The 115,343-nt window shown below is 69.7% G+C and carries 92 protein-coding genes, 1 tRNA gene, 3 rRNA genes, 1 pseudogene and 1 riboswitch (2 of these 98 cut by a window edge); of the genes and pseudogenes, 65 read left to right on the forward strand and 32 right to left on the reverse strand.

All coding sequences use genetic code 11. From position 1 onward, the window contains the following. The 35 genes and pseudogenes from M3330_RS22035 to M3330_RS22205 form a co-directional block, all read left to right on the forward strand. Positions 1-189: the 3' portion of a hypothetical protein gene (locus tag M3330_RS22035; RefSeq protein ID WP_200886467.1), read on the forward strand. Its footprint begins 72 nt before the window's first position; the window shows 189 of its 261 coding nt (coding positions 73-261); the start codon falls outside the window, past its left edge; its stop codon occupies positions 187-189. After that, on the forward strand, positions 186-686 hold the full coding sequence (locus tag M3330_RS22040) for a PspA/IM30 family protein (protein ID WP_255026360.1): 501 nt from the start codon (positions 186-188) through the stop codon (positions 684-686). The genes M3330_RS22035 and M3330_RS22040 overlap by 4 nt, the downstream gene beginning before the upstream one ends. A 59-nt stretch (positions 687-745) precedes the next feature. Further along, positions 746-1,819 carry an N-acetyl-gamma-glutamyl-phosphate reductase gene (gene argC, locus M3330_RS22045; RefSeq protein WP_006553970.1) on the forward strand — a complete coding sequence of 358 codons (1,074 nt, stop codon included), beginning with the start codon at positions 746-748 and terminating at the stop codon, positions 1,817-1,819. Beyond that, positions 1,816-3,066 carry a bifunctional glutamate N-acetyltransferase/amino-acid acetyltransferase ArgJ gene (argJ, locus tag M3330_RS22050; protein WP_019289635.1) on the forward strand — a complete coding sequence of 417 codons (1,251 nt, stop codon included), beginning with the start codon at positions 1,816-1,818 and terminating at the stop codon, positions 3,064-3,066. The genes argC and argJ overlap by 4 nt, the downstream gene beginning before the upstream one ends. Next, positions 3,063-4,001, forward strand: a complete 939-nt coding sequence (gene argB, locus M3330_RS22055; protein WP_006554811.1) for an acetylglutamate kinase — start codon at positions 3,063-3,065, stop codon at positions 3,999-4,001. The genes argJ and argB overlap by 4 nt, the downstream gene beginning before the upstream one ends. Further along, positions 3,998-5,185 (forward strand): acetylornithine transaminase, encoded by a 1,188-nt coding sequence (locus tag M3330_RS22060; RefSeq protein WP_255026362.1) that lies wholly within the window; start codon positions 3,998-4,000, stop codon positions 5,183-5,185. Before argB ends, M3330_RS22060 begins: the two co-directional genes overlap by 4 nt. A 6-nt stretch (positions 5,186-5,191) precedes the next feature. Further along, entirely contained in the window at positions 5,192-6,121 is a 930-nt protein-coding gene (gene argF, locus M3330_RS22065) for an ornithine carbamoyltransferase (protein WP_006554813.1), read from the forward strand. Next, positions 6,094-6,633 (forward strand): arginine repressor, encoded by a 540-nt coding sequence (locus tag M3330_RS22070; RefSeq protein ID WP_006554814.1) that lies wholly within the window; start codon positions 6,094-6,096, stop codon positions 6,631-6,633. Before argF ends, M3330_RS22070 begins: the two co-directional genes overlap by 28 nt. Positions 6,634-6,680: 47 nt before the next feature. Beyond that, the gene (locus M3330_RS22075; protein ID WP_006554815.1) at positions 6,681-7,880 is read left to right on the forward strand and encodes an argininosuccinate synthase; all 1,200 of its coding nucleotides are present in this window, start codon (positions 6,681-6,683) and stop codon (positions 7,878-7,880) included. Positions 7,881-7,882: 2 nt separating this feature from the next. After that, positions 7,883-9,304 carry an argininosuccinate lyase gene (argH, locus tag M3330_RS22080; RefSeq protein ID WP_006554816.1) on the forward strand — a complete coding sequence of 474 codons (1,422 nt, stop codon included), beginning with the start codon at positions 7,883-7,885 and terminating at the stop codon, positions 9,302-9,304. Between the two features lie 153 nt (positions 9,305-9,457). Then, the gene (locus M3330_RS22085; protein ID WP_255026366.1) at positions 9,458-12,442 is read left to right on the forward strand and encodes an AMP-binding protein; all 2,985 of its coding nucleotides are present in this window, start codon (positions 9,458-9,460) and stop codon (positions 12,440-12,442) included. A 39-nt stretch (positions 12,443-12,481) separates the two neighbouring features. Further along, positions 12,482-12,703, forward strand: coding sequence for a Trm112 family protein (locus M3330_RS22090; protein WP_039584036.1), 222 nt, complete (start codon positions 12,482-12,484; stop codon positions 12,701-12,703). Beyond that, a complete protein-coding gene (locus M3330_RS22095; RefSeq protein ID WP_039584039.1) occupies positions 12,688-13,338 on the forward strand; it encodes a DNA-3-methyladenine glycosylase in 651 nt (216 codons plus the stop codon). Before M3330_RS22090 ends, M3330_RS22095 begins: the two co-directional genes overlap by 16 nt. 15 nt (positions 13,339-13,353) lie before the next feature. Beyond that, positions 13,354-14,631, forward strand: a complete 1,278-nt coding sequence (gene tyrS, locus M3330_RS22100) for a tyrosine--tRNA ligase (protein WP_006554820.1) — start codon at positions 13,354-13,356, stop codon at positions 14,629-14,631. Positions 14,632-15,106: 475 nt separating this feature from the next. Continuing rightward, positions 15,107-16,628 (forward strand): 16S ribosomal RNA (locus tag M3330_RS22105). 298 nt (positions 16,629-16,926) lie between these two features. Then, positions 16,927-20,061, forward strand: a 23S ribosomal RNA gene (locus M3330_RS22110). 109 nt (positions 20,062-20,170) lie between these two features. Further along, positions 20,171-20,287 (forward strand): 5S ribosomal RNA (rrf, locus tag M3330_RS22115). The 16S, 23S and 5S rRNA genes sit together here, the layout of an rRNA operon. 632 nt (positions 20,288-20,919) lie before the next feature. Further along, a pseudogene (locus M3330_RS22120) lies at positions 20,920-21,699 on the forward strand (tetratricopeptide repeat protein); the annotation flags it as partial. After that, positions 21,696-22,727: an HAD-IIA family hydrolase gene (locus M3330_RS22125; RefSeq protein WP_019289626.1), complete on the forward strand. Its 1,032-nt coding sequence runs from the start codon at positions 21,696-21,698 to the stop codon at positions 22,725-22,727. The pseudogene M3330_RS22120 and the gene M3330_RS22125, both read left to right, overlap by 4 nt. Before the next feature lie 52 nt (positions 22,728-22,779). Continuing rightward, entirely contained in the window at positions 22,780-23,010 is a 231-nt protein-coding gene (locus tag M3330_RS22130) for a hypothetical protein (RefSeq protein WP_019289625.1), read from the forward strand. Position 23,011: 1 nt separating this feature from the next. Then, the gene (locus M3330_RS22135) at positions 23,012-23,836 is read left to right on the forward strand and encodes a TlyA family RNA methyltransferase (RefSeq protein ID WP_219129142.1); all 825 of its coding nucleotides are present in this window, start codon (positions 23,012-23,014) and stop codon (positions 23,834-23,836) included. Beyond that, the gene (locus tag M3330_RS22140) at positions 23,833-24,777 is read left to right on the forward strand and encodes an NAD kinase (RefSeq protein ID WP_064852419.1); all 945 of its coding nucleotides are present in this window, start codon (positions 23,833-23,835) and stop codon (positions 24,775-24,777) included. Before M3330_RS22135 ends, M3330_RS22140 begins: the two co-directional genes overlap by 4 nt. Position 24,778: 1 nt before the next feature. Beyond that, a complete protein-coding gene (gene recN, locus M3330_RS22145) occupies positions 24,779-26,548 on the forward strand; it encodes a DNA repair protein RecN (RefSeq protein ID WP_255026370.1) in 1,770 nt (589 codons plus the stop codon). A gap of 85 nt (positions 26,549-26,633) precedes the next feature. After that, entirely contained in the window at positions 26,634-27,818 is a 1,185-nt protein-coding gene (gene steA, locus M3330_RS22150; protein ID WP_006552723.1) for a putative cytokinetic ring protein SteA, read from the forward strand. Next, positions 27,815-28,765: a copper transporter gene (locus M3330_RS22155; protein ID WP_019289621.1), complete on the forward strand. Its 951-nt coding sequence runs from the start codon at positions 27,815-27,817 to the stop codon at positions 28,763-28,765. Before steA ends, M3330_RS22155 begins: the two co-directional genes overlap by 4 nt. Positions 28,766-28,924: 159 nt before the next feature. Next, entirely contained in the window at positions 28,925-30,679 is a 1,755-nt protein-coding gene (locus M3330_RS22160) for a CTP synthase (RefSeq protein ID WP_024101113.1), read from the forward strand. A 5-nt stretch (positions 30,680-30,684) separates the two neighbouring features. Continuing rightward, a complete protein-coding gene (locus M3330_RS22165) occupies positions 30,685-31,311 on the forward strand; it encodes an NUDIX hydrolase (protein ID WP_006552726.1) in 627 nt (208 codons plus the stop codon). 3 nt (positions 31,312-31,314) lie between these two features. Beyond that, on the forward strand, positions 31,315-32,286 hold the full coding sequence (gene xerD / locus M3330_RS22170; protein WP_052040137.1) for a site-specific tyrosine recombinase XerD: 972 nt from the start codon (positions 31,315-31,317) through the stop codon (positions 32,284-32,286). Between the two features lie 134 nt (positions 32,287-32,420). After that, positions 32,421-33,404: a ParA family protein gene (locus tag M3330_RS22175; protein ID WP_255026375.1), complete on the forward strand. Its 984-nt coding sequence runs from the start codon at positions 32,421-32,423 to the stop codon at positions 33,402-33,404. A 68-nt stretch (positions 33,405-33,472) separates the two neighbouring features. Further along, complete coding sequence (locus M3330_RS22180; RefSeq protein ID WP_254707586.1) at positions 33,473-34,306, forward strand: ScpA family protein; 834 nt, start codon at positions 33,473-33,475, stop codon at positions 34,304-34,306. Between the two features lie 131 nt (positions 34,307-34,437). Beyond that, entirely contained in the window at positions 34,438-35,070 is a 633-nt protein-coding gene (scpB, locus tag M3330_RS22185) for an SMC-Scp complex subunit ScpB (RefSeq protein ID WP_255029005.1), read from the forward strand. 10 nt (positions 35,071-35,080) lie between these two features. Beyond that, positions 35,081-36,223 (forward strand): pseudouridine synthase, encoded by a 1,143-nt coding sequence (locus tag M3330_RS22190; protein ID WP_255026376.1) that lies wholly within the window; start codon positions 35,081-35,083, stop codon positions 36,221-36,223. A 32-nt stretch (positions 36,224-36,255) separates the two neighbouring features. Next, on the forward strand, positions 36,256-36,918 hold the full coding sequence (gene cmk / locus M3330_RS22195; protein ID WP_039585988.1) for a (d)CMP kinase: 663 nt from the start codon (positions 36,256-36,258) through the stop codon (positions 36,916-36,918). Then, complete coding sequence (gene der / locus M3330_RS22200; RefSeq protein ID WP_019289613.1) at positions 36,915-38,345, forward strand: ribosome biogenesis GTPase Der; 1,431 nt, start codon at positions 36,915-36,917, stop codon at positions 38,343-38,345. The genes cmk and der overlap by 4 nt, the downstream gene beginning before the upstream one ends. A gap of 97 nt (positions 38,346-38,442) precedes the next feature. Continuing rightward, positions 38,443-38,516, forward strand: a tRNA-Pro gene (locus M3330_RS22205). A gap of 523 nt (positions 38,517-39,039) precedes the next feature. On the opposite strand, the gene M3330_RS22210 is transcribed toward M3330_RS22205, so the two are convergent. Further along, positions 39,040-39,435 (reverse strand): RidA family protein, encoded by a 396-nt coding sequence (locus M3330_RS22210; RefSeq protein ID WP_006552734.1) that lies wholly within the window; start codon positions 39,433-39,435, stop codon positions 39,040-39,042. A gap of 126 nt (positions 39,436-39,561) precedes the next feature. Here M3330_RS22210 and M3330_RS22215 point away from each other — a divergent pair, with 126 nt between their 5' ends. Then, positions 39,562-40,578 carry a YafY family protein gene (locus tag M3330_RS22215; RefSeq protein ID WP_019289611.1) on the forward strand — a complete coding sequence of 339 codons (1,017 nt, stop codon included), beginning with the start codon at positions 39,562-39,564 and terminating at the stop codon, positions 40,576-40,578. Here M3330_RS22215 and M3330_RS24560 read toward each other — a convergent pair. Continuing rightward, positions 40,505-40,711, reverse strand: a complete 207-nt coding sequence (locus M3330_RS24560) for a hypothetical protein (RefSeq protein ID WP_200886509.1) — start codon at positions 40,709-40,711, stop codon at positions 40,505-40,507. The genes M3330_RS22215 and M3330_RS24560 overlap by 74 nt on opposite strands. Between M3330_RS24560 and M3330_RS22220 the strand changes: the two genes are divergently transcribed. Together M3330_RS22220 and M3330_RS22225 are read left to right on the forward strand one after the other, a co-directional pair. Next, positions 40,656-40,877, forward strand: a complete 222-nt coding sequence (locus M3330_RS22220; RefSeq protein ID WP_255026377.1) for a hypothetical protein — start codon at positions 40,656-40,658, stop codon at positions 40,875-40,877. The two genes, M3330_RS24560 and M3330_RS22220, sit on opposite strands and share 56 nt — an antisense overlap. 122 nt (positions 40,878-40,999) lie before the next feature. Beyond that, the gene (locus M3330_RS22225) at positions 41,000-41,416 is read left to right on the forward strand and encodes a VOC family protein (protein ID WP_120282966.1); all 417 of its coding nucleotides are present in this window, start codon (positions 41,000-41,002) and stop codon (positions 41,414-41,416) included. Positions 41,417-41,430: 14 nt separating this feature from the next. On the opposite strand, the gene M3330_RS22230 is transcribed toward M3330_RS22225, so the two are convergent. Both M3330_RS22230 and M3330_RS22235 read right to left on the reverse strand, forming a co-directional pair. Further along, positions 41,431-41,826 (reverse strand): MmcQ/YjbR family DNA-binding protein, encoded by a 396-nt coding sequence (locus M3330_RS22230; RefSeq protein WP_200358098.1) that lies wholly within the window; start codon positions 41,824-41,826, stop codon positions 41,431-41,433. Positions 41,827-41,866: 40 nt separating this feature from the next. Beyond that, complete coding sequence (locus M3330_RS22235; RefSeq protein WP_200358096.1) at positions 41,867-42,895, reverse strand: phosphotransferase family protein; 1,029 nt, start codon at positions 42,893-42,895, stop codon at positions 41,867-41,869. Positions 42,896-43,092: 197 nt separating this feature from the next. Between M3330_RS22235 and M3330_RS22240 the strand changes: the two genes are divergently transcribed. From M3330_RS22240 to gcvP, 11 genes are all read left to right on the forward strand, one after another. Then, positions 43,093-43,710, forward strand: a complete 618-nt coding sequence (locus tag M3330_RS22240; protein WP_033098314.1) for a CoA pyrophosphatase — start codon at positions 43,093-43,095, stop codon at positions 43,708-43,710. A 110-nt stretch (positions 43,711-43,820) separates the two neighbouring features. Next, complete coding sequence (locus tag M3330_RS22245) at positions 43,821-44,423, forward strand: CDP-alcohol phosphatidyltransferase family protein (protein WP_006552741.1); 603 nt, start codon at positions 43,821-43,823, stop codon at positions 44,421-44,423. 4 nt (positions 44,424-44,427) lie between these two features. After that, on the forward strand, positions 44,428-45,291 hold the full coding sequence (locus M3330_RS22250) for a DUF881 domain-containing protein (RefSeq protein WP_255026380.1): 864 nt from the start codon (positions 44,428-44,430) through the stop codon (positions 45,289-45,291). Then, entirely contained in the window at positions 45,288-45,647 is a 360-nt protein-coding gene (locus M3330_RS22255) for a small basic family protein (protein WP_006552743.1), read from the forward strand. Before M3330_RS22250 ends, M3330_RS22255 begins: the two co-directional genes overlap by 4 nt. 2 nt (positions 45,648-45,649) lie before the next feature. Continuing rightward, positions 45,650-46,411 carry a DUF881 domain-containing protein gene (locus M3330_RS22260; protein ID WP_006552744.1) on the forward strand — a complete coding sequence of 254 codons (762 nt, stop codon included), beginning with the start codon at positions 45,650-45,652 and terminating at the stop codon, positions 46,409-46,411. Positions 46,412-46,453: 42 nt separating this feature from the next. Continuing rightward, complete coding sequence (gcvH, locus tag M3330_RS22265; RefSeq protein ID WP_006552745.1) at positions 46,454-46,858, forward strand: glycine cleavage system protein GcvH; 405 nt, start codon at positions 46,454-46,456, stop codon at positions 46,856-46,858. Between the two features lie 155 nt (positions 46,859-47,013). Continuing rightward, a complete protein-coding gene (gene garA / locus M3330_RS22270) occupies positions 47,014-47,475 on the forward strand; it encodes a glycogen accumulation regulator GarA (protein WP_006552746.1) in 462 nt (153 codons plus the stop codon). Continuing rightward, positions 47,475-48,212 (forward strand): MerR family transcriptional regulator, encoded by a 738-nt coding sequence (locus M3330_RS22275; RefSeq protein WP_006552747.1) that lies wholly within the window; start codon positions 47,475-47,477, stop codon positions 48,210-48,212. The genes garA and M3330_RS22275 overlap by 1 nt, the downstream gene beginning before the upstream one ends. Before the next feature lie 148 nt (positions 48,213-48,360). Further along, entirely contained in the window at positions 48,361-48,834 is a 474-nt protein-coding gene (locus M3330_RS22280) for a bifunctional nuclease family protein (RefSeq protein ID WP_006552748.1), read from the forward strand. 239 nt (positions 48,835-49,073) lie between these two features. Further along, the gene (locus M3330_RS22285; protein WP_006552749.1) at positions 49,074-49,700 is read left to right on the forward strand and encodes a MerR family transcriptional regulator; all 627 of its coding nucleotides are present in this window, start codon (positions 49,074-49,076) and stop codon (positions 49,698-49,700) included. Positions 49,701-49,817: 117 nt separating this feature from the next. Beyond that, positions 49,818-49,913: riboswitch (glycine riboswitch) on the forward strand. A 162-nt stretch (positions 49,914-50,075) separates the two neighbouring features. Continuing rightward, positions 50,076-52,928: an aminomethyl-transferring glycine dehydrogenase gene (gene gcvP / locus M3330_RS22290; protein ID WP_033098311.1), complete on the forward strand. Its 2,853-nt coding sequence runs from the start codon at positions 50,076-50,078 to the stop codon at positions 52,926-52,928. A gap of 136 nt (positions 52,929-53,064) precedes the next feature. On the opposite strand, the gene M3330_RS22295 is transcribed toward gcvP, so the two are convergent. From M3330_RS22295 to M3330_RS22320, 6 genes are all read right to left on the reverse strand, one after another. Further along, positions 53,065-54,222 (reverse strand): metallophosphoesterase, encoded by a 1,158-nt coding sequence (locus tag M3330_RS22295; RefSeq protein ID WP_024101098.1) that lies wholly within the window; start codon positions 54,220-54,222, stop codon positions 53,065-53,067. A 1-nt stretch (position 54,223) separates the two neighbouring features. Then, a complete protein-coding gene (locus M3330_RS22300) occupies positions 54,224-55,957 on the reverse strand; it encodes a substrate-binding domain-containing protein (RefSeq protein WP_255026388.1) in 1,734 nt (577 codons plus the stop codon). Between the two features lie 142 nt (positions 55,958-56,099). Next, positions 56,100-58,283 carry a malate synthase G gene (locus M3330_RS22305; RefSeq protein WP_219129136.1) on the reverse strand — a complete coding sequence of 728 codons (2,184 nt, stop codon included), beginning with the start codon at positions 58,281-58,283 and terminating at the stop codon, positions 56,100-56,102. 66 nt (positions 58,284-58,349) lie between these two features. Beyond that, positions 58,350-59,288: a 3-methyladenine DNA glycosylase gene (locus tag M3330_RS22310; protein ID WP_219129135.1), complete on the reverse strand. Its 939-nt coding sequence runs from the start codon at positions 59,286-59,288 to the stop codon at positions 58,350-58,352. Next, positions 59,285-60,403: a hemolysin family protein gene (locus M3330_RS22315; RefSeq protein ID WP_033098307.1), complete on the reverse strand. Its 1,119-nt coding sequence runs from the start codon at positions 60,401-60,403 to the stop codon at positions 59,285-59,287. The genes M3330_RS22310 and M3330_RS22315 overlap by 4 nt, the downstream gene beginning before the upstream one ends. Further along, entirely contained in the window at positions 60,400-61,815 is a 1,416-nt protein-coding gene (locus M3330_RS22320) for a hemolysin family protein (protein ID WP_039585945.1), read from the reverse strand. Before M3330_RS22320 ends, M3330_RS22315 begins: the two co-directional genes overlap by 4 nt. Positions 61,816-62,119: 304 nt before the next feature. Between M3330_RS22320 and M3330_RS22325 the strand changes: the two genes are divergently transcribed. Further along, on the forward strand, positions 62,120-62,764 hold the full coding sequence (locus M3330_RS22325) for a bifunctional 2-polyprenyl-6-hydroxyphenol methylase/3-demethylubiquinol 3-O-methyltransferase UbiG (RefSeq protein WP_052227319.1): 645 nt from the start codon (positions 62,120-62,122) through the stop codon (positions 62,762-62,764). Here M3330_RS22325 and M3330_RS22330 read toward each other — a convergent pair. From M3330_RS22330 to M3330_RS22360, 7 genes are all read right to left on the reverse strand, one after another. Next, on the reverse strand, positions 62,718-63,617 hold the full coding sequence (locus tag M3330_RS22330) for a DMT family transporter (protein ID WP_255026391.1): 900 nt from the start codon (positions 63,615-63,617) through the stop codon (positions 62,718-62,720). The genes M3330_RS22325 and M3330_RS22330 overlap by 47 nt on opposite strands. Positions 63,618-63,621: 4 nt before the next feature. Then, entirely contained in the window at positions 63,622-65,073 is a 1,452-nt protein-coding gene (gndA, locus tag M3330_RS22335; protein ID WP_006552760.1) for an NADP-dependent phosphogluconate dehydrogenase, read from the reverse strand. Positions 65,074-65,144: 71 nt separating this feature from the next. After that, positions 65,145-66,095 carry a M56 family metallopeptidase gene (locus M3330_RS22340; RefSeq protein ID WP_006552761.1) on the reverse strand — a complete coding sequence of 317 codons (951 nt, stop codon included), beginning with the start codon at positions 66,093-66,095 and terminating at the stop codon, positions 65,145-65,147. A 13-nt stretch (positions 66,096-66,108) separates the two neighbouring features. Next, positions 66,109-66,519, reverse strand: coding sequence for a BlaI/MecI/CopY family transcriptional regulator (locus M3330_RS22345; protein ID WP_006552762.1), 411 nt, complete (start codon positions 66,517-66,519; stop codon positions 66,109-66,111). Between the two features lie 78 nt (positions 66,520-66,597). Next, positions 66,598-67,470, reverse strand: coding sequence for an ABC transporter ATP-binding protein (locus M3330_RS22350; protein WP_006552763.1), 873 nt, complete (start codon positions 67,468-67,470; stop codon positions 66,598-66,600). Further along, complete coding sequence (locus tag M3330_RS22355) at positions 67,467-68,603, reverse strand: iron chelate uptake ABC transporter family permease subunit (RefSeq protein ID WP_019289597.1); 1,137 nt, start codon at positions 68,601-68,603, stop codon at positions 67,467-67,469. The genes M3330_RS22350 and M3330_RS22355 overlap by 4 nt, the downstream gene beginning before the upstream one ends. Then, positions 68,600-70,018, reverse strand: a complete 1,419-nt coding sequence (locus tag M3330_RS22360; RefSeq protein ID WP_255026392.1) for an iron ABC transporter permease — start codon at positions 70,016-70,018, stop codon at positions 68,600-68,602. Before M3330_RS22360 ends, M3330_RS22355 begins: the two co-directional genes overlap by 4 nt. Positions 70,019-70,214: 196 nt before the next feature. On the opposite strand from M3330_RS22360, the gene M3330_RS22365 reads away from it, so the two are divergent. Next, positions 70,215-70,931 carry a hypothetical protein gene (locus M3330_RS22365; RefSeq protein WP_255026393.1) on the forward strand — a complete coding sequence of 239 codons (717 nt, stop codon included), beginning with the start codon at positions 70,215-70,217 and terminating at the stop codon, positions 70,929-70,931. A gap of 145 nt (positions 70,932-71,076) precedes the next feature. On the opposite strand, the gene M3330_RS22370 is transcribed toward M3330_RS22365, so the two are convergent. After that, a complete protein-coding gene (locus M3330_RS22370; RefSeq protein WP_255026395.1) occupies positions 71,077-71,958 on the reverse strand; it encodes an alpha/beta fold hydrolase in 882 nt (293 codons plus the stop codon). Positions 71,959-72,056: 98 nt separating this feature from the next. Here M3330_RS22370 and M3330_RS22375 point away from each other — a divergent pair, with 98 nt between their 5' ends. The 3 genes from M3330_RS22375 to M3330_RS22385 all read left to right on the forward strand — a co-directional run bounded on the left by M3330_RS22375 (position 72,057) and on the right by M3330_RS22385 (position 73,709). After that, positions 72,057-72,659 (forward strand): TetR/AcrR family transcriptional regulator, encoded by a 603-nt coding sequence (locus M3330_RS22375; RefSeq protein ID WP_255026397.1) that lies wholly within the window; start codon positions 72,057-72,059, stop codon positions 72,657-72,659. Further along, positions 72,656-73,141 carry a hypothetical protein gene (locus M3330_RS22380; RefSeq protein WP_255026398.1) on the forward strand — a complete coding sequence of 162 codons (486 nt, stop codon included), beginning with the start codon at positions 72,656-72,658 and terminating at the stop codon, positions 73,139-73,141. Before M3330_RS22375 ends, M3330_RS22380 begins: the two co-directional genes overlap by 4 nt. 118 nt (positions 73,142-73,259) lie before the next feature. Further along, complete coding sequence (locus M3330_RS22385) at positions 73,260-73,709, forward strand: PaaI family thioesterase (RefSeq protein WP_094980425.1); 450 nt, start codon at positions 73,260-73,262, stop codon at positions 73,707-73,709. A 55-nt stretch (positions 73,710-73,764) separates the two neighbouring features. Here M3330_RS22385 and M3330_RS22390 read toward each other — a convergent pair whose 3' ends face one another. Then, the gene (locus tag M3330_RS22390; protein WP_019289593.1) at positions 73,765-75,204 is read right to left on the reverse strand and encodes an NAD(P)/FAD-dependent oxidoreductase; all 1,440 of its coding nucleotides are present in this window, start codon (positions 75,202-75,204) and stop codon (positions 73,765-73,767) included. A gap of 79 nt (positions 75,205-75,283) precedes the next feature. Beyond that, a complete protein-coding gene (locus M3330_RS22395; protein WP_064061648.1) occupies positions 75,284-76,327 on the reverse strand; it encodes a tyrosine-type recombinase/integrase in 1,044 nt (347 codons plus the stop codon). A gap of 151 nt (positions 76,328-76,478) precedes the next feature. On the opposite strand from M3330_RS22395, the gene M3330_RS22400 reads away from it, so the two are divergent. After that, positions 76,479-76,703, forward strand: coding sequence for a DUF2188 domain-containing protein (locus M3330_RS22400; RefSeq protein ID WP_024101088.1), 225 nt, complete (start codon positions 76,479-76,481; stop codon positions 76,701-76,703). 45 nt (positions 76,704-76,748) lie between these two features. Here M3330_RS22400 and M3330_RS22405 read toward each other — a convergent pair whose 3' ends face one another. Further along, positions 76,749-77,945, reverse strand: a complete 1,197-nt coding sequence (locus M3330_RS22405) for a Fic family protein (protein WP_255026402.1) — start codon at positions 77,943-77,945, stop codon at positions 76,749-76,751. Between the two features lie 130 nt (positions 77,946-78,075). Here M3330_RS22405 and M3330_RS22410 point away from each other — a divergent pair, with 130 nt between their 5' ends. After that, a complete protein-coding gene (locus M3330_RS22410; RefSeq protein ID WP_006552774.1) occupies positions 78,076-78,282 on the forward strand; it encodes a hypothetical protein in 207 nt (68 codons plus the stop codon). A 71-nt stretch (positions 78,283-78,353) separates the two neighbouring features. Here the strand turns inward: M3330_RS22410 and M3330_RS22415 are convergent, their stop codons facing one another. Together M3330_RS22415 and M3330_RS22420 are read right to left on the reverse strand one after the other, a co-directional pair. Continuing rightward, the gene (locus M3330_RS22415; RefSeq protein ID WP_255029008.1) at positions 78,354-79,097 is read right to left on the reverse strand and encodes a VIT family protein; all 744 of its coding nucleotides are present in this window, start codon (positions 79,095-79,097) and stop codon (positions 78,354-78,356) included. Between the two features lie 24 nt (positions 79,098-79,121). Beyond that, positions 79,122-80,156, reverse strand: a complete 1,035-nt coding sequence (locus M3330_RS22420) for an NAD(P)H-binding protein (protein ID WP_255026403.1) — start codon at positions 80,154-80,156, stop codon at positions 79,122-79,124. Between the two features lie 138 nt (positions 80,157-80,294). Between M3330_RS22420 and M3330_RS22425 the strand changes: the two genes are divergently transcribed. Both M3330_RS22425 and M3330_RS22430 read left to right on the forward strand, forming a co-directional pair. Further along, complete coding sequence (locus tag M3330_RS22425) at positions 80,295-80,528, forward strand: hypothetical protein (protein ID WP_019289588.1); 234 nt, start codon at positions 80,295-80,297, stop codon at positions 80,526-80,528. Between the two features lie 13 nt (positions 80,529-80,541). Continuing rightward, on the forward strand, positions 80,542-81,426 hold the full coding sequence (locus tag M3330_RS22430) for an alpha/beta fold hydrolase (RefSeq protein WP_255026404.1): 885 nt from the start codon (positions 80,542-80,544) through the stop codon (positions 81,424-81,426). Between the two features lie 10 nt (positions 81,427-81,436). Here the strand turns inward: M3330_RS22430 and soxR are convergent, their stop codons facing one another. Together soxR and M3330_RS22440 are read right to left on the reverse strand one after the other, a co-directional pair. Continuing rightward, the gene (soxR, locus tag M3330_RS22435) at positions 81,437-81,928 is read right to left on the reverse strand and encodes a redox-sensitive transcriptional activator SoxR (protein ID WP_193902062.1); all 492 of its coding nucleotides are present in this window, start codon (positions 81,926-81,928) and stop codon (positions 81,437-81,439) included. Between the two features lie 99 nt (positions 81,929-82,027). Next, a complete protein-coding gene (locus M3330_RS22440; protein WP_226949839.1) occupies positions 82,028-82,246 on the reverse strand; it encodes a hypothetical protein in 219 nt (72 codons plus the stop codon). Between the two features lie 185 nt (positions 82,247-82,431). On the opposite strand from M3330_RS22440, the gene M3330_RS22445 reads away from it, so the two are divergent. The 4 genes from M3330_RS22445 to M3330_RS22460 are packed head-to-tail and all read left to right on the forward strand — an operon-like array spanning position 82,432 to position 86,844. Continuing rightward, positions 82,432-83,814, forward strand: a complete 1,383-nt coding sequence (locus M3330_RS22445) for an MFS transporter (protein WP_138843350.1) — start codon at positions 82,432-82,434, stop codon at positions 83,812-83,814. 15 nt (positions 83,815-83,829) lie between these two features. Beyond that, on the forward strand, positions 83,830-84,486 hold the full coding sequence (locus M3330_RS22450) for a response regulator transcription factor (protein ID WP_193902060.1): 657 nt from the start codon (positions 83,830-83,832) through the stop codon (positions 84,484-84,486). Position 84,487: 1 nt separating this feature from the next. Continuing rightward, positions 84,488-85,915, forward strand: a complete 1,428-nt coding sequence (locus M3330_RS22455) for a HAMP domain-containing sensor histidine kinase (RefSeq protein ID WP_255026405.1) — start codon at positions 84,488-84,490, stop codon at positions 85,913-85,915. After that, the gene (locus tag M3330_RS22460) at positions 85,912-86,844 is read left to right on the forward strand and encodes a TAXI family TRAP transporter solute-binding subunit (protein WP_219129124.1); all 933 of its coding nucleotides are present in this window, start codon (positions 85,912-85,914) and stop codon (positions 86,842-86,844) included. Before M3330_RS22455 ends, M3330_RS22460 begins: the two co-directional genes overlap by 4 nt. 962 nt (positions 86,845-87,806) lie before the next feature. Here the strand turns inward: M3330_RS22460 and M3330_RS22465 are convergent. The 4 genes from M3330_RS22465 to M3330_RS22480 form a co-directional block, all read right to left on the reverse strand. Next, entirely contained in the window at positions 87,807-88,235 is a 429-nt protein-coding gene (locus tag M3330_RS22465; RefSeq protein WP_198150781.1) for a heavy metal-responsive transcriptional regulator, read from the reverse strand. Positions 88,236-88,478: 243 nt separating this feature from the next. Further along, positions 88,479-89,996: a recombinase XerD gene (locus tag M3330_RS22470; protein WP_083961625.1), complete on the reverse strand. Its 1,518-nt coding sequence runs from the start codon at positions 89,994-89,996 to the stop codon at positions 88,479-88,481. A gap of 24 nt (positions 89,997-90,020) precedes the next feature. After that, entirely contained in the window at positions 90,021-90,353 is a 333-nt protein-coding gene (locus M3330_RS22475) for a helix-turn-helix transcriptional regulator (RefSeq protein ID WP_255026407.1), read from the reverse strand. Continuing rightward, on the reverse strand, positions 90,350-91,456 hold the full coding sequence (locus M3330_RS22480) for a tyrosine-type recombinase/integrase (RefSeq protein ID WP_031264746.1): 1,107 nt from the start codon (positions 91,454-91,456) through the stop codon (positions 90,350-90,352). The genes M3330_RS22475 and M3330_RS22480 overlap by 4 nt, the downstream gene beginning before the upstream one ends. Before the next feature lie 729 nt (positions 91,457-92,185). Between M3330_RS22480 and M3330_RS22485 the strand changes: the two genes are divergently transcribed. Continuing rightward, positions 92,186-92,686, forward strand: a complete 501-nt coding sequence (locus tag M3330_RS22485) for a hypothetical protein (RefSeq protein WP_200358073.1) — start codon at positions 92,186-92,188, stop codon at positions 92,684-92,686. Positions 92,687-92,702: 16 nt separating this feature from the next. Here the strand turns inward: M3330_RS22485 and M3330_RS22490 are convergent, their stop codons facing one another. Together M3330_RS22490 and M3330_RS22495 are read right to left on the reverse strand one after the other, a co-directional pair. Beyond that, positions 92,703-93,068: an HNH endonuclease gene (locus tag M3330_RS22490; RefSeq protein ID WP_024101068.1), complete on the reverse strand. Its 366-nt coding sequence runs from the start codon at positions 93,066-93,068 to the stop codon at positions 92,703-92,705. 69 nt (positions 93,069-93,137) lie between these two features. Then, complete coding sequence (locus M3330_RS22495) at positions 93,138-94,208, reverse strand: methyltransferase domain-containing protein (protein ID WP_006552788.1); 1,071 nt, start codon at positions 94,206-94,208, stop codon at positions 93,138-93,140. Between the two features lie 206 nt (positions 94,209-94,414). On the opposite strand from M3330_RS22495, the gene M3330_RS22500 reads away from it, so the two are divergent. Together M3330_RS22500 and M3330_RS22505 are read left to right on the forward strand one after the other, a co-directional pair. Beyond that, the gene (locus tag M3330_RS22500) at positions 94,415-94,801 is read left to right on the forward strand and encodes a hypothetical protein (protein ID WP_039585981.1); all 387 of its coding nucleotides are present in this window, start codon (positions 94,415-94,417) and stop codon (positions 94,799-94,801) included. Continuing rightward, entirely contained in the window at positions 94,798-95,367 is a 570-nt protein-coding gene (locus M3330_RS22505; protein ID WP_019289576.1) for a zeta toxin family protein, read from the forward strand. Before M3330_RS22500 ends, M3330_RS22505 begins: the two co-directional genes overlap by 4 nt. Before the next feature lie 33 nt (positions 95,368-95,400). Here M3330_RS22505 and M3330_RS22510 read toward each other — a convergent pair whose 3' ends face one another. Further along, positions 95,401-115,343, reverse strand: partial view of a non-ribosomal peptide synthase/polyketide synthase gene (locus tag M3330_RS22510; RefSeq protein ID WP_255026408.1) — the 3' portion only. The gene runs 2,131 nt beyond the window's last position; only the last 19,943 of its 22,074 coding nucleotides appear in the window; its start codon lies off the right edge, out of view; it ends in the stop codon at positions 95,401-95,403.

Genomic DNA, 115,343 nt, shown 5'->3' on the forward strand with positions numbered 1-115,343 from the left:
GGATCGACCGAGCACGGCCCGGAGCGGGTCGCCTTCCTGCAGTACCGTCCGGTGCTCGACAACCGGCGGTTGCGTGAGGAACTCGGTGTGCCCCTGCGGTACACGAGCCGGGAGGCCCTCGAGGCGTATCTGCAGGTTCGCGCCGAAGAGGACTCAGTGGCAGCCGAGCGACGTAGCCTGGAGGCATGAGCAAGGACGAAGCCGGCCGGGTGCCGTCTCCCCAGGAGCCCGACAAGCCGGAGCAGCCCGTCCCCGACGTGACCCCGGCCGGGCCGGAGACGCCGACGGTGCCGGATATTCCCCCGGCCCCGGACATCCCGGACGTGCCGCCGATCGACCCGGAGCCGAGCCCCGATCCCGACGTGACCCCACGCGAGGAAGACGTCCACGACGCTCAGGTCCACGACGCCGAGATCGTCGAACCGGGTGTCGTCGACACCGGATCCGTCGACGGCCCGGTCCGCGCACCGACGATCGAGGAGATCACCGGATACACCGCGGACGGGGTGCCGACCTTCGAATCGGTGCGTGAGAAGATCGAACAGCGTTCGGCGACCGCGCTCGGCGCGGAGGAACTCGCGCACGCGACGGGTGCGGGTCGCACGCTCGAGGAGCAGTACGAGGAGCGCAAGGCGGCCGCTGCCGACCGGCTCGCGGAGATCCGGCGGTCGTTGCGCTCGGAGTGAATCCTCCGAAAGGGACACCCCCTATGAAATGATTTGCATGAGGGTGCATAATCATTCGTATGGGTACTTCACCGGACTTCACCGCCACCTCCGAGTCGCCGCTACGGGTCGCCGTGGCCGGCGCCAGCGGCTACGCGGGCGGCGAGATCCTGCGCCTGCTCCTCGGCCACCCCGCCTACCAGGACGGCTCGCTCGTCATCGGCGCGCTCACCGCCGGGGGTAACGCGGGCGCCACCCTGCGCGAGTTCCATCCCCATCTGCTGCCGCTCGCCGACCGCGTGCTCGGCGCCACCGACATCGACACCCTGCTCGGGCACGACGTCGTCTTCCTCGGCCTGCCGCACGGCCACTCCGCCGTGATCGCCGAGCAGCTGCCCGAGACGACCGTCGTCATCGACTGTGGCGCCGACTTCCGGCTCGAGAACGCCGCCGACTGGCAGCGCTGGTACGGCAGCGACCACGCCGGCACCTGGCCCTACGGCATGCCCGAGCTGCCCGGCAAGCGCGACGCCCTCGTCGGGGCCACCCGCATCGCGGTCCCCGGTTGCTACCCGACCTCCGCCTTGCTCGCACTCGCACCGGCCGTCGCCGCCGGCATCGTCGAACCCGTCGTGAACGTCGTGGCCGTCTCCGGCACCTCCGGCGCCGGGAAGTCCCCGAAGGTCGAGCTGCTCGGCTCCGAGGTCATGGGCTCGGTCCGCGCCTACAGCGTCGGCGGCGCCCACCGGCACACCCCGGAGATCAAGCAGAACCTCTCCGCTCTTGCCGACACCGACGTGAAGGTCTCGTTCACCCCGATCCTCGCGCCCATGCCGCGCGGCATCCTCGCGACCTGCACCGCACCGACCACGGTGACCGCCGCCGAGGCCCGCGCCGTCTACGAGAAGGCCTACGCCGACGAACCGTTCGTGCAGCTGCTGCCGGAAGGCGCACTACCGGCCACCGGCGCGGTGGTCGGCTCGAACGCCGTCCAGATCGCCGTCACCGTCGACACCGACGCCGGACTGCTCATCGTCGTCGCCGCGCTCGACAACCTCACCAAGGGCACCGCCGGTGCCGCCGTGCAATCGATGAACCTGGCACTCGGCCTGCCCGAGACCGCCGGCCTGTCCACCGTGGGAGTGGCTCCGTGACCGAGAACAAGTACGCAGACGACGTCTACACCGGCGCCACCGAGATCGCCGGGGGACGCCTGATCCGCACCCAGGGTGTCACCAGTCCCGCCGGCTTCCGGGCCGCCGGCATCCCCGCCGGCATCAAGGTCTCGGGCAGACAGGACCTCGCGCTCGTGGTCAACGAGGGCCCCGAACTCACCGCCGCCGGTGTGTTCACCACCAACAAGGTCAAGGCCGCCCCCGTCCTGTGGTCCCAGCAGGTGCTGAAGTCCGGCAGCCTGCGCGCGGTGATCCTCAACTCCGGCGGCGCCAACGCGTGCACCGGCGCCGGTGGTTTCCAGGACACCCACGCCACCGCCGAGGCCGTCGCCGACGCCCTGAGCAACTGGGGCACCGAGACCGGTGCCGGTGAGGTCGCCGTGTGCTCGACCGGCCTGATCGGCGACCGTCTGCCGATGGACAAGGTGCTCTCCGGGGTGCAGGAGATCGTCCACGAACTCGCCGGAGGCATCTCCGGTGGCACCGACGCCGCCTACGCGATCATGACCACCGACACCGTGCCCAAGCAGGCCGCCCTGCACCACGCCGACAAGTGGAACGTCGGCGGCATGGCCAAGGGCGCCGGCATGCTCGCCCCCGCCCTGGCGACGATGCTGTGCGTGGTCACCACCGACGCCGTCGCGACCGCCGATCAGCTCGACACCGCGCTGCGCCACGCGTCCCGGCTCACCTTCGACCGCCTCGACGTCGATGGCGCGACCTCCACCAACGACACCGTGCTGCTGCTGGCCTCCGGCGCGAGCGGGATCACCCCGAGCCAGGACGAGCTCAACGCCGCCGTCCTCGCCGTGTGCGACGACCTCGCCGAGCAGATGATGGCCGACGCCGAGGGCGTCACCAAGCGGGTCACCGTCACCGTCCGCGGCGCCGCCAGCGAGGACGACGCCCTGATCGGTGCCCGCACCGTCGCCCGCGACAGCCTCGTCAAGACCGCACTGTTCGGCTCCGACCCAAACTGGGGCCGCGTGCTCGCCGCCATCGGCATCGCCCCGATCGAACTCGACCCCGACAAGATCTCCGTGTCGTTCAACGGCAACCCGGTGTGCATCGACGGTGTCGGTGCGCCCGGCGCCCGCGAGGTCGACCTGTCCGCGGCCGACATCGCACTCGACATCGACCTCGGCCTCGGCAACGCGCAGGTGTCCATCCGCACCACCGACCTCTCGCACGCCTACGTCGAAGAGAACTCGGCGTACTCGTCGTGACCGGAACGAACACAGGAGACGACGTGACCGACGCACTGATCGCCGACCTCACCTCGCACCAGAAGGCGTTCGTCCTCGCCGAGGCCCTGCCGTGGCTGCAGAAGTTCCGCGACAAGATCGTCGTCGTCAAGTACGGCGGCAACGCCATGATCGACGACACCCTCAAGACCGCCTTCGCCGCCGACATGGCGTTCCTGCGCACCGTCGGCATCCACCCCGTCGTCGTGCACGGCGGCGGCCCGCAGATCAACGCCATGCTCGAGCGACTCGGCCTCGCAGGTGAATTCCGCGGCGGCTTCCGTGTCACCACCCCCGAGGTCATGGACGTCGTGCGGATGGTGCTCTTCGGGCAGGTCGGACGCGAACTCGTCGGCCTGATCAACAGCCACGGCCCCTACGCCGTCGGCACCTCCGGCGAGGACGCCGGACTGTTCACCGCGACCCGCCGCACGGTCGTCGTCGACGGCGAGGCCACCGACATCGGGCTCGTCGGCGACGTCACCAGCGTCGACCCCGGCGCGGTGCTCGACCTCATCGCCGCCGGGCGCATCCCCGTCGTCTCCACGATCGCGCCCGACGCCGACGGCGTGGTGCACAACATCAACGCCGACACCGCCGCGGCCGCCCTTGCCGAAGCGCTCGGCGCGGAGAAGCTGGTCGTGCTCACCGACGTCGAAGGCCTCTACACGAACTGGCCCGACCGCAGCTCGCTCACCTCGCGGATCGACGCCGACGCGCTTACCGCGCTGCTGCCGTCGCTCGACTCCGGCATGGTCCCGAAGATGGAGGCGTGCCTGCGCGCCGTTCAGGGGGGAGTGCCCACCGCGCACGTCATCGACGGGCGCCAGCCGCACTCCGTGCTCCTCGAACTGTTCACCGAAGAAGGCATCGGCACCATGGTGGTGCCGTCCTCCGAGAAGGAAGGCCCCGCATGACCGGCACGTCCGACCTCCAGCAGCGCTGGGCGGGTTCGCTGATGAACAACTACGGCGTGCCCAAGGTCGCGCTGGTCGCGGGCGACGGTGCCGTGCTCACCGACGCCGACGGCAAGCAGTACCTCGACCTGCTCGGCGGCATCGCCGTCAACAGCCTCGGCCACCGCCACCCGGCGATCATCGAGGCCGTCACCGCCCAGCTGAACCAGCTCGGCCACGTGTCGAACCTGTACGCCTCGCCGCCGGTGCTCGAACTCGCCGAGAAGCTCCTCGATCGCTTCGGTCACGAGGGCCGCGCCTTCTTCTGCAATTCCGGCACCGAGGCCAACGAGGCGGCCTTCAAGATCGCCCGGCTCACCGGACGGCCGAGGATCGTCGCGTGCGAGAAGGCCTTCCACGGCCGCACCATGGGCGCCCTCGCCCTGACCGGCCAGCCCGACAAGCGCGCCCCCTTCGAACCGATGCCCGCCGGCGTCGAGTTCGTGCCCTACGGCGACCTCGACGCCCTCGAGGCCGCGGTGGACGAGAACACCGCCGCCGTCTTCCTCGAACCGATCATGGGCGAATCCGGCGTCGTCGTCCCGCCCGAGGGTTATCTCGCCGGCGCGCGTCGCATCACCACCGAACGCGGCGCCCTGCTCGTGCTCGACGAAGTCCAGACCGGTATCGCCCGCACCGGTACCTTCTTCGCCCACCAGACAGCGGGCATCACCCCCGATGTGATGACCCTCGCCAAGGGCCTCGGCGGCGGACTGCCCATCGGTGCGGTCCTCGCCACCGGTCCGGCCGCCGAGCTGTTCCGGCCCGGCAAGCACGGCACCACCTTCGGTGGCAACCCGGTGTGCGCCGCGGCCGCCCTCGCGGTGCTGCGCACGATCGACGAGCACAACCTGCTCGACCACGTGAACACCGTCGGGAAGACCCTCGCCGCCGGCATCGAGGAACTCGGGCACCCGCTCGTCTCGCACGTGCGCGGCTCCGGGCTGCTCCTCGGTGTCGTCCTCACCGCCGCGAAGGCGCCGGCCGTCGAGACCGCCGCCCGCGAGGCCGGTTTCCTCGTCAACGCCGCCGCACCGGACGTGATCCGCCTCGCGCCCCCGCTGATCCTCACCGAACAGCAGGCCGAGAGCTTCGTGACGGCGCTGCCCGCCGTCCTCGACACCGCCGACCGGGAAGGGAACTGACGACCCGTGCTCCGCCATTTCCTGCGCGACGACGACCTCACCCCGGCCGAACAGACCGAGGTGCTCGAACTCGCCGCCGAACTGAAGAAGGCGCCGCTGTCCCGCCGCCCCCTCGAAGGGCCCCTCAGCGTCGCCGTGCTGTTCGACAAGACCTCCACCCGCACCCGCTTCTCCTTCGACGCCGGCATCGCCCAACTCGGCGGGCACGCCGTCGTCGTCGACACCGGCTCCACCCAGATCGGGAAGGGTGAGACCCTCGAGGACACCGCCCGGATGTTCTCCCGGTTCACCGAAGCGGTCGTGTGGCGCACCTACGGCCAGGACCGCATCGAGACGCTCGCCGAGCACTCGACCGTGCCCGTCGTCAACGCGCTCACCGACACTTTCCACCCCTGCCAGGTCCTCGCCGACCTGCAGACCATCCGCGAGAACAAGGGCGCCACCGCGGGCCTGCGGATGACCTACTTCGGCGACGGCGCCAACAACATGGCGCACTCGCTGATGCTCGGCGGCGTCACCGCCGGCATGCACGTGACCATCGCGTCCCCGGCCGGGTTCACCCCCGACTCGCAGGTCGTCGACGCGAGCCGCGCACGGGCAGAGGAGACCGGCGGCAGCGTCACCGTCACCGACGACCCGCGTACCGGAGCCAGCGGCGCCGATGTGCTCGTCACCGACACCTGGGTGTCGATGGGGCAGGAGGACGACGGCAAGGATCGCGAGGCACCCTTCCGGCCGTTCCAGCTGAACGACGACCTCGTCTCCCTTGCCGACACCGACGCGATCGTGCTGCACTGCCTGCCGGCCTACCGCGGCAAGGAGATCACCGCCGAGGTCATCGACGGACCGCGGTCTGTGGTGTGGGACGAAGCCGAGAACCGCCTCCACGCACAGAAGGCCCTGCTGGTGTGGCTGCTCGAGCAGAGCCGGAGCTGACCGTGAGCACCGCGGCGAACCATGCGGACAGTGCGGCGACGGCGCCGACGCGCGCGGCGCGGCAGGCCCGCATAGTCGCACTCCTCGCCGCGCACCCGGTGCGCAGCCACACCGAACTCGCCGCACTCCTCGCCGAGGACAGCATCGAGGTGTCCACCGCCACCCTGTCCCGCGACCTCGAGGAACTCGGCGCCGTCAAGCTCCGCGCGGCCGATGGGGGCGCCGGGGTGTACGTCGTCCCGGAGGACGGCAGCCCTGTGCGCGGCGTGACCGGAGGCACCGACCGCCTGTCCCGGTTGCTCGGCGAACTGCTGGTGTCCACCGACTCCAGCGGCAACATCGCCGTGCTGCGCACCCCGCCGGGGGCGGCGCACTATCTGGCCAGTGCACTCGATCGGGCATCATTACCCGAGGTGGTCGGAACGATCGCCGGCGACGACACCATCGCGGTCATCGCCCGCGAACCGACGACGGGAGCCGAACTGGCCGCGAAAATCGAATCACTCGCCTGACCTACCACTCATAGACGCACGTCGAAATACGAAGGAGCACAAAGACAATGGCCGAACGCGTCGTACTCGCCTATTCGGGCGGGCTGGACACCTCCGTCGCCATCAGCTGGATCGGCAAGGAGACCGGCAAGGAGGTCGTCGCCGTGGCCATCGACCTCGGCCAGGGTGGCGAGGACATGGAGGTCGTGCGTCAGCGCGCCCTCGACTGCGGTGCCGTCGAATCGATCGTCGTCGACGCCAAGGACGAGTTCGCCAACGAGTACTGCCTGCCCACCGTCCAGGCCAACGCGCTCTACATGGATCGCTACCCGCTCGTCTCGGCCATCAGCCGCCCGCTGATCGTCAAGCACATCGTGCAGGCCGCCCGCGAGCACGGTGGCACCGTCGTCTCCCACGGCTGCACCGGTAAGGGCAACGATCAGGTCCGCTTCGAGGTCGGCTTCGGCGCCCTCGCACCCGACCTCCAGGTCATCGCACCGGTCCGCGACTACGCCTGGACCCGTGAGAAGGCCATCGCCTTCGCCGAGGAGAACGGCCTGCCCATCAACGTCACCAAGCGTTCGCCGTTCTCCATCGACCAGAACGTCTGGGGCCGCGCCGTCGAGACCGGCTTCCTCGAGGACCTGTGGAACGCCCCCACCAAGGACGTCTACGACTACACCGAGGACCCCACCGCCCACTGGCAGGCCCCCGACGAGCTGATCATCAGCTTCGAGGCCGGTCGCCCCGTCGCGATCGACGGCAAGCACGTCACCGTCCTCGAGGCCATCCAGGAACTCAACCGTCGCGCCGGCGCTCAGGGTGTGGGCCGCCTCGACATGGTCGAGGACCGCCTCGTCGGCATCAAGAGCCGCGAGATCTACGAGGCCCCCGGCGCCATCGCCCTCATCACCGCGCACCAGGAACTCGAGCACGTCACCCTCGAGCGCGAACTCGGCCGCTACAAGCGTCGCGTCGAGGAGCGCTGGAGCGAGCTGGTGTACGACGGCCTGTGGTACTCGCCGCTGAAGACCGCCCTCGACGCCTTCATCAAGAACACTCAGGAGCGCGTCACCGGCGACATCCGCATGGTGCTCCACGGCGGACACATCACCGTGAACGGCCGTCGCAGCCCCGAGTCGCTGTACGACTTCAACCTCGCCACCTACGACGAGGGTGACAGCTTCGACCAGTCCAACGCCAAGGGCTTCGTGCAGATCCACGGCCTGTCGTCGAAGGTCGCCGCGAAGCGCGATCTGGGCCTGTAGTCATGACGGCTCACGGCACCAACGAAGGTGCCCTGTGGGGCGGCCGGTTCGCATCCGGACCGGCCGCCGCCATGGCGGCGCTGAGCAAGTCCACGCACTTCGACTGGGCGCTCGCCCCGTACGACGTGCGCGCCTCCCAGGCCCACGCCAAGGTCCTGCACCGCGCCGGACTCCTCACCGACGACGACCTCGCCACGATGCTCGACGGCCTCGACCGTCTCGCCGCCGATGTGGCCTCCGGTGCGTTCGGCCCCGCCGAGTCCGACGAGGACGTGCACGGCGCGCTCGAACGGGGACTCATCGAACGGGTCGGCCCCGAGGTCGGCGGCCGGCTCCGCGCGGGCCGCTCCCGCAACGACCAGGTCGCGACGCTGTTCCGCATGTGGCTGCGCGACAGCGCGCGGCGCATCGCCGACGGTGTCCTCGATGTGGTCGATGCGATCGCCGACCAGGCCGCGGCGCACCCCGATGCCGTCATGCCGGGCAAGACGCACCTGCAGGCGGCGCAGCCCGTGCTGCTCGCGCACCACCTGCTCGCCCATGCGCATCCGTTGCTGCGCGACGTCGACCGGTTACGCGACTTCGACAAGCGTGCGGCGGTCTCGCCGTATGGGTCGGGAGCGCTCGCCGGATCGTCGCTCGGTCTCGACCCCGACGCGATTGCGGCCGACCTGGGCTTCGACTCGGCGGCGGACAACTCGATCGACGCCACCAGCTCCCGCGACTTCGCTGCAGAAGCGGCGTTCGTGTTCGCGCAGATCGCCGTCGACCTCTCCCGCATGGCGGAGGAGATCATCCTGTGGAGCACCCCCGAGTTCGGGTACGTCACCCTCGCGGACGAATGGTCGACCGGGTCGTCGATCATGCCGCAGAAGAAGAACCCGGACGTCTCCGAGCTCACCCGCGGTAAGGCCGGTCGCCTCATCGGCAACCTCACCGGTCTGCTGGCCACGCTCAAAGCGCAGCCGTTGGCCTACAACCGCGACCTGCAGGAGGACAAGGAGCCGGTCTTCGACTCCGTCGCACAGCTCGAGCTGCTGCTCCCGGCGATCGCAGGGCTCGTCTCGACGCTGACCTTCCACACCGAGCGCATGGCCGAGCTCGCACCCGCCGGATTCACCCTCGCGACCGACATCGCCGAGTGGATGGTCCGCCAGGGTGTGCCGTTCCGCGTCGCCCACGAGGCGGCCGGGGCGTGCGTGCGGGTCGCCGAAGGCCGCGGAGCCGGCCTCGAGGACCTCACAGACGAGGAGTTGGCCGGTGTAGATCCGGCACTGACCCCGCAGGTGCGGGAAGTGCTCACCGTCGAAGGCTCCATCGCCTCGCGCGACGCTCGCGGCGGCACCGCGGGCGTGCGGGTGGCCGAGCAACTCGGCCGCGTGCGCGACGCCGCGGCACAACTGCGCGACCGGGTTCGCGACTGACACGCCTGCCGTCCCGGGCACACCCCGAGTTGCCCGGGACGGTGAGGGCCGTGTGGCAGGCTGGCACATACTCTCGGCATGCAGCGGGTACCGGTGTAGAACCGCAGGTGCCGGGGACCGGTGCGGATACATCGTCGAGAAGGGGAACGGACCGTGGGACTGGACGCCGATGTAGTGACCGAGTCGGTGCGACGGCTCGTCGCCACTGCCCAGAACGGTCTCGAAGTCCTGCGCTTCGGTGGCCTCGAACCCGGCCGGTCGTCGTCGCCCTATCAGGTCGTCGAGCGCACCTCCATGTACCGGCTCCGCCGGTACTTCCCCGAATCCGACACCGCCTCCACGGGCATCCCCGTCGTTCTCGTACCACCGATGATGGTGTCCGCCGAGGTGTACGACGTCACCCGTGACGCCGGCGCCGTCGGCAGCCTCCACGAAGCGGGTCTCGATCCGTGGGTCGTGGACTTCGGATCGCCCGACCAGGAGGAGGGCGGCTGGAAGCGCACCCTCACCGATCACATCCTCGCCCTCGACGAGGTCGTCGACTGCGTCCGTGCCTACACCGGTCGCGACGTGCATCTCGGCGGATACTCGCAGGGTGGCATGTTCTGCTATCAGGTCGCGGCCTATCGGCGCAGCCGCGGCATCGCGAGCCTGATCACCTTCGGCAGCCCGGTCGACACCCTCGCCGCCCTGCCGTTCGGGATCCCGGAGATCGTCGCGACCCACTCCGCCGACTTCCTTGCCGACCACGTCTTCAACCGCCTCGCGATCACCGGATGGATGGCGCGCACCGGCTTCCAGCTGCTCGATCCGGTCAAGACGCTGCGATCGCGCATCGACTTCCTGCTCCAGCTCCACGACCGGGAGGCGCTGTTGCCGCGCGAGCCGCAGCGCCGATTCCTCGACACCGAGGGATGGGTGGCGTGGTCCGGTCCCGCCGTCGCGGAGGTACTGCGCCAGTTCATCGCCCACAACCGCATGGTCAGCGGTGGGTTCGTCATCAATGACCGGGCCGTGAGCCTCGCCGAGATCACCTGTCCCGTCCTCGCAGTCGTCGGCGAGGTCGACGACATCGGGCAACCGCTCGCCGTGCGCGGCATCCGCAAGGCCGCACCCCGCGCGGAGGTCTACGAATACACCTTGCGCGCAGGTCATTTCGGACTCGTCGTGGGCAGTGTCGCCGGCCAGCAGACGTGGCCGTCGGTCGGGGAATGGGTGCAGTGGCGCGAGGGCGTCGGGGACCGGCCCGTCGGCATCGCGCCGATGGCGGTGCCGAACCCCACCGACGAGGGCACGGGCGTCTCGGTCGCATCCCGCATCACGCACACGGCCGCAACGCTCGCCGACGTCGGGACCGATCTCGGCAAGGGGCTCGCGGGGATCGCGGTCGGTGCCGTCCGCGGCGCACGCGATCTCACCGGGGAGGCCGCCCGCGCCCTTCCCCGCCTCGCGCGGCTCGGGCAGATCCAGCCGCGCACCCGCATCTCCGTCGGCGGTCTGCTCGCCGAGATCGGCCGCAAGTCGCCGAAGCGGGAGTGCTTCATCTTCGAGGACCGGGTCTACACCTTCGAGGCCGTCAACCGGCGGATCGACAACGTCGTCCTCGGGCTCGCCGACAACGGCATCCGTCCCGCGATGCACGTCGGCATCCTCATGGACGTGCGCCCCAGCGCAATGGCGGCGGTCGCGGCGATCTCCCGCCTCGGCGCCGTCTCCGCCCTCATCCCGCCGGGACCGGACATCGCCGAGGCCGTGCGACTGGGCGGTGTCGAAAAGATCGTCGCCGATCCCGAGAACCTCGACGCGGCCGTCGCGACCGGTCTTCCCGTGCTGGTCCTCGGCGGCGGCGACGTCCGCGACCTCGACGTCGAGCCCGGCGCCGACGTCGTCGATCTCGAACGACTCGACATCTCCTCCGTGCAACTGCCGGGCTGGTACGTCCCCGATCCCGGACTCGCGCGCGAACTCGCATTCATCCTGTTCTCCGGTGGTGGCGACACGCTCGCGGTGCGGCGGGTCACCAACTACCGGTGGGCGCTGTCGGCCTTCGGTACCGCCACCGCCGCCTCGCTCGGCCGCGGTGACACCATGTACTGCCTTGCGCCCCTGCATCATTCGTCCGGTCTGCTGGTCAGTTTCGGCGGGGCGCTCGCGGGCGGGGCGCGTATCGCACTGTCGCGCGGGTTGAATCCGTCGCTCTTCAGCGACGAAGTGCACCGCTACGGCGTCACCGTCGTCACCTATACCTGGTCGATGATGCGTGAGGTGCTCGACAGCCCGTCGCTGCACATCGACGCCATCCATCCCATCCGGTTGTTCATCGGTTCCGGCATGCCACCGGGCCTGTGGCGCCGCACGCTCGACCGGTTTGGGCCCGCCCGGGTTCTCGAGTTCTACGCGTCGACCGAGGGCGACGTCGTGCTCGCGAACGTCTCCGGTTCGAAGATCGGCTCGAAGGGCCGGCCGTTGCCCGGTAGCGCCGATGTGCGCCTCGCTGCCTACGACGCCGGCGTCGGCCGACTCGTGGAGGACGAACGCGGCTTCGTGCGGGAGGCTCAGGTCGGCGAGGTCGGACTGCTGCTCGGCAGACCCGGTCCCGCAGCCTCGGCAATCACCGGTGTGATGCGCGGCGTGTTCGAACCGGGCGACGTGTGGGTGCCCACCGACAACCTGTTCCGACGCGACGACGACGGCGACTACTGGTTGCTCGACAGTCGGGCGACGGTGATTCCCACCTTCCACGGCCCGGTTTTCACCCAGAGCGTGGCGGACGTGCTCGAAGCGATCCCGCGTGTCGATCTCGCCGTCGCCTACGGCATCTCGGTGGGAGGTCGCGACATCGCAGTGGCCGGCTGCTCGCTGCGGGGCAACCGTGCACCGACGGCCGCGGAGATCACTGCGGCGTTCGACTCGGTCCCGGCCGACGAGCGACCCGATCTCGTGCACGTCGTGCCCGACATCCCGTTGGGCCCGTCCTATCGCCCGTCCGCCGATCGTCTGCGCGAACAGGGATTGCCCGTGCCCACCGTCCGTACCTGGTACCTGAACCCCGACACCGGGACGTACAAGCGGTTCACCAAAGCCGTGGCCACGGCGTGGAAGGCGGGCACGGCCGGTTCGCCCGCCGGGGCGCGGTAGCCTGGGTCCGGTTCGGTTCCGCCCTTCGAAAGGACATCCGTGGCTGTCGATCCCACGTTGCTGAGCATTCTGGCCTGTCCGGAGGACAAGGGGCCGTTGCTTCTCGTCGACGACGCCGTCCTGTACAACCCGCGACTGCGGCGGGCGTATCCGATCGAGAGCGGTATTCCCGTCCTCCTCGTCGACGAGGCGCGGGAGGTCAGCGACGCCGAGCACGAGGACTTCACCGCGCGCGGTGTCGCCGGATGGAGCACCGACTGAGCCGCAATCATCGATCCGTCCGCGGCGAACTCGAAAGACTCGATCCGGTCGAGGCCGCCGAAGCGCTGCTCGGAGCAACCATCCGAGTGGGGGAGACCGCCGTCCTGCTGACGGAGGTCGAGGCCTACGGCGGCCCCGAGGACGGACCGTGGCCGGACCCCGCCGCGCACTCGTACCGCGGACCGACCCCGCGCAATTCGGTCATGTTCGGACCAGCGGGACATCTGTACGTCTACCGCAGTTACGGACTGCACTTCTGCGCGAACGTCTCCCTCGGTCCCGACGGCACCGCTGCGGCGGTGCTGTTGCGCGGTGGTGAGGTGATCGCGGGGGAGCAGGCCGTCCGTTCCCGGCGCACGTCCGGCACGCCGTTCGCGAACCTTGCGCGCGGTCCGGGCAATCTCGCTGCTTCGCTCGGTCTCGATCTGGCCGACAACGGCATCGACGTGGATGGTTCCGACGCTCGGGTGCGGGTGGAACTCCCGGCCGAACCGCTGGTCGGGGAGGCCGCGCGGGGACCGCGGGTGGGGATCAGCGTGGCGGCCGACAGACCGTGGCGGTTGTGGGTTCCCGGGGCGATCGGGGTCTCCGCGTACCGGCGCAGCCCACGCGCGCCCGCTGCGCCTCGAGCGTGATGGGATGATCGAACGGTGACTGAGCACATTCTCGACGAACTGACCTGGCGCGGGCTCATCGCGCAATCGACCGATCTCGACGCACTTCGAGGCGAACTCGACAAGGGTCCGATCACCCTCTATGCCGGTTTCGATCCGACCGGCCCGAGCCTGCACGCCGGTCACCTCGTTCCGCTCCTCGCACTCAAGCGTTTCCAGCGCGCCGGCCATCGGCCCATCGTTCTCGCAGGTGGCGCGACCGGCATGATCGGTGACCCGCGGGACGTGGGGGAGCGCACCATGAACTCCGCCGACACCGTCGCCGAGTGGGCAGGGCGGATCCGTGGGCAGCTCGAGCGGTTCGTCGACTTCGACGACTCCCCGACGGGAGCCGTGGTCGTGAACAACCTCGACTGGACCGGAAAGCTGTCCGCGATCGACTTCCTGCGCGACATCGGGAAGCACTTCTCGATCAACGTGATGCTCGCCCGCGACACCGTCAAGCGCCGCCTCGAAGGTGACGGCATCTCGTACACCGAGTTCAGCTACATGCTCCTGCAGGCCAACGACTACGTGCAGCTCCGCCGCGAGTACGGATGTGCGCTGCAGGTCGGTGGTTCCGATCAGTGGGGCAATATCATCGCCGGCGTCGAGCTCAACCGCCGTACCGACGGCGAGAGTGTGCACGCCTTGACCGTCCCGCTCGTGACCTCGTCCGACGGCAAGAAGTTCGGCAAGTCCACCGGTGGTGGCAGCTTGTGGCTCGACCCGGAGATGACGAGCCCGTACGCCTGGTACCAGTACTTCGTCAACGCTGCCGACGCCGACGTCATGAAGTACCTGCGCTGGTTCACCTTTCTCGACAAGGACGAACTCGCCGAACTCGAGACCGCCACCACGGAGCGTCCGCACGCACGGGAGGCCCAGAAGCGACTCGCTGCCGAGATGACCACGCTCGTGCACGGAGCGCACAACACCGCAGCGGTCGAGTTGGCCAGCCGCGCCCTCTTCGGGCGAGGCGAGCTGGGCGAGCTGGACGAGCCCACGCTCGCGGCCGCCCTGACCGAGGCGTCCGTGACGGAGCTCCGCGCCGGCGAGCCGGACACGATCATCGACCTGCTCGTCGCGTCGGGGCTGTGCGAGAGCAAGGGAGCTGCGCGTCGCACCATCAAGGAAGGCGGCGCGTCGGTCAACAACGTCCGCATCGCCTCGGAGGAGTGGACCCCGCGCGACGGAGAGCTGCTGCACGGACGTTGGCTCGTCCTGCGTCGGGGCAAGCGGAACTTCGCCGGTGTGCGAGTCGTCCGCGACTGAGGCCTTTGCCGACGCTGGCGAGCCCCTGACCAGCGGGTTTGACGGCGCGTTAGCGTCGGCGTAACTTAGTCGTCGTTCGAGCGACACCGAACAGCCCGCCGGACCGAGAGGTTCGGAAACAGGCATGTTCGATGTCGCATCGATCGGCTCTCACAGAAGAGAACGGGAAAGCAGCGATTTGCGGCCCTGAAATCGGACGTGATAGCTTGGAACGGTTGCCTCGGAGCGAGCCGGACAGGTGTCCGGTAACGTGATGATGTGTGCGTGTTCTTTGAGAACTCAACAGTGTGCCGATGAATGTCAGTGCCAATATTATTTGGTACTCCGCTCCATCAGTTCGGATGGGGTGGGTATTTGCTGATCGTCTCATTCTTCCGTCTGGGATGGTCAGTGTTTGAGCTAGTTTGAGTTTTTATGCTAGTGATTTGACTCTTTTGTCTTTGACTGATTGCCCCTTCGGGGTGATTGTGAGTCTTCAACGGAGAGTTTGATCCTGGCTCAGGACGAACGCTGGCGGCGTGCTTAACACATGCAAGTCGAACGATGAAGCCCAGCTTGCTGGGTGGATTAGTGGCGAACGGGTGAGTAACACGTGGGTGATCTGCCCTGCACTCTGGGATAAGCCTGGGAAACTGGGTCTAATACCGGATATGACCTCTTGCTGCATGGCGAGGGGTGGAAAGTTTTTCGGTGCAGGATGAGCCCGCGGCCTATCAGCTTGTTGGTGGGGTAATGGCCTACCAAGGCGACGACGGGTAGCCGGCCTGAGAGGGCGACCGGCCACACTGGGACTGAGACACGGCCCAGACTCCTACGGGAGGCAGCAGTGGGGAATATTGCACAATGGGCGCAAGCCTGATGCAGCGACGCCGCGTGAGGGATGACGGCCTTCGGGTTGTAAACCTCTTTCACCCATGACGAAGCGCAAGTGACGGTAGTGGGAGAAGAAGCACCGGCCAACTACGTGCCAGCAGCCGCGGTAATACGTAGGGTGCGAGCGTTGTCCGGAATTACTGGGCGTAAAGAGCTCGTAGGCGGTTTGTCGCGTCGTCTGTGAAATCCCGCAGCTCAACTGCGGGCTTGCAGGCGATACGGGCAGACTCGAGTACTGCAGGGGAGACTGGAATTCCTGGTGTAGCGGTGAAATGCGCAGATATCAGGAGGAACACCGGTGGCGAAGGCGGGTCTCTGGGCAGTAACTGACGCTGAGGAGCGAAAGCGTGGGTAGCGAACAGGATTAGATACCCTGGTAGTCCACGCCGTAAACGGTGGGCGCTAGGTGTGGGTTTCCTTCCACGGGATCCGTGCCGTAGCCAACGCATTAAGCGCCCCGCCTGGGGAGTACGGCCGCAAGGCTAAAACTCAAAGGAATTGACGGGGGCCCGCACAAGCGGCGGAGCATGTGGATTAATTCGATGCAACGCGAAGAACCTTACCTGGGTTTGACATGTACCGGACGACTGCAGAGATGTGGTTTCCCTTGTGGCCGGTAGACAGGTGGTGCATGGCTGTCGTCAGCTCGTGTCGTGAGATGTTGGGTTAAGTCCCGCAACGAGCGCAACCCTTGTCCTGTGTTGCCAGCACGTGATGGTGGGGACTCGCAGGAGACTGCCGGGGTCAACTCGGAGGAAGGTGGGGACGACGTCAAGTCATCATGCCCCTTATGTCCAGGGCTTCACACATGCTACAATGGTCGGTACAGAGGGCTGCGATACCGTGAGGTGGAGCGAATCCCTTAAAGCCGGTCTCAGTTCGGATCGGGGTCTGCAACTCGACCCCGTGAAGTCGGAGTCGCTAGTAATCGCAGATCAGCAACGCTGCGGTGAATACGTTCCCGGGCCTTGTACACACCGCCCGTCACGTCATGAAAGTCGGTAACACCCGAAGCCGGTGGCCTAACCCCTTGTGGGAGGGAGCCGTCGAAGGTGGGATCGGCGATTGGGACGAAGTCGTAACAAGGTAGCCGTACCGGAAGGTGCGGCTGGATCACCTCCTTTCTAAGGAGCATCTGCCCACACACCCCGAACAGTCGGGTGTGGTGTGCGGCCAGAGACCGATTGTCCCCGATCGTGGGACACGGTTGCTCATGGGTGGAACGCTGACAATCATCACCGCGTATGCATCATCCGATAGTGGTGGTGTGCGGTGGTTATATCGGTGCACTGTTGGGTCCTGAGAGAACACGCAATGTGTTTGATCAGCGACGATGATCCGCGAAACAAGGAAATCGGTTTTCTTGCGGTAGGGGTTGTTGTGTGTTGTTTGAGAACTGCACAGTGGACGCGAGCATCTTTGTTGTAAGTGTTTATGAGCGTACGGTGGATGCCTTGGCACCAGGAGCCGATGAAGGACGTGGGAGGCTGCGATATGCCTCGGGGAGCTGTCAACCGAGCTGTGATCCGAGGATTTCCGAATGGGGAAACCCAGCACGAGTGATGTCGTGTTACCCGCATCTGAATATATAGGGTGTGTGGAGGGAACGTGGGGAAGTGAAACATCTCAGTACCCACAGGAAGAGAAAACAACATGTGATTCCGTGAGTAGTGGCGAGCGAAAGCGGATGAGGCTAAACCGAGTACATGTGATACCTGGCAGGGGTTGTGTATTCGGGGTTGTGGGGCTTTTCTTCCCGTCACTGTCATGACGGGCGAGAGTAAGAAACCGGTTGGTTAGTCGAAGTGGTCTGGAACGGCCTGTCGTAGAGGGTGAGAATCCCGTAGACGAAAACTTGCCGGCTCTCGTGAGAAGTACCCGAGTAGCACCGGGCCCGTGAAATCCGGTGTGAATCTGTCGGGACCACCCGATAAGCCTGAATACTCCCTGGTGACCGATAGCGGACTAGTACCGTGAGGGAAAGGTGAAAAGTACCCCGGGAGGGGAGTGAAATAGTACCTGAAACCGTGCGCTTACAATCCGTCAGAGCCGATGCACGATTCAGTTCGTGGTGGGTGATGGCGTGCCTTTTGAAGAATGAGCCTGCGAGTTAGTGGCATGTCGCGAGGTTAACCCGTGTGGGGTAGTCGTAGCGAAAGCGAGTCCGAATAGGGCGTATGTAGTGGCATGTTCTAGACCCGAAGCGGAGTGATCTACCCATGGCCAGGGTGAAGCGATGGTAAGACGTCGTGGAGGCCCGAACCCACTTAGGTTGAAAACTGAGGGGATGAGTTGTGGGTAGGGGTGAAAGGCCAATCAAACTCCGTGATAGCTGGTTCTCCCCGAAATGCATTTAGGTGCAGCGTCGCGTGTTTCTCACCGGAGGTAGAGCTACTGGATGGTCTAGGGGGCCCACAAGCTTACCGAAATCAGCCAAACTCCGAATGCCGGTGAGTGAGAGCGCGGCAGTGAGACTGCGGGGGATAAGCTTCGTAGTCGAGAGGGAAACAGCCCAGATCGCCGGCTAAGGCCCCTAAGCGTGTACTAAGTGGAAAAGGATGTGGGATCGCTGAGACAACCAGGAGGTTGGCTTAGAAGCAGCCACCCTTGAAAGAGTGCGTAATAGCTCACTGGTCAAGTGGTTCTGCGCCGACAATGTAGCGGGGCTCAAGTACACCGCCGAAGCCGCGGCACTCACACAACACCCATTCGTTCCTGCGGGAACGTGTGCAGTGGTGTGGGTGGGTAGGGGAGCGTCGTGCAGCCGTGGAAGCGCCGGAGTGATCCAGGTGTGGAGGCTGCGCGAGTGAGAATGCAGGCATGAGTAGCGAAAGACGAGTGAGAAACTCGTCCGCCGGATGACCAAGGGTTCCTGGGCCAGGTTAATCCGCCCAGGGTGAGTCGGGACCTAAGGCGAGGCCGACAGGCGTAGTCGATGGACAACGGGTTGATATTCCCGTACCCGTGTATCCGCGCCCAATGGCGAATCAGTTGTGCTAACCGTCCAAAAGTTTCCGCTGTTCCTTCGGGAACTGTGGGGATGGCTGCACGGGACCCTGATTGTAGTAGTCAAGCGATGGGGTGACGCAGGAAGGTAGCTGGGCCAGGTGATGGAGTACCTGGTGTAAGCCGGTAGGGCGAATGGTAGGCAAATCCGCCGTTCATGCAGCCTGAGAGGTGATGCGTACCCGTTGAGGGGAATTCAGTGATCCTATGCTGCCGAGAAAAGCCTCTAGTGAGTTGGTACACGGCCCGTACCCCAAACCGACACAGGTGGTCAGGTAGAGAATACCGAGGCGATCGAGAGAACTGTGGTTAAGGAACTCGGCAAAATGCCCCCGTAACTTCGGGAGAAGGGGGACCACGCTCGGTGACGGCCCTTGCGGTCCGAGCTGGGGGTGGTCGCAGAGACCAGAGAGAAGCGACTGTTTACTAAAAACACAGGTCCGTGCGAAGTCGTAAGACGATGTATACGGACTGACGCCTGCCCGGTGCTGGAAGGTTAAGAGGACCGGTTAGCGGAGCAATCCGCGAAGCTGAGAATTTAAGCCCCAGTAAACGGCGGTGGTAACTATAACCATCCTAAGGTAGCGAAATTCCTTGTCGGGTAAGTTCCGACCTGCACGAATGGCGTAACGACTTCTCTGCTGTCTCGACCACAGACTCGGCGAAATTGCATTACGAGTAAAGATGCTCGTTACGCGCGGCAGGACGAAAAGACCCCGGGACCTTCACTATAGCTTGGTATTGGTGTTCGGTTCGGTTTGTGTAGGATAGGTGGGAGACTGTGAAGCTCATACGCCAGTATGGGTGGAGTCGTTGTTGAAATACCACTCTGATCGTATTGGACCTCTAACCTCGGACCATGATCTGGTTCAGGGACAGTGCCTGGTGGGTAGTTTAACTGGGGCGGTTGCCTCCCAAAATGTAACGGAGGCGCCCAAAGGTTCCCTCAGCCTGGTTGGCAATCAGGTGTCGAGTGCAAGTGCACAAGGGAGCTTGACTGTGAGACTGACAGGTCGAGCAGGGACGAAAGTCGGGACTAGTGATCCGGCACCGGCATGTGGAAGCGGTGTCGCTCAACGGATAAAAGGTACCCCGGGGATAACAGGCTGATCTTCCCCAAGAGTCCATATCGACGGGATGGTTTGGCACCTCGATGTCGGCTCGTCGCATCCTGGGGCTGGAGTAGGTCCCAAGGGTTGGGCTGTTCGCCCATTAAAGCGGCACGCGAGCTGGGTTTAGAACGTCGTGAGACAGTTCGGTCTCTATCCGCCGCGCGCGTTAGAAACTTGAGGAAGGCTGTCCCTAGTACGAGAGGACCGGGACGGACGAACCTCTGGTGTGCCAGTTGTCCCGCCAGGGGCATGGCTGGTTGGCTACGTTCGGAAGGGATAACCGCTGAAAGCATCTAAGCGGGAAGCCTGTTCCAAGATGAGGTTTCTCACCCCCTCGAGGGGGTAAGGCCCCCGGCAGACCACCGGGTTGATAGGCCGGAACTGGAAGCCCAGCAATGGGTGGAGGTGACCGGTACTAATAGGCCGAGGACTTACCACGAAGATGTTACGCGTCCACTGTGCGGTATCTGAAACAACACACACAGATCCGAAAATCCTGCAGCAGCAGGTGATTCGAGGAATCTGCGTGGACTATTGTTTCATAGAGTTACGGCGGTCATAGCGACAGGGAAACGCCCGGTCCCATTCCGAACCCGGAAGCTAAGCCTGTCTGCGCCGATGGTACTGCACTCGACAGGGTGTGGGAGAGTAGGACACCGCCGAACACCCGTTCCGAAAGGGGACCCACTCGTTTGGGTCCCCTTTCGTGTTTTCATGAGAGGATTTTTCTGTGTCCGACGGCAACGGTGAACGTCGGTCCTTCAGGAGTGGAGGATCCACTCCGTGGTCGGGCCGCAAGAACGAGCGCGAGGAACGCGCCGGCGACAGCCGCGACGAGCGCGCACCCCGCGACCGCGGCGAGCGTGGACGCGGCGACGACCGCCGGCAGGGTGGCTACGGATCCGCCGGACGTTCGTCCGGACGAGACGACCGTCCGCAGCGCGGTGACGATCGGCGCCCCCAGCGCAGTGACGATCAGCGCTCCCAGCGTGGCGACGACCGCCGTTCCTTCCAGGGCGGAGACCGCCGGGATCGCGGCCGCGACGACGCTCGTTCCGGTCGCAGCGACCGTCCCTACCGCGAACGTTCCGGAGGCGACGACCGCCCCCGCCGCAGCGATGACCGGTCGAGCCGCGGCGACGAGCGTGGTCGGCAGTACGGCGACCGTCCCCGTCAGGGTTCGGACCGTCCCGGCGGTGAGCGCAGCTACGGCAACCGCGACGATCGTCGTGGTGGCGACCAGCGAGGTGGCGGCGACCGGCGAGGCTATTCCGGCGACCGCCGTGGCCCCCAGTCCGGCGACCGTCGTGGCGAGGGAGCACCCCGTCGTCGTGGCGGTGAAGGTGGATTCGGTCCGGGTCGCGGGCGCGATGGCATCGCACCGCAGCGCCGCGATGCACGTCCGGACGAGCCGGACATCCCCGACGACGTCGAGGCATCCGAGCTCGACCCGACGATCCGCCGCGATCTGCTGAGCCTGGACAAGTCGAACGCGAACTCCGTCGCCCGGCATCTGGTGATGGCCGGTCGTCTGCTCGACGACGATCCTCGCGCCGCGCTCACCCATGCTCGCGCCGCCCGTCAGCGCGCCGGCCGCATCGCGGTCGTCCGCGAGGCCGCCGGCATCACCGCCTACCACGCCGGGGAGTGGGCGGAGGCGCTGTCCGAACTCCGCGCAGCACGTCGCATGTCCGGTGGTACCGGACTGCTCGCCGTGATGGCCGACTGCGAACGCGGTCTCGGTCGCCCCGAGAAGGCGCTCGAACTGGGCCGGAGCGAGGAAGCTCGCAAGCTGACCGGCGACGAGGCGACAGAGCTGCGGATTGTCCTCGCCGGTGCCCGCATGGATCTCGGTCAGTACGACCAGGCCGTCGTCACCCTGCAGACGCCCGATCTCGACCCCGAGCGGACCGGTACACCGGCTGCCCGTCTCTTCTACGCCTACGCCGACGCTCTCGTCGCCGCCGGGCGGACCGAAGAAGGCCTGCAATGGTTCCTGCACTCCGCAGGCGCGGACATCGAAGGCGTCACCGACGCCGAGGAGCGGGTGGAGGAGCTCACCGGAGAGTCGCCGTGACCGACGGCACCGACGTTTCCGGCAGTACGGCTTCCAGCGACAGTCTGCGTCGGATCTACGACGTCCTGCTGCTCGACCTCGACGGCACCGTCTACCGGGGCGCCGAACCCGTCCCGGGTGCTCGCGAGGCGCTGGCCGCCGGTGACGACACCGTTCTGTACGTGACGAACAACGCCAGCCGCCGGCCGTCGGAGGTCGCCCTGCACCTGCGAGAACTCGGCTTCCCGGCCGACGACTCGTCGGTGGTGACGAGCTCGCAGTCCGCTGCGCGCCTGCTGGCCGAGCGGTTCCCGGCCGGTGTGCCGGTGCTCGTCGTCGGCACCGAGGCCCTGGCCGAGGAGGTGGCCGGTGTCGGCCTCACCCCGGTTCGGTCCGCGGACGCGCATCCGGTGGCGGTCGTGCAGGGGCATTCCCCGGACACCGGATGGGCGATCCTGGCGGAGGCGACGCTCGCCGTCCGCGCAGGCGCTCTGTGGGTGGCCACCAACGTCGACTCGACCCTGCCGACCGAGCGCGGACTCGTCCTCGGCAACGGGTCGATGGTCGCGGCGGTGCACAACGCCACCGGCGCGACCCCGATCGTGGCGGGCAAACCCGCAGCTCCGCTGCTCGAGGACGCGATCCGTCGCGGCGGTGCCCGTCGTCCCCTCGTCATCGGTGACCGGTTGGACACCGACATCGAAGGCGCCAACGCCGTCGGTGCGGATTCCCTGCTCGTGCTGACCGGGGTCAGCACCGTCGACGATCTGCTGCGGGCTCCGGCCGAGCAGCGCCCGACCTACGTCGCGGCCTCGCTCACGAGTCTCGATCAGCCGGCCGACCGGCTCCGTGTCGCATCGCACGACTCGTGGGACGTCACGGTCGACGGGGGTGATCTTCACCTCGCCGCCGCGCCGTCGGCCGCCGATCCGATGGAGGCGCTGCGGGGTCTGCTCGACATCGCCTGGGCCAACCCCGGATTCGGACAGGTCCGTCCGGTGGACGAGCGGGCGCGGTCCGTCGTGGACGCGTGGGCGGCGACGGTCTGATCCGCACCGGAGGGTGTAGCCCGGTCGCATCCATCGACTAGCGTGGACGGCGATGAGCACGCCGATTCCACGTCCGGGCGAACACCTTCCCGGCGCACGCCCCACCGTCGATCCCGCACACGTCCGCGAGGAGGTCGACGCTTTGCTGGCGCGTGTCCGCGAGGGCGCATCCGTCCCCGGTGCCGAGAGCGCCGATCAGTCCGTGCTGCTCGAGCAGGCCGACCTGCTCGAACGAGCCCACGAGGTCCTCGTGCAGGCTTTGTCGACCGTGGACAAGATCTGACGTGGCACGCCGGGCACGCGTCGACGCGGAACTGGTGCGGCGGGGTCTGGCGCGCTCCCGCGAGCACGCCAGCGAACTGATCGCCGCAGGTCGGGTGCTGATCGCCGGCACCGTGGCCTCCAAACCGGCGACCGCCGTCGAACCGAACACGCCGCTGATCGTCACCGAGGGGAGCGACGAGGTCTCCTGGGCGTCCCGCGGTGCCCACAAGCTCCTCGGCGCCCTCGAAGCGTTCACGCCGCAGGGGTTGCAGGTGTCGGGGCGTCGCTGCCTCGACGCCGGCGCGTCGACCGGCGGTTTCACCGATGTGCTGCTGCACGAGGGTGCCGCGGAGGTCGTCGCGGTGGACGTCGGCTACGGCCAGCTGGTCTGGCGTCTGCAGTCCGACGAGCGTGTCCATGTGATCGATCGAACAAATGTGCGTAGCATCGACGCGGAGACGATCGGCGGGCGCGTCGACCTGGTGGTCGCGGACCTGTCGTTCATCTCGCTGAAGTTGGTGTTGCCGGCGTTCGTCGCCTGCGTCGCCCCCGGCGGCGACCTGCTGCCGATGGTCAAACCGCAGTTCGAGGTGGGCAAGGACCGGGTCGGCAGCGGCGGCGTGGTACGCGACCCGGCGCTGCGCACCGAGGCGGTGCTCGACGTCGCGCGCGAAGCGCAGCGGCAGGGGCTGCGCACCCTCGGAGCGGTGGCGAGCCCGTTGCCCGGGCCGTCCGGGAACGTCGAGTACTTCCTGTGGCTGCGGGCCGGAGAGCCGGGACCGGAGGAACTCGACCCGGCGGTGATCGAACTGATCGAGCGTGCGGTTCAGGAAGGACCACAGTGAGCGAAGAGACCGCCGCGGCCGACGCGGTGCGATCGGGCCGGGAGATCCTGCTGGTCTCCCATTCGGGGCGCGACGAGATCGCCGGCACCGCGCTGCGGGTCGCGAAGATCCTCGGTGAGGCCGGCATCGGTCTGCGCACCCTCGACGACGAGTCGGTGAGCAACGGACTCGGCGTCCTCGCCCTGCCGGGCAGTTTCATCAGCGTCGTCGAACCGGGACCGGAGGCGGCCGCCGGCTGCGAGATGGTGATCGTCCTCGGGGGCGACGGCAGCTTCCTGCGGGCCGCCGAACTCGCGCAGTACTCGGCGGTGCCCGTCCTCGGGATCAACCTCGGCCGCATCGGTTTCCTCGCCGAGTCCGAGGCCGAACACCTCGAGGAAGCGCTCATGCAGGTGGTGCGCCGCGAGTACCGCGTCGAACAACGCATGACGCTCGACGTGACGGTGCGCATGGACGCCGAGGTCCTCGACCGCGGGTGGGCGCTCAACGAGGCGAGTCTCGAGAACAAGTCGCGGCTCGGGGTCCTCGAGGTGGTGCTCGAGGTCGACGGTCGTCCGGTCTCGTCGTTCGGCTGCGACGGTGTCCTCGTCGCCACCCCGACGGGATCGACGGCCTACGCCTTCTCGGCCGGCGGACCGATCGTCTGGCCCGAACTCGAAGCGCTGCTGGTGATCCCGAGCAACGCACACGCTCTGTTCGCGCGCCCGCTGGTAACCAGCCCCGAGTCGATCATCGCCGTCGAGACCCTCGCCGGCGGCCACGACGGGGTGGTCTTCTGCGACGGTCGCCGCATCATCGACGTCCCGGCCGGGGCCCGGCTCGAAGTGGTGCGAGGATGCGATCCGGTCCGCTGGGTGCGGCTCGATTCGGCACCGTTCGCGGATCGGATGGTGCGCAAGTTCGAACTTCCGGTGAAGGGCTGGCGGGGAAGGAAACTCTGAGATGCTCGCAGAGATCCGGATCGACAACCTGGGTGTGATCTCCGAGGCGTACGCGCGCTTCCACGGGGGACTGACGGTGCTCACCGGCGAGACCGGTGCCGGCAAGACGATGGTCGTCACGAGCCTGCATCTGCTCTCCGGGGTGCGCGCCGACCCCTCCCGGGTACGGGTCGGCGCCAACCGCGCCGTGGTCGAAGGACGCTTCGAGATCGAACCGGCGCCCAGCCACATCGAACAGCAGATCGCCGAACTGCTCGAGGCCACCGGCGCCCAGCGCGACGAGGACGGCAGCATCATCGCCGTGCGCACCGTCGGTAGCGACGGCCGCTCCCGCGCCCACCTCGGCGGACGCAGCGTGCCGGTGGGGGTGCTGTCCGAATTCACCGGGCCGCTGCTGACCGTGCACGGCCAGAACGACCAGCTGCGGCTCCTGCGTCCAGACGAGCAGCGCGCCGCGCTCGACCGGTTCGGCGGCAAGACCGTCGCCGGTCTGCTCGACCGCTACCGAACCCGGCGACGCCGCTGGCTCGAGGCCCGCGCCGAACTGCAGGAACGCACCGAACGGTCGCGTGAGCTCGCGCAGGAGGCCGATCGCTTGCACTTCGGTCTCGACGAGATCGACCGCGTCGCACCCGAACCGGGGGAGGACACCCGCATCGTCGACGAGGTGCGGCGCCTGTCCGACCTCGACTCGCTGCGCGAGGCGGCCACCGTCGCGCACAACGCCCTCGCCGGCGACGACAGCGGCGACGCCGACGCGTACTCGGCGGCACTCGACCTGCTCGGCGAGGCCCGCGCCCGCCTCGAGGGCTGCGACGATCCCGCCCTGCGCGAGCTCGGGCCCCGCCTCGGCGAGGCGATCGCGGTGGTCACCGACGTCACCGGCGACATCTCCGGTTATCTGTCCGACCTGCCGTCCGACCCGAGCGCGCTCGAGACCCTGCTCAACCGGCAGGCGGAACTGAAGAACCTCACCCGCAAGTACGCCGCCGACATAGACGGCGTGCTCGAGTGGGCGCGCGAGGCCCGCGAACGCCTGTCCGGACTGGACGTCTCCGCGGAGGCGATCGACAAGCTCGCCGCCGAGGTCGACGCGGAGGCCGCCGCGACCGCGGAGACCGCCACCGCGCTGTCGGCGGCGCGGCACAAGGTCGCCGGCAAACTCGCGAAGGCCGTGAGCAAGGAACTGTCCGGCCTCGCGATGGGGCGCGCCGTGCTCGACGTGCACATCGCCGACCGCGCGGCGACCGTGAGCGACACCGCCCCGCTGTCGGTCGGCGACCGGCTCCTGCACGCCGGCGAATCCGGGATCGACGAGGTGGAGTTCCGGCTCGCTCCGCACAGCGACGCCCCGGCCCGCCCGCTCGCCCGCAGCGCGTCCGGCGGTGAGCTCTCCCGCGTCATGCTCGCCCTCGAAGTGGTGCTCGCCGGTTCCGAGCGCGGCGCGACGATGGTCTTCGACGAGGTCGACGCCGGGGTCGGTGGCCGCGCCGCCGTCGAGATCGGCCGGCGTCTCGCGCGCCTGTCGCGCACCCACCAGGTCATCGTGGTCACGCACCTGCCGCAGGTCGCGGCGTTCGCCGACACCCATCTCGTCGTCGACAAGGTCGACGACCGGGCTGGGGTGATCAGCAGCGGGGTGCGCACCCTCACCGAGGAGGAGAGGGTTACCGAACTGGCCCGCATGCTCGCCGGTCTCGACGACACCGAGACCGGACGTGCGCACGCCGAGGAACTGCTGGCCGTCGCCCACGCCGAGCGCACCGGCTGACCCGCCCGGCGTGCCGGGGTGATGTTCACACGACTACCGGCGCGCCTCCACAACCTCACTCGTATACCGGCGCATCATCTCTTGCATGAAGATGCCGGCGCTGCTGTCCCGTAACAACGAAACGTTGCCCGGAGTGAGTGGCATTGCCCGGGTCGACAGGAACACCGCGAAGCTGCTGCGCCGGATCGGTCCCGGCGACGTGGTCGTCCTCGACGCCATCGACCTCGATCGTGTCACCGCCGATGCGCTCGTCGAGGCGGGCGTCACCGCGGTGATCAACGCGTCCCCGTCGATCTCGGGCCGGTACCCGAATCTCGGTCCCGAAGTGATCGTCGCGCACGACATCGTGCTCGTCGACAACGTCGGCACCGAGGTCTTCAAGAAGATCAAGGACGGCGCGAAGGTCCGGGTGCACGAGGGTGGCGTGTACGCGGGGGAGAAGCTGCTCATCGAGGGCGACGAGCAGACCGACATCGAGATCTCCGACCGCATGATCGAGGCGCGAACCGGGCTCGTCGATCACCTCGAGGCGTTCTCGGGCAACACCATCGAGTTCATCCGCTCGGAGAGCCCGCTGCTCATCGACGGCGTCGGCATCCCCGACATCGACCTGGACCTGCGCGACCGGCACGTCGTCGTCGTCTCCGACGGCCCCGGGCATGTGCAGGACCTCAAGGATCTCAAGCCGTTCATCAAGGAGTACTCACCGATCCTGGTGGGCGTCGGCCCCGGCGCGGACGCCCTCTCCAAGGCGGGCTATCGCCCCGACCTCATCGTCGGCGACCCCGACGAGATCGGCACTTCCACCCTCAAATCGGGCGCCGAAGTGGTGCTGCCCGCCGACCCGGACGGCCACGCCCCGGGTCTCGAGCGGATACAGGATCTCGGCATCGGCGCGATGACCTTCCCCGCCGTCGGCACCCCCACCGACCTGGCGCTGCTGCTCGTCGAGCATCACGGTGCGGCGCTGGTGGTGACCGTCGGCAGCACTGTCTCGCTCGACGAGTTCTTCGACCACGGCCGTCGCGACACCAATCCGTCGGCGGTGATGACCCGTCTGAAGGTCGGGCCGAAACTCGTCGATGCGAAGGCGGTGGCCACCCTCTACCGCAGCCGCGTCTCGGGCGGCGTGATCGCCCTGCTCGTCTTCGCGGCCCTCATCGCCGTGATCGCCGCACTCGCCGTGTCCAATCTCGGTGCCGACGTCGTCGAACTCGCCCGGCAGTGGTGGGACTCCGCCGTCGAGTGGATTCGGGGTCTGCGCGCGTGATCTCGATGCGCCATCACGTCGTCTCCCTGGTGGCGGTGTTCCTCGGCCTGGCGGTCGGGATCGTGCTCGGCTCCGGATTGCTGGCCGACAGCGTCGTCTCCGGCTTGCGCGACGACAAGGCCGAGCTGCGCCGCGAGATCCAGGAGGCCGAGGACCACGGCAGCCGGCTCGAGGCACAACTGCTCGCCGCCGACGGGTTCGACTCGACCGTCGGCCCGCGGATCGTGCGCGACGAACTCCTCGACCGCACCGTCCTTCTCGTGACCACCCCGGACGCCGCACCCGAGGACGTCGACGCCGTCGTGCGGTCCGTCGGTGATGCCGGCGGCCGGGTCACCGCCCGGATCGCGCTGACCGATTCGTTCGTCGACGCCTCCGGCACCGACCAGCTCCGCACAACCGTCACCAACGTCGTGCCCGCCGGCGTGGAACTGCAGACCGGCGCCGTCGACCCGGGCAGTCTCGCCGGGGATCTGCTCGGCGCGGTGCTGCTCGTCGACCCGGGCACCGGGCAACCGCGCAGCACCCCCGAGGAACGCGCCCTCGCCCTGACCACGCTGCGCAGCGGCGGTTTCGTCACCTACGAGGACGGCCAGGTCGAACCGGCCCAGAGCGCCCTCGTTGTCACCGGCGACCACAGCGGCAACGCCGAACGCGCCGGCAATCGCGGGTCGCTCATCGCGCGCTTCGCCGGAGTCGTCGACGGCCGCGGCGCCGGCGCGGTGCTCGCCGGCCGCACGGGGGCAGCGGAGGGCAACGGACCGATCGCCGTCGTGCGGGCCGACGCCGCGCTCGCCGCGGGCCTGTCCACGGTCGACAATCTCGACCGCGAATCGGGGCGCCTGACGACGGTTCTGGCGCTGCGCGAGCAGTACGACGGGGGCACCGGCCGGTACGGGACGGGGCCGAGCGCCACCGCCGTCACAGTCGGCTCCCCGGCCCGCTGAGCGTCGCCGCCTGTGACGTCGATTGCACCGAGGGTCGGCAATCGCGAGTCGGGTACGCGCCCGCCCACGGAGGTGTTACCGTGAAGTTCCGTGGGTCGGCAGGCCCCAGCTGTATCGCATCAGTCCAAAAGTCCTGCACCTGACGTCACGGGAGCTTCTTTGCCACAGTCACGCCACTCGCGTACCCCTACCAAGCACATCTTCGTCAGCGGGGGCGTCGCGTCCTCTCTCGGCAAGGGGCTCACAGCGTCGAGCCTGGGCACTCTGCTCACCGCACGCGGCATGCGCGTGACGATGCAGAAGCTCGACCCGTACCTCAATGTCGACCCCGGCACGATGAATCCGTTCCAGCACGGTGAGGTCTTCGTCACCGAGGACGGCGCCGAGACCGACCTCGACGTGGGCCACTACGAGCGCTTCCTCGACCGCGACCTGTCCGCCGACGCGAACGTCACCACCGGGCAGGTGTACTCCACGGTCATCGCCAAGGAACGCCGCGGCGAATATCTCGGCGACACCGTGCAGGTCATCCCGCACATCACCGACGAGATCAAGCGCCGCATCCTCGCGATGGCCGCACCCGACTCCGAGGGCCAGACCCCCGACGTGGTGATCACCGAGATCGGCGGCACCGTCGGCGACATCGAGTCGCAGCCCTTCCTCGAGGCCGCCCGCCAGGTGCGCCACGAGGTCGGCCGCGACAACTGCTTCTTCCTGCACGTCTCGCTCGTGCCCTATCTCGGGCCGTCCGGTGAGCTGAAGACCAAGCCGACCCAGCACTCGGTGGCCGCGCTGCGCAACATCGGTATCCAGCCCGACGCGCTCGTGCTGCGCTGCGACCGCGACGTGCCGGCCTCGCTCAAGGCGAAGATCTCGCTGATGTGCGACGTCGACGTCGCCGGCTGCATCTCCTGCCCCGACGCGCCGAGCATCTACGACATCCCGAAGGTGCTGCACAGCGAGGGACTCGACGCCTACGTCGTGCGCCAGCTCGGCCTGCCCTTCCGGGACGTCGACTGGACCGTGTGGGGCAACCTGCTCGAGCGGGTCCACAACCCCCGCGAGACCGTCGAGGTCGCGCTCGTCGGCAAGTACATCGACCTGCCCGACGCCTACCTGTCGGTCACCGAGGCACTGCGCGCCGGCGGTTTCGCGCACCGCGCGAAGGTCAAGATCCGCTGGGTCGCCTCCGACGAGTGCGAGACCGAGGCCGGTGCCGAGAAGCACCTCGGCGACGTCGACGCCGTCCTGATCCCCGGCGGCTTCGGCATCCGCGGCATCGAGGGCAAGCTCGGCGCCATCCGGTTCGCCCGCACCCGCCGGATCCCGCTGCTCGGCCTGTGCCTGGGCCTGCAGTGTGTCGTCATCGAGGCCGCGCGGTCGGTCGGCATCGAGGACGCGTCGTCCACCGAGTTCGATCCCGACACCACCGCCCCGGTGATCTCCACGATGGCGGACCAGGAACAGGCGGTCGCCGGTGAGGCCGATCTCGGCGGCACCATGCGTCTCGGTGCCTACCCGGCCACGCTGAAGAAGGGCTCGGTCGTGGCCAGGGCCTACGGCAGCGAGCAGGTCTCCGAACGGCACCGGCACCGCTACGAGGTCAACAACGCCTACCGCGACAAGATCGCCAAGTCCGGTCTGGTGTTCTCCGGCACCTCCCCGGACGGGCGACTCGTCGAGTTCGTCGAGTACCCGGCCGAGCAGCATCCGTTCTTCGTCGCCACCCAGGCGCACCCGGAACTCAAGAGCCGGCCCACCCGCCCGCACCCGCTGTTCTCCGGCCTCGTTGCCGCGGCACTGCAGTACAAGGCGGCTGAGCGACTCCCGGTCGACATCCACGGCGAGAACAGCACCTCCGAGGAATCGGTCGGCTCGACCGCGTCGACGTCCACCGCCGGCGACGCCGAGTAGTCGACATGGCGCAGCGACACGACTTCCGCACCCTGGACAGCCGGCGGATCTACACGGGCGCCATCGTGTCGCTGCGCGTCGACAACGTGGCGATGCCCGACGGCCACACCGCCGAACGCGAAGTGGTCGAACACCACGGTGCGGTCGCGGTGGTGGCCGTCGACGAGAAGGACCGGGTGGTGCTCGTGCACCAGTACCGGCACCCGCTCGGCCGGCGACTGTGGGAACTGCCCGCCGGGCTGCTCGACGCACCCGGCGAGGACCCCCTCGACACCGCCCGCCGCGAACTCGCCGAGGAGACCGGCCTGGCCGCCGCCGACTGGGAACTCCTCGTCGACATCGCGCTCTCACCCGGATTCACCGACGAAGCCGTGCGCGTCTTCGCCGCCCGCGGCTTGAGCGAGGTCGACCGGCCCGAACCCGAGCACGAGGAGGCCGATCTCGAGGTCCGCCGCGTCCCGGTGGACGAGGCCGTGGCGATGGTGCTGCGCGGGGAGATCGTCAACGCCACCGCGGTGTCCGGTCTCCTCGCGTTCGCAACCGCCCGCGCGACGGGCACCGCGACCCGCGCACCGGACGCGCCCTGGCCGGACCGGCCCACCACCTTCGCCCGCACGCGCGCGGAGGGGTGAGCAGTGCTGCCCGGTGAGGAGCGTCCCGCCACGCAGGTCGCTCCGCAGCCGTCCCCGACACTCACCGGGCAACTCGACGCCTATCTCGCGCACCTGACCGTCGAACGGGGGGTCGCGACGAACACCCTCGCCTCCTACCGCCGCGACCTGCTGCGCTACGTCGAACACCTCACCGACATCCACATCGGTGACCTCGCCGACGTGCACGAACACCACATCAGCGACTTCGCCGCGAGCCTGCGCCGCGGAGACCCGGAACGCAACCGCCCGGCGCTGGCAGCGAGCTCGGCCGCCCGCGCCCTGATCGCCGTGCGCGGCCTGCACCGCTTCGCCGCCGCCGAAGGACAGACCCCGGTCGACGTCGCCCGCACCGTCAAACCCCCGGCGCCCGGGCGTCGCCTGCCCAAGGCGCTGACCGTCGACCAGGTCACCGCGATCCTCGACGCCGCCGGCCGCGACGCCGACGGACCCCGCAGCATGCGCGACCGCGCCCTGCTCGAACTGCTGTACTCCACCGGCGCCCGCATCTCCGAGGCCGTCGGGCTCGACGTCGACGACATCCACACCGAATCACGCTCCGTGCTGCTGCGCGGCAAGGGCGGCAAACAGCGACTCGTCCCGGTCGGACGCCCGGCGCTCGGCGCGCTCGACGCCTATCTCGTGCGGGGACGACCCGCCCTGACAACCGGCCGCACCGCCGCGGTCTTCCTCAACGCGCGCGGCGGCCGCCTGTCGCGGCAGAGCGCGTGGAAGGTGCTGCAGACCGCCGCCGAGCGCGCCGGAGTCGACGTCGGGGTGTCGCCGCACACGCTGCGGCACTCCTTCGCGACGCACCTGCTCGACGGTGGCGCCGACGTACGCGTGGTACAGGAGTTACTGGGGCATGCTTCTGTGACGACCACGCAGATATACACCCTGGTCACCGCCGGTGCCCTCCGGGAGGTATGGGCGCAGGCGCATCCGCGGGCACGATGACCGACTCCGCAGGGGACGCGTGTCCGTGCGGTGATCCTGCCGACGAAGCGGTAGCGTTCTGTGGACGAGCCGCCGGGTCACCCGACGGGTCGACGAGAAGACATCCGGGTCGCAAGACAGGGGGAGTACCGAACGTGGGCACACCTCGGCCACCCGCCACGTACACGGAGCCGGAGCACCTCCGGTCGAACACCGTCCCGGTCGACGCACACGGCTGCGAGGACACCGACAGAACGTCCACCACCGAGCCTTCCACCACCTCCGGAACCGCTGCCGAGCCCGATCTCGGACCGACCGGCCGGCCACGCCGTCCCGTCCCGGAACCGGTGCCGTTGTCCACCCACGGACCGGCCCGCATCATCGCGATGTGCAACCAGAAGGGCGGGGTCGGCAAGACCACCTCGACCATCAACCTCGGGGCGTCCCTCGCCGAGTACGGGCGCCGCGTCCTGCTCGTCGACCTCGACCCGCAGGGCGCACTGTCCGCCGGACTCGGCGTCGCCCACCACGATCTCGATCTCACCGTGCACAACCTGCTCGTCGAACCGCGGGTGTCCACCGACGACGTGCTCGTGCGCACCCACGTCGAGGGCCTCGACCTGCTGCCGAGCAACATCGACCTGTCGGCGGCCGAGATCCAGCTCGTCTCCGAGGTCGGCCGCGAACAGGCCCTGGGCCGCGCCCTGTACCCGGTGCTCGACCGCTACGACTACATCCTCGTCGACTGCCAGCCGTCGCTGGGGTTGCTCACCGTCAACGCGCTCGCCTGCGCCGACTCGGTGCTCATCCCCATGGAATGCGAGTTCTTCAGCCTGCGCGGCCTGGCGCTGCTCAACGACACCGTCGCCAAGGTCCGCGACCGGCTCAACCCGAAGCTGACCGTTGCCGGCATCCTCGTCACCATGTTCGATCAGCGCACCCTGCACGGTCGTGAGGTGATGTCGCGGGTCGTGGAGGTCTTCGGCGATCTCGTCTACGACGCCGTCATCAACCGCACCGTCAAGTTCCCCGAGACCAGCGTCGCCGGCGAACCCATCACCCGCTGGGCGCCCACCTCTGCCGGCGCCGAATCGTACCGCGCACTCGCGCGGGAAGTGATCCACCGGAGCGGTCGCTGAGCCCCGTGCACGCTCCCGTCCAGGACTCTGCGGACACCGGCACGGCACCCGATGTGGAGGTCGACGCGGTGGTCCTCGAGGAACCCACCGAACCGGACCGGCCGGAGGTCGAGGAGACCACCTCGGGCTTCCATGTGCGCCTGCGCAACTTCGAGGGGCCGTTCGACCTGCTGCTCACCCTCATCTCGCAGCGTCGCCTCGACGTCACCGAGGTGGCCCTCCACGAGGTCACCGACGACTTCATCGCCTACACCCGCAAACTCGGTCCCGAACTCGGCCTCGACCAGACCACCGAGTTCCTGGTCGTCGCCGCGACCCTGCTCGACCTCAAAGCCGCCCGGCTGCTGCCCGCCGGCGAGGTCGACGACCCCGAGGACCTCGCCCTGCTCGAAGCCCGCGACCTGCTGTTCGCGCGTCTGCTGCAGTACCGGGCCTACAAGCAGATCGCCGAACAGTTCGCCGCCCTCGAGGCCGCCGCCCTGCGCCGCTATCCGCGCGCGGTGTCGCTCGAGGAGTGCTACGAGAATCTCGTACCGGAGGTCGTGCTCGGTGTCGACGCGCACCGCTTCGCCGAGATCGCGGCCGCGGCGTTCCGGCCGAAACCACCACCGACCGTCGGCCTCGACCACCTGCACACTCCGAAGGTGTCGGTTCCCGAACAGGCCGCCCACATCCTCGGTCTGCTGCGCGCCCGCGGCGCCGGCGTCTGGGTCGGATTCGACGAACTCGTCGCCGACTGCGATCTCGGACTGCTCGTCGTCGCCCGGTTCCTCGCGCTGCTCGAGCTCTACCGCGAACGTGCCGTCACCTTCGAACAACCCGACCCGCTCGGACATCTGCAGGTCGCGTGGACGGGGGAGAACGACGGGGAGGCCATCGATTTCGAGGAGGACTACGGGTGAACGACGACACCGTCGCGCGGGAGCACGCGCACGAGAGTGACGCTGCGCCGGGGAGCACGGACGACACCGCGCGGGAACGTGACGAAGACACTGCTGCGCCGGAACGCGCGTGGGACGGTGAACTTCTCGAGATCGCCGCCGACGAACTCACTGCGGCACTCGAGGCACTGTTGCTCGTCGTCGACACCCCCGCGCCGACCGAGCAGCTCGCGACCGCCATCGGGGTCACCGCCGACCACGCCGAGGCCGCACTGCGGCGTCTCGCACAGGACCTCACCGCGCGCGGATCCGGCATCGACCTGCGGTTCGCGGGCGACGGCTGGCGCTTCTACACGCGCCGCGATTTCGCGCCCTACGTCGAGAAGCTGCTGCAGGGTGGCGCGCGCACCAAGCTCACCCGCGCCGCACTCGAGACGCTCGCCGTGATCGCCTACCGGCAACCGGTCACGCGCAGCCGTGTCCGTGCCGTGCGTGGCGTCAACGTCGATGGGGTGATGCGCACCCTGCTCGCGCGCGATCTGATCGCCGAGACGGGCACCGATCCGGAGACCGGCGGCACGCTCTACGTCACCACGGAGCTGTTCCTCGAACGCCTCGGCCTGGCATCTCTGCAGGATCTGCCGCCCGTTGCGCCGCTTCTGCCCGATGTCGATGTGATCGACGACATCGCCGACAGTCTCGAGTCGGACCCACGATTTGAGAGAATGGATAGGAACGCGCGTCCCGAGACTCTCTCGCCCGCGGAGTTCGATCCAGAGAACTGACAGGAACCAAGTGAATACACCCGCTCGCCGTGATGGCACACCGGACCGTAGAAGAAACAATCCTCGTAGCGCGAACACGCGCAACACCGGGGGATCCCGCTCGGGACGCGCGGAAGCACCGCGTTCCGGAGGACGCACCGAAGCTCCCCGTTCGGGGGAGCGCACCGACTCACCCCGCTCCGATCGCCGGGCCACTCCAGGCCAGTCGGCCGGAGGTCGCAAACCGGCACAGTCGGCCGGAGGTCGCAAACCGGCACAGTCGGCCGGAGGTCGCAAACCGCACCGCAAGGGCACCTCGACCGGTAAGCCCTCCAAGCCTGCCGCCAAGCGCGTCGCGCAGCGCGTCGTTCCGACCGTGAGCAACGCCCGTCCCGCGCGGCACCAGCATCGCGAAGCCGGCCCCGCCCAGCTGCCCGCCGGTGAAGGCGTGCGGCTGCAGAAGGTGCTCGCCCAGGCCGGCGTCGCCTCGCGCCGCGCCGCCGAGGAACTCATCGCCGCGGGTCGCGTCGAGGTCGACGGCAACATCGTCGTCGAGCAGGGCCTGCGCGTGGACCCGGAGAACGCCGTGATCCGGGTCGACGGCGTCCGCGTCGTCATCAACAAGGATCTCGTGCACCTCGTGCTGAACAAGCCCCGCGGCTGGCAGTCCACGATGTCCGACGATCTCGGCCGTCCGTGCGTCGGCGACATCGTCTCCGAACGCGTCGCCGCCGGGCAGCGCCTGTTCCACGTCGGTCGTCTCGACGCCGACACCGAAGGGCTGCTGCTGCTCACCAACGACGGCGAACTGGCCCATCGGCTGATGCACCCGTCCTTCGAGGTGCCCAAGACCTATCTGGCGACCGTCAAGGGTGTGCTCGCCCGCGGTGTCGGCAAGCAGCTCAAGGCAGGCATCGAACTCGAGGACGGACCCGCCTCCGTCGACGAGTTCTCGCTGCTCGAGGTCCACGAGGGCCAGTCGCTGGTGCGGCTCGTGCTGCACGAGGGACGCAAGCACATCGTGCGACGTCTGCTCGATGCGGTCGGGTTCCCCGTGATCCGGCTCGTGCGCACCAACATCGGTCCCGTGGCGCTCGGCGACCAGCGTCCCGGCACCCTCCGTGTCCTCGGCCGCAACGAGGTCGGGGGCCTGTACCAGGCGGTGAAGCTGTGACCGGAGCACCGGCCGACGCGTTGGTCGTCGCGATGGACGGGCCGTCCGGCACGGGCAAGTCCACCGTCTCCAAGCGTCTCGCGCAGCATCTCGGTGCCGCCTATCTCGACACCGGCGCGATGTACCGCATCGCGACGCTGCACGCCCTGCGCCGCGGCACCGATCTGACCGATCCGGCCGCGATCGCCGCGGTCACCGCCGGCCTGCCGTGGTCGATCGGCACCGACCCCACCGTCGAGGACATCCGCCTCGACGGGGACGACGTGCGCGAGGTCATCCGCGGCGCCGAGGTCACGGCCGCGGTCTCCGCGGTCTCCGCCGTGCCCGAGGTGCGCACCCTGCTCGTCGAGGCCCAGCAGCGGCTCGGCCGCGCCGAGCACCGCGTCGTGATCGAAGGACGCGACATCGGCACCGTCGTCTTCCCCGACGCGGACGTGAAGATCTTCCTCACCGCTTCGGCGGAGGCCCGCGCGCACCGGCGCAACAACCAGAACATCGCCGAGGGTCGCGGCGACGACTACGAGGCGGTCCTCGCCGCGGTGCAGCGCCGCGACCACCTCGACTCCACCCGCGCGGTGTCCCCGCTGCGTGCGGCGGACGACGCGGTCGTCGTGGACACCAGCGACATGAACATCGACGAGGTGATCGCCGCGCTGCTCGCGGTGGTCGCCGAGCAGACTGGAGCGAAGCTGTGAGCGACGACCTGAGTACCGACTACACCGGGTTCGACGGCGACGGCACGTGGTCGGAAGAAGGCGACTGGGACATCGAATTCGCCGAGGGCGGCGACCTCGAGGAGTTCGTCCCGGTCCCGACCGTCGCCGTGGTCGGCCGACCGAACGTCGGCAAATCCACCCTGGTCAACCGCATCATCGGCCGACGGGAAGCCGTCGTCGAGGACGTCCCGGGCGTCACCCGCGACCGCGTCTCGTACGAGGCGTCGTGGAACGGCCGCCGGTTCATGGTGCAGGACACCGGCGGATGGGAACCCGACGCGAAGGGCATGCAGCAGTCCGTGGCCCGCCAGGCGGAGGTCGCGATGCGCACCGCCGACGCGATCCTCGTCGTCGTCGATGCCACCGTGGGCGCCACCAGCGTGGACGAGGCCGTCGCGAAGGTGCTGCGTCGGTCGAAGACTCCGGTGCTGCTCGTGGCGAACAAGGTAGACGACGACCGTGTCGAATCCGAAGCCGCGACACTGTGGTCCCTCGGACTCGGCCAGCCCTATTCGGTATCGGCCACCCACGGTCGCGGCACCGGTGATCTGCTCGACGAGCTGCTCGCCAAGCTGCCGGCCACGCCCCGCGAGGGTACCGGTGGGGAAGGGCCTCGCCGCGTCGCGCTGGTGGGCAAGCCGAACGTCGGCAAGTCGAGCCTGCTCAACAAGCTCGCCGGCGACGAACGGTCGGTGGTGCACGACATCGCCGGCACCACCGTCGACCCGGTGGACTCGATCGTCGAGCTCGGCGGCAAGCCGTGGCGCTTCGTCGACACCGCCGGTCTGCGCAAGCGCGTCAACAGTGCGTCCGGCGCCGAGTTCTACGCCTCCCTGCGCACGCGGGGTGCGATCGACGCGGCCGAGGTGGCGGTGCTGCTCATCGACGCCTCGCAGCCCATCACCGAGCAGGACCAGCGGGTTATCACGATGGTCGTCGAGTCCGGGCGCGCCCTGGTGATCGCGTTCAACAAGTGGGATCTCGTCGACGAGGATCGCCGCTACGAACTCGGCCGCGAGATCGACCGCGACCTGTTGCGGGTGCCGTGGGCATCGCGGGTGAACATCTCCGCCAAGACCGGTCGCGCGGTGCAGAAGCTCGTCCCGGCCATGGAGACGGCCCTCGAGTCGTGGGACAAGCGCATCTCGACCGGACGCCTGAACTCGTGGCTCAAGGAGGTCGTGGCCGCGACTCCGCCGCCGATGCGCGGCGGTCGCCTGCCCCGGGTGTTGTTCGCCACCCAGGCGGCTACGCGGCCGCCGACCTTCGTGCTGTTCACCACGGGCTTCCTCGAGGCCGGCTACCGCCGCTTCCTCGAGCGTCGCCTGCGGGAGGAGTTCAACTTCGACGGCAGTCCCGTGCGGATCTCGGTGCGCGTGCGGGAGAAGCGCGACCGCCGCAAGTGAGCTCCCGACGCCCGGTCGTGAAAACGCGCTGACCAGCCGATTAGTGTTTCGGTCCGTTCCTGTTGTAATCTCTGAGAGCGCTCGGAGAGAGCGCGGACGGGCTGTGGCGCAGCTTGGTAGCGCACTTGACTGGGGGTCAAGTGGTCGCAGGTTCAAATCCTGTCAGCCCGACGTAAATGCCCAGGTGAGAGTAAGTTTCTCGCCTGGGCTTCGTCATGTCCCCGGGGGCGTTTTTGCCTGGTCCCCCGGCCGGCCGAGCAGCCGCGTCGGTGCGGTGCGGTGCGCGACGTTGGCTCGGCGGCTTCCTGTGGATAAGGGGACCAGAGCCGCAGCGAAGCGGTCGATCGGCGGTCACAGCCTGCGCCCCTGCCGGGCTCGCGGTGCCTTGGACTTCGCGGCACCGCGAGACGATCTGCTGAGAAGGGCGTTGGCCTGCCGGTAGTCGATTTTCACCTGGGCGAGGGCGGCCTGGAGCCTGAGCGAGTTGGTCCAGGCGTACTCGGGTCCCTGGACACCCCGGCGCCGGCGCACTCCAGCAACAGGCGGACGTTCGCTTCCCGCAGCCCCTCCAAGAAGGCGCCGATATCGCAGCCATAGACCCCGATCGTCATGATCGTGAGCATCGTATGCTCCCCATCTTCCTGCTGCTCGCGCCGGCGAGACCGGCACGAGCAGCAGGAGTGGCAAGGCCGCGTTACGCGACAGCGGTTCCTTCGAGTTCGATCATCTGACCGGGGATCGCCAGCCGCGTCACCCCGAGCATCGTGGTTGTGGGCGCGACGCCCGCGGCGCCGAGCCGCCCGGCGAGCACGCCGTAGTGCGGGAACAGCGCGTCCACGTCGGTGGTGTACACGTTGAGCCTGACGAGGTCTGTTAGGGACATGCCGGCCTCGGCGAGCACGGCTTCGAGGTTGTCCACGGCCAGCGCGAGCTGGGCCGCGATGTCCCCGTCGTGCTCGGGCCGGCCGTCCTTGCTCATCGCGGTCTGCCCCGAGATGTAGAGGGTCCGGGTGTGCCCTGCGACGACCTCGCCCTGGTTGAATCCCATCTCCTGCGACCATGTCACCGGGTTGACCGCTGTTCGTTCCATTGCCACTCCAATCGTTGCGACTGCGAGCGCCCGGCGGCCGGGTGGCCGCCGTCCTCAACGCCCGCAAACTCAGCCTCCCAACAAAACGCGACATCTTGTGTCATGATTTTTGATAGGAATGAAACTATGCGAGCCGATCGGTTGGTCTCACTGGTGCTGCTGCTGCGCCAGCGGGGTCGGATGACCGCGGACGAGCTCGCCGGCGAGCTGGAGGTCTCCGCCCGCACGGTGCTGCGCGACATCGAGGCGCTGTCCACTGCCGGCGTCCCGGTCTACGCCGATCGCGGGCGACACGGCGGGTTTTCCCTGCTTCCCGGCTTCCGCACGGAGCTGACCGGACTGAACCATGACGAAGCCCTCGCGCTGCTGACCGCCGGGTCGGGCCGCGGCGAGAAGGTCTTCGGCCTCGGCACCGCGCTCGCTTCCGCGATGCGCAAGGTGGTCGATGCGCTGCCCGAAGGCCACCGCACCAGCCTGGACGATGCGGCCCGGCGGTTCCTGGTCGAGCCCGACACCGACCTGCTCTCACGACGGCTGGTCACCGAGGACGTGGCGAGTGGCGTGATGGGCGTAGTCCGCCATGCCGTGCTCACCGGGCACAAGCTTCGCTTCCAGTACACCGCACCGGACAAGGCACCCCGCTGGCACGCCGTCGATCCGATCGGTCTGGTCACCGTTCGCGGCCGCACCTACCTGCTGGCCACCAAGTCGGGAGAGGATCGGACGTACCGGCTCTCGCGCATGGTGACCGCCGAGGAGCTTCCGGAACTGGCCGAGCGTCCCGCGCAGATTGACCTCGACCGCATCTGGGCCGAGCGCAGCGCCCAGTTCTTGTCGAAGAACCACATCCCTGTGCTGGTCAGGGTCGAACCCACGCGACGTGAGGAGTTGCTGAACACCGCGCGAGCTGTCCGCGCCGAGGAACCGGAGGAAGACGGCTGGGTGCGTCTCGACGTGACCTTCGAGGACCTGCGGCACGCTGTCTGGGCGATCTGGCAGCTCGACACCGCCGCCGAAGTCCTCGCACCCGAGTCGCTGCGTGCGGCCCTCCGCGACCGGGCGGCAACCCTCAATGCCAGATACGAGAGCTTTGCCCGGTCACCTGCGGAGCCTTCGCGCGGCTCAACGCCCGACAGCCACTAGGAGTGACGCCCACGCTACGGCGAAACTGACGGGCAGCGAAGTTCGGATCGCCCCACCCCACCCGCTCAGCGATCGTCGTGATCGGCGCAGCCGTGGTGCGCAGACATGCTGCCGTTCGCTCCGTCCGGAGCATCGTCGGGTACGCGATCGGAGATTGCCCGAAGGGCGACGACGCCGAGGCAACGGTTTCCGACGGCGACGTCTCGTCGTGGGCGGTCCCGCGACGTGCGGTCGGGTGCGTGCCGGCCGACCTGATCGACCGGCCCGAGTACGCCGGCGCCACAGTGACGGTCTCCTGACACGGATCGCGCCGAACGCTCCCGGATCCGGTGCGCACCGTCCACGATGAGAAATGCGTCGGCGGATGGTCACTCTCCGTGCGGCACCATCCGTGCCCTGCGGCACCCGCGAAAGGACCACGATGACCACACGATTCAATCCCTATCTCGCATTCCGCGATTCCGCGCGCGAGGCCATGGAGTTCTACAGGTCGGTGTTCGGCGGCGAACTGACGGTGAGCAGGTTCGCGGACATGAACGCCTCGCAGGATCCGAGCGAGGACGACAAGGTGATGCACTCGATGCTCACCACCGACCGCGGCTTCGTGCTCATGGCCTCGGACACCCCGAACGGCATGGACTACACGCCCGGTACGAACTTCTCGCTGTCGCTCAGCGGGGACGACGAGAGCGTGCTCCGGGGTTGGTGGGACGCGCTGAGCGACAGCGGTCGCGTCGACATGCCGCTCGAACGTGCCCCCTGGGGCGATCTGTTCGGCGTGTGCACCGACCGCTTCGGCGTGTCGTGGATGGTCAGCATCGGCGACCAGCAGGGCTGAACCCGCGGCGCCCGTCAGCCGAGGCGGGCGTCGAGCTCGCGCACCAGTTTCGGTGGCGCGGTCTGCCGATAGGACATGTCGAGCAGTTCGGCGACCTCGTCCCAGTCCACCTCCGGACGGGCGAGGTCGTACCCGACCCACCCGGACGGCCCGAAATACATCGGCACGTAGGTGTGGGGTTCCTCGAGCAGCGCGCGGCGTTCCTCCTCGTCGGGCTTGACGATGAGGGAGCGGGGAAACGGTGCGCGGGTGCCCTTCTCGGCGCCTCCGTAGACCGTGAAGGCCGTCCGGGTGGAGAAGAACGGACGGCCGTGCGAGATCTTCTCGCTCGCGCCGGGCAGGGCCAGCGCGAGCGAGCGCACACGGGCAAGCAGGGGATCCGCCTCGTCGAACATCACCGGATGCGGCATGAGCGGAGCGTACCGAGCGACTACGACAACGGTCGCGCGATCAACTCCTCCGACTCTTCAGCGCATCGATACCGGCGTGCAACAGCGGCTCGACGCCGCGGCCGAGTTCCTCGAACCCCTCGCCGACCGTCTTGCCCTGACGGAACCGGAAGTAGATGCCCTCGAGGATCACCGCGAGCTTGTAGTAGGCCAGGGCGAGGTGGAACGCCATGTCCGACAGGTCGCGTCCACCGGCGGCCTCGTACCGCGCGAGCAGTTCGTCGTCGCCGAGGAAGCCCGGAGCGCGGGACACCGTCGAGACGGGGAATTCCGTGTTCTCCCGCGCCAGCCGCTGGTAGACCAGCAGCAACGCCACATCGGTGAGGGGATCGCCGATCGTGGCCATCTCCCAGTCCAGCACCGCGACCACCTTGTCGTCGTCGTCGACGAGGACGTTGTCGAGCCGGTAGTCGCCGTGCACGATGCCCACCTCGCCGTCGCCCGGCAGATTGTCGACGAGCAGCCGGTGAAGCTCGTCGGCGCCGTCGAGGTCCCGGCTGTGCGAGTGCTCGAGCTGGGTGGTCCAGCGCCGCACCTGCCGCTCGAGGAAGCCCTGGGGGCGGCCGAAATCCTCGAGTCCCACGGCGGACGGGTCCACCGCGTGCAGGGCGGCCAGGGTGTCGACCATCCGCTCGGAGATCACGCGCGTGCGCTCGGCGCCGAGCGGTTCGAGTTGCTCCGCGGTGCGATAGGGCGTCCCCACGACCAGATCCATGAGATAGAAGGGCGCGCCGAGCACCGAATCGTCCTCGCACAGCAGATGCGAGCGGGGGACCGGTACCGCGGTGCCGGCGAGCGCGGAGATGACGCGGTACTCGCGAGCCATGTCGTGTGCGGTCGCGAGGACGTGTCCGAGTGGGGGACGGCGCAACACCAGCCGCCGATCGCCGTCGGTCACCTCGTAGGTGAGATTCGAGCGTCCGCCGCTGATCAGGCGCGCGCGGAGGGGACCGGAGAACAGGTCGGGGGCGGAGGTCTGCAGATAGGCATCGAGCGCATCGAGGTCGAGGCCGGCGGGCACGTCGTTCATCGAGCTCCTTTCCGTCGGCTCACACTATGACCGCGGGTGGGGATCCGTGTTCGGAGAACTCCCACCCCACGCAGATAATCCGGACTGCACGGAAACCATAAATATTCAGAACTCCCCCCTTCGAGGCCGGTGTCACCGACACCGGCCAGGGCATGCGCCTAGCCGCCAGGGCAGTTGTGACGAACTACTGTCGACCCATGCCCGCTGCTCACCCTCTCGACAGAGACAACGTCCGCGACGCGCTGGACGCGTTCGACTCGCGCCGACTGCCGCTCGACGGCCGCCGGCACGCAGCCGTCGTCGTGGCGGTGCTCGACGACGGGAACGGCAACCCCGTCATGCCCCTCACGCGGCGCCCCACGCGTCTGCGGGCGCATCCCGGCCAGTTCGCGTTGCCGGGCGGGCGTCTGGACGAGGGGGAGCAGGCCGAGGAGGCCGCCTTGCGCGAGTTGCACGAGGAACTCGGACTCGACCTCGGCCCCGAGGCCGTGCTCGGCCGGCTCGACGACTACATCACGCGCTCCGGTTACGTCATGTCGCCGTTCGTCGTGTGGTCGGACACCGCCGTGACCGATCTGAAGCCCAGCCCCGACGAGGTCGACGTGCTCTTCGCCGTCACCACCGACGAACTCGACGTCGATCCGCGCTTCGTCACCATCCCCGAATCCGACAAGCCGGTGATCCAGTGGCCCTTCCGCGGTCACCTCGTGCACGCACCGACCGCCGCGGTGGTCTACCAGTTCCGCGAGGTCGTGCTGCGCCGGCGGGCCACGCGCATCGACGGTCTCGAGCAGCCGGTCTTCGCCTGGCGTTGACACCCCGGAATCTCCGGTCGCGCGGCTGTGGAAGGCTGGACTCCGTGCCCGAACGGAACTCCGGCGGGGCACCACGAGAACGACCTCACGAGAACACGGAGCGGCCCACCATGACCGATGCGACCGGAACCGCCGACGCGCGCGGATCGGACCGCATCCTCACCGTGCCGAACGTCCTCAGCTTCGTCCGACTGCTGGGTGTGCCCGTCTTCCTCTATCTCGTCCTCGTCGCCCACGCCGATGTCTGGGCGCTGATCCTGCTGGCCGCGAGCAGCATCACCGACTGGGCCGACGGCAAACTCGCCCGGTTGCTCGACCAGACCTCCCGACTCGGCGCCCTTCTCGATCCCGCCGTCGACCGCCTCTACATCGTGGCCACCCTCGTCGCCCTCGTGGCGCGCGACATCGTGCCCTGGTGGATCGCGGTGATCCTCGTCGGCCGCGAACTCGTCCTGGCCCCGACGCTGGCCGTCTACCGGCGCCGGGAACTGCCCCCGCCGGACGTGCTGTACCTCGGCAAGGGCGCCACCTTCCTGCTCATGTGCGCACTGCCGCTGATGCTCGGGGCCGTCGCAGTGCCCGCCTCGGAGCCGATCACCGGCCCGCTCGGCTGGGCTGCCCTGATCTGGGGGACCGTGCTGTACGTGTGGACCGGCCTGCTGTACCTCGGGCAGGCCGTCGTGACGGCACGGATCGTGCCGGCCGGGCGGTGATCCGATGAGCCGCGCATGGGAACGCATCCGGCGCAATCCGGTGCCCTCGCTCCTGAAGTCGCTCCTCGAGGATCATCTCGACCCCGGCTACGCCGCGTCCGCCGCGGACCGGGCGGCAGGGCGCTCGAGCACCTCTCCGCGCGCGTCGCGCGCGTGGCTCGGCGTCGGAGTTCTCCTCGCCGGCCTCGTGATCGGCGTCGCGTACGCGCAGAACGCCGACGTGCAGGCCGGCACCGACAGCACCCGCGCCGAGATCCTCGACTCCCTTCGGGCAGGGGACGAACGCATCGCCGCGCTCACTGCCCAGCGGGACGAACTCGGTGCCGCGGTCGACGAACGACGCACCGCCCTGTTCTCCGACGGAGGCGACGGCGCGACCATCCTCGACCGACTCCGCGACGCCGAGGCCGCAGCCGCAGCAACACCGGTGCGTGGTCCGGGGATCACGGTCACCCTCACCGAACCCGCCGCGCGACCGAACCTGTCGGATGCGGCACGACTCGAGGACCGGCCCACCGCGCTCGTCCTCGACCGCGACCTGCAGTCGGTCGTCAACGCGCTGTGGGCGGCCGGTGCGGAGGCCGTCGAGGTCGGGGGCGTGCGGGTGGGTCCCGGGGTGACCGTCCGGCAGGCCGGGGGAGCGATGCTCGTCGACAACCGGCCCGTATTCTCCCCGTACACGGTCTCGGCGGTGGGATCTCCCTCCCGACTGCAGACGACCTTCGTCGTCAGCGACGCCTACCTGCGCATCGCGGGGATACAGCAGCTCTACGGGGTGGGATTCACCCTCGCAGAGGAGGACGATCTCGAGTTTCCGGCCGCCACGGTCCGGAAACTCGGCAGCAGTGGAGAAACGGGGTACAGGTGAAGCGACTCGAACACGGTCACGCGCTCTACGCGGTGCTCGCACTGGCGATCGGGATCGGCGCCGGAATCGTGTTCAGCCCACAGGTACCCGATGTCGTGCAGCCCTACCTGCCCATCGCGGTGGTCGCCGCGCTCGACACGGTCTTCGGCGGTCTACGCGCCTATCTCGACGACATCTTCGACGCGAAGGTGTTCGTGGTGTCGTTCGTCTTCAACGTCCTCGTCGCCGCCCTGATCGTGTGGCTCGGCGACCAGCTCGGCGTGGGCACCCAGTTGTCGACCGCGGTCATCGTCGTCCTCGGCATCCGTATCTTCGGAAACGCTGCAGCCCTACGTCGTCGCCTGTTCGGGGCCTGACCGTGACCGAACCGCAACAACCCCGCCCCGCACCCGACACCGGCGCAACGCCCGAAACCGGCACTGCGCGCGCCACCCGATCGCAACGCGTCTTTCTCGTCCTCGCGGCGATTCTCGTCGTCCTGCTCGGCGCCGGCATCGCCACCCAGGTGCGTACGACCGATACCGGCGACGACCTCGACTCGGCGCGCCCTGCGGACCTGCTCGTGCTGCTCGACAACCTCAATCGCCGCGAAGCCGCTCTCCGCCAGGAGATCACCGAACTCGAGCGCACCCTCTCGAGTCTCGAACAGGAAGGCTCGGAAGCGGCACTCGAGGAAGCCCGCACGCGCCTGTACACGCTGTCGGCGCAACTCGGCACCGAACCCGCCACCGGGCCCGGAGTGGTTCTCACCGTCGACGATCCGCGCGAGGGTGTCGGATCGGAGGTGCTGCTCGACATGATCCAGGAGCTGCGCGCGGCGGGTGCCGACACGATGCAGATCGCCGGGGCGAACGGTGAGACCGTGCGCATCGGGGTCGATTCGTGGGTCACCGGACCGGGCGGCGACATCGTCGTCGACGACCGCCGACTCGATGCTCCGTACACCGTCACCGCCATCGGTGACGGACCGACTCTCGCCGCCGCGCTGAACATTCCCGGCGGAGTGGTCGACACGGTCGCCCGTGCGGGCGGATCATTGTCCGTAGAACAGTCTCCGCAGGTGGAGGTGTCCGCCTTGCGGGAGATCGAGCCACGCCAATACTCTCAGCCCGGTAACTGAATCCGACGTTCCGGTCGAACGTCGTCTCCGAAAGGACCAGTCTTGACCGATTTCGCGACACCCGAGGATCTGCGGTACACCCCCGAGCACGAGTGGGTGCGCAGGACGGGCGCGACGACCGTGCGCATCGGGATCACCGACTACGCACAGTCCCAACTCGGCGACGTGGTCTTCGTGCAGCTGCCCGAGGCGGGCGCCGAGATCGCCGCCGGCGAGTCCTTCGGAGAGGTCGAGTCCACCAAGAGCGTGTCGGACGTGTTCGCGCCGCTGACCGCGAAGGTGACCGCCGTCAACATGGAACTCGACGCGAATCCCGAACTGGTGAACAGCAGCCCGTACGAGGACGGCTGGCTCGTCGACGTGGAGATGGGCAGCGAGAACGACCTCGACGAGGCGCTCGCGGAGACGCTCGACGCGGAAGGTTACCGCGGGATCACGGAAGGCTGACGGACCCGACAGGTAACGTGACCGCGACTGTCTGCGTCAGTACCCCCGAGCGGGGTACGGTCGGATATGGCGTGTGCCGTGTCGGACCTGAACGGGGCGAACGAATCAGCGACCGTCCGGGATCACCCGGGTGGTCGAACGGATAAGGAGAAACGGTGAGCGAGAACGGCAACGCGGGTTACGAGGAGACTCCTGCAGAGACCACTTCGGTATTTCGCGCCGACTTCCTGAACGAAGTGGAGGGCGCGGGTTCGGCCACCACCGAAGCGCCCGTCTCGGGTGTCGAGGGCCTGCCCGCCGGATCGGCGCTGCTGGTCGTCAAGCGGGGGCCCAATGCAGGATCGCGCTTCCTGCTCGACCAGCCCACCACCTCGGCGGGTCGGCATCCCGACAGCGACATCTTCCTCGACGACGTGACCGTCAGCCGTCGGCACGCCGAGTTCCGCCAGGACGAGGGCGAATTCCAGGTCGTCGACGTGGGAAGCCTCAACGGCACCTACGTCAACCGCGAGCCGGTCGACTCCGCCGTTCTCGCGAACGGCGACGAGGTGCAGATCGGCAAGTTCCGGCTGGTGTTCCTGACCGGTCCGCGAGGTAACCAGGGCGCAGGTAGCTGATGACCGCGGCCCGCCAGCCGGCGCCGGCCGGAATGTCGATCGGGTCGGTGCTCGACCGCCTGCGTCCGGAATTTCCGGACGTGACGATCTCGAAGATCCGGTTCCTCGAGGCCGAGGGACTGATCAGCCCGGAACGCACACCCTCGGGCTACCGCCGCTTCTCGATCGCCGATTGCGAGCGTCTGCGGTACGTGCTCACCGCGCAGCGCGATCAGTACCTTCCGCTCAAGGTGATCAAGGAGCAGCTCGAGGCGATCGACCGCGGCGCCGCCACGGTGGGATCGGTCGAGACCCGGATCACCCGGCCGCGTCCGCTGGCGGTGGCCCGCGGCGAGGTCTCGCCGGAGGATCTGCGCACCGATCGCGAGATCCGGGTGAGCCGCGAGGATCTGTGCACCCGTGCCGGGATCGACGCGGCCTTCCTCACCGAGCTGGTGGGGGCGGGCCTGCTCAAGCCGGGCCCGGCCGGTTTCTTCGACGAGGACGCGGTGCTGCTCGCTCGCACGGCGAAGGCGATGGCGGAGTTCGGCCTCGAGGTTCGGCACCTGCGGGCGTTCAAGCTCGCCGCCGACCGCGAGGCCGCGCTCGTCGCTCAGATCGCCGGCCCGATCGCGAAGGGCCGCGACGCCGGGGCACGGCAGCGCGCCGAGGAGATGGTGCGCGAACTGGCCGCACTGTCGTTGACATTGCACACCTGCCTGGTGAAAGCGGCGGTGCAAGGAGCCCTCGACCGTTAGGCGACGAATTCGTCGTCGAGTGCGACCACGGCCCTCCGCCAGGTGGTGACCTACGGCACCTGACGGATGCGCTGGAGGACACTAGAATTCCAGGCAGTACCTGTCGGGTGGTCCCACCACCGACGAGCAGCAGGACGGAGGCATCGCGATGAGCGAGATGCGGATAGTAGGGATTCGTATCGAACAGCCGCAGAACCAGCCTGTCCTCCTGCTGCGGGAGGTCGACGGCGATCGGTATCTGCCGATCTGGATCGGGCAGAACGAAGCGACCGCCATCGCCCTCGAACAGCAGGGGGTCGAACCGGCACGGCCGCTGACCCACGACCTGATCAAGAACCTCCTCGAGGCGTTCGGTCGCAACCTCCGCGAGGTGCGCATCGTCGACCTGCGCGAAGGGACGTTCTACGCGGATCTGGTCTTCGACGGAGGGATGCGTGTTTCCTGCCGGCCCTCCGACGGGGTCGCGGTGGCCTTGCGCATCGGCGCGCCGGTCCACGTCGAGGAACCGGTGCTCACCGAGGCAGGACTGGTCATGCCCGACGAACGGGAGGACGAGGTCGAGAAGTTCAAGGAGTTCCTCGACTCCGTCTCGCCCGACGATTTCAAGGCGACGGACGGCTGAGCGCCGTCCGTCGCACGGCGACGAGCGTTGGCGCGCGCGTCGGCCGTGACGGTAGTAATGTCGAACGTTGCCTTCCGGTCGGCGTGTCGCAGCCCGACGCCCAACACCGGAGCGTACGCTGAGTTGATCCGCCAGGGATGACTCGGTGAGCCTGGGAGGGCTCGATGATCGGATGTGGTCGGGGGATCCACCAATCGATCGTTGCGAGGCAGAACTGGGCGCGCGAGAGGGAGTCAGTAGTGCGAGATCGGACGAAGGGACAGCCACTCGGCGTCGATTCCGGCGATCGCTCGAATCCGGCGCCGCGGACGAACGAGACCGACGAGATCCAACCGGGCCTGTTTCCGGACAACTCGGCGCCCGACGAGCTCGTCGGCTACCGCGTGCCCATCGCCTGCCAGATCGCAGGAATCAGCTACCGCCAGCTCGACTACTGGGCCCGCACGAATCTGGTCGTACCGTCCATCCGCGGGGCTGCCGGTTCCGGTAGCCAACGGCTGTACTCGTTCAAGGACATCCTCGTCCTCAAGATCGTCAAGCGCCTGCTCGACACCGGCGTCTCGCTGCAGAACATCCGCGTCGCCGTCGACCATCTCCGCAGCCGTGGGGTGGGCGACCTCGCGAAGATCACTCTTTTCTCCGACGGCACCACCGTCTACGAATGTACGTCGCCCGAAGAGGTCGTCGACCTGCTGCAGGGCGGGCAGGGCGTCTTCGGGATCGCGGTGAGCGGCGCGATGCGCGAGCTCACCGGCAGCATCGCCGATTTCCCCGCCGAACGCGCCGACGGCGGCGGCGTCGAGGAACGCCCCGAGGACGAACTGGCGTCGCGTCGCCGCGAACGCATCAACCGCCGCATCGGCTGACCACACCACTGATGTCGCATCGGCCGACCACATGACCGCTCCACTCCACCGCCGGCGGCACTTTCCGCACCTGCGGTATTTCGACCCCCGCGACGTGAACTAGACTCGAAGACGCGTCGCCATCACGCGGGAGAGACCCGGACACCGAGCCGGGCGCCGAAGGAGCAGCACCTCCCCGTCAATCTCTCAGGCAACCGGGACCGCGTGAGCTCCGACGTCTCTGGAAAGTGGCGGGAGCACCCGCCCGCCCACGGGGAAAGGCTCTGGCCGGCCGAATCTCTCAGGCGCTCGCTCCGCGAGCTCACGACAGAGGGGGAGGAACCACCTCGCGCGACCGCGCGCATGTGGACCTCGCCGACCAGCCCGGGAGCTGCGATGACAGATGCCGTCACCTCGAACTTCGCCGATCGCCACATCGGCCCCGACACCGCCGGCCTGAACCGGATCCTCGACGTCGTGGGAGTCGATTCCCTCGACGCCCTCGCCACCGCCGCGGTGCCGGCCGCCATCCTCGACGACCGTGCAGACAACGTGCCGACCGGCCTCGACGTCCTCGACGCGCCCCGCTCCGAGCACGACGTACTCGCCGAACTGAAGGCACTCGCGTCGCAGAACACCGTGGCGACGTCGATGATCGGCCACGGCTACTACGACACGCTCACGCCGCCCGTGCTGCTGCGCAACATCATCGAGAACCCCGCCTGGTACACGGCCTACACCCCCTACCAGCCGGAGATCAGCCAGGGACGCCTCGAGGCGCTGCTGAACTTCCAGACCATGGTCGCCGACCTGACCGGCATGGAGATCGCGAACTCGTCGATGCTCGACGAGGCCACCGCCGCTGCCGAGGCCATGACCCTGCTGCGCCGCGCGAACCGCAAGTCCAAGAGCCCGCGCCTGGTCGTCGACGTCGACCTGTTCGCGCAGACCGCCGCGGTGCTGGCGACCCGCGCCGAACCGCTCGGTATCGAGATCGTCACCGTCGACCTCGCTGCCGACGGACTTCCCGAGGGCGAGTTCTTCGGCGTGATCCTCCAGGTGCCCGGCGCTTCGGGCCGCATCATCGACGCCGCTCCGATCATCGCGGCGGCCCACGGCCGCGGCGCGCTCGTCGCTATCGGCGCCGACCTGCTGGCCATGACCTTGATCACCCCGCCCGGGGAGCAGGGTGCCGACGCGTGCTTCGGCACCACCCAGCGGTTCGGTGTGCCGATGGGCTTCGGCGGGCCGCACGCCGGCTACCTCGCCGTCGGTAGCGCCCACACCCGCACCCTGCCCGGACGCCTCGTCGGTGTCTCGGTGGACGCGGACGGCAACCCGGCCTACCGCCTCGCGTTGCAGACCCGAGAGCAGCACATCCGCCGTGAGAAGGCCACCAGCAACATCTGCACCGCCCAGGTGCTCCTCGCCGTGCTCGCGGCCATGTACGCCTCGTACCACGGCGCCGAAGGCCTCACCGGCATCGCCCGCCGCGTCGCCGGGCACGCCCGCCGCCTCGCCGACGGTCTGCGCGCCGGTGGCGTCGAGGTTGTCCACGATGAGTTCTTCGACACCGTCCTCGTGCGCGTCCCGGGGCGTGTCGACGCCGTGCTCGCCGCCGCCCTCGAGGCCGGCATCAACCTGCACCGGGTCGACGACGATCACGTGTCGATCTCGTGCGACGAGGCCACCACCGCGGCGCACGTCGACGCGGTCCTGCGCGCCTTCGGCGTCACCGCCGGGGACGCCGCCGAGGGAACGGCGCTGCCGCAGGCCCTTGCCCGCACCAGCGAGTTCCTGCAGCATGCGGCGTTCACCCGCTACCGCACCGAGACCGCGATGATGCGTTACCTGCGGCGCCTGTCCGACAAGGACCTCGCCCTCGACCGGACGATGATCCCGCTGGGCTCGTGCACGATGAAGCTCAACGCCGCCGCCGAGATGGAAGCCATCACCTGGCCCGAGTTCGCGGGTCTGCACCCCTTCGCTCCGGCGGATCAGACGGCGGGGATCCGCCGCCTCATCGCCGACCTCGAAGGCTGGCTCGCCGCGGTGACGGGATACGACGCCGTGAGCCTGCAACCCAACGCCGGCAGCCAGGGCGAGTACGCGGGTCTGCTCGCGATCCGTCACTACCACCTCGATCGCGGCGACACCGATCGGGACATCTGCCTGATCCCGTCGAGCGCGCACGGCACCAATGCCGCATCCGCCGTGATGGCGGGCATGCGTGTCGAGGTCGTCGCGTGCCGCCCGAACGGGGATGTCGATCTCGACGACCTGCGCGCCAAGATCGCCGACCACGGTGCGCGCCTGGCCGCGATCATGATCACCTATCCGTCCACGCACGGTGTGTACGAGCACGACATCGCCGACATCTGCGGTGCCGTGCACGACGCCGGCGGTCAGGTGTACATCGACGGTGCCAACCTCAACGCTCTCGTGGGTCTGGCGCGGCCGGGCAAGTTCGGGGGCGATGTGAGCCACCTGAACCTGCACAAGACGTTCTGCATCCCGCACGGTGGCGGCGGTCCGGGTGTCGGCCCGATCGGCGTCCGTTCGCATCTGGCCCCGTACCTGCCGGGCCATCCGGCGGAGCCGGGACTCGGGGGAGCGGGACCGGTCTCGGCGGCGCCCTACGGATCGGCGTCGATCCTGCCGATCACCTGGGCGTACATCAAGATGATGGGTGCCGAGGGGCTGCGTCGCGCGTCGCTGACGGCGATCGCGTCGGCCAACTACATCGCGCGTCGTCTCGACGAGTACTTCCCGGTGCTGTACACGGGGGAGACCGGCATGGTCGCCCACGAGTGCATCCTCGATCTGCGTCCGCTGACGAAGGCGACGGGGGTGACGGTCGACGACGTCGCGAAGCGTCTGGCCGACTACGGCTTCCACGCGCCGACGATGAGCTTCCCGGTGGCCGGCACCCTCATGGTCGAGCCCACCGAGAGCGAGGACATCGCCGAACTCGACGCGTTCATCGACGCGATGATCTCGATCCGCGGTGAGATCGACCGGGTCGGGGCAGGGGAGTGGCCGGTGGACGACAATCCGCTGCGCGGCGCTCCGCACACCGCGGAATGCCTGGTGGGCGAGTGGAACCACCCGTATTCGCGGGAGATCGCGGTGTTCCCGATGGGGAAGAGCCGAGCCAAGGTTTGGCCGGCGGTGCGGCGTATCGACGGCGCACACGGCGACCGGAACCTGGTGTGCGCGTGCCCGCCCCTGGAGGCGTACAGCGGCTGATGCCGGGGATGGCCGACGGACACGTCCGTCGGCCATCATCATCGATGAGATAACTCCGAACGATACGGAAATCATAGAAAACCAGAATTGTCTCCCTGCCTACAACGAAACTCACCGAGCCACTAAGACAAGGCCGTCAGTTCGCGGCGGTCAGCTCGAGGACGGAGATCTCCGGTGGAGTGCCGACCCGCACGGGCGGTCCCCACGCGCCGGTGCCCTGGGACGTGTAGATCTGCGTGTCGCCGAAGCGGTCGAGTCCGGTGACGGTCGGGTTGGCCAGGGAGACGAACGGCCGCAGCGGCCACATCTGTCCGCCGTGGGTGTGCCCGGACAGTTGCAGGTCGACTCCGAGCTCGCGTGCCTCGTCGACGTGCCGCGGCTGGTGGGCGGCGAGGATCACCGGGGTACCGTCCGCGATGCCGGCGAGGGCGGCGGGCATGTCGGGGTGGTGCGGTTCGGGGGCGGTGTAGTCGTGGACGCCGGCGAGCGCGACGACGTCGCCGTCCCGCTCGAGGACGACATGGTCGTTCCGCAGGGTGCGTACACCGAGCGTCTCCCAGTGGTTCAGCCACGATTCGGCGTCGTCGGAGTAGTACTCGTGGTTGCCGCTGACGCCGTACACCCCGAGCGGGGCCTGCAGTTGCCGGAGCGGTTCGAGATCGGAGCCGACGAGTTCGACGGTGCCGTCGGCGAGGTCGCCGCCGAGCACGATCAGGTCGGGTTGCTCCTCGGCGACGAGGTCGACGACACCTTGCACGAAGTCGGCTCCGCGGGAGGGTCCGACGTGCAGGTCGGTGACGAGCGCGATGCGGGCACCGTCGAAGCCGGCAGGCAGGTCCTGCAGGGCGACGGGCACGGTGACGATCTGCGGCCGGTCGGCCTCGATCGTGCCGTATCCGACGGCGGCGACCGCGGCCACGACGAGCACGGCGGTCGCGATACGCAGCCCCCGTCGCGGGGTCTCGACGGTGCCGTCCTCGGTGATCGGCCGGGGTTGCCCGCGTCGGGCGAGGCGGGCGACGAACAACGCGACTCCGATGAGCAGGAGCCCGAGCATCAGGTACAGCACCACCGCCAACCAACTCCAGCCGAGGAACCCGATGGGGCGGGCCCAGGCAGGATCGAGCACCGTGCCCACCCCGGAGGCGCCGAGCGTGAGCACGAACAGGACGACGAGGACGAGATCGGCGGCGAGTGCGGCAGGTCGCGGCAGGCCGGGTGCCCGGACGAGTCGTCGATGCAGCAGGTAGGTGAGGAGGGCAAGGAAGACCCCCACGACGAGAAGTCGGAGCACGTCAGGACGTCAGCTTTCGGAGGAGGTCGGTGAGATCGGCGGGGTCGGTGGTGTCGACGACGGTGAGGCTGCCGTCGGTGGCTTCGGCGGCCTGTTCGAGGACGAGGTCGGCGCGGTCGCCGAGGACGACGACGTCGATCCGCACGGGGGTCTCGGGGGACGAGAGTTCATCGATCGCGGCGCGCAGGTCGCGGGCGGCTGCTTCGTCGGGGTCGTCGCTGTCGACGACGACGAGTACGGAGTTCGGTCGGCCCGGGTCGTAGTTGTCGACGGCGTCGCGGTAGGCGGCGGTGAGAGTGGCGTAGACGGGTTCGCGGTCGACGAGATCGATGTCGTCGAGGATCGAGGACATCGCCGCGCGCTTGGCTGCGGTGAGCCCGTCGCGGATGACGGCGACGCGGTGTCCCTCGGGGGTGTCGGCGAAGACGTACATGCCCATCACCGAGTTGATGGACGCGCGACGCATGGCCTCGCGTACGGCGCCTGCGGTCGCGGTGAGGCGGGTGCCGTCGCCGGCGGGGGTGCCCATGGAGGTGGAGGTGTCGACGACCATCGTGACCTTGCGCGGGGACACCGGGGCGAGACGCAGTGCGACGAGGACGTCGTCGACGGTGGGGTCGGCGGGGGCGAGGACGGTGTCGACGCGGGGCAGCGGAAGTTCCCCGGCGGGTTCGGGGACGGCGTCGGCGGTGCGGAAACCGTGGGCGGTGAGGATGCCGGCCTGCTCGGGGCGCCGCGCGTAGTCGGTGAACTCCGCGGCGGCGCGGGCGAGCGTCTCGTCGATCCAGGGGGCGTCGACGACGGCCGTGGGGAAGTCGACGACGGGCGCGACGCCGATCGGCAGGTGGCCGGTGAGGCCGCGGACCTGTCCATCTGTGAGGGCGCGGTGCAGTTGCTGTTCGATGACCGGCACGGCGTGGATCGGGGCCGCGGTGTCGGGGTGGGTGCCGAGCGCCGCGAGGGTGTCGGCGGTGGTACCGACCGCGCCGAGGGTGTCGGCGCCGAGGGCGAGGGTGCTCACGGCGGTGATGGCGGCGGGGGTGGCGGCCTGTTCGAGGGTGACCGGTCCGGCGCCGATGCCGGTGGTGGCGGCGGTGACGGCTTCGAGGGCGAGGGTGGTGGCGTGGGTCTGGGTGCCGGTGGGCAGGGCGAGGCCGAGGGTGCCCCAGATGTCGAGTCCGCTCTCGCGCATGGCGGCGGGGTCGTTCTGGAGTCGGGGCAGGTCCTGCCAGCGGACGGTGGCGGTGGTGAGGGCGCGGCCGAGGTCGGTGGGGACGGCGAGCACGACCGGGGAGGTGGCGAGGGATCGGGGGGTGCCGTCGATGGCGTCGGCGGCGCGGGCGCTCATACGGGTGTCGAGGGGTACCCACAGGGCGGGTTCGGGGCCGAGCGTCGGATCCCAGGCGTCGGTGCCGAGAGTGTCGGCGGCGGCGAGGCTGTCGACGGCGGTGATCTCGGCGGTGACGCAGTGGTCGCGGATGACGCGGACGCCGCCGTCGGTCCATTGTTCGGCGAGTTCGGTGAGGGCGGGGGCGATGAGGGGGTCGGCGGCGATGTGCAGGACGGTGTCGCCTTCGACGCAGGTTTCGGCGGCGGCGGTGGCCTGGTTGTCGATGTTGTCGCGGAGGCGGAACCAGCCGAGGACCGCGAGCAGGGAGAGTACTACGCCTAGGGTGACCACGATGACGCTGGTGCTGATTCCTCGTCGTCCGCTACCGCGATGTCGCCCGCTCACGTCGTGTCCGCCTCGTTTCGTTCGTCGATCCGATGGTCGAGTCTAGTGAGGGGCGGGATGAGATCCGGCTCCGCCGCGCGGTGCGGGGACGGGCAGGGCCCCGATCCGTGTGGATCGGGGCCCTGTGGTGTCGGTGTGCGGGTCAGGCGTACTTGGCCTTGTACTCGCGGCGACGGCGGTGCAGGATCGGCTCGGTGTAGCCGCTGGGCTGCGTGGTGCCTTCGAGGATGAGTTCCTTGGCGGCCTGGAAGGCGATGCTGTCGTCGAAGTTCGGGGCGAGCGGCCGGTAGCCGGGGTCGCCTTCGTTCTGCCGGTCGACGACGGGGGCCATGCGCTCGAGGGAGGCGACGACGTCGTCGGCGGTGACGACGTCGTGGCGGATCCAGTTGGCGAGGAGCTGGCTGGAGATGCGCAGGGTGGCGCGGTCCTCCATGAGCGCGACGTCGTGGATGTCGGGGACCTTGGAGCAGCCGACGCCCTGGTCGATCCAGCGCACGACGTAGCCGAGGATGGACTGGCAGTTGTTGTCGAGTTCTTCGCGCTTCTCCTCGGCGGACCAGTTGGGGTTCTCGGCGAGGGGAATGGTGAGGATGTCGTCCACGGTGGCGCGGCTCTTGCCCTGGAGCTCGTTCTGGACCGCGAAGACGTCGACCTCGTGGTAGTGGGTGGCGTGCAGGGTGGCTCCGGTGGGTGAGGGCACCCAGGCGGTGTTGGCGCCGGCCTTGGGCTGGCCGATCTTCTGCTCGACCATGTCGCGCATGAGGTCGGTCATGGCCCACATGCCCTTGCCGATCTGGGCCTTGCCCTGCAGGCCGCAGGCGAGGCCGGTGTCGACGTTCCAGTCCTCGTAGGCGGCGATCCAGCGCTGCTGCTTCATGGCGGCCTTGCGGACGACGGGTCCGGCCTCCATGGAGGTGTGGATCTCGTCGCCGGTGCGGTCGAGGAAGCCGGTGTTGATGAACACCACGCGGTCGGAGGCGGCCTTGATGCAGGCGGCGAGATTGACGGTGGTGCGTCGCTCCTCGTCCATGATGCCGACCTTGAGGGTGTTGGTGGGCAGGGAGAGGACCTCTTCGACGCGGCCGAACAGTTCGGTGGTGAAGGCGGATTCCTCGGGGCCGTGCTGCTTGGGCTTGACGATGTAGATCGAGCCGGTGCGGCTGTTGGCGAGCGGGCCGTGGTCCTCGTCGATGTGCAGACCGTGGATGGCGCACAGGCTGGTGATGAGCGCGTCGAGGATGCCTTCGGGGACCTCGTTGCCGTCGCGGTCGAGGATGGCGGGGTTGGTCATGAGGTGCCCGACGTTGCGGACGAACAGCAGGGAGCGGCCGTGCAGTTCGAGGTCGCTGCCGTCGAGGGCGGTGTAGACGCGGTTCGGGTTCAGCTTACGGGTGAGGGTCTTGCCGCCCTTGTCGAAGGACTCGGACAGGTCGCCGCGGTTGAGGCCGAGCCAGTTGCGGTAGCCGACGACCTTGTCGTCGGCGTCGACGGCGGCGACGGAGTCCTCGAAGTCCATGATGGTGGTGACGGCGGATTCGAGGACGACGTCCTTGACGCCGGCGGCGTCGGTGCTGCCGATGGGGGATTCGGGGTCAATCTGGATCTCGATGTGCAGACCGTGGTTGCGCAGCAGCACCGAGGAGGGGGTGGCCTTGTCGCCGAGGTAGCCGACGAGCTTGTCGGGCTGGGCGAGTCCGGTGACGGTGCCGCCCTCGAGGGTGACTTTCAGTTCGGTGCCGTCGATGCTGTAGCCGGTGGAGTCGGCGTGCGAGCCTTGCGCGAGGGGTGCGGCCTTGTCGAGGAAGTCGCGGGCCCAGGCGATGACCTTGTCGCCGCGGACCTTGTTGTAGCCGGTGCCCTTCTCGGCGCCGCCCTCTTCGGGGATGACGTCGGTGCCGTAGAGCGCGTCGTAGAGCGATCCCCACCGCGCGTTGGAAGCGTTGAGCGCGAAGCGGGCGTTGAGGACGGGCACGACGAGCTGCGGACCGGCGGTCTCGGCGATCTCGGTGTCCACGTTCTCGGTGCCGATGGTGAACGGTTCGGGGGTGGGGACGAGGTAGCCGATCTCTTCGAGGAAGGCCTTGTAGGCGACGGGGTCGTGGGGCTGTCCGGCGCGGTCGCGGTGCCAGCCGTCGATCTTGGCCTGGAGGTCGTCACGCTTGGCGAGCAGTGCCCGGTTCTTGGGGGCGAGGTCGTGGACGATCTTGTCGGTACCCGCCCAGAAGGTGTCCGCGTCGACCCCGCTGCCGGGGATGGCCTCGTTGTTGATGAAGTTGTAGAGAACCTGCGCGATCTGGAGTCCGCCGACCTGCACGCGTTCTGTCATCACCCTCACTCTTTCCGGTTGCTGTGCGGCCGGAAACGTCCCGGCCACACGGAATCGTCGATTATGTTACCCGCCGGTAGTAACGGACGCAGTGGTTCTGTGCGTCTGCAGGACGGTACATCGATTCACCAGCTCTTCTCTCAGAGCTGCGGCGCGACGGGTGAGCGCCGACTGCTCGCGGACGTACTGTGCGCGTCCTGCGGCAGTCTCGATCCTGATGGGCGAGTAGCCGTAGTCCTCGAGATCATACGGGCTCGCCCGCATGTCCAATTCACGGGCTGCGGACGCGTGTCGCAGGCACCGCACCGTCAGCTCCGAATCCGTCAGGGGCAGCAGCTTGTACGCCCACTTGTACAGATCCATGCCGGCGTGCAGACAGCCGGGTTGCTCGGTGCGTACCTGCTGGTCGCGGGTCAGTTCGGTGGCGTTGCGTGGGACGGCGTCGGGGGTGAAGAACCGGAACGCATCGTAATGGGTACATCGGAGCTGCATTGATTCCACCACTGTGTCGGTTCCGGTATGGCCGAGCCGCAACGGCACCGACGAGTGCCGCACCCCGTCGGCTCCCGCCCGGTACACCATCGCCCATTCGTGCAATCCGAAGCAGCCGAGCTGCGGCGGCCGGGAGGCCGTCGCGGTGAGCAGCCCCGCGACGAAGTCGACGGTGTCGGCGCGCCGGTCGAGCACCTCCCGGCCCACCCGCACCCCCGGCTGCCCGTCGACGGTGACCCGCTCGTAGCCCGGATGGTCGCGGTAGCCGCGCACCGCGGCCGCGCCGAGCAGCACGGTGCCGTAACCGGGATGCCAGCGCCGCAGCTGGCTCGGCCGCAGGCTGTAGTAGGTGAACAGGAAGTCGTGCACGGGATGGGTGCGGCCGGCGGCGCGTCGTTCGAGATGCCCGGCGAGCAGCTCGTCCACGGCGGCGTGATGGGCGTCGCGCCGCGCGGTCCACTCGTTCTCGGTGAGGATCGCCGGGCGGTCGGTCACGGACAGGGAGCGGGTCATGGTTCTCGTTCGGTCGATCGGGGTGCGGTGGTGCGGGGGCGGTTGCCCAGCGGATCCGCGACCCGGTGGGTGGCGTCGCGGACCGTTCCGACGAACTCTTCCACGAGGTCCTCGAGCGCGACGATGCCCCGCAGCGTTCCGGTGGTGTCGGTCACCCCGGCCAGATGCGCGTTGTTGCGGCGCAGCGCGGCCAGCGCCTCGTCGAGACCGTCACCGATCCCGATGGTCGGCAGCTTCCGGATCACCGCGGTAGGGATGACGGTCTCGGGACCGGTGGACTGTTCCCGCACCAGATCGAGCACGTCCTTGATGTGCACATAGCCGGTGATCGTGCCGTCGGGTCGGCGCGTGGGATACCGGGAGAAGCCGGTGGTGGTGACCGCGTGCTCGACGTCGCCGAGGGTCGGGCCCGCGCCGGTGTGCGGGACGGTGCGCACCCGGGCGAGCGGGATCATCACGTCGGCGACGGTGCGGTCGCCGGTGGCCAGAGCACGGGTGAGGCGCTTGTGTTCCTCCGCGTCGAGCAGCCCCTCGGAGCGGGATTCACCGATCATCTCGGTGAGCTCCACGGCGGAGACGGAGGTGTCGAGTTCGTCCTTCGGGTCGATGTGCGCCGCGCGCAGGGTGGCGTTGGCGCACAGGTTGTAGAACGCGATGACCGGCCGGGCGGGTCGCATGAACAGCAGGTGGATCGGCACGAGCAGCATCGCGGCGCGTTCCGGGCCGGCGATGGCGATGTTCTTCGGCACCATCTCGCCGAGCAGGATGTGCAGCACCACCACGATCGTGAGCCCGATGGTGAACGCGATGGGGTGCAGCAGCGCGTCGGGCACCCCGGCCGCATGCAGCGGCACCTCGATCAGGTGCGCGATGGCCGGTTCGGCGACGCGGCCGAGCAGGATCGAGCAGATCGTGATGCCGAGCTGGGAGCCGGCGAGCATGAGCGAGAGGTGTTCGCCGGCGTGGATGACGGTGCGGGCGCGGGTCTTGCCCTGGGCGAGCAGTGTCTCGAGCCGGTCGCGGCGGACGGTGATGAGGGAGAACTCGGCGCCGACGAAGAAGGCGTTGCCGGCGAGCAGCAGCACGGCGAGGACGATCGCGAACCAGTCGCTCATCGACGCTCACCACCCTCGTCGGCAGCGGGGGCGTCGTCGCTGTCGTCCCTGTCCCCATCGCTGTCGCCGTCGGGGTTCTCGGGGTCGGGGGCGGCGCCGGGGACGAGCAGCACCCGGTCGATGCGGTGCCCGTCCATCTCGAGGATGCGCGCGTACCAGGTGAGGTCGCGTTCGCCGCGGCGCAGCGGCAGCTGGATCTCGTCGTCGACCTCGGGGATGCGGCCGAGTTCGGTGAGGATCAGTCCGGCGAGGGTCTCGTAGTCGCCGTCGGGGGCGCGGTAGCCGGTGAGCTGGGCGAGCTCGTCGGTGCGCAGCAGACCCGTGCACGACCAGCCGTCCCCCTCGCGGTGGGCGTCGAGTTCGGTCTCGTCGTGTTCGTCGCGGACGTCGCCGACGATCTCCTCGACGAGGTCCTCCATGGTGATCAGGCCGGCGGTGCCGCCGTATTCGTCGACGACGAGCGCGACCTGCATGCCGTCCGAGCGCACCCGTTCCATGACGGTGTCGCCGTCGAGGCTGGACGGCACGGTGGGCACGCGGCGGACGAGGGCGCCGACGGCGGTGGTGCCGCGCGCCGGGCCGGGCACGGTGAATGCGTGCTTGACGTGCACGACGCCGAGCGGGGCGTCGAGGTCGCCGTCGACGATCGGGAAGCGTGAGTAGCCGGTGCGGGCGGACAGTTCGATGAGGTCGAGGACGGTGGCGTTGCGGTCGAGGCTCTCGACGGTGCTGCGCGGGGTCATGAGGTCCTCGGCGGTGCGGTCCCCGAACTGCAGGGAGCGGTAGACCAGGCGGGCGGTGTGCTCGTCGAGGGTGCCGCTGCGGGCCGAGGCGCGCACCAGCGACCCGAGTTCCTGCGGGGAACGCGCCGAGCGCAGTTCCTCGGCCGGTTCGATGCCGAGGCGCCGCACGATGTGGTTGGCGGCGCCGTTGAGTCCGAGGATGGCCCAGCGGAACAGCAGCGAGAACGCCAGTTGGAGGCCGGCGGTGGCGCGGGCGGTGCCCATGGGCCGGGCGATGGCGATGTTCTTGGGGACCAGTTCGCCGAAGACCATGGAGAAGGAGGTGGCGATGAGCAGCGCGAGGACCAGCGAGACGGTTGCGGCGACGGAGGTGCTCAGGCCGATCGCGTCGAACAGCGGGGTGAAGAACTGCGCGAGGATCGGTTCGGCGAGATAGCCGGTGATCAGTGTGGTGATGGTGATGCCGAGCTGGGCGCCGGACAGCTGGAACGACAGGGTGCGGTGCGCGTGCTGGACCTGCCGGGCGCGTCGGTCGCCGTCGTGGGCGTGCGCGTCGACGGCGCTGCGTTCGAGGGCGGTCAGGGAGAACTCGGCGGCGACGAACAGGGCGGTGCCTGCGGTGAGCGCCACGAAGCCGAGGAGGGCGGCGATATCGAGCAGGACGGACATCAGGGGCGGTCCTGCCGGGCGGGGTGGTGGCCGGGGTGGTGACCCGGCCCGCTAGAGGATCCTTCCGGCCCGGAGTCGCACTCCGGGCAGGGGGAGCTGGTGTCGGGTGGTGGGCTGGTGGTGGGTGCCGCGGGCACCGGTGTCCTCTCGTCGGGTCCGGTCGCGGACGGTGTCCGCCTGCCGGAAGTGGTTTCGACGGGTACCGATTCTACTGAGCGGGGTTGCCGTGTGTCGCGGTGCAGGCGACGGCGCGGCGCCTACGGTGGGGGTCGAGCAGGTGTGGCAGTGGAACGAAGGAGCGTGGATGAGCGGCGGCGAGGGTCCGGAACACGGCGGCAGCGGCGAGCGGGTGCCGAGCCGGTGGGAGGAGATCGTGGCGGAGAATCCGGCGCATTCGTCGTGGTACGTCGAACGGTTCCGCACGATGGTCGCTCAGGGGCAGGACACCGTCGGGGAGGCCCGGTTGATCGATGCGATGGTGCCGCGCGGGGCACGGATCCTCGATGCCGGGTGTGGACCGGGCCGGCTCGGCGGCTATCTGCACCGGGCCGGGCACCGTGTGGTGGGGGTGGATGTCGATCCGGTGCTGATCGCGGCGGCGGAGGAGGATCATCCGGGGCCGGAATGGCTGGTCGGGGATCTGGCCGAGCTGGATCTGCCGGCCCGCGGTGTCGACGCCGACTTCGATGTGATCGTGTGCGCGGGGAATGTGATGACCTTCGTGGCGCCGTCGACCCGAGTGGCGGTGCTGCGCAATTTCGCGGCGCATCTGGCGCCGCAGGGCCGGGCGGTGATCGGTTTCGGGGCGGGCCGCGAGTATCCGTTCGAGGAGTTCTTCGCCGACGCGCAGCAGGCGGGTCTGGCGGTGCAGGTGCGGCTCTCGACCTGGGATCTGCGGCCGTTCAGCGACGACGCGGAGTTTCTGGTGGCGGTGCTGGGTCGGGCGTAGCCGCGGCGTCGGCGGGGGTGTCGGCGGCCTGGGCGCGCGAGAGCGCCACGGTGGTCACGAGCATCACGACGACCGCGGCGCCGACGAGGATCCGTCCGGGGCCGTCGGTGCGCAGGTGTTCACCGAGCACGGTCATGCCGAGCACGATCGCGGCGAGCGGTTCGCCGACGGTCAGGGCGGGCAGCGATGCGGTGAGCGATCCGGCCTGGAAGGCGCGTTGCTGCAGGTAGATCGCGGCGGCGCCGGCGGCGACGAGCGTCCAGGTCTGCCACGAGCCGAGCAGTTGCGGGATGCCGTGTTCGGCGAGGTCGGTGACGTGTTTGGTGAACGCGCTGGTCACGCCGTAGAGGACGCCGGCGGCTATCCCGAACGACAGTGCCCGCCGTCGCGGGGAGAGGAGGGCGACGACGACTGCGGCGGCGGTGACGGCGAGTACCGCCCCGAGCGGCAGCGCCCAGCGGGCGGCGGCGGCGTCACCGGTGCCTTCGTTGGGGTTGCCGACGAGCAGGAAGATCGCCAGCGCCGCGCACAATGCGCCGGCGAGTAGCCAGGTGGTGCGGGTGACGCGGCGGCCGGTGGTGGCGGCGGCGAGCGGCAACGCGAACAGCAGCGACGCGACGAGCAGGGGCTGGACGAGCAGCACCGACCCGAACACGAGCGCGATCACCTGCAGGACGTAGCTGCCGCCGTCGCCGAGGATCCCCGCCCACCAGCGGGGGCTGCGCAGCAGCGAACCGACGAGCGAGTCGGTGTCGGGCACGGCAGCGGCCGAGGTCTGTTGCGCGACACTGCCGACCGCGATGAGCGCGGCGGCGGCGAGTGCGCACAGGACGGCGACTGCCGTGCCCGACATCGGGTCAGGCCTGCACTTCGGAGCGGTCCCCGCTCCACAGGGTGTGGAACTTGCCGGGCTTGTCGGTGCGCTCGTAGGTGTGGGCACCGAAGAAGTCGCGCTGGCCCTGGGTGAGGGCGGCGGGCAGCCGGTCGGCGCGCAGCCCGTCGTAGTAGGACAGCGACGACGCGAAGGCCGGGACGGGGATGCCGAGTTGGGTGGCGGTGACCACGACGCGCCGCCAGCTGTCGATGCCGATCTCGATGGCGTCGCGGAAGTACGGTGCGAGGATCAGGCTGGGCAGGGCCGGGTCGGCGTCGTAGGCCTCTTTGATGCGGTTGAGGAACTGGGCGCGGATGATGCAGCCGCCGCGCCAGATCGTTGCGAGTGCGGCGCGGTCGACGTTCCAGCCGTATTCGGCGCTGCCGGCGGCGATCTGGTCGAAGCCCTGCGCGTAGGCGACGATCTTCGACGCGTACAGGGCGGCGCGGATGTCCTCGGTGAACTGCGCGGCGTCGGTGGGGGCGGCGCCGAGGTTGCCGGCGGCAAGGCCGCGGGCGGCGGCGCGCTGGTCGCGGGAGCCGGACAGGGCGCGGGCGAAGACGGCTTCGGCGATGCCGGTGACGGGGACGCCGAGGTCGAGGGCGGCCTTGACGGTCCAGCGGCCGGTACCCTTCTGTTCGGCGGCGTCGACGATGACGTCGACGAGGGGTTTGCCGGTGGCGGCGTCGGTCTGGCGCAGCACCTCGGCGGTGATCTCGATGAGGTAGGACTCGAGGGTGCCGGTGTTCCAGTCGGCGAAGACGTCGGCGATCTGCCCGGCGTCGTAGCCGAGGGCGTCGCGCAGCAGGTGGTAGGCCTCGCCGATGAGCTGCATGTCGGCGTATTCGATGCCGTTGTGCACCATCTTCACGAAGTGGCCGGCGCCGTCGGGGCCGATGTGGGTGCAGCAGGGGGTGCCGTCGACCTGGGCCGCGATGGTTTCGAGCAGCGGGCCGAGCGCCTCGTACGATTCGGCGGGGCCGCCGGGCATGATGGACGGGCCGTTGAGGGCGCCTTCCTCGCCGCCGGAGATGCCGGCGCCGACGAAGTGCAGGCCGCGGGCGCGCAGGGCGGCTTCGCGGCGGATGGTGTCGGTGTAGAGGGCGTTGCCGCCGTCGATGATGATGTCGCCGGGTTCCATCGCGTCGGCGAGCTCGTTGATGACCGCGTCGGTGGCGTCGCCTGCCTTGACCATGATCAGGACGCGGCGCGGCTTTTCGAGGGCGGCGACGAATTCGTCGATGGTTTCGGTGCGGACGAAGGTGCCGTCGCTGCCGTGCTCGGCGAGCAGCGCGTCGGTCTTGGCGATGCTGCGGTTGTGGAGGGCGACGGTGTAGCCGTGGCGGGCGAAGTTGCGGGCGATGTTCGAGCCCATCACGGCCAGTCCGGTCACGCCGATCTGGGCCTGCGGTGTTTCGGTGCGTTCGACGGTCATGGTCTACAGCTTCCCCCGAAACGGGGGCCGATCGAAATCGGGGCGGGCCGAACGGTGCGGCGTGTCGCGGCTCAGAGGCCGAGCAGCAGGGACAGTTCGGTGAGCCAGGGCACCGCCACGGCGATGGTGGGTACGACGAGGATGGCGGCGGCGGCGGTGTAGGCGGCGGCGGAAATGCCGAGGTTGGGCCCCGGTCCGGTGAGGCGCTGCACGCGCAGCACGGTGCTCGGTCCGCCGACGGCGAGGGCGCCGGTGGGCGTGTGGGCGCCGGCGCAGGCGACGAGGGCGCGGGCCAGCGGTGCGGGGCCGGTCTTGCGGACGGCGGAGTCGTCGGCGAGCAGCTCGACGAGCAGTTTGACCGAGCCGAGCGCCGAGCCGGAGCGCACGACGCGGGGGAACGCTTCGTAGACGGCGGTGAACGCCTCGAGGATGAGGTCGTGGCGGGCGCGCAGGTGGGAGTGTTCGTGGCGCAGGATCGCGCGTAGTTCGTCGTCGCCGAGGTTGTCGAGGGTGCCTTCGCTGAGCACCACCCGGTGCCGCAGCCCGGGCAGGCAGTAGGCGATGGGGTCGGCGGTGTCGAGGATCCGCACGTGCGGGTGGTGGCGGACGGCGGCGCCGCTCTCGCGGCGGTCGAGCAGGTCGACGAGCATGCGGTGGCGGGAGCGGCGGCGGCGGGTGCGTACCGCGACGCGCAGCATGGAGAAGGTCAGGCGGGCACCGATGAACACGGTCAGGGCGAAGACGATGACGTAGGTCAGCCACAGGGGCAGACCGAGGGCGTCGATCTCTTCGAGGGGCCCGGTGGTGGGTCGGCCGTCGGCGCCGGGTGCGAGGAGGCGGGCGGCGATGGCCAGGCCGCAGGAGAACGCGGAGAGCACCGCCGCCAGGGCCACGGACTGCCACAGCACGAGGGCGGCCCGGGGGTTGCGGTGCGGCCAGGTGGCGCGGGCGAGCAGCCCCGGCACCGGACCGGCGAGGAGAAGCGCTGTGGTTCCGAAGAACAGCGCCGTGGTCGCGTTCATGACATCGAGTGTGTCAGCCGGCCCGCTCGGTGTCGTGGCCGGTGCTGTCGTCGCCGTGTTGCGCTTCGAGTTTCGCCAGCGCCGCGCGCAGGGCGGCGGCTTCGTCGGCGCCGACGCGGCCGACGAAGTGGACGAGGGCGGCGGCGCGGCCGGCGGTCTCGTCGGCCTGGTCGAGGGCGTCGACCATGAGGCTGGCGACGAGTTCGTCGCGGCCGTGCACCGGCAGGTAGCGGTGGGCGCGGTCGTCGCGTTGCTGGATGACGAGGTTCTTCTTGGCGAGGCGCTGCAGGACCGTCATGACGGTGGTGTACGCGAGGTTGCGTCGAGCCGAGAGGGCTTCGTGGACCTGCCGGACGGTCTGTGGTTCGGGGGTGGACCACAGGTGGTCCATCACTGCGCGTTCGAGTTCGCCGAGTGCTGCCATGGGTCGATTCTACGGATTTCTCCGACGAATGTGCGTACTACCCCCAGTCGTAGGTTCTGACCTGCGATGGGACCATCGTCACCTCCGGTGGGGACCTCCGGCGGCGCCGTAGACGTGGCGGGTGCCGATGGGCACGATCAGCGGCCGGTCGGACACCGGATCGTCGATGACCGAGGCGTCGAGGTCGAACACCTCGCGCAGCAGTTCCACGGAGATCACCTCCGAGGGCACGCCGGAGGCGACGACGCGGCCGTCTTTCATCACCACGAGGTGGTCGCTGTAGCGCACGGCGAGGTTCAGGTCGTGCAGCACCATCACCACGGTGCGACCGAGTTCGCTGTGCAGCCGGTCGACGAGGTCGAGGACCTCCACCGAGTGCGCCAGGTCGAGATAGGTGGTCGGTTCGTCGAGCAGCAGGATGTCGGTGCCCTGTGCGAGCGCCATGGAGATCCAGGCGCGTTGCCGTTGCCCGCCGGACAGTTCGTCGATGGGCCGGTCGGCGAGGTCGGCGATGCCGGTACGTTCGAGGGCGATGGCGACCTCGTCCTCGTCGTCGGAGGACCACTGCCGGAACCACGACTGGTGCGGGTGCCGGCCGCGGGAGACCAGATCGGCGACGGTGAGCCCTTCGGGCGCGACGGGGGCCTGCGGCAGCATGCCGAGCACCCGGGCGACCTCGCGGGTGCGCATGGTGGTGATGTCGTGCCCGTCGAGCAGCACGGTGCCGGTGCGGGGCTTGAGCAGCCGGCTCAGCGCGCGCAGCAGGGTGGATTTGCCGCAGCCGTTAGGGCCGATGACGGTGGTGACGACCCCGGTGGGGATGGACAGGTCCAGGTCGTCGACGATGAGCCGTTCGCCGTAGCCGAGGCTGATGTGCTCGGCGACCAGTCGCGGCGCCGCGTGCTCGATCGGGCCGGGGGCCGGGACGGCAGGCAGATGGGTGTCGGTCATCGGGAGACCTTTCGGTTGGAACGCACCAGCAGGTACAGCAGGAAGGGGCCGCCGAGTGCGGAGGTGACCAGGCCGACGGGCAGCGGCACCGGCAGGATGGTGCGGGCGATGAGGTCGGCGGCGACGACGAACAGCGCCCCGGTCAGGGCGGAGGCGATGATCGGGCTGCCCGCCGAGCCGACGAGGCGCAGGGCGATCTGCGGGGCGGCGAGGGCGACGAAGCCGATGGGGCCGGCGGCGGCGGTGGCGACGGCGGCGAGCGCGCACGCCGCGACGAGCAGCAGCGCCTGCTGGGTCTGCAGCTTCACGCCGAGGGAGCGGGCGGTGTCGTCGCCGAGGCGCAGCGCCCCGACGGTGAAGGAGGCGGTCGCGGCCCAGCCGCCGACGAGCAGCAGCGCGATCGCGGCGGGCACCACCTGACTCCAGGAGACACCGTTGAGCGAGCCGGTCAGCCACACCTGGGCGCGGCTGACGTCGTTGATGTCGGCGGAGACGAGCATCCACTGGGTCAGGGCGATGAGCATGGCGTTGATGCCGATGCCGATGAGCACGAGCCGGAAGCCGTCGGCGCCGCGCCGCCAGGCCAGCAGATAGATGACCGTGGCGGTGAGCAGCGCGCCGAGCAGCGCCGACATCGGCAATCCGAGGGTGGCGAGCAGTCCGACGATGGAACCGCCGCTGGTGACGACGATCAGGGCCACGGCGGCAGCGGAGGCGCCGGCGGTGATGCCGAGGATGTCGGGGCTGGCCAGGGCGTTGCGGGACACCGATTGGGTGATGGCGCCGGAGACCGCGAGGGCGGCGCCGACGACCACGGCGGCGATCCCGCGCGGGAGGCGCAGGTCGAAGACGATGAACCGGTCGAGTCGTTCCCCGCCGCCGAGGAGCACCTCGACGACCTGCAGGGGGCTGAGCGGGTAGTCGCCGCGGCCGAGGGAGATCGACAGCAGCACCGCGGTGGCGACGACGATCAGCGCGCACACGATGACCATGCGGGCACGCCAGACGACGGAGACGGAGCCGAGCCGGAAGGCGGGCCGGCCCGGGACGCGGGTGGAGACCTGCGCGGGTGAGCGGCGCTTGTCCGTCGTCGGCTCGTTCGTGTCGAGGGACGGGGTGGGGGTGTCGTTCACAAGGCCACCAGCTTCCGGCGACGGACGAGGGCGATGAAGAAGGGGGCGCCGATGAGGGCGAGCACGATGCCGACCTGCAGTTCGCCGGGGCGCACCACGATGCGGCCGACGACGTCGGCGAGGACGAGCAGTGCCCCGCCGAGCAGCCCGGCATAGGGCACGAGCCAGCGGTAGTCGGGGCCGGTGACCGCGCGGGCGATGTGCGGGACGATCAATCCGACGAAGGCGATGGGTCCGCAGGCGGCGGTGGCGGCGCCGGTGAGCACGGTGATCGCGGCGATGCCGATCACCCGGGTGGTGACGACGTTGGTGCCGAGCGAGCGGGCGACGTCCTCGCCGAGGCTGAGCAGGTTCAGGGCCGGGGTGGAGGCGAGCGCGACGAGCAGTCCGACGACGATGAACGGCAACACCTGCCAGAAGACGTCCATGCCGCGGCCGGCGACGGAGCCGACCACCCAGAAGCGGTAGCCGTCGAGGCTGGTCTGGTCGAGCAGCACGATGGTTTGGATCATCGCCTGCAGGAAGAACGCCACCGCCGCGCCCGCCAACGCGAGACTGAGCGGACTCGAGCCGCCGTTGCCGATGGACGCGAATCCGAACACCACGATGCTGGCGAGCGCGGACCCGGCGAAGGCGAACCACAGATACTGCGCCGGGGTGGAGAGCCCGAACAGGTAGATCGACAGCACCACCAGGAAGGCGGCGCCGGCGTTGATGCCGAGCAGACCGGCGTCGGCGAGCGGGTTGCGGGTGTGCCCCTGGATCAGTGCGCCGGCGACGCCGAGCGCGGTGCCGACCAGCAGCGCGAGCAGGGTGCGGGGGATGCGCAGCGAATGCACGATCACGTCGGTTTCGGAGCCGTCGTTGACGACGAGGGCGTGGAAGACCTCCGCGAAGGTCATCGGGCGGGCGCCGACGGCGATGCTGGCGAGCGCGCCGAGCACCAGCAGTACGAGCAGCGCGGCCAGGCCGAGCAGGCGCCGGCGGCGCAGGGCGGCGACGTTGCCGTCGGTGGGGCGCGGGGTGAACTCGTCGTGGCGGGCGTGGCGTTCGGTGACGATCTCGGTGCCGCGGCGCAGCAGGGCACTGCGGGTGCCGGCCGGTCCGGTGGTGGCGCGGTCGCGCAGCACGAGCCCGGTCCACTGCAGGCCCAGACTTTGGCCGGTGCGGCCGGCGCGGTAGCCGTGGTTCCACCACAGCAGTCCGGCGGCGGCGGCCAGGGCGGCGCCGCCGAAGACGATGCGGTCGGTCTGGCCGCCGCCGTTGGCGTCGGCGAGGGTGTCGACGACGAGGGCGCCGATGAGCAGGGGGATGGCGAGGAGCGCGAGGTCGCACAGGACGGCGGCGATCCGGCGTCCCGGGCGGGGCGGGGCGGTCGGGTCGGCGTCCGGTGGGGCGTGTGGGGTGACGGTCACGGGCGCGGGGTGCTCCTCGGGAAGGCGGTGGTGCGGTTCGGGTCGTCGCGGATCGTGGGGAACGCGAAGGCCTTCGGAGTTAGGTTACGGAATCCTATGTGCCGACGGGAGTAGGGGATGGGGTTGCGCACACCACCCCCGGATGCAATGGTTAGGCTTACCTAATCAAGATTCACCGTCGATCAGGAGGTGTCGGATGACGACGCTGCTGCTGCCGCCCACGGCGGCACCCGTCCGCCCGTTCGAGGACACGCGCGCTCGGCTGCGCGCACTCGCTGCGGGAGCCCCGCGCGTGTATGCGGTGGCCTGTATCGACGAAGAACCCCGCCGCCGCTGGTGGTTCCTCGGCGGCGGTGAACGCCAGCAGCGCATCGAGGCGCTCTACGACCGTGCCCTGCTCGACACCGAGGACCCGCGCATCGCCGTCGAGCAGGTCGCCGGCGCCCTCATCCACGCCGTGGTCGGCCGCGTCCTCGCCCCCTACGCCCTCGAGGGCCGCGTCTGGGATCCGGGTCTGGACAATCTGTGGCTGCACCAGGACAGCGACGGCTGCATCGACTGGGCCGGTCTCGTCGACGACACCCTGCGGGTGCTGCCCGAGGACCGCGCCGTCGGGGAACGCGACGTGGTGGTGCTGCCGTGCGAGCAGGCGATGGCGGTGTGGACCGCGCACCGCGCCGCGACCGCTCTCGATGCCGTCCAGCTCGCGCTGCGGTCCCTCGTCCCGCTCGACCGGAACCGCTTCTGGGCGATCGTCGGGCGCACCGTCGTCACCGGCGCCGCCCAGCTACCCGTGCTCGGTGGTGCCTCCCGCCGTACCGCCGCGCGCCGCGGTCAGGCATTGCTCGACGCCTTCGTCGCCGCCGGCTATCCCGTCCGAGGCCTTGCCGGATTAGGGCAGCCTTCCCTATAATCGAATCCGTTCCGACTGCCGGACCGCAGCGGAGTCCTGAGGGCTGCAGTGACTCCCGGTCCCTTCCCGCGGCGGGCCTCACATCCATGTGGGGCCCGCCGTCGTGTGTCCGGAGCACCCCGCGCTCGGCACGCAGGGGTGCGCGTCAGGACCGGATCGGGTCGTGACTGTCGGTGAAGTCGAGCATGCGCGGGATGATCTGCTCCGGATTCGCCCACAGCAGGTCGTGCCCGATGCCGGGGTAGATCTCGACCTCCACCGACGGGATGTGCCGCCGTGCCCGGGCCGCACCGGCCTCGGGATCGGCGACGACGCTGTCTGCGCCGAAGAGCACCAGGGTCGGCACGCCGATCGAGGCCAACTGCTCGTCGGTGAACGGACGGTCCCAGGGCATCGCCATCCGGAACTTCGCCGCCGCCAGTGCCAGCGCCAACTCGTCGTCGCTCATCACGAAGCCCGGCATCAACCACCGGTTGAATGTGCGCATCCGTTCCGGGGTGGGGCGGATGCCCGCGCGAAAGAACTTCAGCAGCAACCCGAATCGTGGTCGTGCGAAGGTCGAGGCGCTCGGTTCGATCAGGGTCAGGCTCGCCGGCCGGTCGGAGCGATGCACCGCGATCGCGCCGGCCAGCCAGGCGCCGAGGGAGTTGCCGGCGAGGTGGACACGGTCCTCGCCCAGCCCGTCGAGGACCTCGCTCATCCACTGCGCGATGTCCTCGGTGTCGCGCACCGGAGCGGTCTGCACGCAGCGACCGGCCCAGCCGATGACATCGGGGGTGAAGACGACATGCTCGCGGGCGAGGTCGGCGATGAAGCGGTGCCAGATCTGGCCGTTACCGCCGATGCCGGGCAGGAGCAACAGTGGCGCCCCCGCGCCCTCGCCGGACCTGCGGATCCGAGTGGTGCCGAAGGCGGTCTCGACGTCGAGCACCGTGGACGGCACGGGCCATGTCGCCGCCACGGTGTCGTACGCGCGCAGAAAGGTCTGCTCGTCGTCTTTGCTGGTGAAGCGCCCGATCTTCGGCACGGTCCCCTCCTCGCCCCCCGGTTTGGTATGACCGTATCACAGCTATGGTATGGCCATACCACAACCGATGATGGACGAACGAAAGGCAGGCGAGTCCCGTGCCGGCACCGGTGGACCACCACGCACGACGACGCCAGATCACCGCCGCCGCGCGCCGGGTCATCTGTCGCGGAGGCCTCGACGCGGTGACCTTCCAGTCGGTGGCCGCCGAGGCGGGAATCTCGGTGCGGCTGGTGCAGTACTACTTCGGCACCAAGAAGGACTTCCTGCTCGCCACCCACCGCTCGGTCATGGACGACGCCGGTACCCGCTTCACACGACGCCGGAACGAACTCGGCCCCGACGCCACCCCCCGCGAGGCGATCCGCGCCGTCCTGACGGAACTGCTGCCCCTCGACGAGCAGCGGCGCGAGGAGACCCTGGTGCTCGGCGCGTTCGGATGGTCCGCGATCACCGGCGGGGGCATCACCGCCGAGGACACCTTCGCGGCGCCGCGCGCCCTGGCGACCATCGTCGCCGACCAACTCCGCCGGGCACCCACAGGCGAGGACGCCGGCGATCCGGAAGCGGACGCCGATCTCGTCGTCATGGCAGCGGGAGGGCTGGCGCAGGGCATGCTGCAGGGATACTCGACCTCACGGACGCCGCTCGAACTCGTCGAGCATCTTCTCGACCGCGTCCTGGGAAGCACCGAGAGATGACCACCCTGTGGATGATCGAAGACCTCGAACCGTGGCCCGACCCGCCTGCTCCCGGCCAGGTGTGTGAACCGACCACCTCCTGGACCACCCCCGGCGCGAGCGACTGCATCCGCGAACTCGCGCGGCACGTGCCCGCCCGGGTCGAGCAGGTCACCGTCGACGATCGGGTCGAGCTGCTCGCCCATCTCGGTCACGGCTTCACCACTGTGCTGCCACCGCAGCTCGATACCCTCGGCGACGTCGTGCTCACGGGGCATCTGGTGTGGGACCGCTATCTGTGGATGCTGTACCGCATCCGACCGCACGGGCGCGCCCGGGTCGCCGAACGGCATCCGGTGATCCAACGAACCAGGAGGATTCCGACCGCGGACGCGGGTTGGTACGGCGTCGAGTACGAGGGCGCGCGGACCGTGCACCGGTTCGGGCCGATCCCCGACGGCCACTCGATCGTCGCCTACGCGCTGCTGGTGACCCTGCAGTGACCACCCCGCTTGCCACGGTCGGAGGTGGGCCGGCCGAAAACCGCCATGTCCTACCATCGTTCGACGGCCACCTGTCCCGGCGGCCGGTCGAGACCACGCACGAACAAGGGAAGCCCGTATGAGCGACCAGTCCACCTCCGCCCCGGCCCAGCACGACGTGCATGCGATCAACGCCGTCAACGACACCGGCTTCAACACTGCCCTCGGCCTCGAGTTCGTCGAACTCGGACCCGATCTCGCGCGAGCCCGGTGGACGATCACCCCCACGCAGCACCAGCCCTACGGCATCGTGCACGGCGGGGTGTACTGCGCGGTGATCGAGACCGTCGCCAGCGTCGCCGGCGCCAACTGGTTGGGGGACAAGGGCAACGTCGTCGGGGTCAACAACAACACCGACTTCCTCCGCGCCACCCGCGAAGGGGTCCTCACCGCGACCGGCACCCCGGTCCACCGCGGCCGCACCCAGCAGGTGTGGCGGGTGGAGATCGTCGACGAGCAGGACCGTCTCGTCGCGCAGGGACAGGTGCGCCTGGCGAACATCACGAACGCGGACCGCATCGGGCACTGACCCTGTAGCCGGGCGGCTCCGGCCGGGACACCGCGCCCGGCCGGAGCGCCGACGGTCAGCCCGCAGCCTGCGTCCCGCCGCGGCCCTGCCCGGCCGGCGCCTGTGCGGAGCGGTCCCCGTCCTTCGTCGCGCTCTCGCCGTTCTGCGAGTCGCCGTCGGGTTCGTCCGCGCGCATGTGCTCGAGCGCGATCCGCGCGAACACCTGCTGCTCGGTCGCGGCCATCTCGTTGCGGCCGGTGGAGAAGAACGCCTGCGCCCACGACAACAGCGTCGACAGCTTCGACGAGAACCCCACCAGATACAGCAGGTGGATGAACAACCACGCCACCCAGCCGAGGAACCCGCTGATCTCGAGTTTGCCGACCTTCGCGACCGCACTGAACCGCGAGATGGTCGCCATGCTGCCCTTGTCGAAATACTTGAACGGTTCCCGATGGGTCGGGTCGGCGCCGTCGAGGGAGGCGATGATCTGCCGGGCCGCGTACTTGCCGCCCTGCATCGCCACCTGCGCCAGACCGGGCAGCTTGTTCAGCGACATCATGTCGCCGATGACGAACACGTTCGGATGCCCCGGCAATGTCAGATCCGGCAGCACCTCCACCCGCCCCGCCCGGTCGACCTGCGCCCCGGACTGCTCGGCGAGCTGCTTGCCGAGCGGACTGGCCGACACGCCCGCCGACCACACCTTGCACTGCGACTCGATGCGCCGCTGCGAACCGTCCTTCTCCTTGACGACGAGACCGTCGGCGTCGACATCGGTGACCATCGCGCCGAGCTGGATCTCCACCCCGAGCCGCTCGAGGGTGTTACGGGCCTTGCGGCTGAGTTTGCCGCCGTAGACCGGCAACACATCGGAGGCGCCGTCGAGCAGCACCACCCGCGCCTCGGTCGGATCGATGTTGCGGAAGGTGCCCTTGAGGGTGCGGCGTGAGAGCTCGGCGATCTGCCCGGCCAGCTCCACCCCGGTCGGACCGGCACCGACCACCACGAAGGTCAGCAACCGGGCGCGTTCGTCGTGATCGTGGGACAGTTCGGCCTGCTCGAACGCCCCGAGGATCCGGCCGCGCAGCTCGAGGGCGTCGTCGATGGTCTTCATGCCCGGCGCGAACTCGGCGAACTGGTCGTTGCCGAAGTAGGACTGGCCGGCGCCGGCGGCGACGATGAGACTGTCGAAGGGCGTGGTGGTGTAGCGCTCGAGGAACCGGGAGGTCACCGTCCGGTTCTCCAGGTCGATCCTCTCGACGTCCCCGAGCAGCACCTGCGCGTTCTTCTGTTTGCGCAGCACCATGCGGGTCGCGGGGGCGATGTCGCCGACCGACAGGATGCCCGTGGCCACCTGGTACAGCAACGGCTGGAACAAGTGATGGGTGGTGCGCGCCACGAGCGTGACGTCCACATCGGCACGAGCCAGGGCCTGGGTCCCGAACAGCCCACCGAAACCGGATCCGATCACGACCACACGATGACGGCGGGGTTCGGTCTGCTCGACGCTCATGGATGCTCCTTCACGTTGCCGGATGGATCTTGTCCCCAGTCTTGCAGTTGCCGCGCCCGCCCACAGCGCAACCGACGAGCTAGCCCGGCCCGTCGCCGAGCGACCCGAGCAGCCCGTAGACGGGGTTGTGCCGGGCGGCGTGCCGCACCGCATCGTTGGTCGCCGAGGTGTACACCTGCACGGTCTGCAACGACCGGTGCCCGAGCAGCTGCTGCAACTCGACCATCGTTGCACCGCTGTCGGCCAGGCTCGTCGCGAAGGTGTGCCGCAGCGCGTGGGCGAGCGCACCGCGTTTGCGTTCGGACTCGATACCCGCCCGGCGGTAGATGCGCCGCACCCGGTACTGCAGGGTGCCGCGGGTGATGCGTTTGCCGTCCGCGCCGACGAACAGCGGGTCGGCCGGGTCGTGCCGCTCCCACACGGGCAACTCGTCGCGGTCGCGGGTGCGGCGCCGCGCGGCGGGGAAGCGGGCGTAGCGTTCCTCGAGATAGGCGGTGACGATCGCCGTCCAGCTGTCTTCGAGGGGGATCTCCCGTTCGATCGCGCCCTTGCCGAGCACCCGCAGCACCGGTGCCCGGCAGCCACCGAGGATGCTGCCCACATCGAGCCGGATCAACTCGTCGGAGCGGATCCCGGTGAGCAGCAGGGTCGCGATGAGCGCGAGATCGCGTTGCGGCCAGTCCCGCGCCGATTCCGCGGGGCGTTGCGCCTCCACGGTGACGGTGTCGACGAGTTGGTTGATCGCGGTGGGGGAGAACGCTTTCGGGGTGTGCTGTGGTTTCTTGGGCTGCGCGATCGAGGCCATCGGGTTGCCTTCCGACACCCCTTCGGAGACGAGGAAGTTGCAGAAGTTGTTCCACACCGACCAGGCGCGGCGCACCGACGCCGGTTGCCGTTCGGCGGCGAACGCCGCGAATGCCGATCGCAGCCCGCGTACCGTCACGTCCCCGAGCGTCAACGCGTCCTGCGGCACCGCGCAGGTCGCGGCGAGATGCGCGCGCACCGCGTGCAGGTCGAGCCGGTAGGCCTTGATGGTGTGCGGGGACCGTTTCGCGGTCTGCAAGGTCTCCAGATACGACCCGATCCAGTCCGACAATCCCGGCTCGGTCGCGCTGCCCGCCACGATGCCCCTCCCGTGAAGATCCGCTCGTACAGATGTGCGAGTCCAGTGTGACAGCAGGGACCGACGGGACAGCAGAGACCGCGTCCGGATTCGGGGAGACCGGCGCCGGGTACGCGATGGGCAACCGACCGTTCGTGGAGAGGAGCACCCCATGCCCGCAGGCGATGTCGAGACGTTCCACCAGGACGGATCCTGGCACAACCGCATCGAGGGCTCGAGCGACCTGCTCGGCACCTATCCCACCCGCGAGGAGGCCGTCGCCGCCGGCCGCGACGAGGCGCGCCGCCGCAAGGTCGAACACCTCGTTCACAACCTCGACGGGACGATCGGCGAACGCAACACCTACGGTCACGACCCGCGCGACATCCCGGGCTGATCGACCCCGAACCGGCCGTCGCCGGGGCGATCGATACCGAGGAGGTCAGTCACGGCGGCGTTTGGCGCGCGCGGCGAACTCGTCGAGCACCCGCACCACATCCTTGGCCTGCCAGATGCGATTGCGGCGCCCCTCGGTGATCTGCGTGAGGATCCCCGCGTCCACCAGCCGATCGATGGCGATCTGCGCGTTGGCGCCGGTCACCGACAAGGCCGCGGCGGCCGACCGGTTGTCGATCACCGGCTGGCGCAGCAGCACGTCCGAGAGCCGGTGCACTGCCGAATCCCGCCGCGCCGTCACCCGGGACCGCCACAGCTCGCGTACCGCCTCGAGATCGGCGACGAGCGTGCGGCCGTTGGCGACCGCCGCGAACGACGCGTCGACGATCGAGTGCACGATCGGCCCGATGTTCCCGGCGCGGTAGGCGCCGAGCGCATCGAAGTACTCCCCGGTGTTGTGCAACAGGCCCGCCGAGACCGGCACGGCGACACTGCGGGTGAGCTGCCCGCCGCGCAACATCGCCTGAATCAGCGCGCGGCCCACCCGGCCGTTGCCGTCCGGGAACGGGTGGATGGTCTCGAACTGGGCGTGCGCGACCGCGATCTGCGCGACCACCGGCAGATCCACCCGGTGGGCGAAGACCACCAGATCGTCGATCAGTTCGGGCACCCGCGCGTGGTGCGGGGGCACGAACTGTGCGGTGTGCGGGCCCAGGCTGCCCCCGCCGATCCACACCTGCTGGGTGCGCCACCGTCCCGCGATGGTCGGATCGTCGTACTCGAGCAGCGCGTGGTGCATCCGCAGGATCGCGGCGGCGTCGATCGCATCGGACAGCTCGAGCGCCGCGCGCATCGCCCGCACGTTGCCGACGATCAGGCGAGCGTTGCGGGAGGCGTGTTCGCCGAGTTCGGCGAGCGCGATCTGCCGCGCCCCGCTGGAGAGGTTCTCGATCTCCGAACTCGACGCGCTCTCGGTGCGCAGCAGGATGGAGGCGAACGGGGCGGTGATGTGCCCGACCTCGACATCGAAGCGGGTCAGTTCCGTCGCGGCTTCCTCGGTGAGGGCCTGCAGTTCGCCGTCGAGCGGGAGGGGCCGGTGGGCGATGAACGGGGGGACCGCGGCGCGGTAGGGGCCGGTGGTCAGGCGTTTCTCCCGCCGCGAGCCGTAGGCATCGCTGCTCACCCACGGGTGCTGTTCGTAGGTGACCGCGGGCCAGCCGGACGCGACGTCAACCGATGCCATCCCCGGAACATACCATCGGATAGTCGATTATCCGATGGTATGGATCGGGGGTGGGTTCGGTTCCGGCCGTTGTGCACGGCCGGAACCGGAGGTTTGGGCCACAGGTGGTTCGGACGTAGGGTGCTGGGCCATGGCATTACCGACCTTCGACATCGACACGCCCATGGCCTATCACGTTGCGCAGCACAACATCCTGCAGAGACTCGATGCCGGCGACGACGCCGGGACGGTGCGGGAGGAATGGCGGCAGGCCATCGAGCGCATCATCGACAACCATCTCGCCGGCAACGACGCGCTGAGCTTCGTGACCGCTCCCGCGCTCGGCCCGGTCGACTGACGCACGCTCGGTACACCCCGCCTCGCGGACCGGCACGGCCCGCGGAGCGGGGACGCCGCGCTTGCGCCCCGTTACACGACGGTGTCGAACAACTGACCCACCCCATAGGTCACGACCATCGCGAGCGCACCGCCGAACACCACCCGCATCACCGCCCGGCCCCGCCGGGCCCGGCCGAGCCACGCACTGATCGATCCCGTCGCCGCCAGCGCACACAACACCGCCACGAACGTCACCGGGATCCGCACCGTGTCGGGCACCGACACCACCATCAGCAGCGGCACCAGCGCCCCCAGGGTGAACGACACGGCCGACGACAACGCCGCCGACCACGGATTCGCCAGTTCGGTCGGATCGATCCCCAACTCCACCTCGGCATGTGCGGCAAGCGGATCCCGCGCCGTCAACTCCTCCGCCGCGGCACGCGCCGTGACCGCCGACAATCCCTTGCCCTCGAGCAGGGCGGCGAGTTCGTCGAGTTCGGCCTCCGGCATGGCGGCGAGCTCACGACCTTCCGTGTACAGCGCCGCGCGCTCGGTGTCGCGTTGCGTACTCACCGACACGTACTCGCCCAGCGCCATCGACACCGCCCCCGCGGCCAGCCCGGCCACACCGGCGGTGAGGATCGCCGCCTCGTTCGTCGTCGCGGCCGCCACACCGACGACCAGTCCCGCGGTCGAGACGATGCCGTCGTTCGCGCCGAGAACACCCGCCCGCAACCAGTTGAGTCTGCTCGCCAACCCGGCGGTGTGCGGTTCGCGGTCCTCGTGCCGCCTGCGGGAATCGTTCGGTGACGCCGAATCCGGACGGGGCATGTCGTGACGGGGCATGTCGTGAAGCTACACCGACGGACGGCGGCGCGGGGGGATCCCCACGGCGGAGTATCGGCGCGCCTCCGCCGCGGCGACCGCCCACTCCGGATCCCCGGGCAGCGCACCCATCGGATCCCGCTGCGCGCACGGCACACTCACATCGGCGGGCAGCACTGCGCGCTGCAGCGCCTGCACGATCCCCAATGGCCGATGGGTGGCTGGGACCAGGCGGCCGATCCACCGACGATCGCGGGCCGTCATGTCGTGCCGCAGGCTCTCCATCAACGCCGCCACGGTTCCCGACGGCACCTCCGTCAACCAGGAGCCGAACCGGCGGATCACCGCGCCCGGCAATCCGGCGACGGTGACCTGGGCGCGCGGCATGCCGGTGACCTGCCCGTAGAGGCGGAGCAACTCGGGATAATGCAGCGACTGTCCGCAGGCCACATCGAACGAGTCCGTGGGAGTGTCCGCGACGGCCGCCCCGAGCACTGCGGCGACCAGGTCGACGACCGCGATCGGCTCGACCCGCGAGTCCATCCAGTCGGGTACCACGGTGACGGGTAGGCGCCCCGCGAGTTGGCCGAGCACCTCGAAGCTCGTCGACCCGGAGCCGAGCACCATCCCGGCTCGCAGCGTGATCACCGTGCGGCGGGAGCGGGACAGTTCCTGCTCGACCTCCCAGCGCGAGAGCAGATGCTCGGACAGCGCGTCCGGCGCACACTCGGGGACGAACCCGGAGACGTAGACGACACGCGTCACCGGAGAGGCATCGACCGCGTGCCGGACGGTGCGGGCCGCTGCCAGGTCGAGGTCCCGGAAGTGCGCCGAGCGCATCCCGTGCACGAGATAGACCACGACGTCGACATCGTCGAGCGCCGGTGGGAGAGTGTGCGCGGCGGTGACGTCCACCTGCGCGGTCTCGACCTGGTCGTTCCACCAGAAGCGTCGCAAGGCCGCCGGGTTCCGAGCGGCGGCGCGCACGGTGCAGCCGATAGCGAGGAAGGCGGGGACGACCCGGCTGCCGACGTACCCGGAGGCACCGATCACGAGAACTCTCATGCGCTGTCCCGTCCCTTGTCGCCTTCGGGAGGGATGCACGCGCGGGACCGTCGCGAAACATCAGGAGTGGTTCCCATCACCGGAAATAGTGTTACCGTTGGTCACAAATACAGTGGCCGGTATCGAAGGAGGCCTCCCATGTCGATGCTGCGCGGCAGCCCACTGCGACATCGGATCCTGTTCGTCCTCGCCGTCCCCCTCGGCGCCGGACTGCTGTCCGCCCTCGGACATCTCGTCCAGCGCCGCCACGGCCGGCCCACCTCCGTCTCCGAATCCCTCTTCGCCATCGCCAGCAGCCTGCGCCGCCGCACGCTGTTCACCCGACCCACCGGCGACCACCCCCCGGCCCCCGAGACGCCCGGACAACCATGACCACAGGACAACCATGACCACCCACACCGTCCCCAACGGACCCGTCCGACTCCACGTCGTCGAAGAAGGCAACCCGCACGGCCCGACGCTCGTCCTCGTCCACGGCTGGCCCGACACCCACGCCCTGTGGGACCGCGTCGCACCCCTGCTCGCCGACGACTTCCGCATCCTGCGCTACGACAACCGCGGCGCCGGCGCCTCCACCGTGCCCCGCGCGGTGGCGCACTACCGGCTCGAGCACCTCGCCGCCGACCTGCACGCCGTCATCGACGCCTTCGCCCCGAACGAACCGGTCCACCTGCTCGGCCACGACTGGGGCGCGGTGCTGTGCTGGGAAGCGGTGTGCGAACCCGACGCCGGCGAGCGCATCGCCTCCTACACCTCGATCTCCGGCCCCAACCTCGACCATCTCGGCCTGTGGATGCGCCGTCGTCTCCGACAGAAACGCCCACTCGGCCCCGCCGAACAGGCCCTCGCCTCCGCCTACACCCTCGCCTTCCAGATCCCCGGTCTGCCGAATCCGGTGCTGCGCGGCCCGCTCGCCCGCCACTGGCCGGCCTTCGTCGGGTTCTTCGACCGCACCGATCCCACCGCGATCGCACCGGTCGCCCCCACCCTCGCCGACGACATGGTGCACGGACTGTCCCTGTACCGGGCGAACATCCGCACGCGTCTCGCCCGACCCCGCGAGCGGCGCACCGACGTCCCGGTTCAGCTGATCCAGAACCTGCGCGACCGCGCGGTACGCCCCGTGGGCTACGAGGACACCTCCCGCTGGGTCACCGACCTGCGCATCCACCCACTCGACGCCGGGCACTGGTCGCCGCGTTCCCATCCCCGCGACGTCGCCGACGCCACCGCCAGGTTCGTGCAGCAGATCGAAGCCGCGCGCACCTGACCGCCCGACCTCAGCCGGACGACTCCGCGCGCGGCGCCGACTCCACCGGCGCATCGTCGTCGTGCACCGGTAGCCGACGCGGACCCGGACCCTGCTGCCCGAGCACGTCACCGGGATTCGCGAGCGGACACGACGCCAAACTCAGACAACCGCAGCCGATGCAATCGGTGAAACTGTCGCGCAACGCGGTGAGATCCTCGATGCGGCGGGTCAGCCGGTCGTGCCACGCCCGCGACAGCCGCGCCCAGTCCTCCGTCGTCGGCACACGACTGTCCGGCAACGAATCGAACGCCTCCTTGATCTCCTCCAGGGACACCCCCACACCCTGCGCGACCTTGATGAACGCCACCTTGCGCAGCGTGTCGCGACGATAACGCCGCTGATTGCCCGAGGTGCGGCGACTGGTGATCAGACCACGCGACTCGTAGTAGTGCAGCGCCGAGACCGCCACCCCGGAACGGTCCGCCAACTGCCCGGGTGTCAGCCATATCGCAGGGTTCATCGGCCCCCTCCTCGCCCCGCAGACATCGTGATCGAGTTGTGCTGCACAGTACCGGCCACCGAAGACACCGGGCACCCGGGCCGAGCCGAGCATCCCCGGTCAGAACGACGGCGGCCCGAACTCGGCAGCGACCTCCGGCGCATCCATCCGCAACATGTCGTACGCGGTGTGCGCCCACGTCCGCACCGACTTCGGGTACGGCCGCTCGAACCGCTCGCAGACCCGCGCCGTCGCCAACGCCGCCTCGAACCGCCACTTACGCGAACCGCTCACGAACGTCCGGGCCTGGAACAGATAACTCGATGCGGGGATCGTCACGCCGACCACCGTAGAACCTCCGACCGGCACAACGGGGGAGCGGCACCCCGCGCGCCACGCCGATCCCACCCGTCCCGACCACATTCCTAAGGGAGTGTTAGGAACCGCCACAGACCCTTCCGCAACCACTGTGACCCGAACCACTGTGGGGAGCGCACAGATCCACGCAGCGAAAGGAGTCCCCGGTGAGCACCACCTCGACGGGCGAACGCCGAGTCATCGGCAACGTGTTGAAAGGCTCGGTCGGCAACCTGATCGAGTGGTACGACTGGTACGTCTACGCCGCGTTCAGCGTCTACTTCGCGAAAGAATTCTTCCCCGAAGGCGACCCCACCGCCCAACTGCTGTCCACCGCAGCCATCTTCGCCGTGGGATTCCTCATGCGACCGATCGGCGGCTGGATCATGGGCCGCTACGCCGACCGGCGCGGACGGCGCTCGGCGCTGACCCTGTCGGTCACCGTCATGGCCGTCGGCTCCCTCATCATCGCCGTCACCCCGGCCTACGCGACCATCGGACTCGCCGCACCCCTTCTTCTCGTCCTCGCCCGCATGATGCAGGGACTGTCCGTCGGTGGTGAATACGCCACCAGCGCCACCTATCTCGCCGAAGTCGCCTCACCCGGACGCCGCGGGTTCTACTCGAGCTTCCAGTACGTCACCCTCGTCGCCGGACAGCTCATCGCCCTCGGCGTCCAGATCGTCCTGCAGCTCACCCTCTCCGCCGAGGCCATGCAGGCCTGGGGCTGGCGCATCCCGTTCGTCATCGGCGCCGTCGCCGCCGTCGCCGTGATGTGGCTGCGCCGCACCATGGACGAATCCGAAGCGTTCACCGAGGAAGTCGCGGCCAAGAGCGCCACCGACCGGCCGGAGAGCACGCCCGAGCAGGGCGGCATCCGGATGCTGCTGCAGTACCCCCGCGAATGCCTACTGGTGTGCGCGCTGACCCTCGGCGGTTGCGTGGCGTTCTACACCTACACCACCTACATGCAGAAATACATGATCAACACCTCCGGCATCTCCAAGGACACCGTCGCCTGGATCAACTTCGCCGCCCTGCTGGTGTTCATCGTCCTGCAACCCATCGGCGGGGCCCTGTCGGACCGCATCGGCCGCCGCAAACTGCTCATCTTCTTCGGGGTCGGCGGCACCGTGCTCACCGTCCCGCTGATGACGATCCTCGGCAGCACCACGAACCCGCTGATCGCGTTCGGGTTGATGATGCTCGGCCTGACCGTCGTCACCGGCTACACCTCGGTCAACGCCATCGTGAAGACCGAACTGTTCCCCACCAAGGTCCGCGCGCTCGGCGTCGGCCTGCCCTACGCGCTGACCCTGGCGATCTTCGGCGGCACCGTCGAAACCGTCGCACTCGCGCTCAAGCGCGCCGGCCACGAATCGCTATTCTTCTACTACGTGACCGGCTGCATCGCCGTCTCGCTCGTCGTGTACTTCTTCATGCGGGAGACCTCCGACGGCTCACCCCTGGACCGCACGAGCACCGACCGCACGAGCACCCACACCGACACCCCCGACGAGCACGCCGACCTGGCCACCTCGCGACACTGACCGAAAGGGACCCACGTGCAGATCGCGGTGGTCGAGGACGACGACGGAGTCGGCGACGCCCTCGTCGAAGCCCTCACCTCCCACGGCCACCGGCCGATCCGCATGCGGCGCGGCGCCGACCTGCTCCTCGGACACCGCGACCTCGACGTCGTCATCCTCGACCTCGGCCTGCCCGACGCCGACGGCCTGCAGGTGCTCCGGCAACTGCGGGCCGTCAACGACGTCCCCGTCGTGATCCTCACCGCGCGCGGCGACGAACGCTCGGTGGTACGCGGCCTGCGCGGCGGCGCCGACGACTACCTCGTCAAACCGGCCCGCCTGGCCGAACTGCTCGCCCGCGTGGACGTCGTCACCCAACGGCGCCGCGCGCTGTCCGAGTCCTCCCGCGTCGTCCGCGCCGGCGACGTCGTCGTCGACCTCGATGCCCGCGAAGTGGAGGTGGGCGGCGAACCGGTCACCCTCACCCCGAAGGAATTCGACCTGCTCGCCGTCCTCGTCGCCCGACCCGGCGCCGCGGTCAGCCGCCAACAACTCATGGACGCCGTGTGGGGCGACGCGTATGTGGCGATCTCCCGGTCGCTCGACGTGCACATGACCGGGCTGCGCGCCAAACTCGCCCGCCCCGGACTCATCTCCACCATCCGCGGCTACGGCTACCGGTGGGGCGGCTGACATGCAGCGACGCGTCCTGGCGGTGCTGCTCGTCTTCGCGTCCGTCGCCGTCGTCGCCTTCGCCGTACCGCTCGCCCTCGCCACCAGCGCCGGCCGCACCGCCGTCCTGGGCGCGAACCGGGAAGCCGACGCCCACCACTTCGCCACCCTCGCCGTCCAGATGCGCGCCCCCGGCAGCACCGCCCTGCTCGACGAGGAGGTCACCCGCTACCACCGGCTCTACGACGAAGGCGTGCTGATCGTCGACGCCCGCGGCGCACCCCGCGCGAGCGCGGGCCTGACCCCGACCGACCCCGGTGTGCCGGAGGCGATCACCGCCGGTCTACGCAATCAGAAACAGGGCATCGGCGGTCCGCTGACCCCGTGGTCCCCGCACCGGGTACTGCTCGCCGTGCCGGTGGGTACCGGCGCCCAGGTCGAAGGAGCCGTCGTCGTCGACGTGTCCACCGACGCCGCCCGCCGCGACGTCCGCACCTCGTGGCTGCTCATCGTCACCGGCGCAGCGGCGGCGCTCGTGCTCGTCACGATCCTCGCGACCGCACTGTCGCGGTGGACGGTCCGTCCGCTCACCGCGCTCACCGCGCGGGTCGCGGCGCTCACCGACAGTGTCCCGGCGTTGCATCCACGCTCCCGGACCGGGGACACCACCGTCTCGGTCCGGTATCACGGCCCACCGGAGGTCCGGGAACTCACGCAGGCCTTCGACACCATGTCCGAGGCCGTCCGCACGTCCACCCGCGCCCAGAAGCAACTCATCGCCGACACCGCGCACCAACTCCGGAACCCGCTCGCCGCCCTGCACATCCGGCTCGACTCCCTCGAACCGCACGTCGCCGCCGCCGGTGCGGAGACCTATCGGCGCACGGCCGTCGAAGTCGACCGGCTCGGCGGCATCCTCGACGGCCTGCTCGCCCTCGCCACCGCCGAATCACCTACCGACACAGCGGGCACCGAAGGGCACGACGGGTGCGATGTCGGTGCCGTCGTCGCCGACCGCGTGGACGCCTGGTCCGAGGCCCTGGCCGAGGCCGGCATGACCGTCACCGTGGACGAACCGACCGGGCAGCGCCTGCACGCCTGTTTCTCCGCCGACCATCTCGCCCAGGTGCTCGATGTGCTGCTCAGCAACGCGAGCAAGTACGCCCGCGCGGCCACCGGGGTCCGCATCACCACCCGGCACCACGGCGGGACCATCCGGATCCGCGTCGAGGACGACGGCGCCGGAGTCGCACCCGATGAGCTCGGCGCCCTCACCTCCCGGTTCTTCCGCGGGTCCGGAGCCGACGGGCCCGGCACCGGCCTCGGGCTGTCCATCGCGGTCGCGCTCGTCGACAGCGGCGGCGGCACCCTCGACCTCGCCGCCGCCGACCCGCACGGACTGGCCGTCACCCTGACCCTGCCCGCCGACTCCCGCGCGGAGGCATCATGATCACCCGCCGCGATCTCCTGCGGTCCGTCGCGCTGCTGGCGGTGGGCGGAGCCGCCGCCGGCTGCACGCGCACCGGAGAGCGTGAGGAACTGATCCTGGCGGCAGGGGAGGAGGGTGGGTTCTTCTGGGAGTTCGCCGAACTCACCGCGGCCGCCGCCGACCGGGCGGGCCTGCCCATCGCGATAGTGCCGGAACGCACCCCGGGGTCGGTCACCAATCTCGCCGCGCTGACGGCGGGGAATGCGGAGCTGGCGTTGACCCTCACCGATGTCGCGGTGCGTGCCCACGACGAGGGCGCGCGGTTCACGGCGATCGGACGGGTCTACGAGAACTACATGCAGTTGGCCGTGCGTGCGGACTCACCGATCCGGAAGATCGCCCAGTTGCGGGGCGCACGGATCAGCCTCGGCGCTCCCGGATCGGGTGCCGAATTCACCGGCGAACGCATCCTCGCCGTCGCCGGGCTCGCCGAGCCGGGAGCCGTCACCCGGGTGCACCTGTCGATGGCCGACGCCGGTCGCGCGCTGGTGGACGGCGAGATCGACGCGGTGCTGTGGGCGGGTGGTGTTCCTACCCCGTCGTTCGCGAACCTGGGCGTGCCGTTGCGGCTGATCAATCTGTCCGTGCTCCTCGAACCGCTGCGGGCCCGATTCGGTCCGCGATACGAACCGGTGCTCATCCAGCCCGGCACCTACGGGCAGCCGGACGCCGTCGCCACTATCGGGTTGGGCAACCTGCTGCTCGCCGGGGCATCGGTGTCGAACGAGGCCGCCGCCGCACTGGTGGATCTGCTCGTCGACCATGCCTCCGAACTCGTGCCGGCCCAGGCCACCGGCAGTCAGTTCCTCGACCGGCAGTCGCTGATCGTCACGGCCGATGTCCCGCTGCATCCGGGAGCGGTGGCCGCGTACCGGCGTCATCACGGCTGACGAGACGGGCGGACAGGGGAGAAGGGGCCCTGAATCGTGCCGACCCAGGCACATAGTGGGGTGGAAGGCATGCGCTGGTGTCGGTGGGATGCGGTGCGGAGATCGGGCTCGCCCTCGAGGTTCGAGGAGATCGGGACCGGATCGGCTGTGCAGGGGACATGCGCGGGGCACAATGGAACCGTTCACCTCTGTGTGCGTGAAATTCGTTGGCAGCCAACACGATTCATGGATAACGGTGATTATCCATCAAATGTGGAAGAGGCGAGAAGGGGCGATCGGTGGTCGCAGCACCCCGGGGGACGGGATGATCCCGCGCCACCAACATGCGCATCGTCCGCGCGATCTGCGGCGCGCAACGCGCACGCGAGACGACCACACGGTGCTGCCGCAACGCCGCATCGGTGAACCGTGGGTCGGTGCAGTGTGCGCGTCGCTGCGGCATGGCACCCGATGCATGAGCAGCCGAACGCGCGTCGAGCGGATCGGCGGCTCGATCCGGCACGGGCGCCGGCAGGCCGGTCGCAGTCCGGAGGTGAGCCGGACTCGAGCCAGAGGCGGTGGGGCCCATCGCATCGATCCGGGGCGAACCAGGGATCTCCGAACGCCTCGGACGCCCTGCCGCACCTGTCCGGAGGAGGTCCGGTTCCACTCAGGTGGAAGGTCTGCGTATTAGATTCATGCGTATTCGAGTCGGCAGGCAGGGGCCGTCCCTGGCCGTTGTTCCGAGCGGGTTCTCCCGCAGGGGGAGGCCGGATCACAACGTGCGGCCGGTACGGTTTGCGTGCCGGGTTGGCGGTATCGCGTTAGGGGATCCTCAATCGGAACCAGTCCGCAGATTGCTCAGCCGACCCGCGACCCAGGGCGAGGAGCAAGGAGGGGGCCGGAGCCCCCTCCTTGCTGGTTAGCAGCCGCAGCCGCAGAGTTCTGGCGGGCACATCGGGTCTTCGCAGCAGTCGTGCATCTCAGTTCACCTCCTTCTTTGTTTCAAGCCAAGTTCCTGGGGTCGGGGGTGGGCAATTCTCGGCAGGCAAGGCTGTGAGCATGGTCGTCATCTCGGTTCGCAGAGTTTTCAGACGTTTAATTTCTGCATCGAGTTCGGTCAACCGGCGGGTGAGTAGGTCTCCTGCCGGTTCACACGGACAGGCTCCTGTGTCTCTGACGGAGAGGAGGTCACGGATGTCGTCGAGCTTGAGGCCTAGCCGCTGTGCCCCCTGGATGAAGCGCAGACGATCCACCGCTTGCGTGCTGTAGATCCGATAGCCCGACGGGGTGCGGGCTGGGGGCGGTAGTAAGTCAACTCTCTCGTAGTAGCGGATCGTGTCCGGGCTGAGGCCGACGACGTTGGCGAGCTCTCCGATCCGCATGTAGCTCGTCATTGCCTGGCTTGTCATGACCTCACGGTAGACCTTGGAGTGCACTTCAAGGTCAAGCGCCGGGATCAGGAGTCTTCCCGTCAGCCTCAGCTAGTGCTCCATGTGGTTTGGTACCACCCAGCTCGTCGGCCGGATTTTGCTCGTCGACGGCGACTCCAGCGTTCGTCCGGACCCCATTCGGGAAACAGCGGAAACGCGTAACGTTGCCTGTTTTCGGATGCTGTGGACCCGAGTGTCTCCACGGCGGACGATTGCGCGACGCTACGGGGTATCCGTTGGGCGGGGGAGGGATCGGCCGACGTAGCGGGCCCAGGGTTCGGCTGTTTTGCTGGCGTGGCGGAAGGCGACTTGGTGGCTGTAGCCGAGGGCGTCGGCCACGAGTGAGGGCGGGCATTCGACGACGAGCTCGGCCAGGGCTCGGTTGCGTGCTCCGCGCAGGTTGATGCCCAGGCCGCGGAGTCGGTTTGCGACGGTGGTGGGGTGGAGGTGTCGTCCGGCGAGCGTGCCGGGCAGTAGCCAGGGGTTGTCACCGCCGGCGCCGGTGCGCAGGTTCGGGCGAGTGGCCAGGTGGGTGCGCAGGAGGCCGGCGAAGGGTTCGGGCACGTCGGTGGGGCGTAGGCCGAGTGCGATGGTCATCCCGTCTGCCTGGTCGGTGACGTCGGAGACTTGCAGGGTGACGATTCTGGTGATCGGACGGGCGTAGAGGAGCAGGAGTGTGCCGGCGACGCGGTAGGGCAGTGTCTCGCTGTTGCCGGTGAGGAGTTCGTGGATCCACGCGATCCGCTGGTCTTGAGTCAACGACGGGCTGCTGCGGGCGGCACGGTGCCCAACGGTGACGGTGGTGTTGAGGCGGGTGCGTGCGGCGACGACGAAGAAGGTCCGGATCAGTTGTCGGGTACTGGGTCCGGTGGCGAGCCACTCGTCGATGTCGGGCTGGGTGCAGGTTGCGGCAGTGCGCCCATAGGTGGTGTGCAGCCAGCTCAGGAACTTGATGGTCTCGGTGATCTCTTGCTTCGCCGAATGGATCGGTGCCCGGGTGGGCGTCCCGTCGGCGGCTTTGGCTCGGATGCGGCGCAGGTGATGCCAGGTCGCGAAGTGATGGACGGGCTGGCGGACCTCGTCGGGCAGGCCGTCGAGCTTCGTGGCGATCCACTGTTCGAACCGCGGCAAGTAGGGATCCCGTGTGGGTAGGAGGTCGTGGTGCTGTAGCAGTGCACGAACGTGTTCGGCCGGTTTGCCGCCGACGGCGTCGAATCCGTCGTGGGTGCAGGGGATTGAGCCGTCGCCGAGTCCGGTGAGCAGGGTTTTCACTTTGGGTGAGCGTTTCCAGGTGATGATCGATTCGGGTCGGTCGGCGGCGCACAGGGCGTCGACGAGACCGGCCAGTGTGGGATCGCTGGGGGCACTGCCGAGCAGGGCGTGAAGGTCCTCGCGCAGGACGCAGCGGACACAGAGGTTGCCGCGGTGATGGCCTGCTTCGGCGCCGCAGCGCTGGCAGTGGAAGTCGACGTCGATGCCGGCGCAGGTGCCGCAGACCGGTTCGCCGTCGGCGCCTGGAGGGCCGGGCAGGAGCCGGTCCTGTCGGCAGTTCGGGCAGGTGCCGTGGGTGTGGATCGCGGTGTTGTAGCAGGTGAAGCACAGTCGCCCCTCTGGCCAACGCGCTGCCAGGCGGGGGATGTTGCGGCCACACCGGGCACAGGGGTCATCTCGGGTACTGGTGGCGCGTGGTCGGCCGCGGCGGGTGGAACGAGGCGACAGGCCGTCAGGGGTCGGGTTCATTGGTCGTCCTCCTCGCGGGCGGGGCTATTCGTCGAGGATGTTGGCGCGGCGTGGGCGGACGGACCGGTCGAGGTCGACGACATTCGCTGCCGGGGTGGTGCCGGTTTTGCGGGCGCGTGCATCAGCAGCGGTGACGGTGAGCAGGTCGTCGGGTCCGCAGTTGAAGATGTCGCACAGGGCGGCTACGACCTGCAGGGAGATGCGTTCGGGGCGCTGGGTAACCAGTCGGTAGACCTGCGGCCGGGACAGGGTGATGTCGCGTTCGGCCAGGTGCGGGATCAGTTCGGTGGTGTTGTGCATGCCGCGTGCGGCCATGAGCTCGGCCAGACGCCAGCGGTAGTCGACGGTGCGCTTCATGATGGTCCGCTCCGATCGTCGGGTGACAGTGCTTGATTCATCGTGCGGTCGAGCGCGGCGCGGAGGGTGGAGCGCCGGAACTCATCGGAGGTGAACTGGTAGATCCCGGTGGTCGAGGCGTACTCGTGGCCCATCTGGTCCTGGACGAACCGGGGATCCCATCCCGCTTCCAGCAGGTGAGTGGCGTACGAGCGACGGAAGGAATGGATATCGAGACCATCGGAGAATCCGAGTTCGTCGCAGTACCGGCGTAGCCGACGCAGCAAGGTCGATTCCACGACGAGTCCGCCACGTTCACTACAGAACAGCTCGAGGCCGTCGGGGGCGCCGCGGCCATTGGCCAGCCAGTCTTCGAGGATGCTTGGAGTCCAGCGCCATACGGTCAACACGCTGCGGGGCCGAAAGGGAGAGGCGCGTCGGGATTTTCCGTAGCGGACCTTGCAGAGGCCGAAGGCCCCGAATTCGCGGGCGTGGGGATTGCGGGCGAAGTCGACGGTTTGCAGGTGGCGCAACTCGTTGAATCGCAGACCGTAGCCGTAGGCGATCTTCATCATGACCGCGTCCCGGTAGGCGGGCTGCCAGCCTTTCCGCCCGGAGGCGCCAGCGCGTGCGACTTCGTTGTCGGCGTGCTCAAACAGTGCATCGAGTTCCTCGCGAGTGTAGGGCCGCTTTGTGGCCCGCCCGTCGTAGGCCTGCACGTGTGGTGCGGTGTTCCAGTCGAAGAACACCTGCGCCGGATGGGTGCCGAAGTGCTGCTCGCACACCCGATCCCAGCCGTAATCCGGATTGGCGATGTAGCTGGTGAACGCCCGCAGTGCGCAGTGGTAGCCGCGAAGAGTGGAGTGGGCGACGTGTTTGACCGTACGGAGATCGGCGGAGAATTCCTCGACCATCGCCGGGGTCCAGTGCCACGGCTCCGCATTGACGTGGTCGACGAACCGCTGCACCAGGCGCAGTCGCTGTTCGATCGTGTTGAACTGCAGATTTCGGGATAGCTGCTGGTTGCGCCAGCCCTCCAGCATCAGCCGGAGCACCTGCTCGGCGGGCCGAAGCACCGGCAGCGACGGCGCCATATGGACCCGTCCGGAGCCATCCAGTCGCATCGCTAAACCCCAAACCACGACGTCTCATCTGATGAATCAATGATACAACCGATGAGCCTTCACGGGAACCCCTGCAGGTCAACGACGTGCCAAAGATCGTCTTTCGGCCTCATTGAGGCCCAGTGCCCGGGCCGGAAAGCAGTGGTGGCAGCGCCCGAGAGTGGGTGACTTCGCAGGTCGGGGCAGGGATCGGTGCCGGACGCGAAGGAGGAGCTGGAAATGCGAGGGGCGATTCATCTGATGCAATACGCAGATTTTTAGTTAACATAATGTAGATTATCGGTAATTTGGATATGGGCGGTGACCTGGGGTTCGGCGCTGATAATCCCGATGCCGCCGAGTGACGTCCCTGATCCGCAGATTCGAGCCGTCGTCGCACGCACTGCATCGCGTCGTGCGACGTGCCGTCCGGCGCGCGTTGTTCCCTCCGCCTCGTGCGACGTGCGAACCGCGCCGCACGACGCGCTCCCGGCGCTCGAGCTTGCCGCGCATTCGCCGTGCCCGGACTGGTCCGTGCCCGGCCCGGTCCGCCGCCTGGTGTCGGTTCGCCGCCTCGGACGCCCGATACGACCTTCCGGGCCCGCCGCCCTCGCCCCCTGCCTGTCCGCCCAGCCGTCGTGAAAACGTCACAGTGACGTTTTCACGTGGTCTAGCGGGTCCCGCTGTGGACACCTATCTGCGTCGATATCATCGGCGCGGCAGTGACAACGCGATCCGGGAAGGTCGACCGTGACGCAACCACGGCTCCTGCGTTCCTGGGTGGTCTTCGCGATCAACACCGTCCCGTTCTATCTCTGGGGTGCACTCACCGACGGTGAGTTCGACATCACCGGTGCGCGTCTGCCGGTCAGTGCGTTGATGTTCGTCTGCCCGGCACTTGCGGCCCTCGCCGCCGGCGGCGGGCGCGAGTCGGCCCGGCGGCGCATGTGCACGCTGCCGCGCGCGCTGTGGCTGATCGTCGCACTGTTTGTATCAGCTGCGCTGGTGCTGGTCGCATCCATCGTGGTCGCCGGTACCGGTCCCTCCGGCATCTCGGTCTCCCTCGTGGCGGTCGTCGGTGCGTATTTCGTTGCGGCGGTGTGCGAGGAACTCGGGTGGACGGCGGACGCTCCTGGCGGCGAGCGGGATCTGCTCGCCTGTCGCGTCCGCGGTGGCCGTCGGGGTCGAGGGTGTGGACTCCCCTCCTCTGCCTCGGACGATAAACCCAGAAACGTCACAGTGACGTATTAATCTCGCCTCCCGTGCATTATGACGCTCGCCGCAACCGCCGCAACTGCGCGGACAGATAATCCCGGGCACGGCGATGACCACCGACCCGGACGAGTTCGTCGGCGAGCTCCTCGAGCAGTCGTGACAGCAGCTCCTCGTCGGGTGACCAGCCCTCGCGCTGCCGGCACCGGTCGAGCCATTCGACCGGCGCGATGTGTCCGCGGTCGGCGTTGCAGCGTCGGCACGCGGCGACCTCGTTGGCGGTGATGCTCGGCCCGCCCTTCAGGCGCGGCACCAGATGATCGGTGGTCGGGGTGATCAGCCGCCCGAACTCCCGTCCACACCACAGGCACCGCCCGTCCTGACGGTCCAGGGCGAGCGAGAGTCGGGTGACGCGGTCCATCCTCCGATCGTCGCCTATCGGCGCCGCCGTAGTCGCCGATGAGTCCGATCCGGTTTCCCGGAGACTGTTTCAGGGGCGTGCTTCGAGGACGAGGTTGAAGGGTGTTTCGGTGGCGCGGCGGAAGGTGCCGAATCCGGCTTCGGCCGCGACATCGGCGAGCCGTCGCTCCCCGGCCTGCGCGCCGAGCCCGAGCGCGACCGGCTGGTCGAGGGACGACGGGGTGCACAGCACCGTCGATGCGGCGTAGTACATCCGGCCGACCGGGTTGAGGTTCTCGGGCAGGCTGTCGCGGGCGAACGGTTCGACGAGCATCACCGCGCCGTCGTCGGCGAGCGCGCCGCGCGCGTACCGCAGTGCGCCGACGGGATCGCCCATGTCGTGCAGGCAGTCGAAGTAGCAGATCAGGTCGTAGTCGGATCCGGGGAAGTCGGTCGCCGAGGCGACGGTGAAGGTGGCGTTGTCGACGCCCTCCTCCGCGGCCAGTTCCGTCGCCCGCGCGATGGACGCGTCGTGGTAGTCGAAGCCGCGGATGGTGGACTGCGGGAACGCCTGCGCGAGCAGGGTCGTGGAGACACCGTGGCCGCAGCCGATGTCCGCGACGGTGGCGCCGGCGCGCAGTGTGTCGACGACCCCGTCGAGGGCGGGCAGCCACACGTCGACGAGGTTGGCGCGGTAGCCGGGGCGGAAGAACTGTTCGGTGCCGACGAACAGTTCGGGATCGTGTTCGTGCCAGCCGAAACCTTCGCCGTTGCGGATGCGTTCGGCGATGCGGCCGCGGTCCTTGTACACGGAGCCGATCAGGTGGAAGCCGCCGGCCAGGTAGACGGGGCTGTCCTCGCGGGCGAGGGCCATGGCGTGTTCCGGTGCCAGACTGAACGTTCCGGCGTCGGGATCGTAGGTGAGATAGCCGCTGGCGGTCTCGGCGGAGAGCCATTCGCGCAGATAGCGTTCGCGGATGCCGGTGCGGTCGGCGAGTTGTTCGCTGCTGACCGGGCCGGCTTCGTCGAGCGCGCGCCACAGTCCGAGTTCGGCGCCGATGAGCACCAGTGCGCCGTTCATGGCCGCACCCATGTCGACGACGAGTTGTCCGAGGGTCTGCTCGAGTCGTGCTTGGTCGGGTTCGTGCATCTCCGTGGTCATCACGCACCTCCTGGCGATGGGAGTACTCGCTCACGGTAGGTCGCGTGGCCGGTTCCGCGGCGACGGCTCGGGTTCGATCGGGTGTCGATCCGGGTGGCGGTGCGTAGCGGGAGGTCACGAACCGGGTGGTGGCGGGAGGATTCGGGGGTGCGTGGCGTGTTGCAGACAGCTACGCTTGTAGCAGACTGCAACATCAGGAGGCCGTCATGACGTCATCCACCGACAAGGTCACCCGCTTCGACGCCGAACTCGTCGACAGCGCCATCGCCGAGGGCGGCCGCCAGAACCGCACCGGACGCCAGCAACTCGAGTACTGGGCCCGCATCGGCCGCGCGATGACCGCCCACGAGACCGCCTCCCTGCACCGGGTGCACGAGGCGCTGGCCGGGACACGGGAGCTGAGCGAGCTCACCGCCGCCGAGGGACGGCTGTTCGACGCGGAGATCGATGCGCGCCTGGCGGACGGGCTGGCCCGCACCGACTACGCCGAGATTCTCGCCGCGCGTGGGGTCACCACGGTGGTGCTCGACGACGAAGGCCGGCTGGTCGAGCAGCGTCCCGACGGTAGTCGCCGGGTGCTCGACGACGCATGAGGCGTCTGGATCTGATCGTCGGTCCCAACGGTTCCGGCAAGTCGACGTTCGTCGAGTTGTCCCTCGCTCCCCTGCTGCCGCGCAGCGTGTTCGTCAATGCGGATGTGATCGCGCGGCAGCGCTGGCCCGACCGGGCGGAGGAGATGTCGTACGAGGCGGCGCAGCTCGCCGCGGCGGCGCGGGACCGGTTGCTGCGGCAGGGCCGGTCGTTCATTGCGGAGACGGTGTTCTCGCATCCGTCGAAGCTGGAGTTGATCGACCGCGCGCACGAGGTGGGGTTCACGGTGGTGCTGCACGTGATGCTGGTGCCCGAGGCGATGTCGGTGCTGCGTGTACAGCACCGGGTGGCCTCCGGTGGGCATGCGGTGCCCGAGGACAAGATCCGGGCGCGTTATCGGCGGTTGTGGCCGCTGGTGGCCGAAGCGATCGGCCGCGCCGATCAGGCGTCGGTGTACGACACGGCGTCCGGGACCCCGGTGGTGGTGGCGCGGTTCGCCGGCGGGGTGCCGGTGGGTGCGGTGCGCTGGCCGGGATGGGCGCCGGCGGCGCTCACCGGGCTCGGCTGAGAGATCCGGGCCCGGTGGGCGGATGCGTCGAGGTCAGTTCCGGCGGTCCCCGTTGCGTCCGGCGACCTGCACCGCGACTCGTCCCCACCGGCGCAGCGCCGCGTCGCTCTCGGTCAGCCGGGCCGAGAGCACCGCGACGATCGTCTCCACCGCCCGGGCACTCACCATCTCGTGGTGATCGCAGTCGAGCCGGTACTGGTGGATCTCGCCGGCGATCACGTTGTGCCAGGCCGCCACCGCCGGGACCGGGGTCTCCGAGCGGGCCGCGGTGAAGAACAACGCGTCCCCGTCGAAGGTGTCCGGTTCGTGCCGCCGCGCGGCGCGGGCGGTGTCGGTCGACCCGGCGTGCAGCCGTTCGAGGTGGGCGGCGGTCAGGCCGGTGCCGCCCCCGAACGCCTCGTCGAGCACCGCGGCGGCGTGTTCGAAGCTCGGCTCACCGTCGTCGACGGGAAGCCCGAGATCGCGCAGCATGTCGCGGGTGCCGACGGCCGGGGACGCCCCGACCATCAGGTGGCTGTCGAGCAGGGCGAGGGTGTCGACGATCTCCCCGTCGCGGCGCAGTTCGACGGCGACGGCGTGCGCGACCACCCCGCCGAGCGACCAGCCCAGCAGGTGATATGGGCCGTGCGGCTGCACCCGGCGGATCTCCCGCACGTAGTGGCGGGCCAGCGCGGTGATGGTGTCGTGCCGCGGACCACCGGACAGGGCCGGCAACTGCAGACCGTAGACCGGCCGGTCGTCGTCGAGGCGGTGCGCGAGGGCGCTGTACGGCCAGGCCAGCCCCGCGGCGGGATGGATGCAGAACAGCGCGGTGCCGGTGCCGGGGCGCAGCGGCACGAGCACCCGGAACGCCTCGTCGATGCCGTTGCTCTCCTCGGACTCGCCGCTGCTCAGGTGTGCGGCGAGTTCTGCCGGGGTCGGATGGGTGAAGATCGACGCGATCGGCACCCGCCGCCCGAGTCGTTCCCCGAGCGCCGGTAGCAACCGGGTCGCCAGCAGCGAGGTGCCGCCGAGGTCGAAGAAGTCGTCGTCGACACCGACTCGGTCGAGGCCGAGATGCTCGGCGAACAGGTCGGTGACGAGCTTTTCGAGGTCGGTGCGCGGCGCCCGGTAGTCCCCGACCGGGGCGGTGAAATCCGGGGCGGGCAGCGCGGCGCGGTCGAGTTTGCCGGCCGGGGTGAGCGGGATGTCGTCGAGCACGGTGATCACCGCCGGCACCATGTGCGGCGGAAGATGCTGCGCGATGAACGTTTTCACCTCGGCGGCGGTGATGTCGGTATCAGGGGCGAGGCGGAGGTAGGACACCGGCACGGTCTGCCCGGACGGGGCGGTGTGGCCGAGGGTGTGGGCGAAGACCACCTGCGGGTGCGCGGTCAGCGTGGCGTCGATCTCGCCGAGTTCGACGCGGAAGCCGCGGATCTTGACCTGGAAGTCGGTGCGGCCGACGTAGTCGAGGCGATGATCGGTGGTCCACCGCACCAGATCCCCCGTGCGGTACATCCGCTCCCCCGTGCCGGTGGGATCGGGCACGAACCGGGCGGCGGTCAGCGCGGGCCGGTCGTGGTAGCCCCGGGCCAGACCCGGCCCGGCGACATATAGTTCCCCGGCCACCCCGACCGGGACGGGTTGCAGCCGCCCGTCGAGGACCAGGGCGTGGAAACCGCGGCTGGGGGTGCCGATGGTGACGGGTTCGCCGACGGTGAGCGGCTCGCCGAGGGAGGTCATGATCGTCGCCTCGGTGGGACCGTAGGCGTCGATCACCCGCCGCGACGGCGCCCAGCGTGCCACCAGCTCCGGTGGGAGTGCTTCGCCGGCGACGAGCAGGGTGTGCAGTTCGGGGACGGTGTGCGGGTCGAGCGAGGCCAGCGCGGTGGGGGTGATGAAGGCGTGGCTGACCCGCTGTGCGCGCAGCACCGCGGCGAGCTCGTCGCCGCCGTAGACGTGCGGCGGCACGATCACCAGCGTCGCCGCGGCGCACAGCGCCATCATCTGCTCGAAGATCGACGCGTCGAAGCTCGGCGACGCCAGATGCGACACCCGGGCCGCGGCGGTGACCTGCAGACGGTCGCGTTCCTCCCGGACGAGGGAGGCCAGGCCGCGGTGGGTGACCGCCACGCCCTTGGGGCGGCCGGTGGAGCCGGAGGTGTAGATCAGGTAGGCCGGATGATCCGGGCGCAGCACCGTCGGCCGGTCCGCGTCGTCGATCGGTGCGAGCGGCCCGGCGGTGAGGTCGAGGTCGTCGAGGACGAGCCAGTCCACCTCGTCGGGCAGCGCGTCGCGGTGCGCGGCGACGGTGATGCCGATGCGCGCGGCACTGTCGTCGAGCATGAAGGCGATGCGGTCGGCCGGATAGGTGGGGTCGACCGGCACGAATGCCGCGCCGCTGCGCACCGTCGCCCACACCGCGGTGACCGATTCGAGCGAGCGCGGGATCGCCAGGGCGATCACCTGTTCGGGTCCGGCGCCGCGGTCGAGCAGGCGCCGCGCGAGCCGGTGCGCGCGGGCGTCGAGTTCGCGGTAGGTGACCTGCCGGTCGTCGTCGACGACCGCGACCGCGTCCGGGGCGGTGGCAACGGCGGTGTCGAGCAGGTGCGGCCACAGCACCGCCGGTTCGGCCTGCGGTCCGATGGCGGGCACCAGCGCGGTGTGTTCTGCGGTGGTGAGCAGGTCGAGATCGCCGACGGGACGGTGCGGGTCGGCGGCGATCGCGTGCAGCAGCCGGGTGAACCGGTCGGCGAAGCCACGCACCGTCTCGGCGTCGAACAGGTCGGTGGCGTAGACGAAGGCGGCGTCGAGGCCACCTTCGGCGTTCTCCCCGATGAGCAGTTCGAGGTCGAAGTTGCACACCGTCGGGTCGAGGGCGACGCCCTGCACGCTCAGGTGCGGCAGTTCCACCGCGGGCAGTTCGGCGGTGTGGAATTCGATGGAGACCTGGAACAGCGGTGAGTGTGCGGTCGAGCGGGGCGGGGCGAGCGCGTCGACGACCCGGTCGAAGGGCAGGTCGGCGTGCGCGAAGGCATCGAGGTCGCTGTCGGTGACGGCGGTGAGCAGCTCGGTGAACGACGCTTGCGCGGGCACCGGGGTGCGCAGCACGACGGTGTTGACGAACATGCCCACCAGATCGTCGAGGGCGCGGTGTCCGCGACCGGCGACCGGCGAGCCGACGGCGATGTCGTCGCTGCCCGACAGGCGGGCGAGCAGCACCGCGAACGCCGCGTGCACGGTCATGAACACGGTGCTGTGCCGGACGGCGGCGAGCTGCTGCAGCCGGGCGAGCAGATCGGCGTCGACGGTGAAGCGGGTGATGTCGCCGCGGAAGGACTGCTGCGGCGGCCGGGGCCGGTCGGTGGGCAGCGGCAGCACCTCCGGCAGCCCCGCGAGGCGCTGCTGCCAGTAGGTGGTCTGGTCGGCGGCGAGGGTGCCGGGGTCGTCCGGGTCGCCGAGCCGGTCGAGTTGCCACAGGGTGTAGTCGGCGTACTGCACCGGCAGCGCTCCGAACGCCGGGGTCTCGCCGCGGCTGCGGGCGGCGTAGGCGATCATCAGGTCGCGGGCCAGCGGGCCGGTGGAGCCGCCGTCGGCGGCGATGTGGTGTACGACCAGCACGGCGAGATGGTCGTCGCGGCCGAAGGAGAACACCCGTGCCCGCACCGGGATGTCGACGGTGACGTCGAATCCGGCGCCGAGGAAGTCGGCGATGGCGGTGTGCACGGTGTCCTCTCCGGCGGGCACCACGTCCAGCGGCAGCGGGGCGTCGGCGGCGGCGAGGATCCGCTGGTGCGGTCCGGCCGCCGACGCCGGGTAGATGGTGCGCAGGCTCTCGTGCCGGGCCAGCACGTCGTGCAGGGCGGCGCCGAGCGCGGCCGGGGACAGATGCCCGGACAACCGGATCGCCAGGGGGATGTTGTAGGCGGCGGAGGTCGGATCGAACTGGTTGATGAACCACAGTCGTTGCTGCGCCGGGGAGAGCGGGATGTGCTCGGGGCGCGGTCCGGCGATCGGGCCGGAGGTGGTGTCGGCGGTGGGTTCCTCGACCTCGGTGGTGGGCCGGTGGTCGAGGTGTGCGGCGAGCGCGGCGACGGTGGGGGCTTCGAACAGGGCGCGCACCGGCACGGGTCGGCCGAGCCGGTCGCCGAGGCGGGCGACGGCGCGGGTGGCGAGCAGTGAGTTACCGCCGAGGTCGAAGAAGTTGTCGTCGACGCCGAGTCGGTCGAGGCCGAGCACGTCGGCGAGTTCGTCGGCGACGAGCGACTCGAGCGGGTCGGTGGGTGCCGGACGGTCGCCGGTGCCGGCGGTCAGGTTCGGTGCGGGCAGGGCGGCGCGGTCGAGTTTACCGACGGGGGTCAGCGGGATCTCGTCGAGCACGCTGATGACGGTGGGCACCATGTGCGCCGGGAGATGCTCGGAGACATGGTATTTCACTGCGGCAGGGTCGATGTCGGCGCCGGGTGCGGGGTGCAGGTGGGCGACGAGGACCGTCTCTCCGCTCGGGGCGCGGTGCGCGACGGTGGCGGCGAATCCGACGGCCGGGTGGGCGGCGAGCACGGCGTCGATCTCGCCGAGTTCGACGCGGAAGCCGCGGATCTTGATCTGGAAGTCGCTGCGGCCGACGTATTCGATGCGCAGATCCCGCCGGTCGAGGTCACCGACCCAGCGCACCAGGTCCCCGGTGCGGTACATGCGTTCGCCGGGGGCGCCGTAGGGGTCGGCGACGAACCGGGCGGCGGTCAGCGCGGGCCGGGCGTGATAGCCGCGGGCCAGGCCCCAGCCGGCCAGGTACAGCTCACCGACGGCACCGAACGGCACGGGTCGCAGCGCGGTGTCGAGGACGACGGCGTGCACCCCGCGCAGCGGACCGCCGAGGGTCAGTGGGTCGTCGACGCCCAGGGGGTCGCTGATCGCGGCCATGATGGTGGTCTCGGTGGGCCCGTAGGCGTCGACGAGACGCCGCCCGGGCGCCCAGGTGGCCTGCAGGTCCGCCGGCCACGCCTCCCCACCGACCGCGAGATCGGTGAGGTCGGTCGGATCCGCCGGGTCGAGGGAGGCGAGCGCGGCGGGGGTGATGAACCCGTGGGTGACCCGCTGCTCGCGCAGCAGCGCGCCGAGTTCGGCGCCGCCGACGATGTGCGGGGGCACGATCACCAGTTCGGCGCCGGACCCGAACGCCAGGAGGTATTCGAAGATCGACGCGTCGAAGCTCGGCGACGAGACGTGCACGACCCGCGCGCCGGGTCCGGCACCGAAGCGGCTGCGCTGGTCGCGGGCGAAGTTGTCCAGGCTGCGGTGGGTGGTGATCACACCCTTGGGGCGGCCGGTCGAGCCGGAGGTGTAGATCAGGTAGGCGGGATGATCGAGCCGCAGCGCGACGGGGCGGTCGGTGTCGTCGATCGTGGTGGTGTCCTCGCCCGCGGCGTCGCGGTCGAGGTCGTCGAGCAGCAGCCACGGCACCGTGTCCGGGAGCCGGTCGCGGTGTGCGGTGGTGGTCACGCCGACGGTGGCGCCGCAGTCGTCGAGCATGAATGCGACGCGTTCGGCCGGATAGCGCGGGTCGACGGGCACGAACGCCGCCCCGGTCTTGGTGATCGCCCACATCGCGGTCACCGACTCGACGGAGCGGGCGATGCCGAGGGCGACGAAGGTCTCCGGTCCGGCGCCGCGGCGCAGCAGCACCCGCGCCAGCCGGGTGGAGCGTTCGTCGAGTTCGCGGTAGGTGAGCACCCGCTCCCCCTCGCGCAGGGCCGGCCGGTCCGGGTGTGCGGCGGCGGTCGCGGCGAGCAGTTGCGGCAGGGCGGCGTCGCTGCCCCCGGCCGGGCCGTGCACCGGCAGCAGCGCGTCCTGCTCGGTGGCGGTGAGTGCCGGCAGCGCGGTGATCGGGGCGGCCGGGTCGCCGGTGAGTGCGTCGAGCACAGCGGTGATGCGCGCGGCGATCGCGGCGACGGCGTCGCGGTCGAAGACCTCCGGCAGGTATTTCATGCGCAGGTGCACCGCGGTGTCGGTGTGCACGACCACCGACAGCGGGTAGTGCGCGGCGTCGCGGCCGGTGATGTCGGCGACCCGCATGCCGCCGAGGTCGGTGTCGCGGTCGAGACCGGCGCGTTCGACCGGGTACGACTCGAAGACGGTGAGGGTGTCGAATCGCACGGCGGCCCCGAGGTGCCGGTCGAGGGTGCCCAGGTCGAGATGGTGGTGATCGAGCAGGGCGACCTGTTCGGCCTGCACCCGGTCGACGAGCGCACCGACGGTGTCGTCGGGCCGCACGGTGATGCGCACCGGGACGGTGTTGATGAACAACCCGACCATCGCCTCGATGCCGGGGATCTGCGGTGGCCGCCCGGAGACGGTCGCCCCGAACACCACGTCGGTGCGGCCGGTGAGGGCGCCGAGCACCACACCCCAGGCGGTCTGCACGAGGGTGTTGGCGGTGACGCCGCGGGCGGTGGCGGTGTCGTGCAGCCGCACCGACAGAGCGGTGTCCAGGTCGAGGTCGAGGTCCTCGGAGATCCCGGCGGTGGTGCCGGGTCGGTGCTGCGGGGCGAGCAGGGTCGGTTCGTCCACTCCGGCGAGGGCGCGGCGGTAGGCGTCGAGGGAGGCTTCCGGGTCGCGGTCGGCGAGCCAGGTGAGGTAGCTGCCGTAGTGCGGCGCCGGGGGCAGTGCCCGCTGGTCCGCGTCGGTGGCGTAGAGCATCAGCAGTTCCCGGATCAGCACCGGGGTGGACCAGCCGTCGAGCAGCAGGTGGTGGTTCGTCAACGCCAGCAGGTGCCGGCCCGGGCCGGTGTGCACGACGGTCGCGCGCAGCAGCGGCGTGGTCTCGGTGTCGAAGCGGGTGCGTCGATCGAGGGCGAGCAGTTGCGCGGCGGCGTCGTCCGGGTCGGGGTCGTCGCTGGTGTCGGCGACGGTGAACGGCACTTCCACGTGGGTGGGGATGACCTGGACGTGTCCGTCGCCGGCGGCGGGGAACGCTGCGCGCAGCGCCGGATGCCGGTCGAGCAGCAGTTGCAGGGAGCGGCGCATCCGGCTCGCGTCGACCTCGCCGCGCAGGTCGAGGACGAGCTGCACGATGTAGGCGTCGGGGCGGTCCCCGGCGAGCAGGGCGTGGAAGAGCAGCCCGGTCTGCAGCGGCGCGGTCGGCCACACTGTGTCCAGGGGCCCGTAGCGTTGCTCGAGACGTTCGATGACGTCCTGGTGCAGTCGCACCAGCGGCAGATCCGAGGGGGTCAGGCCACCGGCGTGCGGGCTGCGGGTGTGCCGGGTCAGTGCGGTGGCGGCGGTGGCGAAGTGGTGCGCGAGGGCGGTGACGTCGGTGTCGTCGAGCAGCCCGGCCGGGTACGACCAGTGCACCTCGAGTACCGGCCCGGTGGGGGTGTCGGTGGTGACGGCGTTGATGTCGAGCACCGCGGCGGCGGGCATGTCCGGGCTCTGTGCCCCGCCGTGGGGGAAGCCGTCGATGGGCAGCCAGGGGGTGTCGGTGTCGGTGACCCCGGCGGTGGGGCGGCCGAGATAGTTGAAGCTGACCTGCGGCGTCGGTGCGTTCGCGAGTTCGGTGGCGGTGTCGGGGTCGAGATAGCGCAGCAGCCCGAAGCCGGTGCCGTGGTCGGGGACGGCGGCGAGGTGTTCCTTGACGGTCTTGACGGCGCGACCGGCGGCCGGGCCGGCGGCGAGCGCGTCGTCGAGGTCGATGCCGGTCAGGTCCAGGCGCAGCGGGTGGATGGTGGTGAACCAGCCGACGGTGCCGGACAGGTCGGCGCCGGCGGCGGCATTGCTGTCGCGGCCGTGCCCTTCGAGGTTGAGCAGCAGCTGGGCCGGGTGGTGGCCGCGGTCGCGGCGCCACGCCGCCACCGCGAGGGCGAGTGCGGTGAGCAGGCCGTGGTCGACGGCGCCGTGGAAGGCGTTGGGCACGGCGGTGAGCAGCGCCTCGGTGACGGAGGTGGGCAGTTCGGTGGCGACGGTGATGACGGTGGCGTTGGTGTCGCGGACCGGATCGAAGGGGCGGTGCCCGAGCGGCGGGTTCGGTCCGTCGAGCGTGGCGCGCCAGAAGTCGAGTTCGGTGCGGCGGGTGGGGGCGGCGTCGCGCAGGGCGTGGGCCCAGCGGCGCACGCTGGTGCCGGTGTGGGGGGGCAGCAGCGCACCACTCGTGGCGCCGTCGGCCGCGGCGGCCGCCCACGCGGCGGCCAGGTCGGGGACGAGGATGCGCCAGGACACCCCGTCGACGGCGAGATGGTGGATGACGATGAGCAGTCGGCCGGCGCCGCTGGTGGCGTCGAACCACACCAGCTGCACCACCCGCCCGCTGTGCGGGTCGAGGCGGTCGGCGGCGGCGTCGAGTTCGGCGGCGGCCAGGGCGAAGAAGTCGTCGCTGTCCGCGGCGCTGGTCACCGGCACCCGGTGGATGACGGTGTCGACGTCGACGCTGCCCGGGGCGGGCACGTGCAGGACGTGTCCGCCGGGGACGTCCGGCACCGCGTGCAGGTGCACGCGCAGCATGTCGTGCCGGTCGAGGACCGCGGTGACGATCGCTCGCAGCGTCGCCGCGTCCAGGCCGGTGGGCAGGCGCAGCAGCAGCGCCTGCGAGTAGCGGCCGATGCTGCCGCCGCGGTCGAGCATCCAGTGCGCGATCGGCGGTAGCGGCATGTCCCCGACCCCACCGCCGGGCAGCTCCGCGAGCGTTTCGGTGGGGGTGGCGGTGCCGACGACGGCGGCGAGCGCGGCGGGGGTCTTGTGTTCGAACACCTCGCGCGGAGTCAGGTCCAGGCCGGCGGCCTTCGCGCGGGAGACCAGCTGGATGGACATGATCGAATCGCCGCCCAGGGCGAAGAACGAATCGTCCACCCCCACCGTCGGCAGACCGAGGACCTGCGCGAACAGTTCCACCAGCACCGTTTCGTGGCCGCGCGCGGGGGCGCGGGAGACGGTGGTGCGGGCGGCGAAGTCGGGGGCGGGCAGCGCGCGCCGGTCGAGTTTGCCGGTTGCGGTGACCGGCAGCGTGTCGAGCACCATCAGGGTGGACGGCAGCATGTACGCGGCGAGTTCCCCGGCGGCATGCTCGAGCACCACGTCGACGTCGAGGTCGTGGCCGGGTTCGGGTACCGCGTAGCCGACGAGCCGGTCGGTACCGGAGGCCGGGTCGGTGTGGACGACGACCACGGCGCGGCCGACACCGGGGGCGCGCAGCAGCGCCGCTTCGATCTCGCCGAGCTCGATGCGGAAACCGCGCAGCTGCACCTGGAAGTCGGCGCGGCCGAGATATTCGATCTCGCCGTCGCGGGTGCGGCGCGCCAGGTCCCCGGTGCGGTAGATCCGGTCGCCGGGGGCGCCGTGCGGGTCGGCGACGAACCGGGTGGCGGTCGGATCGGGGCGGTGCAGGTAGCCGCGGGAGAGCTGGGCGCCGGAGACGTACAGTTCGCCGATCACCCCGGTGGGCACCGGATGCAGCCGGTTGTCGAGGATGTGCAGGCGCAGCGACGGCAACGGTGGGCCGATCAGGCTTGCCGCGGCGGTGGCGGCGAGTTCGCGGGTGATGGTGCGGGCGGTGACGTGCACGGTGGTCTCGGTGATGCCGTACATGTTCACCAGCGTCGGGGCGGTGTCGTCGTGGCGCCGGTACCAGCGGTCGAGCTGCCCGAAGTCGAGGGCTTCCCCACCGAAGATCACCCGGCGCAGCGCCGGCAGGTCGGTGCCGGCGGCGCGGTCGGCGTCGATGAGCTGGTAGAAGGCCGTCGGGGTCTGGTTGAGCACGGTGACCCGTTCGCGGCGCAGCAGTGCCAGGAATTCCTGCGGGTTGCGGGCGGTGTGGTAGTCGACGACGACGAGCCGGCCACCGTGGGCGAGGGCGCCCCACAGTTCCCACACCGAGAAGTCGAAGGCGTAGGAGTGGAACAGTGTCCACACATCGGAGGCGTCGAAACCGAACATCTCGGTGGTGTCGGTGAGCAGGGTGACGACGGTGCGGTGCGGGACCATCACGCCCTTGGGGCGGCCGGTGGAGCCGGAGGTGTAGATGACGTACGCCGCCGCCTCCGGGTGCACGCGTGGCAATCCGTCACCGCCGCTGGGCATCTCGTCGAGGCGGGTGCGCACGGCCGGGTCGTGCAGGTCCACGATCGGCGGGGTGTGCGGGGGCAGAGCGGTGGCGTGGTCGGCGGTGGTGAGCAGGCACACCGGGGCCGCGTCGTCGAACATGTACGCGAGCCGGTCCGGGGGGAACGCCACGTCGATGGGCAGATAGGCGGCGCCGCTGTGCAATACGGCGAGCAGCGCGACGATCAGGTCGGTGCCGCGCGGCAGGGCGACGGCGACGAGCCGGTCGGGTCCGGCGCCGTGCTCGACGAGCAGCCGCGCCAGGCGCTGCACCCGGTCGGTGAGCTCGTCGTAGCGCAGCGTCCCGTCGGGGGCGGTGACCGCGATCGCCGCCGGGTCGAGTCCGGCGCCGCGGGCGTACAGATCGAGCAGCGACGCCGAGTCGGAGCCGAGCACGCTCGCCGAGGCGGAGCCGAGCACGCTCGCCGTGGCCGGGCGCAGCGGCGCCGGGGCGGTGGGACGTTCGTCGTCGGTGAGCAGGTCGACGTCGCCGATGGGGCGGTGCGGGTCGGCGGTGACCGCGTCGAGCAGCCGCACCAGCCGCTGCGCGAAGGAGGCGACGGTGTCGGGATCGAACAGGTCGGTGGCGTAGGTGAACGCCGCGGGCATTCCGTCGCTCTCCCCTGTTCCGGTCGGGTCTGGATCCTGCAGGGTCAGTTGCAGGTCGAACTTGGCGACGGGCAGCTCCGGGTCGAGGGCGTCGACCTCGAGTTCGGGCAGCACCAGGTGGGCCCGTTCGGTGTTGCCGTATTCGAGCACCACCTGGAACAGCGGGGACCGGTCGGTCTCGCGGGCCGGGGCGAGCACGTCGACGAGGGTCTCGAAGGGCAGCTCGGTGTGCCCGAAGGCCGCGAGGTCGATCTCGCGGGTGCGGTGCAGGTGGTCGGTGAACGACAGCGCCCCGTCGACGGGGGTGCGCAACACCACGGTGTTGACGAACATGCCGACCAGGTCGTCGAGGGCGCGGTGGCCGCGACCGGCGACCGGGGAGCCGATGACGATGTCGGATGTGCCGGTCAGGCGGGCCAGCAGCGCCGCGAACGCTGCGTGCACGGCCATGAACACGGTGGTGTCGTGCTCGGCGGCCAGCGCCTCGAGGCGCCGCTGCACGTCGGCGGGCACGGTGAAGCGGTGCAGGGCACCGTGGAAGCTGCGCTGGGTGGGGCGCGGCCGGTCGGTGGGCAGCGGCAGCAGTTCGGGGGCGTCGGCGAGGGTGTCGCGCCAGAACCGCAGCTGCGCGGCGGCGAGGGAGGTCGGGTCGTCCGGGTCGCCGAGCAGCCGGCGCTGCCACAGGGCGTAGTCGGCGTACTGCACCGGCAGCGGCGACCGATCCGGGTCCGTCCCGCCGGTGCGGGCGGTGTAGGCGAGCATCAGGTCGCGGGCCAGCGGCGCCATCGACGAGCCGTCCGCGGCGATGTGGTGCACCACCACCGCCAGGACATGAGCGTGCTCGTCCAGGCGCCACAGCCGTAGCCGCACCGGCACCGCCGCGGCCACGTCGAAACCGGCACCGACGAAGTCGGCGAGGTCGGTGGGCAGGTCGTCGCCGGTGACCGGCCGCGCCGTGAGCGCCGGCAGCACCCGGTCGGTGTCGACGACGACCTGGCGCGGGCCCTGTTCGTCGCCGGGATACCAGGTGCGCAGGCTCTCGTGCCGGTCGAGCACGTCGCGCACCGCTCCGGTCAGTGCCGCGACGTCGAGGCGGCCGGACAGGCGGATGGCGAGCGGAATGTTGTAGGCGGCGGAGGTGGTGTCGAACTGGTTGACGAACCACATGCGTTGCTGGGCCGGGGACAGCGGCAACCGTTCGGGCCGGTCGGCGGCGACCAGCGGCACCCGTCCGTGCCCACCGTGATCGTCGAGGATCCGCGCGGCGAGCGCCCGCACCGTGGGCGCCTCGAACAGGGCACGGACCCCGGCGTCGGTGCCGAGCGCGGCGTTGAGGCGGGCGACGACGCGGGTGGCGATCAGCGAGTTGCCGCCGAGATCGAAGAAGTTGTCGTCGACGGAGACCTGCGGGTGCCCGAGGACCTCGGCGACGATCTCGGCGACGGTTGCCTCGAGGTCGGTGCTCGGGGGACGGTAGTCGCCGCCGAGCCGTGTCAGGTCCGGCACCGGCAGGGCGCGGCGGTCGAGTTTGCCGACCGGGGTCAGCGGCAGCTCATCGAGCACCACCACCGCGGCGGGCACCATGTGACCGGGCAGCCGCGCCGCGGCCCAGGCGCGCAGTGCCCGCGGATCGATCTGCGTGGCGGTGGTGTCGGTGGTGTCGGGCAATATGTAGGACACGAGCACAGTGTCGCCGCTGGGTGCGGGGTGCCCGATGGTATGGGCGAAGACGATCGCGTCGTGGGCGGTGAGCGCGGCGTCGATCTCGCCGAGTTCGATGCGGAAGCCGCGCACCTTGACCTGGAAGTCGGAGCGGCCCAGATATTCGACGGTGCCGTCGTGCCGCCAGCGCACCACATCCCCGGTGCGGTACATGCGTTCGCCGGGGATGCCGTAGGGGTCGGCGACGAACCGGGCGGCGGTGAGGTCGGGGCGGCGATGGTAGCCGCGGGCCACGCCCGGCCCGGCGATGTACAGCTCGCCGGCCACCCCGACGGGGACGGGCCGCAGCCGGTCGTCGAGGACGGTCTGGTGGAAGCCGACGGCGGGGCCGCCGATGGTGACGGTGTGCCCGGGCCGCAGTTGCGGGCTGACGCTGGTCTCGATGGTGGCCTCGGACGGGCCGTAGCCGTTGAACATGCGCCGTCCCGGTGCCCAGCGCGCCACCAGTTCCGGTGGGCAGGCCTCGCCGGCGACGACGAGGACCTCGAGGTCGTCGAGTCCGGTGGGGTCGAGGGAGGCGAGCGCGGTGGGGGTGATGAAGGCGTGGGTGACCTTCTCCTCGCGCAGCAGCCGGGCGAGTTCGTCGCCGCCGTAGATGTCCGGCGGCACGATCACCAGGGTGGCGCCGGCGCAGAACGCCTTGGTGAACTCGAAGATCGACGCGTCGAAGCTCGGCGACGCCAGGTGCGAGACGCGAGCCTGGTGGGTGATGGTGAAGTGGCTGCGCACCTCGGCGTTGAGGTTGGTCATGCCGCGGTGGGTGACCACCACGCCCTTGGGGCGGCCGGTGGAGCCGGAGGTGTAGATCAGGTAGGCCGGGTGGTCGAAGTGCAGCGCGGCGGTGCGGTCGGCGTCGGTGATGGGTGCGTCGCTCGTCGCGGCGATCCGGGCGGCGACGGCAGGATCGTCGAGCACCAGCCACGGCACCTGCACCGGCAGCGCGTCGCGGTGCGCGGCGGTGGTGATGCCGAGGGCGGCAGCGCTGTCGGTGAGCATGTAGCTCACCCGCTCCGGTGGGTAGGCGGGGTCGACGGGCACGAACGCCGCGCCGGTCTTGGTGACCGCCCACACCACCGCGACCGATTCGAGCGAGCGGGTCAGCGCGAGCGCGACGACGGTTTCCGGGCCGATCCGGTGCTCGTCGACGAGCAGCCGCGCCACGCGGGTGGACCAGGCGTCGAGTTCGGCGTAGGTGATCTGCCGGTCGGCGAAGCGCAGGGCGACCGCGTCGGGCAGGATCGCGGCGATCGAGGTGAGCAGTTCCGGCCACAGTTGCGGTGAGACCGGTGGCAGGCCCCGCGCCGGGGCCAGGTCGGCCAGTTCCCGGTCGGTGACGATGTCGATGTTGCCGACCGCGATGTCGGGGGTGTCGGTGATCGCCTCGACGATGCGCACGAACCGGTCGGCGAACGAGGCGACGGTGGCGGCGTCGAACAGGTCGGTGGCGTAGGTGAACGACGCGCGGATGCCGGCGGGGCCGTCGGCGTCGGTGGTCTCGGCGATGGACAGCTGCAGGTCGAACAGCGCCAGCATCGGGTCGAGGTCGATCACCCGCACCGACAGGTCGGGCAGTTCGATCTCGGGGCGTTCGGTGTCCTGGAATTCGAGCAGCACCTGGAACAGCGGGGTGTAGGCGGTCGAGCGGGGCGGGTCGAGGACCTCGACGAGCCGCTCGAAGGGCACCTCGGTGTGCCCGAAGGCGGTCAGGTCGCCGGTGCGGATGCGGTCGAGCAGCGCGGTGAACGGCTCGTCGTCGTCGACGCGGGCGCGCAGCACCACGGTGTTGACGAACATGCCGACCAGGTCGTCGAGGGCCCGGTGGCCGCGCCCGGCGACGGGGGTGCCGACGACGATGTCGTCGCTGCCGGACAGGCGGGCGAGCAGCACCGTCAGTGCGGCGTGCACCAGCATGAACACCGACGCGTCGTGGGCGCGGGCGATGTCGAGCAGCCGGCGGTGCGCGGCGGCGTCGAGGGTGAACGGGATGCGGGCGCCGCGCCGCGACGGCTGCACCGGGCGCGGCCGATCCAAGGGCAGTTCGAGCAGTTCCGGGGCGCCGGCGAGGGCTGCGCGCCAGAACCGGAGCTGTTCGGCGGCCAGGGAGGTCGGGTCGGTGTCGTCACCGAGCACCCGGTGCTGCCAGAGGGTGTAGTCGACGTACTGCACCGGCAGCGGGGTCCACTGTGGGGTCTGCCCGGCGTGGCGGGCGCTGTAGGCGGCGATGACGTCGCGGGCCAGCGGCCCCATGGAGAAACCGTCGGCGGCGATGTGGTGGGCGACGAGCACGAGCACGTGCTCGTCCTCGGCCAGGGCGAGCACCCGGATGCGGGTGGGGATCTCGGTGGCCACATCGAATCCGGCCACGAGGATCGGGGTGAGCTCGCTGTCGAGGTCGGTGCCGTCGTCGACGGTGAGCATCACCAGATCGGGGACGGCGGCGCCGGTGGGCACCACGACCTGCACGGGCCCGTCGTCGGTGAGCGGATAGCGGGTGCGCAGCGATTCGTGCCGGGCGACGACGTCGCCGATGGCGTGCTGCAGCGCCGCCTGATCGAGCCGGCCGCTCAGGCGCAGCGCGACGGCGATGTTGTAGGCCGGGGAGGTGGTGTCGAACTGGTTGATGAACCACATCCGCTGCTGCGCCGGGGACAGCGGGACCGGGTCGGGGCGCGGCCCGGCCACCGGGGCGCCGCGCCCGGCGCCGGTGCGGTCGGGCTGGTCGAGATGCGCGGCGAGATCGGCGACGACCGGATGATCGAAGATCTCCCGGATGCCGAGCTCACCGCCGGTGTCCGCGGCGAGCCGGGCGGCGGCGCGCATCGCGAGCAGGGAGGTGCCGCCGAGGTCGAGGAAGTGGTCGTCGGCGCCGACCCGGTCGACGCCGAGCAGGTCGGCGAAGACGGTGGCGACGAGCTGTTCGGTGGGGGTGCGCGGCGCCCGGTAGCCACCGGCGGCGGTCGGTGCCGGCGGAGCGGGCAGCGCGTTGCGGTCGAGTTTGCCGTTGGGGCCGACCGGCAGCGCGTCGAGGACGACGAGGGCGGCGGGCACCATGTAATCCGGCAGGTGCGCGGCGAGATCGGCGGTGACCGCGGCGGTGTCGATGCTGCGGCCCGGGGTGGGCACGAGATAGCCGGTGAGCCGGTCGTCGGCGCCGTGGTGGACGAGCACCACCGCCTGCCCGATCTCCTCGCGGGCGCGCAACACCTGCTCGATCTCCCCGAGCTCGATGCGCAGACCGCGGATCTTGACCTGGAAGTCGGTGCGCCCCAAGTACATCAGGGCACCGTCGGCGCGGCGGGTGGCCAGATCCCCGGTGCGGTACATCCGCTCCCCCGGCGCCCCGAACGGGTCGGCGACGAACCGGTCGGCGCTCAGGCCCGGGCGGTCGAGATAGCCGCGGGCGAGCTGGATCCCGGCCAGATACAACTCGCCGGCGGCGCCGGCGGGCACCGGATGCAGCCGCGCGTCGAGCACGTAGGCGCGGGTGTTCCACACCGGGCGCCCGATCGGCACCGACCCGGCACCGGTGTCGGTGGTGGTCCAGGCGGTGACGTCCACCGCGGCCTCGGTGGGCCCGTACAGATTGTGCAGGGCGGTGTGCGGCAGCGCCTCCCGCAGCGCGGCGGCGGTCTCGGCGGGCAGCGCCTCCCCCGACGCGAACACGTGCCGCAGCGCGAGCGGCTCCCGGCCGCGGCCGTGCAGGGCGTCGACGAACACCGCGAGCATCGACGGCACGAAATGCGCCACGGTGACCCGCTCCTCGGCGAACAGCCGCAGCAGGTAACCGGGATCGCGGTGCCCGCCGGGGGCGGCGACGGCCAGCCGCGCCCCGACCTGCAGCGGCCAGAAGAACTCCCACACCGACACGTCGAAGGTGGCGGGGGTCTTCTGCACCACCGTGTCGTCGGCGGTCAGCGGATAGGTGTGCTGCATCCAGCGCAACCGGTTGACGATCGCGGCGTGCGGCACCGCCACCCCCTTGGGGCGGCCGGTGGAGCCGGAGGTGAAGATCACGTAGGCGAGATGCGCGCCGGTCGGCTCCGGTCGATCCGCCGAGGTGAGGGCCGCCGGGGATTCGTCGGCGAGGTCGAGGCGGTCGATGCGCAGCACCTCGGCGCCGGTGTCGGGCAGGGCGTCGGCGACATCGCTGGTGGTGAGCACCGCGCGCGGGGCGGCGGTGTCGAGGACGTAGCGCAGCCGCTCGGCGGGATGCTCCGGATCCAGCGGCAGGTAGGCGGCACCGCTCTTGACGATCGCGTACATGCCGACGAGCAGATCCAGCGACCGCGGCGCGGCGAGGGCGATCACCCGGTCCGGTCCGGCGCCGGCGCGCAGCAACCGCCGCGCGAGTCGGTTGGTGACCGCGTCGAATTCGGCGTAGCCGAGGGTGTGGCCGTCGACGGTGACGGCCGGGGCGTGCGGGGTCGCGGCGACCTGCGCGGCGAACAGTTCCCCGAGGGTGGTGGCGGGTCCGGTGTCGGCGGTGGTGGCGTTCCACGTGTCGAGGACGGTGCGGCGTTCGTCGGCGGTGAGCAGCTCCACGTCGCCGACCGGCACCGCCGGATCCGCGGTGACCGTCTCGAGCAGCCCCACGAGGCGCTGCCCGATCGCGGCGGCGGTGGCGGGATCGAACAGGTCGGTGGCGTAGGACAGCGCGCCGCGCAGTGCGTGGGTGCGGCCGTCGCCGTCGGCGACCGCGCCGAGCTGCAGATGCAGGTCGAATTTGGTGGTGTGCGTGTCGATTTCGGCGATGTCGACGTCCAGGCCGGGCAGGGACAGGTGCGCGCCGGTGGTGTCGGAGAAGGCGAGCATCACCTGGAACAGCGGCGAGTAGGCCGCCGAGCGTGCGGGCACCACGGCGTCGACGAGCCGGTCGAACGGCAGGTCGGTGTGCGCGAAGGCCGCCAGGTCGGTGTCGCGCACCGCGGCGAGGAAGTCTGCGAAGGACAGGTCGGCGGGTACGGCGGTGCGCAGCGCGACGGTGTTGACGAACATGCCGACCAGGTCGTCGAGGTGGCGGTGGCTGCGCCCGGCGACGGGGGTGCCGACGACGATGTCGTCGCCGCCGGACAGGCGGGCCAGCAGCACCGCCAGGGCGGCGTGCACGACCATGAACTCGGTGGCGGTGTGGGCGTGGGCGAGCTGCCGGATCCGCCCGTACAGCTCCGGGGCGATCTCGACGTCGACGCTCGCGCCGCGGAAGGACTGCTGCGGTGGGCGCGGCCGGTCGGTGGGCAGCGCCAGCAGGTCGGGGGCGCCGGTGAGGATCTCGCGCCAGTACTCGAGTTGCCGGGCGGCGCGGGAGGTCGGGTCGTCGACGTCGCCGAGCAGATCCGCGAACCACAGGGTGTAGTCGGCGTACTGCAGCGGCAGCGGCGCCCAGTCCGGGGCGGTGCCCGCGGCGCGGGCGGCGTAGGCGGTGACCAGATCCCGGGACAGCGGTGCCAGCGACGCGCCGTCGGCGGCGATGTGGTGCACCACCACGGCGAGCACGTGCTCGTCGCCGGCGACGCGGAACAGCCGCATCCGCAGCGGCGGGTCGACGGTGACGTCGAAACCGGCCGCGACCACCGCCGCGACGTCCGCGTCGAGATCGTCCGTGACCGTGGGGGTCAGATCCAGGGCGAGCGCGTCGACGGGCAGCACCTGCTGGATCGGCCCGGCCGGGGTGGCCGGGTAGACGGTGCGCAGCGTCTCGTGCCGGTCGAGCACATCGCGGGTCGCCGCGACCAGCGCCGCGTGGTCGAGGGCGCCGCGCAGCCGCAGCGCGATCGGGATGTTGTAGGCGGCCGAGGACGGGTCGAGCTGGTCGACGAACCACAGGCGTTGCTGGGCGGCGGAGACCGGGATGCGGTCCGGGCGCGGCAGCACCGGCGCCGGGGCGGGCCGGTCGACGTCGTCACCGGCGGGCAGGTTCGCCGCCAGCGCCCGCACGGTGGGGGCCTCGAACAGCGACCGCACCCCCAGATCGGTGCCGAAGGCGTCGTTGATGCGGGAGATCACCCGGGTGGCGACCAGCGAGTTGCCGCCGAGCTCGAAGAAGCTGTCGTCGGCGCCGACCTCGGCGACGCCGAGCTGGTCGGCGAAGATCGCGGCCAACGCGGTCTCGGTGGGCGACATCGCCGCCGCCCCACCGGCGCCGGCGAAGACCGGTTCGGGCAGTGCCGTGCGGTCGAGTTTGCCGACGGCGGTCAGCGGGATCTCGTCGAGCACCATGATCGCGGCGGGCACCATGTGGGCGGGCAACCGCGCCGCGAGCGCCGCGGACAGCTGCTCCGGGTCGAGGGTGCAGCCGGCATCGGGCAGCACATAGGACACGAGCATCTGTTCCCCGGAGGGCGCGGCGCGGCCCAGGGTGACGGCGAAGGCGACGTCGGGGCGGTCGCTGAGGGCGGCGTCGATCTCGCCGAGTTCGATGCGGAACCCGCGGATCTTGACCTGGAAGTCGGAGCGGCCGAGATATTCGACGGTCACCGAGCGGGCGGGACGGTGCGGGTCGCGGATGCGCCAGCGGGTGACGTCACCGGTGCGGTACATGCGCGAGCCGGGAGGGCCGAAGGGGTCGGCGACGAAACGGGTGGCGGTCAGGCCCGGCCGGTCGTGATAGCCGCGGGTGACGCCCGGCCCGGCGATGTACAGCTCCCCGGCGATCCCGACCGGCACCGGGTGCAACCGGCCGTCGAGGATCAGCTCGTCGATACCGCACACCGGGTGGCCGATGGTGACGGTCTCCCCCGGCACCAGCATGTCGGTGATATTGCAGACGATGGTGGTCTCGGTGGGCCCGTACGCGTTGTACATCCGGCGGCCGGGTGCCCAGCGCGCCACCAGTTCCGGTGGGCACGCCTCGCCCGCGACGGTGACCGCCTCGCATTCGACGCCGGTCGGGTCCACCGACGCCAGCGCGGCCGGGGTGGAGAACAGGTGGGTGACCTGTTCGCGGCGCAGCAGCGCCGCCAGTTCGTCGCCGCCGTAGATGTGGGCGGGCACCACCACGAGGGTCGCGCCGATGGCGAAGGCGGTCATGTACTCGAAGATCGACGCGTCGAAGCTCGGCGAGGAGAAGTGCGAGACCCGGGCCGCCGGGGGTGGGGCCAGGCGGGTGTGCAGGGTCGCCGACAGGTTCGCCAGGCCGCGGTGCGGCACCACCACACCCTTGGGGCGGCCGGTGGAGCCGGAGGTGTAGATCAGGTAGGCGGGATGGTCGAACAGCAGGGTGGCCGGCCGGTCGTCGTCGGTGATCGGCTCATCGCTCGCCTGCGCGATCCGCGCGTCGAGATCCGGATCGAGGACGAGCCAGGGCACCGTGTCGGGCAGCTCGTCGCGGTGCGCGGCGGTGGTCAGGCCCAGGATCGCCCCGGAGTCGGTGAGCATGTACTCGATGCGTTCGGCCGGATACTTCGGGTCGACGGGCACGAAGGCGGCCCCGGACTTGGCGATCGCCCAGATCACCGCCACCGATTCGACGGAGCGGGTGATGCCGACCGCGACGAAGGTCTCCGGTCCGGCGCCGGCGTCGATGAGGACGCGGGCGAGCCGGTTGGACCAGGCGTCGAGTTCGCCGTAGGTCATGC

This window comes from Rhodococcus sp. GA1, from assembly GCF_024321955.1.
Taxonomy (GTDB): Bacteria; Actinomycetota; Actinomycetes; order Mycobacteriales; family Mycobacteriaceae; genus Rhodococcus; species Rhodococcus pyridinivorans.

Excerpts from the sequence above, each read along its gene's own strand:
- M3330_RS22320 (WP_039585945.1), bottom strand. The coding sequence starts at position 61,815 with ATGTCCGTCCTGCTCGATATCGCCGCCCTCCTCGGCTTCGTGGCGCTC.
- M3330_RS22060 (WP_255026362.1), top strand. The coding sequence starts at position 3,998 with ATGACCGGCACGTCCGACCTCCAGCAGCGCTGGGCGGGTTCGCTGATG.
- M3330_RS22345 (WP_006552762.1), bottom strand. The coding sequence starts at position 66,519 with ATGGCAGCACTCGGCGAACTCGAACGCGCAGTGATGGACCACCTGTGG.
- M3330_RS22225 (WP_120282966.1), top strand. The coding sequence starts at position 41,000 with ATGACCACACGATTCAATCCCTATCTCGCATTCCGCGATTCCGCGCGC.
- M3330_RS22490 (WP_024101068.1), bottom strand. The coding sequence starts at position 93,068 with ATGGACCGCGTCACCCGACTCTCGCTCGCCCTGGACCGTCAGGACGGG.
- M3330_RS22275 (WP_006552747.1), top strand. The coding sequence starts at position 47,475 with ATGACCGCGGCCCGCCAGCCGGCGCCGGCCGGAATGTCGATCGGGTCG.
- M3330_RS22465 (WP_198150781.1), bottom strand. The coding sequence starts at position 88,235 with ATGACAAGCCAGGCAATGACGAGCTACATGCGGATCGGAGAGCTCGCC.
- M3330_RS22350 (WP_006552763.1), bottom strand. The coding sequence starts at position 67,470 with ATGACCGACACCCATCTGCCTGCCGTCCCGGCCCCCGGCCCGATCGAG.
- argC (WP_006553970.1), top strand. The coding sequence starts at position 746 with ATGGGTACTTCACCGGACTTCACCGCCACCTCCGAGTCGCCGCTACGG.
- M3330_RS22430 (WP_255026404.1), top strand. The coding sequence starts at position 80,542 with ATGACCACCCACACCGTCCCCAACGGACCCGTCCGACTCCACGTCGTC.
- M3330_RS22315 (WP_033098307.1), bottom strand. The coding sequence starts at position 60,403 with ATGAGCGACTGGTTCGCGATCGTCCTCGCCGTGCTGCTGCTCGCCGGC.
- M3330_RS22470 (WP_083961625.1), bottom strand. The coding sequence starts at position 89,996 with ATGAACCCGACCCCTGACGGCCTGTCGCCTCGTTCCACCCGCCGCGGC.
- M3330_RS22415 (WP_255029008.1), bottom strand. The coding sequence starts at position 79,097 with ATGCCCCGTCCGGATTCGGCGTCACCGAACGATTCCCGCAGGCGGCAC.
- M3330_RS22235 (WP_200358096.1), bottom strand. The coding sequence starts at position 42,895 with ATGAACGACGTGCCCGCCGGCCTCGACCTCGATGCGCTCGATGCCTAT.
- argH (WP_006554816.1), top strand. The coding sequence starts at position 7,883 with ATGACGGCTCACGGCACCAACGAAGGTGCCCTGTGGGGCGGCCGGTTC.
- M3330_RS22230 (WP_200358098.1), bottom strand. The coding sequence starts at position 41,826 with ATGCCGCATCCGGTGATGTTCGACGAGGCGGATCCCCTGCTTGCCCGT.
- M3330_RS22380 (WP_255026398.1), top strand. The coding sequence starts at position 72,656 with ATGACCACCCTGTGGATGATCGAAGACCTCGAACCGTGGCCCGACCCG.
- recN (WP_255026370.1), top strand. The coding sequence starts at position 24,779 with ATGCTCGCAGAGATCCGGATCGACAACCTGGGTGTGATCTCCGAGGCG.
- M3330_RS22455 (WP_255026405.1), top strand. The coding sequence starts at position 84,488 with ATGCAGCGACGCGTCCTGGCGGTGCTGCTCGTCTTCGCGTCCGTCGCC.
- M3330_RS22390 (WP_019289593.1), bottom strand. The coding sequence starts at position 75,204 with ATGAGCGTCGAGCAGACCGAACCCCGCCGTCATCGTGTGGTCGTGATC.
- M3330_RS22325 (WP_052227319.1), top strand. The coding sequence starts at position 62,120 with ATGAGCGGCGGCGAGGGTCCGGAACACGGCGGCAGCGGCGAGCGGGTG.
- M3330_RS22095 (WP_039584039.1), top strand. The coding sequence starts at position 12,688 with ATGGAGCACCGACTGAGCCGCAATCATCGATCCGTCCGCGGCGAACTC.
- M3330_RS22075 (WP_006554815.1), top strand. The coding sequence starts at position 6,681 with ATGGCCGAACGCGTCGTACTCGCCTATTCGGGCGGGCTGGACACCTCC.
- M3330_RS22165 (WP_006552726.1), top strand. The coding sequence starts at position 30,685 with ATGGCGCAGCGACACGACTTCCGCACCCTGGACAGCCGGCGGATCTAC.
- M3330_RS24560 (WP_200886509.1), bottom strand. The coding sequence starts at position 40,711 with ATGCTCCGGACGGAGCGAACGGCAGCATGTCTGCGCACCACGGCTGCG.
- M3330_RS22330 (WP_255026391.1), bottom strand. The coding sequence starts at position 63,617 with ATGTCGGGCACGGCAGTCGCCGTCCTGTGCGCACTCGCCGCCGCCGCG.
- M3330_RS22245 (WP_006552741.1), top strand. The coding sequence starts at position 43,821 with ATGACCGATGCGACCGGAACCGCCGACGCGCGCGGATCGGACCGCATC.
- M3330_RS22400 (WP_024101088.1), top strand. The coding sequence starts at position 76,479 with ATGCCCGCAGGCGATGTCGAGACGTTCCACCAGGACGGATCCTGGCAC.
- M3330_RS22480 (WP_031264746.1), bottom strand. The coding sequence starts at position 91,456 with ATGCGACTGGATGGCTCCGGACGGGTCCATATGGCGCCGTCGCTGCCG.
- M3330_RS22215 (WP_019289611.1), top strand. The coding sequence starts at position 39,562 with ATGCGAGCCGATCGGTTGGTCTCACTGGTGCTGCTGCTGCGCCAGCGG.
- M3330_RS22310 (WP_219129135.1), bottom strand. The coding sequence starts at position 59,288 with ATGACCCGCTCCCTGTCCGTGACCGACCGCCCGGCGATCCTCACCGAG.
- M3330_RS22340 (WP_006552761.1), bottom strand. The coding sequence starts at position 66,095 with ATGAACGCGACCACGGCGCTGTTCTTCGGAACCACAGCGCTTCTCCTC.
- soxR (WP_193902062.1), bottom strand. The coding sequence starts at position 81,928 with ATGAACCCTGCGATATGGCTGACACCCGGGCAGTTGGCGGACCGTTCC.
- M3330_RS22130 (WP_019289625.1), top strand. The coding sequence starts at position 22,780 with ATGAGCACGCCGATTCCACGTCCGGGCGAACACCTTCCCGGCGCACGC.
- M3330_RS22040 (WP_255026360.1), top strand. The coding sequence starts at position 186 with ATGAGCAAGGACGAAGCCGGCCGGGTGCCGTCTCCCCAGGAGCCCGAC.
- M3330_RS22410 (WP_006552774.1), top strand. The coding sequence starts at position 78,076 with ATGGCATTACCGACCTTCGACATCGACACGCCCATGGCCTATCACGTT.
- M3330_RS22280 (WP_006552748.1), top strand. The coding sequence starts at position 48,361 with ATGAGCGAGATGCGGATAGTAGGGATTCGTATCGAACAGCCGCAGAAC.
- gndA (WP_006552760.1), bottom strand. The coding sequence starts at position 65,073 with ATGACCGTCGAACGCACCGAAACACCGCAGGCCCAGATCGGCGTGACC.
- M3330_RS22305 (WP_219129136.1), bottom strand. The coding sequence starts at position 58,283 with ATGACAGAACGCGTGCAGGTCGGCGGACTCCAGATCGCGCAGGTTCTC.
- M3330_RS22505 (WP_019289576.1), top strand. The coding sequence starts at position 94,798 with ATGAGGCGTCTGGATCTGATCGTCGGTCCCAACGGTTCCGGCAAGTCG.
- M3330_RS22475 (WP_255026407.1), bottom strand. The coding sequence starts at position 90,353 with ATGAAGCGCACCGTCGACTACCGCTGGCGTCTGGCCGAGCTCATGGCC.
- M3330_RS22460 (WP_219129124.1), top strand. The coding sequence starts at position 85,912 with ATGATCACCCGCCGCGATCTCCTGCGGTCCGTCGCGCTGCTGGCGGTG.
- M3330_RS22385 (WP_094980425.1), top strand. The coding sequence starts at position 73,260 with ATGAGCGACCAGTCCACCTCCGCCCCGGCCCAGCACGACGTGCATGCG.
- M3330_RS22500 (WP_039585981.1), top strand. The coding sequence starts at position 94,415 with ATGACGTCATCCACCGACAAGGTCACCCGCTTCGACGCCGAACTCGTC.
- gcvP (WP_033098311.1), top strand. The coding sequence starts at position 50,076 with ATGACAGATGCCGTCACCTCGAACTTCGCCGATCGCCACATCGGCCCC.
- M3330_RS22420 (WP_255026403.1), bottom strand. The coding sequence starts at position 80,156 with ATGAGAGTTCTCGTGATCGGTGCCTCCGGGTACGTCGGCAGCCGGGTC.
- cmk (WP_039585988.1), top strand. The coding sequence starts at position 36,256 with ATGGACGGGCCGTCCGGCACGGGCAAGTCCACCGTCTCCAAGCGTCTC.
- M3330_RS22495 (WP_006552788.1), bottom strand. The coding sequence starts at position 94,208 with ATGACCACGGAGATGCACGAACCCGACCAAGCACGACTCGAGCAGACC.
- M3330_RS22240 (WP_033098314.1), top strand. The coding sequence starts at position 43,093 with ATGCCCGCTGCTCACCCTCTCGACAGAGACAACGTCCGCGACGCGCTG.
- M3330_RS22365 (WP_255026393.1), top strand. The coding sequence starts at position 70,215 with ATGACGACGCTGCTGCTGCCGCCCACGGCGGCACCCGTCCGCCCGTTC.
- steA (WP_006552723.1), top strand. The coding sequence starts at position 26,634 with ATGAAGATGCCGGCGCTGCTGTCCCGTAACAACGAAACGTTGCCCGGA.
- M3330_RS22425 (WP_019289588.1), top strand. The coding sequence starts at position 80,295 with ATGTCGATGCTGCGCGGCAGCCCACTGCGACATCGGATCCTGTTCGTC.
- M3330_RS22250 (WP_255026380.1), top strand. The coding sequence starts at position 44,428 with ATGAGCCGCGCATGGGAACGCATCCGGCGCAATCCGGTGCCCTCGCTC.
- M3330_RS22210 (WP_006552734.1), bottom strand. The coding sequence starts at position 39,435 with ATGGAACGAACAGCGGTCAACCCGGTGACATGGTCGCAGGAGATGGGA.
- M3330_RS22405 (WP_255026402.1), bottom strand. The coding sequence starts at position 77,945 with ATGGCATCGGTTGACGTCGCGTCCGGCTGGCCCGCGGTCACCTACGAA.